Source organism: Kitasatospora sp. NPDC089509 (assembly GCF_044749365.1).
Lineage (GTDB): Bacteria > Actinomycetota > Actinomycetes > Streptomycetales > Streptomycetaceae > Kitasatospora.
The window spans coordinates 1-106,314 of the sequence record NZ_JBIVHS010000031.1 but is presented as its reverse complement, the minus strand read 5'-3'; the positions used below and the strand labels follow the sequence as shown (position 1 = coordinate 106,314).

Here is a 106,314-nt window from a genome sequence, read left to right as displayed (position 1 = left end):
GCCGTGACCGTGACGACCGTCGTTCCGGTGGTTTCAACCGTGACGACCGTGGCGGCGAGCGCGGTGGCTTCAACCGTGACCGCGGTGGTTTCGGCGGTGGCCGTGACCGTGACGACCGTCGTTCCGGTGGTTTCAACCGTGACGACCGTGGCGGCGAGCGCGGTGGCTTCAACCGTGACCGCGGTGGCTTCGGCGCCGGCCGTGACCGTGACGACCGTCGCTCGGGCGGTTTCAACCGTGACGACCGTGGCGGCGAGCGCGGTGGCTTCAACCGTGACGACCGTGGCGGCGACCGCGGCGGCCGCTCCTTCGGCGACCGTCCGGCCCGCTCCTTCGGCGACCGTCCGTCCTTCGGCCGGGACCGCGACGAGCGCGGCGGCAGCAGCCGTCCGTTCGCCCGCCGCGACGACCACCGCTCCGGCGGCCGTCCGCAGTCCGACCGCGGTGGCTTCAACCGTGACCGTGGCGGCTTCGGCGGTGGCCGTGACCGCGACAACTCCAACGGCGGCGGCTTCAACCGCGACGACCGCAAGCCGCGCTGGAAGAACTGACGTCGTACGGCTGACCGGACGGTCGGCTGAACGGCTGACCGAACGGTTCGGCTGACCGGCTCGGTCGCGCGACATCCGCGACATCAGCGACACACACGAAGGGCCCGCTCCGTCCCCCGGAGCGGGCCCTTCGTGTTTCCCCCCGGCGTCCCCCCGGACACCCCCCAACACCCCGGTGCTGCGCTCCCCCCCGAGGTGTTGTTCTGGAGGTGAGAATAACCTGTGGCGCGCGCTGGGGCCAGTCCCGTAGCGTCACGGACATGAGCAGCAGACTGCATGACGTGGCACGAGTGAACGAGGAGATCGCCGCGCGGGGGAGCTACCGGACGGCCGGGGGCGCACTCGTGGAGGTGGGGGAGCAGGTGGCCGCGGCGCGGGCCGGCACGGTGTCGTACGCGCCGGACGGCCTGGACGCGCTGCTGGCGGCGGGGGAGCGCGGCCCGCTCACCGGGCCGGTGGCGGTGACGGCGGAGGGCAGCGTGGCGGCCGCCGGGCGGCTGGTCGCGGCCGGGGCCGGGCCGGTCGGGGTGCTGAACTTCGCGTCCGCGCGCAACCCCGGCGGCGGGTACCTGCGCGGTGCCCGCGCCCAGGAGGAGGACCTGTGCCGCAGCGCCCTGCTGTACAGCTGCCTGGTCGAGGCGCCGGACTACTACGAGGCGCACCGGGCCTCGACGGACCTGCGGTACAGCCACCGGGTGATCGTCTCGCCCGACGTCCCGGTGATCCGGGACGGCCGCGGTGACCTGCTGGCCCGGCCGTACCCGGTCACCTTCCTGACCTCGCCCGCGCCCAACGCCGGTCAGCTGGAACGGCGTTCGGCCGGTACGGACGTCCGGGGCGTGCTCGCCGAGCGGGCCCTGCGGGTGCTCGCCGCGGCCGCCCGGCACGAGGTGCGGGCCCTGGTGCTCGGCGCCTGGGGCTGCGGGGTCTTCGGCAACGACCCGGCCCAGGTCGCCGAGGCGTTCGAGGGCGCGCTGGCCCGCTACGGGGGCGCGTTCGAGCAGGTGGTGTTCGCGGTCTGGGACCGCTCACCGGTCTCGGCGAACCGGGCCGCCTTCGAGGCCCGGTTCGGCGCGGAGGTCCGGCCGTAGGTCCGGCCGTAGGCCCGGCCCGGGCTCAGCGCTTGCGGGCGGCCAGCACGGTCGCGGCCGTGGAGGCCGCCGCGACCACCCCGGTGACCGCGAAGACGGACGGCCAGGCGCCGATCCGCTTCGCCAGCGGGTGCGAGCCGCCGAAGGCCGCCACGTACAGGCCGGTCAGCGCCGCCGCGGCGGCCGTGCCCGAGCTGCGGCGCCACTGCGCGGCCGCCCCGGCACCGGCCACCGCCAGCACCGCGCCGCCCAGTTCGCGTCGTCCGCTCCAGCGGGCCACGCCGTAACCGCCGACCAGACCGCTCGCCGCGGTCAGCGCGGCGGGCGCGGCGGCCGCGAGCGCGTTCGGGACCTTCGCCATCGTCGACTCCACTCGTATCCACGCGTAGGGGGTTCGCGTTCCGGCTTCCGACCCTAACCCGGCGAACGGGCCGGGTGGCCGGGGGCCTCCGGCCCGGCTCCGGGGCCGTTCCCCTCAGGCCGACACCGTCCGTGCACCAGTACCGCTCGTGCACCGGAAACGCCCCCGCGGTTCGGCCCGGTGACGGATACTCGCGCGGTGACCGTGCCCGACCGCCCCTTCGCGTCCTCCGCCCCCGCCGCTGCCGCCGATGTCCGCGGGCGGGCCCAGCCGGCCCTGAAGGTGGCGCCGCTGGAGCTGTTCCTGGACCTCGTGTTCGTCTTCACCATCACCCAGCTCACCGGCAGCCTGGTCCACCACCTCACCCTCGGCGGCTTCGCCCAGGTGCTGGTGATGCTGGGGGTGATCTGGTGGATGTACGACGCCTTCATCTGGCTGACCAACGCGATGCCGCCGCGCACCCACGGGCGGCGCGCGCTGCTGATGCTGGCGATGGGCGCCTTCCTGGTGATCTCGCTGTCGGTGCCGCACGCCTTCGAGGGCAGCGGAGCCGCGTTCGGCTGGGCGTACCTGGTGGTGGTCGCCGTGCACACCGGGATGTTCGCCGCGGCCGGGGTGGCACCCGCCGCGGTGCTCGGGATGGGCGCCGCCAACCTGGTCGTCGGTGGCCTGGTGGTGGCCGGCGGCTACTTCACCGGGACGGTCCAACTCGGCTTCTGGACGGCCGCCTTCGCGATGCAGTACGTCACCACCAAGGCGGCCCGGCTGCCCGAGTTCCGGCTGCGCGCGGACCACTTCGTGGAGCGGCACGGACTGATCGTGATCATCGCGTTCGGCGAGTCGGTGATCGCCATCGGGGTCGGCGCCGGAGCCGCCGGCCTCGGCCCGGCGCTGATCGCCGTCGCGCTGCTCAGCCTGACCGTCTGCGTCGGCCTCTGGTGGGCGTACTTCGGGCACGACGACGACGCGCGCGCCGAGCACCACATGGCCGCGCTGCCCTCCGACGAGCGCAACCGGGCGGCCGTCACGGTCTACTACCTCGGCCACTTCGGGCTGCTGCTCGGCGTGCTGCTGTTCGCGGCCGGGGTGAAGTCGGCGACCGCCCACCCCGCCGACCCGATCACCCTGCCGCAGGCCGCCGCGCTGTCCGGCGGCATCACGCTGTACCTGGTGGTGAACACCGCCGTCCGGCGCTTCTTCGGACTGCGGCCCAACCGGCCCCGGCTGATCGGCGCGGTCCTGGTCGCGGCGACCGTCCGACTGGGCACCGGGGTGTCGGCGCTCGCCCAGGTCGCCGCCGTGGTCGTGGTGCTGGCGGCGGTCTTCGGCCACGAGGCGCGCTGTCGGTCCCGGGTGGGAGACTCCGAACGTGACTGACGAGACCAGCGGGGCGACCGGGGCGGCCGACCCGGTCACCGAAGGCCGCTACCGCATCCGCAACATCGGCAGCGGCCTGCTGCTGGAGGTCGCCGAGGCCTCCCGGCGCAGCGGCGCCCGCGTCCGGCTGGGCGCGGACGACGGCTCCGACGCCCAGCTCTGGCAGCTCGCCGCTGTCCACCCCGGCGGCGCGCTCTTCCACATCGAGAACGCCGGCAGCGGCAAGCGCCTCGACGTCACCGGCGCCTCCCCGGAGGACGGCGTCCCGATCCAGCAGTGGTCCGCCAACGCCTTCGGCGCCCAGGAATGGCTGCTGGAGGCCCACGTCGACGCCCCGGGCACCTACACCGTCACCAGCTTCATCAGCGGCAAACCACTGACCGCCCCGGCCGCCCCGGACGCCCCCGTCCAGCAGTGGGAGGACGTCGACGCCCCCACCCAGTGGTGGCGCTTCGAGCGCGTCTGAGGCTCGGGCGCCCAAGCGCTCGGACGCTCAGGCCGACAGGTTGGTGCGGACGGCGGCCAGGTCGGCGGGGGTGAGGCCGGCGGCGTGGAGGTAGTCGGGGACGGAGCCGTGGTGGGTGCGGATCCAGGCGAGGGAGGAGGCGATGAGGTCGGCGTTGATCGGGCGGGAGATGCGCTCGGTGCCGGTCTCGTCGACGTAGGGGGTGGGGCCCTGGTCCAGGCCGAGGCCGACGTTGGAGCGCAGGAAGTCGGCGGTGATGTCGGCGTCGGAGGCGCCGAGCAGGGACTGCAGGACGGCGATGGTGAGGCCGGTGCGGTCCTTGCCGACGGCGCAGTGGATGACCACCGGGAGGGCGTCCGGGGCGGCCAGTCGGCGGACGACGGCGGCGAGCGACGGGCCGGCGTAGGCGGGCATGAAGGTGTAGAGGTCGGCCTGGTCCTCGGGCCAGGGGCGGTCGAGGTCGTCGCGGTTGGCGGGCAGGGTCGGCAGGTGGAGGGACTCGTGGTCGAGGCCGTGCCGCTGGTCCGGCCAGACCTCCAGCTCCTCCTGGCTGCGCAGGTCGATCACCGTCCGCAGGCCGAGGTCCTTGAGCTTGCGGGCACCCTCCTCGGTGAGCGTGTGGAGGGAGCCGGAGCGGTAGAGCACGCCCCGGCGCAGCGCGCCGATCCCGCCCGCGTCACGGAAGTTGCGCACGCCGGGGATCTCGATGAAGGCATCGGTCATGGCCCCCACCGTACGGGTGCGGACGCGAGCGGGGGAAGGAAACCAGAGGGGGCCGTTCGGCGGCGGACGGGTGCGTCAGCGCCCGCCGGAGACCTCCAGGAACGCCCCCGTGGTGTACGAGGCGGCCGGGGAGAGCAGGAAGAGGATCGCCTCGGCGACCTCCTCGGGTTCCCCGCCGCGCCGCATCGGCAGGTTGGGGGCGACCCGGTCGACCCGGCCCGGTTCGCCGCCGAGGGCGTGGATGCCGGTGTGGATCAGGCCCGGGCGCACGCAGTTGACCCGGATGCCCTCGGCGGCGACCTCCAGGGCCAGGCCGCGGGTCATCGAGTCCAGGGCGCCCTTGGCGGCCGCGTAGTCGACGTACTCGTTCGGCGAGCCGATCCGGGACGCGGCCGAGCCGACGTTGACGATGGCGCCGCCGCGCCCGCCGTGCCGGGTGGACATCCGGCGGACGGCCCGGGCGGCGCAGAGGAACGGGCCGGTGATGTTGGCGGCCCAGATCCGGGTCAGCCGGTCCTCGTCGAGGTCCTCCAGCCGGCACTGCCGCTCCAGCGTGCCCGCGTTGTTCACCAGGCCGGTGAGCGGCCCGAGTTCGGCGTCCACGGTGGCGAACAGCCGCTCCACCTCGGCGGTGCGGCTGACGTCGGCCCGGACGGCGATCGCGGTGCCGCCCTCGGCCCGGACCGCGTCCACCACGGCGGCGGCCGAGGCCTCGTCCGTACGGTAGTTGACGCAGACCCGGTGGCCGCGGCGGGCGGCCAGCAGGGCGGTGGCGGCGCCGATGCCGCGGCCGGCGCCGGTGATGAGCAGGACGTCGTCGGTGCTGGTGGTCGCCATGGGCCGTACGCTACCCGGCGACCCGGCCCGGCACGCCCGCGGCTCGGGGCAGGGCGGCTTCGCGCAGGGCGGCGATCTTCGGGGCGCGGCTCTTCGGCGAGTCGAGGCTGAAGCCGCGGGCGTCGCCGAGCTCGTCCCGGACGAAGGCCTCGGTGCGGGCCACCGCCGCGCGCAGCGCGTCGTTCGGCGGGACGAAGGACTGGTGGACGATCTCGGCCCGCTCGGTGTCGTACTCCCACAGGCCGACGATCCGGCCGCGGTCCAGGACCAGGTGGGTCTGCGGGTCGGTCTCGCCGCCGAAGGCGCGCCCGGCCCGGCCGGCGGGCAGCGGGCGGGCGGCGTCGGCCGGGTCGAGCAGCCGGGGGCAGGTCGCGGTGCAGCAGGTGGATGCCGTCGATGCCGGCCAGCAGGGTGTAGTGCGGTTCGGCCGGTGCCTCGAACTCGGCGAACTCCTCGGCGAGTTCGGGCGGCAGCAGCAGCTCGGAGCCGGGCTCGACCGGGACCGGACCGGCCTCGGCGACGGCCGCGCGGGCGGTGGCCGCGGAGAAGCCGGAGAACCAGCGGAAGTGCCCGAGGGTGGCCGGGCCGGCCCAGGAGAAGTAGCGGCGGGCGAGGTCGACGGCGTTCCCGGCGGCCGGCTGGTCCCAGCCGACGTAGCCGTAACGCTGCTGGTCCAGGCGGCCGTTGACCGGCACCCGGCGGATCCGGCCGCGGGACTGCATCAGCCCGAGGGCGAGCGGCAGGGTGGTCGACAGGCCGCGCTTGCGGCCCGCCTCGCCGAGCGGCCGGACGGCGTCGCCGACCGCCTCCCGGATGGTGGTCGGGTCCAGCGTCGCGCCGTCGGCCAGGACTCGCTCGACGGCCAGGCAGAGCTGCTCCACCTCGTCCCGGCCGACGCCCAGGTGCTTCTCCGCGGCGGCCAGTTCACCCGCCGGGGCGGCCGCGCCGACGGCCAGGCCGAGCGCGAAGTCGACGGCGGGCAGCACATAGGTGCAGCCGCGCGCGGAGGGCAGCTCGTGCACCGCCAGGGCGGCCACCGCCGCGTCCACCTCCGCCCGGCCGAGCCCGGCCCGGGCGAACAGGCCCAGGTACGGGGCCGCGCCGCCGACCGAGCGGGCCCAGCCGGTGGCGGCCAGGACCTCGGCGGCGGAGGCCCCGGGGTGCGGGCGGTCCAGCCACTGCCGGTGCGACCACCAGGCCCGCAGCTTCTCGGTGTCGATCCCACGGCTGTGCTCCATCCGCCCAGTATCGGCGGCGGGGCGGGCCCCGGACCGGAAATCGCTCGCCCGGCGCGGCCGGTTCCGGAGAGGATGCGGTACCCGGCGTCACAGGTGAGCGAGAGGAGAACGCATGTCCGTCCCCGGTGCGACCCTGCCCTCGGGCACCGTCCTGCTCTCCGGCATCGTCGGTTCCACCGCCTACGGCTTCGCCCACGCGGGTTCTGACGTCGACCGGCTCGGCCTGTTCGCTGTCCCCACCGAGGAGTTGCACGGTCTGCACCGCCCGGCCGAGTCGCACGTCGGCACCGCGCCGGACGTCACCCTGCACGAAGCCGCCAAGTGGTGCCGGCTGGCGCTGTCCTGCAACCCGACCGCCTCCGAACTCGTCTGGCTGCCCGAGGAGCTGTACGAGACCACCAGCCCGCTCGGCCGGGAACTGGTCGGGATCCGGTCGAGCTTCCTCAGCGCCCCCGCCGTCCGCAAGGCCTATCTCGGCTACGCGGACCAGCAGTTCCGCAAGCTGCTGACCCGCGACACCACCGACCCGGCCACCCGCCGCCGGGCCGCCAAGCACGCCCGGCACCTGGTCCGGCTGGTCGAGCAGGCCGTCCGGCTGCACCGCACCGGCCGCAACCTGATCCGCCTCCCCGACCCGGAACGCGTCCGCGACCTCGGCGAACGCATCGCCGACTGCCCCGCCACCGCCGAACACCTGCTCGCCGAAGCCGTCGACCAGCTGGCCCGCCCCGGCGTGCTCCCCGAGGCCCCCGACCCCCGCCCCGCCGAGGCCTGGCTGCGCCGCGTCCGGGCCGCCCACTACAGCCCGCCCTACAGCTCGGCTCAAGCCGCACCTCCCGCACCCGGCGCGCCCGGCCAATCCACTGGCGGAGCCCTGGGGCCCACCGGGTAGGATCGCCATGGCCCTTCCCACCCGGGTGCCTCCGGTAGGCAGGGCCGCGGGCCACTAGCTCAATTGGCAGAGCTGCGGACTTTTAATCCGTAGGTTCAGGGTTCGAGCCCCTGGTGGCCCACAGACGAACGATCCGTACCGGCCTTGGGCGTTCTCCCTCCGGGGAGGGCGCCCTTCGTCGTTCCCGGGGGCGGGGCGGCACCCGGCCGGGGTGAGTGATGGGCGCTCAACTATCTTGGTGTCATGGGACCTTTGAAGCCTGATCTTGCGCAGTTGGTGATCGGACTCGTCTGTTTCTTCCTGATATTCGGGATCCTCGGGGCGGTGCTGCTGCCGCGGATCGAGAAGGTGCTGGGGGAGCGCCGGGATGCCACCGAGGGGGGTGTCGAGCGGGCGGAGGCGGCCCGGGCCGAGGCGCAGCGGGTGTACGAGGAGTTCCAGGCGGAGCTCACCGCGGCGCGGCACGAGGCGGCGGTGATCCGGCAGACCACCATCGAGGAGGGCGCGGCGATCATCGCCCGGCTGCGGGCCGAGGGTCAGGAGCTGCGGGACCGGATGGTCGCCGAGGCGCAGGTGCAGCTGGCCGCCGACCGGGTGCTGGCCGAGGCCGAGCTGCGGGAGGACGTGGTCCGGCTCGCCGGTGAGCTGGCCGGGCGGGTGATCGGCGAGCCGGTCGCCGAGCTGCCGCGCACCCGGGAGATCGCCGACGAGTTCTTCGCCGCGTACGACGCCAAGGCCGACGCGCGGGCCTGACCCCCGGTCCCGTTCGGGACTTCCCCACTCCTACGGCCCGGGTCCCGGCCGGTGGTTCGACCACCGGCCGGGACCCGGGCCGTTCTGCGGTGCGTGGGGCGCTGACCATGACGTCTGTCATCCGGGAGAGGTGGCGGCGGGCACTGACGGGGGTTCAGGGCGCGGCCGTAGGTTTCAGGGCATGGAGATCACGAAGAACACCGGGACCCCGGCCCGCCGCACCGAGTGGAGCCTGGCCCTGCTGGGCGGCCTGAAGCACCGGGGCGACTTCGCGGCCCGGGAGCGCACGGTGCACGTGGCGGCGGTGGGCGGGGCCAAGCTGGACCACACCGGGGCGGTGCTGCCGGTGGACGGGACGCACCTGGTGAAGGCGGCCCTGGTCGGTGGCGCGGAGCTGGCCTACCCGGAGGGTGCCTCGGCCGAGGTGGACGCGTTCTCGGTGTTCGGTGGGGTGGACCTGACCGTGCCGGCCGGGACGGCGGTGGAGGTCAGCGGGTTCTCGCTGCTGGGCGGGCGCAGCAGGGGTGTGGCCGGGGAGCCGGGCGGACCGGTGGTGAAGGTCCGCTCGTACTCGCTGGTGGGTGGGGTCAAGGTCCGTCAGGCGGGCTGAACCCGTGCGTCGGCCGGTGCGGGGGCGGGCGTCGGCGCCGGGGTGACGCGGGCGAGCCGGGCGGTGAGGCCGATCATGGCGAGGACGGCGCCCAGGGCGAGCCAGCTGCCGACGGCCGCGGCGGTGGCCGGGTCGTGGTGGTCGAGGACGGCGAAGTAGCTGCCGCCGATCACGGCGACGCCGGTGACGGCGGCGAACTGCTGGGTGGTGGCGAGGGTGCCGGAGGCGGTGCCGGCCCGTTCGGGGGCGATGCCGGCCATCGGGGCGCCGATCAGCGAGGGCAGGACCAGGCCGTTGCCGAGGCCCATCAGGCCCATGGCGGTGAGCAGGACGGGCAGGGCGTGGTGCGCGCCCTCGGTCTGCAGGGCGAGCGCGGTGAGCAGCAGGCTGAGGGCGGTGATCGCCCCGCCGGCGATCGGGACGCGCAGCCCGTACCGGGGGAGCAGCCGCTTGCCGGTGAGCGAGGCGACCATGGCGAGGACGGCCATGGGGGTGAAGACCAGGCCGGAGCGCAGCGGGCTGTAGCCGAAGCCGGTCTGGACGGTCAGGCTGATCACGAAGACGAAGCCGGCGAAGAAGGCCATGAAGGCGGCGTTCACGGCGAGTCCGGTGCGGAAGACCCGGCTGCGGAGCAGGGCGGGGTCGAGCAGCGGCTGTCCGCCTCGGGCGGCGAGCCGGTGCTCCCAGCGCAGGGCGGCGAGGAGGGCGGGGACGGCGGCGGCGAGCATCGCCCAGCCCCAGAGCGGCCAGCCGGCCTCGCGGCCGAGGACCAGTGGGACGAGGGCGAGGGCGAGCGAGCCGGAGATCGCGAGCACGCCGATGCCGTCCAGGGCGGGGCGGCGACGGGTGGTGGTGCGCGGCAGAACGGTGGCGGCGAGGGCGAGGACGATCAGGCCGACCGGCAGGTTGACCAGGAAGACGGCGCGCCAGCCGAGGCCGAGGAGGTCGCCGTCGAGCAGGACGCCGCCCAGCAACTGGCCGCAGACGCCGCTGAGTCCGCCGGTGACGCCGAACCAGGCGAGGGCGCGCGGCCGGCCCGCGGCGGGGATCGCGGTGGTGATCAGGGCGAGCACCTGGGGGACCATGGCGGCGGCGGTGAGGCCCTGGAGCATGCGGGCGAGCACCAGGTGGGCGGGGGACTGGGCGAGTCCGCACAGCACGGAGGCGGCGGTGAACGCGGCCATGCCGGCGAGGAACATCCGGCGGTGGCCGAGGATGTCGCCGAGCCGTCCGCCGAGGACGAGTCCGGTGGCGTAGCTGAACACATAGCCGGCGACGACCAGTTCGAGCGCGGCCTGGCCGGCGCCGAGGTCGGCGCGGATGGCGGGGAGGGCGACGTTCACGGCGTTGCCGTCGAAGCCGTACATGAAGAAGGCCGCCAGGACGACGGGGAGGAGGGGTGGGCGGCGCAGGAGGGACATGGGGCTGGACTCCGCTTCGATTATTGCTTCAATTATTGGTGGAAGTGCCAAAAACTTGGGCATGAGGAAGCCCGGGCCGGCCCGGGGTGGAGCTCGTCAGGCGCGCGGGCGCAGGCGTGCAGGCGTGCAGGCGTGCAGGCGTGCAGGCGTGCAGGGCGCTCAGGCGCGCAGGTCGTCGATGATCGCGTCGACGGTCGCGTGCAGCGACTCGGGCTCGAAGCCCGCCTTGGCCTGGAGCAGCAGTCCGTGGAAGCCGGCCATCACCTGGCGGGCGAGCACCTGCGGGGCGCGGTCGGCGCGGATCTCGCCGCGCAGTCGGCCCTCCTCGACGGCGGTGGTCAGCGCGGCCTCCAGCGGGACGAAGGCCTGTCGGGCCAGCTGGGCCAACTCCGGCTCACGGACGGCCAGTTCGGTGACGGTGTTGACCGCGAGGCAGCCCCGGTGGTCGGTCGCGGCCCGGTCGACCCCGGTCAGCAGCAGCTGCCGGACGCGCTCCAGCGGCGGCCGGTCGTCGCGCAGCGGGTTCGCCCCGGCGGCGCCGCCCGCGCGGTAGCGGTGCAGGGTGAGTTCGAACAGCTGGCGCTTGCCGCCGAAGGCGTTGTAGAGGCTGCCGCGCAGCATGCCGGTGCTCTCGGCGAGGTCGTCGGTCGAGGTCGCGGTGTACCCCTTGGTCCAGAAGGTGTTCATGGCCGCGTCGATCGCGGCCTCGGTGTCGAACTTCCTCGGGCGTGCCATGGTGGGGATCGTGCCAGTTATTGGCTGCTCTGTCAAAAACATCGTCAGATCCGACCGTCGGATTCGACCGCCTCCGCTCGTCACTCACCCGGCCTCGAATGTTGCTGGTGCACCATCCAAGTGATGTTCGTGAAGACGCCTGGTGTCTCTGTGTCCGATTTGTGTCGTTTGTTCATGATGCGGGGAGCCGGGGGACTCACCCCCGCCGACCAAGGAGATCTCCTTGAAGCTTCGCCTCCCCCTCGTCATGGCCACCGCCGTGCTCGCCGGTATGGTCGCCCTCCCCGTCCAGTCGGCCACCGCCACCACCCGGAGCGTGCACGTCATCAGCGGGCAGGGCGCCGGCCTGTGCAACGACGGGTTCGTCTGTCTGTACGAGAACTACGGGCTCAACAACCCGCAGAACGGCCGGGTCATGCTGGCCGACGAGAACGTCGACTGGATGTCCGACTACGGCTTCGACAAGATCATCAGCTCGGTCTGCAACCACACCGGCACGTCCGTCACCCTCTTCTCGCAGCCCGCCTACGAGGGCACCTCCTTCACCGTCTCGTCCGGCCGCTGCACCGACGTGCCCGCGTCGTTCAACGACCAGGCGTCCTCGATGATGCTGAACTGACCGTACGGTCCCGTGGCGGCCCCTCCACCCGTTCCGGTGGAGGGGCCGCCGTACGTGCCCGCCCCCGTTTATCGATTGCCCCGCCCCCGCGCGGTTCGTATCCTGCTGCGCAACGCGTCGACGGAGACGAGTAGCCAGGGATCACGCGAGCAGAGAGAACCGCCGGTAGCTGGGAAGGCGGTCCCGCGCCCCGAGGTGAAGACCCTCCCGAGCCGCGGGGAGGAACGGCCGCCGCCGAGGCGGTCCAATGCCCCGCCGGCCGGCCCCCGTCATCGGGCCGAACGAGGCCGCCACCCGTGTGGCGGCGAAAGTGCGGTGGTACCGCGAGTCCCCTTCTCGCCCGCACTCCCAAGGGATCATGACGATGTCCCCCGGAGGACCTCAATGATCCACAACCGCGTACGCGTCGCCGAGTTGAGCGAACACCTCGGCCGTACCGTCTCCGTCTGCGGGTGGGTGCACACCCTCCGCCTGCAGGCCAGGATGCAGTTCGTCATCGTGCGGGACGGCACCGGTCCGGTGCAGGTCACCCACCGGCGGGACGGCGGGCCGTTGGAGGCCCAACTCGACGCCCTCACGCCCGAGTCCGCCGTACGGATCACCGGCCGGGTGGTCGAGGCGGCACAGGTGAAGCTCGGCGGCCTGGAGCTCGTCCCGGAGACGGTCGAGGTGCTGAACCGGGCCGCCGCTCCGCTGCCGATCGACGACCACACCGGCCTGGAGCAGCGCCTGGACTGGCGCTTCCTGGACGTGCGCCGCCGGCCCGCCGCCCAGCTGGTGTTCGCCGTGCAGACCACCCTGGAGCAGGGGATGCGCGAGTACGCCTACGCCGAGGGTGCCACCGAGATGCACACCCCCAAGCTGATGGGCAGCGCCTCGGAGTCCGGCGCGGAGGTCTTCGAGCTGGGCTACTTCGGCCGCAGCGCGTACCTGGCGCAGTCGCCGCAGTTCTACAAGCAGATGGCGATCGCGGCGGGGGTGGAGAAGGTCTTCGAGATCGGCCCGGTGTTCCGCGCCGAGCCGTCGTTCACCTTCCGGCACGCCACCGAGTTCACCGGCGTCGACGTCGAACTGGCCTGGATCGACGACGTCGAGGAGGTGATGGCCTTCGAGGAGCGGATGCTCGCCCACGCGATCGGGAGGGTGGCGGAGGTCCACGGGGCGGCGATCGCCGAGCAGTTCGGCGTCGAGGTCACCGTGCCGGCCACGCCGTTCCCCCGGATCACCATGGCCGAGGCGCAGGAACTGCTGCGGGCGGGCGGCTGGGACCCGGAGGGGACGAAGGAGGACCTGGACCCGGAGGGTGAGCGGGCCCTCGCGGCCTGCATCAAGGAGAGCACCGGGCACGAGTTCGTGTTCGTCACCCGCTATCCGGTCGGCATCCGGCCGTTCTACCACCGGCGGGCGGCCGACGAGCCGGGCGTGACGCTGAGTTTCGACCTGCTGTGGAACGGTCTGGAGGTGACCACCGGCGCCCAGCGTGAGCACCGGTACGAGGTGCTGCTGGAGCAGGCCGCGGAGAAGGGCATGAGCCCGGAGCCGATGCGGGACTACCTGAACGCCTTCCGCTACGGGTGCCCGCCGCACGGGGGCTTCGGGATGGGTCTGGGCCGGGTGCTGATGGTCCTGCTCAGCCTCGGCTCGATCCGGGAGGCGACGTTCCTGTTCCGAGGGCCGAACCGGCTCTCGCCGTAACAGGGCCGGACGCGGGTCGGCGCAGGAAGTCGGACCGGCCGACTTCCTGCGCCGTTGTGCTGTGCTGTGCTGTGGGGCTGCCGTGCGGTGGTGCTCAGTCGAGCCGCCGTGCTCATACGAGGGCGGTGACCAGCAGGGCGAAGGCGGCGACGATGACGGCGACGCGGGCGTAGTGGTAGCGGTCCCAGCGGTCGCTCTGCTCCTTCCAGTCGGCGGGCCGGTTCTCGGGGGTCCAGGTCTTGCTGCGGTTGTTGATCGGGACGAGCAGCAGGACGGACATCAGCACGCTGACGACCAGCAGTGCGGCGGCGGTGAGGACGAGGCCGGTGCCGTGCTGCCGGCCGGCGACGGCCCAGATGCCGGCGAGGACGACCGAGCTGATGTACCAGAAGGGCATCAGGGCGCCGAGCATCCGGCCGCCGTGGGCGCGGGCCAGTTGGCCGGCGTCCTCGGGGAGGGCGGCGAAGATCCGGTTCATGACGAAGGCGACGGAGAGCTCCACGCCCACCATCAGGCCGACGGAGACGGTGGTGAAGACCTCAAGTGCGGTGAGCATGACGACCCCTGGTTTCTAGCGCTGCTAGGTGATGAGGCAACGCTAGTACTGCTGCCGCTCTGTTGTCTAGCGGTGCTAGGATTTGGGTCATGTCGGTACAGGAACGCAAGCAGCGCGAACGGGCGGAACGCGAGCGCCTCATCGTGGCGACCGCCCGTGAACTCGCCGAGCAGCAGGGCTGGGACGCGGTCACCACCCGCCGGCTCGCCGAGCGCATCGAATACAGCCAGCCCGTCCTCTACAGCCACTTCCGCGGCAAACGCGAGATCATCGGTGCGGTCGCCCTGGAGGGCGCCACCGAGATGGCCGCGGTGCTGCGGGCCGCGACGGCCGCGGCGGATGGTCGCCGCGCCCGGGTGGCCGCCCTCGCCCGGGCCTACCTCGACTTCGCCGCCGCCAACCCGGCGGTCTACGACGCGATGTTCCAGCTCGACGGCGGCCTGGCCTTCGCCCAGGAGTCCACTCCCGAGCAGCTGAAGGACGCCTTCGCCGCCCTGCTGGAGACCCTCGGCGAGGTCGCCGGGGAGGGCGTCCACCCGGGGGTGTTCACCGAGGTGTTCTGGGCCGCCCTGCACGGCCAGGCGACGCTGACCCGGGCGGGCCGGCTCCCGGCGGAGTTCGTAGAGAACCGGGTGGAACTGCTGGTGGACCGGCTCGCGGTGGTCTGACGCGCCCCGGCGCAGGAAGTCGGACGGGCCGACTTCCTGCGCCAGGGCGGTGCGGACGTTGGCGTCGCAATCACGCCGGTGCCGGGGCGGGGTGGCTGGTGGGGTGGTCAGGTGACCACGACTTCTCCCGCTGTTGCCCGCAGGCCCGCCCCGGGGCGGGCGCGTGACTGGCTCGCCGTCGTCTCCGTGACGGCGGGGATCTTCGCCATCGTCACCACCGAGCTGCTGCCGATCGGCCTGCTCACGTCGATCGGTGCCACCTTCCGGATCTCCGACGGCACCGCCGGGCTGATGATGACCCTGCCCGGCCTCGTCGCCGCCGTGGCCGCCCCGACCGTCACGGTCGCCGTCCGGCGGGCCGACCGCCGGGTCGTGCTCTGCGGCCTGATGCTGGCCCTCGCACTCGCCGACCTCGTCGACGCGGCCGCGCCCGGCTACTGGGCGGTGCTCGCCGCCCGGGTCGTGCTCGGAGTCGTCATCGGCGCGTTCTGGTCGATCGGCGCCGGGCTCGCCCCGCGGCTGGTGGCCGCGCCCCGGCAGGGACGGGCGAACGCGGTGATCTTCTCGGCGGTGCCGCTGGGCTCGGTGCTCGGGGTGCCCGCCGGGGTCCTGCTCGGCCAACTGGCCGGGTGGCGGGCGGCGTTCGCGGCGATGGCGGTGCTGAGCCTCGCCGTGGTCGCGGCCCTCGCCGCGACCCTGCCCCCGTTGCCGCCGCAGACCCCGACCGCCTTCGCCGTGCTGCGCGGACTGCTCCGGCTGCGGGCCGTCCGGGCCGGGCTCGTGGTCACGCTGCTCCTGGTGACCGCCCACTTCGGCACGTACACCTACGTCACGCCGTTCCTGGCGGACGTCACCGGCGTCGGGCCGGGCGGCGTCACCGCGCTGCTGCTGGTGTACGGAATCGCGGGTGTGGTGGGGAACTTCGTGGGCGGGCTGCGGCGTGCCGCGTTCACCGGCGTGATCCTGCTGCTGGCGACGGCCGTCCTGCTGCTGCCCGTCCTCGGACGGTCGGAGCCGGGGGCGGCGGTGCTGTTGGTGGGGTGGGGCCTCGCGTACGGGGCCGTCCCGGTCTGCGTCCAGGGCTGGTTCGCTCGCGCGGCGCCGCACGCGCCGGAGGCGGCGACGGTCGTCTTCACGTCCTCGTTCCAGGCCACCATCTCGGTCGGCGCGCTGGCGGGCGGGGCGGTGGTGGACGCCTGGTCGACCTCGGTGGTGATGGTGGCCGGAGGGTGCACGGCGCTGGCGGCCGCCGTGGTGGCGACCCGGAAGTGGTAGCGCCGGGGCAACAGGGGGAGGGCCCTGCTGCGCATGCGTACGCGGCGCTGCCGGGGCGTGCGTAAACGGGGATTTCAGTATGTACCGGCCGTCCGCACGCGTGGTCGAATGACCGGGTAGTCGCTGATGCCGGGGGCAGGCGGCCGGCCCTGGGCGGGGTACCGGAATTCCCGGGACAGCCCTTCGCGCACGGGCCGGAAAAACCTCGTCCTGACAGAACCTGGCAGACCGAGGAAAAAGAGGTAACCGTGGCCGAGCATTTCCTTTCCGCCTATCTCACGCCGCCGGGGCCGGGTGCGGTCTTCTCGGTCCGGCACGACCAGAACGTCGCGCTCTGGCGCCGGGACGGGGCGGACGTCGAACTCGTCCGGGTCTGGGAACTGGAGCGGGTCAGCGGGCAGAAGCACCATTTCTGGCCGCTGTACACCGAGGGCCGTTCGGCGGCCTTCCTGTCGGCGCTGCTGGCCGAGGAGGGGCTGACCCTCGACGACGTCACCGCCACCTGGGGCACCCCCGGCCTGCCCGGGACGCAGCCGGTGCCGAAGCCGGCCGGCGCGGAGGACTTCCCGCTGCACAGCCTGGCGCACCTGTTCAGCGGCGTGCTGCGGGACGTCCCGCTGTTCCGCGAGGGTCAGATCGTCGGCCTGGCGATCGACGCGCTGCCCGACTACGCGCAGGAGAGCCGCCCCAACCCGTACTGGTACGCGGGCTGCGTGGTGAAGCAGGGCCGGATCACCTTCGAGCCGGTGGAGTCACCCGGGCCGCTGTACACCGCGGCCGAGACGGTGTTCGGGCTGGAGCCCGGCTCGCTGATGGCGCTGGCCTCCGCCTCCACGGCCGCGATCGAGTTTGACGCCGAGGCCGCCATCGCCGACGTCACCTTCTTCGGCGGTTCGGCGACCCAGCCCTGGAAGGCCGCCCACGACCTGGTGCGCTCGGTGGTGGACGCCGCCGAACGGCAGCTCGCCGACGCCGAGCTGGACAACTCGCTCAGCCGCGAGGACCACCTGCGCAGCGCCGTGATGAAGGTCGTCCAGCGCTGCTGCGAGGGCGTCGCGATCCGTAACGTGCAGCGGCTGCTGGAGGTCGGCGGCATCCGCGCCGAGGACACCCACCTCGCCACCACCGGCGGTTACGCGCTCAACTGCCCCACCAACACCCTGCTGATGGACCGCTTCGGCTTCCGCGGCCTGGTCTCCCCGCCGTGCGCCAACGACTCCGGCCAGGGCATCGGCCTCGGCCTGCTGGGCCTGTACGGGGCCGGCCTGCTCGCCGACTCCGAGCTGCGGATCGACTCCCCGTACTACGGCCGGGACGTGCTGGACACCGAGGAGGCGCTGGCCGAGTTCGCGCCGTGGATCGTCTCGGTGACGGACTTCGAGGACGAGCGCTTCGTCGCCGACGTCTCGGACGGCGTGATCGCCTGGGTGGACGGCCGGGCCGAGCTCGGACCGCGCGCGCTGGGCCACCGCAGCCTGCTCGGCGACCCGCGCTCGGAGAAGGTCAAGGACCTGCTGAACGCGTACAAGCGGCGCCAGTGGTGGCGGCCGGTCGCGCCGATGGTGATGGCCGAGCACGCGGGCGAGTGGTTCGCCTCCGACCGCGAGTCGCCGTACATGCTGGAGGCCGTGCAGGTCCGGCCGGAGGTACGGGAGTTGGTGCCCGCGATCGTCCACCTGGACGGCTCGGCCCGGCACCAGACCGTCAGCGCGGCGGCCAACCCGCGGCTGCACCGGGCGCTGGACGCCTTCCGGGCCGCGACCGGGGTGCCGATCCTCTGCAACACCTCGCTCAACGACAAGGCCGAGGCGGTCGTCGACCAGGCCGCCCAGGCGCTCAACTTCTGCGTCCGCAAGGGCGTTTCGGTGCTCTACCTGGGTGGACGACGGGTCGAGCTGCGGGCCGAGCCGGTGTCGGCGGACGGGGTGCCGACGCCGGCGGCCCCGACCGAGCCGCGGCCGCGCGCCCTGGAGCACTTCGCCGGGCAGGAGGCGGACCGCGACGCGCTCTGGCAGGGCTGGCTGGACGCCGGCTACACCGTCGAGGGCATGTACCACCTCTCGCGCAGCCACCAGCTGCGCGCCGAGCAGGAGTTGTCCACGCCGGAGCGGGTCAATCTGCTGGCGGCGTACCGGGCGAAGGTCGACCCGTCGTTCTCCGGGCTGGTGAGCAACTTCGTCCGCACCCACGGGCCGGGCGGCTCCTTCGTCGACCCGTCCACGCTGACCGGGGCGTTCGGGGTGATCAACCCGCTGCGCAGGGGGCGGTAGGCGCGGGGAGCGGCAACGGCCGGGGACCGAAACGGGGCGGGGGCCGGAAACGGGTCGGGCGCCAGGAACGGGTCGGGGGGTAAGGCTTTCGAAGCCTTACCCCCCGACCCGTTCCGTCGTCGCTAAGCCACCGGCCGCCATCCTCAGTAGCGCGGCTTCCGGGTCAGCGCCAGGCCGCCCAGCAGGAAGGCCACCCCGAGCGCGCCGGCGACCACCGCGGAGGTGGTGTCGGCGGGCTTCTGGCTGGCGTCCATCACGGCGGTGACCAGGCCGGCGACGGCGCTGATGTAGCAGAAGATGGTGATGAAGATCTTCACCTTGGGGTGCATGGAGAGGGTCCTTTCCGAGAGGTGGGTGCGGGGGTCAGACAGCTGCGGGTGCTGCGGTTTCCTGCGGTCCGCGGCCCGCGGGTGCGGTCGCGGCGGCGGTGAGGCCGAGCAGCATCACCCAGGCGTCGGGGTCCGACCGGAAGCGGTTCCAGCGGTCCGCGGCGAGGGCGAGCTCGGCCAGTGAGAGGACGCCCCGGGCGACCAGCGGCTCCAGGCGCTGCGGGCCGAGCTGCGGGGCGAAGGCGTCGGTGGGGTGGTCGTCGTTGGTGGTGGCGAACGGGCGCAGCACCGGCTGTTCGAAGCCGGCCGCGCGCAGCAGCAGGGGCAGCCGGCGGCCGATCGAGCGGTCGCCGCCGTCGGCGCGCTGGGCGGCGGCCATCTTGGCGTGCACACCGGCGAGTTCGGGGTACGAGGGCTCGGCGGCGCCCCACAGTGCGGAGTCGACCTCGGTGACGGCGACCCGGCCGCCCGGGCGCAGCACCCGCCGGACCTCGGCGAGCACCGCGACCGGGTCGGGCACGTGCTGGAGGACGTAGCGCAGCAGCACGAAGTCCACGCTGGCGTCCGGCAGGGGCAGTTCGGCGCCGTCGGCGACCAGCAGGGTGACACCGGGGCCGGCCGCGTGGGCGAGCAGTTCGCCGTCGATGTCGGCGGCGATCAGCGCGCTGTCGGCGGGCAGCGCGGCGCGCAGCCGTCGGGTCACCGCGCCCGGTCCGGCGCCGAGCTCCAACACCGTTCCCCCGATGCCGAGTTCGCGCAGGATGCGGAGTTCCTCGGGGAACGAGAGCGCGGCCTGTGCCTCCAGCCGGTCGAGTTCGGCGGCCAGGCCGCCGCCGGTGGTGCGCGCCGGGTCGTAGGAACCGCCCACGGGGCGTACGGAGGTGGTCATCGGGGCCTCGCGATCATCGTCATGCCGTGCTTGGGGCGGAGGGTGACCAGGGCCTCGGGCTCGACCGGGAAGCCCTCGACCAGTTCCAGCCGGACGGACTGGAGCAGGGCGGCGAGCACCAGGACGGCCTCCAGCATGGCGAAGTGCTGGCCGACGCAGATCCGGTCGCCGCCGCCGAACGGCAGGTAGAGGTGGCTGGGCAGGTCGGCGCCGTCGAAGCGGTCCGGGCGGTAGGCGTCCGGCTCGGTCCAGTACTCGGGGTGGCGGTGCAGCACCCACTGGCTGACGCACACCAGGGTGCCGGGTTCGACGTCGTACCCGCCGATGACGTCGGGCCCGACGGCCCGGCGGGAGATCAGCCAGACCGGCGGGAAGAGCCGCATCGCCTCCTGGATGGCCCTCCGGCAGGCGGGGAGGTCGGCCAGGTCGGCGGCGGTCGGCGGGCGGCCGCCGAGCACCCGGTCGACCTCCTCGCGGACCTTGGCCAGCTCCTCGGGGTGGCGGTCGAGCAGGTAGAGGGTCCAGGTCAGGGACTTGGCGGTGGTCTCGTGGCCGGCCATCACGATGGTCAGCACCTGGTCGCGGAGGTCCTCGTCGGAGACCAGGTGGTGGGTGGACATCAGGGTGTCCAGCAGGTCGCCGCCGGCCTTGTCACCCCCGGCCTTGTCACCGCCGGCCTTGTCGCCGCCCACGGGACAGCTGCTGCCACCGGTGCTGCCGCCGCCCGCCCGGCGGGCGGCGATCAGGGTGCGGGTGACGGTGTTGAGGAACACCCGGGCGCGCCCGAAGTCGGCGTACCGGCGGGCGGTGTCGGCCGGGTCCGGGTCCGGGCTGGGCACGTAGTGCCCGATGCAGCGGTTGACGGCGTCCACCGCGCGGGCGAAGCCCTCCCCGATGCCGTCGATGTCGGCGCCGAGGATGGCGTGGGTGAGGATGCCCAGGGTGAGCGCGGTGAGGTGCTGGTCCACCTCCAGCGGGGTGCCGGCCTCGACGGCGGGCCGCCAGCGCTCCAGCATCTGGGCGGTGGCGTCGGTGACGATCGCGTCGAAGGTGCGGACCGCGCTGGGGCGGAACGCGGGCGCGGTGAGGTGCCGTTGGCGGGCCCAGTCGGCGCCGTTGCTGGTCAGCAGCCCGTTGCCGAGCAGCGGGCGCAGCATGGCGTCGTCCGGGGTGCCCTCCTTGCTGTAGTTGGCGCCGTTGTCCTTCAACACGTGCCGGGCGTACTCGGGCCGGTTGAGCAGGTAGACGGTGTCACCGGCGGCGCGGTGCCGGGTGACGTCGCCGTAGGTGCGGGCCAGGCCGGTGATGAAGTCGAGCGGCGACTCCCTCATCAGCGCCATGTCGACGTCGTCGGCAGGGCCTGGCGGGACGGTGTGCGTAGGCACGGTGCGGACCACCCCCGTGTTTCCTCTCGATGCTCACCCGGGACTTCCGGAGTACGTACGCATCCGCCGAATACGTACGTACGCATTTCCCGGTGATTTCCCGGTACGCATTTCGATGCGTAGGTCGATGCGTATTCTGATACGTATTCAAGGGTGCGGGACGCCTGAAATCTACCGCACCCGCCGCACGTGCTCAATACTTAGTCCAGGCGCCGGAAGTGAGGTCTTGGCGGTCAATTGCGGCCGTGTCATTCTTCATTTGTCGGCGGCGCCGGGAAGCACGAAAGTGCCGAGGCCCGCCGACGGCCAACCGGAAACCGGAGAAAAGGAAAATTCTCATGGCTTTGGACCAGAGGAAGCGGGCCGAGTTCGTCAACGGCTACACCCGCGCCCTGATCAGCGCCTGGTCGAGCGAGGAGTACGCGGCCCGCCTGCGTACCGACGCCCGTGCCGCCCTCGCCGAGGCCGGCCTGGAGCTCCCGGCCGACGCGGAGATCGTCATCGTCCAGACTGCCGCCGAGGGCGAGCAGGAGGGCAACCTCGAGGTGCAGGTGGAGCTGTACGAGATCGGTCTGGCGACCGGCCGTTACGAGTTCCACATCCCGGAGACCCCGCAGATCGACACCGCTGAGCTCAGCGAGGGCGACCTGTCGGACATCGCGGCCGGCGGCAACTCCTGCTGCTGCCCGTGCTGCTGCTGCACCTGATCGAGCCGGGAAACCCGCCCGCCGGGCAAGGCGCCCGGCCGGTCGACCTGAACACCAGGTCGGCCTGATTACCCCACCAAGGAGCGATCCACAGTGGCGACTGCCGTCGGGGAACACCCCGTCTCAGTCCGCGGCCTGCGCAAGAGTTACGGCGACTGGCATGCGGTCCAGGGTCTGGATCTGGACATCTACCGGGGTGAGGTCTTCGCCCTGCTCGGGCCGAACGGCGCGGGCAAGACGACGACCGTCGAAATCCTGGAGGGCGTCCGCCAGCGAACCGGCGGTGACGTGCGGGTCCTCGGCTGCGACCCAGCCGAGGACCGGCGCGACTGGCGCGCCAGGATCGGGGTGGTCCCGCAGACCACCGGCGCCTACTCGGACCTGACGGTCCGCGAGGTCGTCGAGCACTTCGCGGCGTTCTACCCGAACCCGCTGCCGGTCGGCCAGGTCATCGACATGGTCGGACTGGGCAAGCACGAGAAGAAGCAGAGCACCGACCTCTCCGGAGGCCAGGCCCGGCGGCTCGACGTCGCGGTGGGCATCGTCGGCGACCCGGACCTGATCTTCCTCGACGAACCCACCACCGGGTTGGACCCGGTGGCCCGTCGGGAGGCCTGGGACCTGGTCCGCTACTTCTCCGAGCGCGGACGCACCACCGTGCTCACCACGCACTACCTCGACGAGGCCGAGGCGCTCTGCGAGCGCGCCGCGGTGATCGTCGCCGGCCGGGTGGTCCAGTGCGGGCCGCTGGCCGAGTTCGGCGGCCGAACGCAGACTCCGACCACGGTCTCCTTCCGGATTCCGCCGGAGCTGGCGGGCCGCACGCTGCCGTCGTTGCCACCCGGGGCCGAACCGGCCCCGGTGGGCGCGGACGGCGTCCTCCGGATCGGCACCCACGCCCCGACCGCGCTGCTCGCCGCGCTGGTCCCCTGGGCGCACCACGCGGGGGTCGGCGAACTGCCCGAACTGCGGGTGCACCGGCCCACGTTGGAGGACGTGTACCTGGACCTGATCCGGGAGAACGTGGACGGGACCGACCGCGGCGCGGACACCACCCAGAGCATCGGCGACGAGGCGGGCAAGCGATGACCCTCACCCACACCCCCGCGACGGCGCCGGCCGTCGACGCGCCCCGTCGCGCCGGCCGGCCGCCCGGCATCTGGCGGGCCTCGGTGGCCCGCTCCAAGGTGGAGCTGCGGGCGTTCTTCCGGAACAAGCAGTCGCTGGTCTTCACCCTGATGTTCCCGGTGATCCTGCTGGTCGTCTTCGGCTCGATCTTCTCCGGGAAGGTGGCCGGCACCGACACCGACCTCAAGCAGGTGTTCATGGCCGGCATCATCGCCGCCGGCGTGATGAGCACCTCCTTCTCCGGTCTGGCGATCAACATCGCGATCGAGCGGGACACCGGCACGGTCCGCCGGCTAGCGATGACCCCGATGCCCAAGTCGGCGTACTTCATCGGCAAGCTGGTGCGGGTCATCGTCACCACCGCGCTGGAGGCGGTGCTGCTGATCGGCATCGCGCTCGCCCTGTTCGGGCTGCCGCTGCCCAGTACCCCGGAACGCTGGTTCACCCTCGGCTGGGACCTCGCGCTCGGCACCGTCGCCTGCGCGATGGCCGGCGCCGCCTACTCGGCGCTGATCCCCAACAGCCGGTCCGCGGCGGCGATCGTCACCCCGGTCTTCATGGTGCTCCAGTTCATCTCCGGCGTGTTCTTCCCGTTCGGCCAACTCCCCGCCTGGATGCAGACGGTGGCCGCGTTCTTCCCGGTCAAGTGGATGGCCCAGGGCTTCCGCTCGGTCTTCCTGCCGGACTCCTTCACCGCCGTGGAACCCGCCGGGAACTGGGAACTGGGCCACATCGCGATGGTCCTGGTCGCCTGGTCGCTGGCCGGCCTGGTGCTGACCGCCTTCTCCTTCCGCTGGCGCGGACCCCGGGTCCGCTGATTTCAAGGAGCCGGACCCATGAGCACGACGGCGCCGGTGCGCCTGCCGGAGCACCTGATCCACCCGTTCGCCCCCGCCGGGCGGGCGGACCCGCACCCGGCGTACCGGTGGCTCCGGGCCAACGACCCGGTCCACTACGACGCCGCGTCCCGGCTCTGGCTGGTCACCGGGCACGGTGACTGCGCGACGGTGCTGCGCGACCCGCGCTTCTCCGCCGCCCAGGGCCAGCGCGAGCGCGCCCGGGACGACGCGCTGCCGCCGTCGATGCTCACCACCGACCCGCCGGACCACCACCGGCTACGGGCCCCGGGGGCGCTGCTCCTGGGGCCGGCGGCCGTCCGTTCGGTGGCCGCCCGGCTCGCCGCCGACGTGGACGCGCTGGTGGACGGGCTCCCGGCGGGCGGTCGGGTGGACGCCGTCGCCGACCTCGGGCGGCCGCTCGCCACCGCCGTCTACGCCCGGCTGTTCGGGCTGCCCGCCGAGCAGTCGAGGCGCTTCGAGGCGCTCGCCCGGGCCGCCTCCGTCAACCTCGACCCGATGGTGCCGCCGGCCCGCGCCGCTCTCGGCCGCAGCGCGGCGACGGCGCTCACCCACTTCCTGGACGGGCACGCCCGTACGGTCGCGGACACCGAGGTGCCGCTGGCCGCCCTGGCCGCCGACGACCGGCTCAGCCGTGCCGAGATGCTAGGCGTCCTCAGCCTGGCCGTGATCGGCGGCTGGCAGCCGCTCGCCGAGTTCATCGGCAACGCCCTGCACCTGCTGCTGCCCGACCGCGCGGCCGTCGCCGCCCTGGGCCGGGCCGACGAGGACGCCGCCCGGCTCGCCGTCGACGAACTGCTGCGGCTGGAGGCGCCGATCCCCTTCACCGCCCGGGTCACCACCGACCGGGTCGAGCTGGACGGCGGCGTGCTGCCGGCCGGCGCCCGGGTGCTCGCCGTGCTCACCGCCGCCAACCGCGACCCGGCGGTCTTTGCCGACCCGGACGCGCTGCACCTCGACCGCAGCCCCAACCCGCACCTCGGCTTCGGCGGCGGCCCGCACTTCTGCCTGGCCGCCCCGCTGGTCCGGCAGACCGCCGCGCTGCTGCTGCCCCGCCTGGTCCGCCGCTTCCCGGCGCTGCGCGGGCCCGCCGGGGCGCCGGACTGGGACCAGTGCCTGGTGCCGCGGCGGCTGCGGGCCCTGCCGATCGAGCTCGGGGGTGCGGCGTGAACACCTTTGACGTCATCGTGGTCGGTGCCGGCGCGTCCGGCCTCAACTGCGCCCGACTGCTGTCCCGGGAGGGGCTGCGCGTCGTGGTGCACGAGGCCCGGAACCGGCTCGGCGGACGCCTCCACACCTTCCAACCGGCCGACGGGGGACCACCGTTGGAGCTGGGTGCCCAGGTCGTGCACGGGGAGCACAACCCGGTGCACGAGCTGCTCGGCCCCGGCCGGACCGCCGCCGTCCCGCGCCGGGTCACCGCCCGGATCGTCGAGGGCGGCGCGGACCGGCCGATGGGGGAGCTCAGCCGGGGGCGTCGGGCGCCCTGGCAGCTGGAGGCCATGCTCCGGCGCGGCCCCGGGGTCACCGGGCTGTCCGTCGGCACCTGGCTGCGGGCGACCGGCAGCACCGGTGCGGAGGCGACGGCCGCCGAGGAGTGGTTCCGGCAGAACTGGGCCGCCGCGCCGGAGGAGCTGAGCGCCGCCGGGGTCGCCGCCGCCCACCGCGGGGACACGGTCGGGGAGGGCGAGTTCGCCGTCCAGGGCGGCTTCGCCCGGCTGGCCGAGCGGCTGGCCGACGGTCTGGACGTCCGACTCGGCTCGCCCGTACGGGAGGTGGCGTACGAGCCGGGCCGGGTCACGGTACGGACGGACGGCGGTTCCGCCGCCGCCCGGGCCGTCGTGCTCACCGTCCCGCCGGCCGCCGTCGGCGGCATCGCCGGCCTGCCCGCGGTCAAGCTGGCCGAGGCCGCCGCGCTCCCCGCCGGGGACGGCTGCTGCGCGGTGTTCACCCTGGACCGGGCCGCGCCCGACACCGTCATCGTCTTCGACGTGGACGGCCGCACGGGCTTCACCCGCTGCGCGGCCGGGCGCCCGGAGGTGCTGGTGGTCGCCAAGGCCGACGCGGCCGGCGTGCTCCGCGCGGCCGTCGACCAGGGCTGCGCCTCCGCCCTGCTGGCCACCGTGCTGCCCTGGACGGACGGCGCCGCCGTGCTGGACGTGACCGTCGCCGACTGGGGCCGGGACCCGTACGCCGGCGGGGCGTTCACCGCTCCCCGGGCCGGGCTGGAGGGCGCCGCCCGACAGTGGGCCGAGCCGGTGGACGACACGCTCTTCCTCGCCGGTGAGGCGACCGTGGCCGGCGGGCAACTGCCCTGGGTCCAGGGCGCGCTGGCGAGCGGGGAGCGGGCCGCCGAACAGGTCCTCAAGGCAATCCGATCAACGCGAGCCCGATGAACGTGAGTCCGATGACTGTGCACCACGGCTGGTACCTGCTGGCCTTCCGATCCGAACTGACCGACGAGATCACCCCGTTGGCCGTCGGGTCGCGCCGCTTGATCGCCCTCCGGGAGGCCGACCGGGTGCGCGTCCTGGACGCCAACTGCCCGCACCGCGGTGCCCACCTGGGCTACGGCGGGCGGCGCGAGGGCGACTGCCTGGTCTGCCCGTTCCACGGCAAGCGGATCGGCCTCGGGGACCCGTCCAAGCACTGGTCGGTGGCCGAGCACCGGGTGCTGGAGTGGGGCGACGCCCTGTTCGTCCGACTGTCGGACGACCCGGACGGCGACCGCGGCTTCGAGCGGTCCGTCCAGGGCTGGGCGGAGGAGTACCCGCTGGTCGCGGCCGTCAGTCTGCCGGTCGATGTGCCCTCCGAATACGTGGTGGAGAACGCCTTCGACCCGGACCACTTCAAGGCCGTGCACGGCGTGCCCGGCAACCGGGGGATGGCCACCCGGGACGGCGAGCACGGCGAACTGGTCATCGAGGGCGAGTTCCTGATGCAGACCTCGCCCTGGCAGGACGCCCGCACCCTGGAGGAGATCCGCTGGGAGGCCGTCCGGACGGGCCGGGTGCGGTGGGACTTCAAGCCGCGCTTCCACGCCCAGGCGTTCAGCCCGAACGTGGTGGTGACCGAGTTCGGCCCGGCCGAGACCCGGCAGGTGATCGTCACCGGCTCGGTGCCGACCGAGGACGGCGGCTGCGTCGCCCGGGTCGCCATCGGGGTGCGCGAGGACCAGCGCGGGGCACTGCCGGCCCTGCTCGGCGGCAGTGGGAAGGCGCTCGCCGAGGACAAGGTGGTCTGGGAGCACCTGGACCACACCATGACCCCGCGCTACGACGCCCGGGACGAGCCCGTGCTCGCCTTCCGCCGCTTCTGCGCCGACTTCTGCGCCGACTTCTCGGGAGGCCGCGATGACCGCTGACCTGCACCTGCACCGGCAGGGCGATGGTCCTGCGGTGTTGTGGATCCACGGTTACACCATGGACTCCACCACCTGGCAGCCGCTGTGGGACCGGCTCCCCGGCTACACCCACATCGGCGTCGATCTCCCTGGTCACGGCCGCTCCGCGCCGCTCGCCCCGGGTCTCGAACTTCCCGCCCTGGCCGGGCGGCTGGCCGACGTCGTCAAGGAGACCGGTGCCCGTTCGGTGGTCGCGCTCTCCTTCGGTTCCATGTCGGCGCTGCAACTCGCCATCCAGGAGCCGGGGTTGCTGGACCACCTGGTCCTCGCCGCCCCCACCCTGGCCGGCACCCCCAACGAGGACTCGGCCCGGGTCCGCTACCAGCAGCTCGCCATGCTCTACCGCTTCGCCGGCCCGGGCGAGCAGCTGGCCGACCTCTGGATGCAGTCCCCGCCGGACATCTTCACCGGCACCGAGCGCCACCCCGAACTCCGCGCCGCCCTGCGGGCCGTCGTCGCCCGGCACAGCTGGGCCGAACTGGGCAACCGCGCCATGGACGCCCTCACCGCCCACCGGCACACCGAGGACGACCTGCGCCGGATCACCGCCCGCACCCTGGTCCTGCTCGGCGACGAGGACATGCCCGCGTTCGTCCGCAACGCCGGACTGCTGCGCGACACCGTCCCCGACTGCCGGCTGGAGACGCTGCCGGAGACCGGCCACCTGCCCCTGCTGGAACGCCCCGACGCCTGCGCCCCGCTGATCGCCGCCCACCTGGCCTGAGCCGGTCCGCCGGTGCCACTGCTGGTCGACCGGCTCGCGGCGTTCTGAACGCGTTCCGGCGCAGGAAGTCGGACGGGCCGACTTCCTGCGCCGGGTGCGCTGGGGGCGATTACTCCTGGATGTACGTGTCGCTGAAGCTGGTGCCGTTGGAGCTCAGTGCGCTGGTGCTGGCCTCGTAGCCGGCGTTGGAGCTGGGGTCGAGGGCGACCGGGTTGGCGGAGCCCAGGGACTTGCCGTTGACGGTGGCCGAAGTGAAGGTCACCGAGCCGAAGTTGGGGTAGGAGCCGGTCGGCGACTCGATGATGACCTCGGCGCTGGTCCGCTGGGCGGACGTGGACTTGGTGGTGGTGTACGTCCAGCCGGCCGTGGAGTCGACGAGCTTGAGGGTGTAGCGGCTGCTGCCCGCGTACGTCACCGAGGCGGCGATGTGGTCGCCGGCCGAGACCGGGTACGAGCTCTGGCTCAGGTAGACCGGGGCGGCCGGGTACATCTCGTACCAGGCCTGGTCGACCGGGCTGCCGCTGGAGCAGTCGGTCGCGACGCCGGTCTGCTCCACGCTGGACGAGCCGTAGCCGTCGATGCCGACCCAGGGGGCGTACAGGTCGTTCGAGGAGTTGCAGCTCGCGTCGGGCTCGACCCAGGAGGCCGCGACGGAGCTGTAGCCGCTGCCCTGGGCGGCGTACCCGCCCCAGTTGTAGCCGTTGGTGTTGTACGAGAGGGGGCGGAAGGACAGCGCCGCGTGGGCGGCTGTCGCACTGGCCGGGACGGCGGGGGCGGCGAAGGCCGTGGCCGTGGCGGCGAGGGTGACGAGACGTATCAGGGACTTGCGCATGCTGGACTCCTTCGTGAGGGGACGAACAGGAGGTCCACCTGTCAACCTGGGCCGTGGGGGCTGCCGTTGGCGGGTGGCAGTACAGGATGACGGGGGTGTCATGACCTGGGCAAGAGGCACCTGGGGAAGGTTGGCGAAGCCATTGCCGGGCCGGGAAGGCGACTTGACGAAGCGTCCGCTGGCCGGACACCGAAGGCCCGCACCGTGAGACGGAGCGGGCCTTCGTGTGGATTCAGTGCTGATCGGAGCCGTCGTCCGGCGGTCGGATCTTGAGGGTGGCGACGACGCCGAGGGCTCGGCGCCGAGCTTCGAAGGATGAGAGAGCAGGCCGGCTTCGGCGGCAGTCAGCTCGCGCGCCTGCTCGGGGTGACCGCTGCCCTGGTGAGCCAGATGGAGAACGGGAAGTCGGCCGTTTCAGAGGGACGTCTGCGTGAGATCGCTGCGGCCTGCGCGTGCGACAACGAACCGCTGCGCGATGCGCTTGCCGGCATGACTCGGGAGCGAGAGACGGGCTGGTGGGAGGAGTACAGCCTGAGCCTGAGTTCCGACTTGCTCGATGTGGCGGCGATCGAGGCCCACGCTCGGCGGATCTCCACCTACTCGATCACTTTTCTGCCAGGGCTGCTTCAGAGAGTGGGCCAGCAGCGCTCGCCGAGCAGCTCGGTGCGCTCATCGACCATTCCGCGAGCTCCGGCATCTCGGTGAGGGTCGTACCGTTTAAGATCGAATCGCTGCCTGGCCCCAGTGAGAACTTCGTCCACATCGCGGGCCCAGTGCCAGAGCTGGACACCGTGCAGATCGACATCAGCTTTGGATGTCCACTCTTCGATGCGCCAGCTGACCTGGCTAGTTACCGCGAGATCCTCGATCGGATGGCAGCTGTGGCCCTCTCGGAAGATCACTCGCGAGACTTCATCCGATCCATCAAGAAGGAGATAGAGGGCAATCATGAGTAGCCCTGCATGGCAGAAGTCCAGCTATTCCGGCTCCAGTAATGCATGCGTCGAGGTGCGGGCCGCCGACGGGGCTATCCAACTCCGTGAGTCCGACGAGGGCCATGTCATCGTCCACACGACCTCGCCCGAATTCGCCGCGTTCCTCCAAGGCACGAAGGCCGGGGAGTTCGACCACCTCGCCTGAGTGAATCGTTCCGGCGGCCACTTGCTCCCCGCAAGAGGCCGCCGGTGGTCCGTCGCTCGGGTGCGCTTGTCAGCCGAAGGGCAGGACCTGGGTGCTGCCGCCGGTCAGGATGCGCAGTCCGCCATCGGGCCCTCCTCGGGCTCAGGCCCAGGTGGCGCCCGAGTGGACGCGGCGTCCGGCTCGAAGCCGGAGGCGGAGACCCGCGTCGAGGATGCCGAGGCCGCGCACGAGATCGTGCGCGGCCTCGGGTTCGCCCCGCGCATCCAGTTCGAGAAGCGGTGCCGCAACTACGACTTCGGGTGCGACGAGCGGCGGCTTCTCGCCACCCTCGTCCGGGTGCCCGAGCTGGACGCCACGTTCATCGAGGTCGAGACCGAGGCGCACGGGCAGGACGATCTCGCGCAGGCGCTCATGGTGGTCCGGGCCGTCCTCGCGGGCCTCGGAATCGGCGAGGACGACCTGACGACCGAGCTGTACACCGATGCCGTGGCGGCGGCGCGGCCGTGAGCGGGGCCGTCTACTTCTGGGTCTTGGCGCGGTAGGCGCGCTTCTTCAGTAGGGCGCCGCACGTCTTCATCGAGCACCAGCGGCGGGCGCCGGCGCGGGAGGTGTCCACGAACAGGGCGCCGCAGGTGGGGTTTCCGCAGAGGTGGACGCGACTGCGTTGCTCGGACGCGCACAGGGCGATCAGGTCGCGGGCGACCATGGAGAGTACGGCCGCCACGTTCCCGCCGGTCCAGTGCACAGCCGTCGCATCGGCGGAGAGTTCGGGGACGGAAGTTGGCTTCGCCGCAGCGGTGTTCACGAGGGTGATGTCCTCAAGGGCCGGGGGTCGTGACTCCGCCAGGGTCTGGCCGATGCGTTGGATCGCTTCGCGGAGTCGAACAGCCTGCATCAGCTCCTCCGAGGTGCAGTCCGGCGCCTCCGCCGCGCACCCGCTCTCCACGCACCACCGCCCCAAGTCCTCCGGTCGCCCCAGCCGTTCGAACGGCTCCGCCGTCCCCCGGTCCGCCAGCGTCCCCGCGAAGGCGAAGCACAGCCGGGCGTCGTCGAACCGGAAGTCCGTCTTCGCGCGCTGGCGCGCCTCTCGCTGCCGCCCTTCTTCCTCGCTCATGTCCACCACTCTAAGTGGTTGACATCGATCCGGGCCACTGGCTAGCGTCCGAGTCCACCCCTTCAACCAGTGGACATCAGCCCCCGAGGAGGCCGCGCCATGCGCGCCGCAGTCATCGAAGAGCTCAGCAAGCCCCTGGTCGTCCACGACGTCCCCGACCCCGTCTGCCCGCCCGACGGCGCCGTCCTCCGGGTCGGCGCCAACGGCATCTGCCGCACCGACTGGGCCCTCTGGGCGGGCCAGTTCTGGACCGGTGGCCCCACCCTCGCGCCCCCCTTCGTCCTCGGCCACGAGTTCGCCGGCACCGTCGTCGAGGTCGGCTCAGCGGTACGCGACTGGCGCGAGGGCGACCGGGTGATCTTCCCGATGAACCCCGGCTGCGGCACCTGCCCGATGTGCCGCGACGGCCACCAGCACGTCTGCGACAACGTCGACGCCCTCGTCCCCGGCGTCTCCTACTGGGGCGCCTTCGCCGAGTACGTCATGGTCCGCCACGCCGACGTCAACCTCGTCCGCGTCCCCGACGCCGTCGGCTTCACCGCCGTCGCCGCCCTCGCCTGCCGCTACATGACCGCCTTCCACGGCGTCGTCGACCAGGCCCGCGTCCGTGGCGGCGAGTGGGTCGCCGTGTACGGCGCCGGCGGCGGGATGGGCCTGTCCACCGTGGAGATCGCCGCCGCCACCGGCGCCAACGTGATCGCGATCGACCTCACCGACGAGAAGTTGGCCGCCGCCCGCGCGCTGGGCGCCGTCCACACCGTCAACGCGACGGACGACGACCCCACCGAGGCCGTGAAGACCCTCACCCACGGCGGCGCCCACGTCTCCGTCGACGCCGTCGGGATCGCCGAGGCCTGCCGGAACTCCGTGCTCTCCCTCCGCACCCGCGGCCGGCACCTCCAACTCGGCCACACCACCGGCGCGGAGAAGGGAAACGTCCCCCTCCCCATCGACGTCATGCTGGTCAAGGAGCTGGAGTTCCGGAGCGCCTTCGGCATGCAGGCCCAGCGCTTCGGCACCATGCTCGCCATGATCGAATCCGGCCGCCTCGACCCCGGCCGGATCGTCTCCCGCACCGTCGGCCTGAGCGAGGCGGGCGCCGTCCTGGCGGACCTGGCGACGTACGGCCCGACCGGCGTGGTCGTCATCGACGACTTCCGGTCCTGAGCCGTCCGGCCCGCCCCGACCAGGAGCGGGCCGCTTCCGCGGTCACGGCCTCAGGTCACCCGCACCGGCCGGACCTCGACCAGGTCGCCCGGCGCGGCGGGCATCCGGCGGGCCCAGGCGACGGCCTCCGACTCCTCCGGCACGTCGATCACCCACAGCCCGCCGAGGTGTTCGTGCCCCTCCCGGTACGGTCCGTCGGAGACCGGTGTCTCCTCCCCGCCGCCCGGCACCACCAGCCGGGCGCTGCAGCTGCGCCGTAGTCCTCCGCCGTACCGCACGCCCACCCCCGCCTCGCACAGCTCGCGTCCGAACCGTGCGTGGGCGGCATCGAGTTCGGCCTGTTCGGCCTCGCCCAGCGCGTTCCAGACCCGCTCGTCGCCGTGAATGAGCAGGGTGTATTCCATGATCCTCAGTTCTCCGTCTACATCTGCCGGTGTGCCAGCCGGGCGAACAGCCCGTCCCGGTCGGCCAACAGCTCCTCGTACCTGCCCTGTTGGACCACCCGGCCCTGGTCCATCACGATGATCCGGTCGGCTTCGGCCACAGTCGACAGCCGGTGCGCGATGACCACCCGGGTGGCGTTGAGTCTTCGCGTCGACTCGGTGACCAGCCGCTGGGTCGGGTTGTCCAGCGCGCTCGTCGCCTCGTCGAAGAAGACGATGCGGGGCCGGGAGACCAGTGCCCGGGCGATCATCAACCGCTGCCGCTGGCCGCCGCTCAGCGTGCTCGTCCCCTCCGAGAGCACGGTGTTCATGCCCATCGGCATGGCCGCGATGTCCTTGTCGATGCCGGCCATCTCGGCGGCGGCCCAGGCGTCGTCCAGGGTGTGGTTGGTGGAGCCGACGATGTTGGCCTTGATGTCGCCGGCCAGCAGGGCGCCGTTCTGGAGCACCACGCCGCACTGCCGCCGCACCGCCGAGACCTCCAACTCCCCGAGGTCCTGGCCGTCGTAGAGCACCGTCCCGCTCTCCGGCCGCTCGAAGCCGAGCAGCAGCCGCAGCACGGTGGACTTGCCGCTGCCGGACGGGCCGACGACGGCGACGAACTCGCCGGGCTCGATGCTCAGCGTGACGTCCTGGAGGGCGGCCGGGCCGTCTTCGCCGTAGCGGAAGGTGACGTGGCTCAGGCCGAGGCGACCGGAGAGGTCGCCGGGGTCGGCCTTGCTGTCGTCGACCTCGGGCTTCTCCTCCAGGATCGGCCGCAGCCGCTCCAGCATCGGCACCACGCCGAGCGCGGTGACGGCGGCCGAGGTGAACTGGAGGCTGGAGGCGATCAGCAGGTTGAAGGCGGTGAAGAAGGACAGGAAGACCGGGATCGGCACCTCGCCGCCCAGCGGCCCGGCGATGACCCCGAAGACCACCACCGAACACATCAGCGGGAAGCCCGCGTTGAAGGTGGTGACGGCGTTCTGCACCCGGCGGGAGGAGGCCGCCAGCCCCCGCCCCTTGCCGAGCTCGGCGGCCCACACCCCGAACACCCGGTCCTCGGCCGCGGTGACCCGCAACTTGGGGACAGCGGTGAGCAGTTGGAAGACCCGGGCGGACATCGCCTGCTCGTGCGAGTACAGCCGGCGCTGCCAGCGGACCTCCAGCCGCCCGGCGGCCAGGCCGACGGCGACGCCGACCAGCACCAGCAGGGTGGCCAGGCCGGCCAGCCGCAGGTCGTAGAAGTAGACCAGCACCAGGTTGGCGAGACCGGTCAGCAGGCCGAGGGTCGCCGTGGTCATCATCCCGGAGAGGGTCTCCTGGGCGGCGCTGACGCCGAGCACCGTGGTGCCGAGCTCGCCGGTGGAGTAGTTGGCGAAGAACGGCGCGGGCAGCGACAGCAGCCTGGTCCAGACGCCGACCTGCATCGCGGCGGTGGAGCGGCTCTCGATCCGCAGCACCGCGATGTTCTGCACGATGGACAGCGCGGCGACCGCCATCGCGGAGCCGATCACCACCAGCGCGCCCTCGGTGATCAGGTTGCGCTGGGCGTGGGCGACGAAGGTGCCGAGCACCTCGCCGGTCATCACCGGGACGAGCAGGCCGATCAGCGCGACCAGGGCGGCCATCCCGGTGAACATCCACAGGTCCTGCCGGTTGTTGCGCAGCCCGAAGCGGAGCAGCCCGGCGACCGAGCGGACGGCGGCCGGCAGCGGCCGGTACAGCACGGTGGCCTTGTTCTGGAGTTCGGCGGCGAGCTTCGGGGTCAGCGGGGTGACCTTGCCGCCCTCGGCCAGTACGTAGCCGCTGCCGAGCGGGAGCAGGGCGACGGGGGCGCCGGCCTTGCGGTAGGCCACCATGGCGCCGAGGTCGCCGCGCCACCAGGTGCCGTCCAGCCGGACGGAGCGGGTGCGCACGTGCGAGGCCAGGGCGATCGCCTGGAGCCGGTCGAGGCGGCGGTCGTGGCCGTTGCCGGCCACCGGGGCGGTGACGGTGAAGCCCTCGTGCGCGGCGACCAGCCGGGCGGCGGCCAGGGTGGGCTCGTCGCCGGTGGCGTCGCCGATCCGCAGCCGGGAGGAGGTGTCGCGCAGGATGGTCTCGAAGCCGCGCGCGGAGTCGGCGAGGGTGCCGGCGTCGCGTTCCCGGCGGGCGGCGATCAGCTCGGTCTCGGTGCCCCGGCGGGCCTCGATCCGGCGGTCGACGGCGTCCAGCAGCCGCCCGCAGTGGGTGGCCAGGCGTTCCCACAGGCCGCCCTGGTCGAGCAGTTGGCGCGGGGAGCGGGCCAGGACGGTGGCCGGGCCGGCCGCGATCAGCCAGTCCCGTTCGGTGAGGCAGAGCTCGGCGCCGGCGGTGAGCTCGCCGCCGGCGCCCTCGGGCGCCTCGACGCCGCCCTCCTCGACCCGCACCCACTGGAGGCCGTCGACCGAGCGGAGCGCCTGGCCCTTCTTGAGGACGGTGGGGTCGACGGGGTCGAGCGGGGTGAACTCGCGGGGCGGCAGGGTGTCCCGCAGGGCGCCGGCCAGCGCGGTGAGGCCGCGGGCCAGGCCGCCGAGGAACTGGTCGACGGCGCCGCCGCCGGCCGCGGGCAGCCCGTCCACCCGGGCGGTCGGCAGGAAGGCCAGCTCGGCGCCGAGCACCGGCCGGGCGACGATGCCCCGGCGCTGCCCGGCCCCGGCCGCGCCGGGCACCAGGGTGCCCGCCGCGACCCGGCAGAGGAAGTGCCAACGGCCCTGCGGCACACCGGAGTCGAGCTGTACGGCGAACAGGTCGACGGCGCCGGAGCGGACCAGCAGCAACTGCTCCGGGTCGTCCAGCACCAGGTAGCGGTCGGCCAGCGGCTCGACCGGCGAGGCCGCCCCGGCGAGCAGCGGCGAGCAGACTTCCACGGCAAGCGTCACAGCTCGTCCTCCTCCTCGCGGCGCGCCGACTCGATGAGCGCGGTGTAGTGCCCGCCGAGCGCCAACAGCTCGTCGTGGGTGCCGCGTTCGACGATCGAGCCCTCGTGCAGCACGATGATCTCGTCGGCGTCACGGACGGTGGAGAGCCGGTGCGCGATGATCAGGCAGGCGCAGCCGCGGCGGCGCAGGTTGTCCATGATCACCCGCTCGGTCTCCGGGTCGAGCGCGCTGGTCGCCTCGTCCAGCACCAGCAGGGTCGGCTCGCTGGCCAACGCCCTTGCCAGTTCCAGGCGTTGGCGCTGGCCGCCGCTGAAGTTGCGGCCGCCCTCCAGGACCGGGCTGTGGATGCCGCCGGGGCGGGTCATCACGGTGTCGAAGACGGCGGCGTCGCGCAGCGCGGCGGTGACCGCCTCGTCGGGGACGTCGTCGTTCCACAGCGTCAGGTTGTCCCGGACGGTGCCCTCGAACAGCGAGATGTCCTGGTCGACGTAGGCCAGCGAGGAGGCCAGCACGGTCCGCGAGATCTCCTCGCGGGGCCGCCCGTCCAGCAGGATCCGGCCGGACCACGGGGTGTAGAGCCCGGTGAGGAGCCGGCCCAGGGTGGACTTGCCGCTGCCGGAACCGCCGACCACGGCGACCCGGCGGCCGGGCACGACGGTCAGGTCGAGGCCCTTGATGATCGGCTCCGACAGCGGGCTGTAGCCGAAGCGGACGTCCTCGAACTCCAGGGTGCCGTCCAGCTTGGGCCCGGCCGGCGGCTCGGGCCGGGCGAAGGCGGCGGCCACCGGGTAGCGCTCGACGTCGTACAGCCGCTTGATGTCGGCGGTGACGTCCTGCAACCGGCCGCCCAGGTTGGTGAGTTGGGTGACCGGGCGGCTGAGCGCGGCGAGCAGCGTCTGGAACGAGACCAGGATGCCGACGCTCATCGCGCCGTCCACCACCCGCTGGCCGCCGACCAGCAGGATCAGCCCGCTGTTGAGCGCGGCCAGCATCGGCGGCACCACGGTGAGCACGGCGCTGGGGATGCCCAGCTTCTGCTTCGCCGTGACGACCTTGGCGAGGAAGCCGGCCCAGCGGCCGAAGGCGTCCTGCTCGGCGCCGGTGGCCTTGACCGTCTCGATCAGAGAGAGGGTGGTGAAGGTGGTGGCGGTGAGGTTGCCGCGGTCGGTGCGCAGTGCGGCGACCGCGTCGGTCCGGGCCCGGGCGACGGCCTGCAGCACGACCACGTTGAGCAGCGCCATGCCGACGCCGACCACCCCGAGGAGGATGTCGTAGCGGATCAGCACGGCCGCGTAGAACAGCACCAGACCGAGGTTGATCACGGTGAGCGCGAGGTCGCGGGAGAGGATCTCGGCGACCACGTCGTTGCCGGAGACGCGCTTGGCGACCTCGGCCGGGCGGCGCTGGAGGAAGAAGTCGACCGGCAGCCGCAGCAGGTGCCGGAAGAACCGGGCGGAGCTGACCAGCCCCATCCGGATCTCGATCCGCAGCAGGTAGTGCCGTTGCACGGAGGTCAGCACGAAGACCACCACGGCGGTGGCGGTCATGGCGGCCAGCAGCGGGAGGAGGTAGCCGCTCCCGCTGCCGGCCAGCACCCGGTCGATGAACACCCGGGTGTACGCGGGGATCGCGATGCCGGGCAGCACCAGCAGCAGGCTGGCGAGCAGCACCAGGGGCATGGCGCGGCCGGTGGGCAGCCGGCGTTCCAGCAGGGCGCGGCCGATGCCGCCCTTGTCGCCGCCGGGCTCGAAGTCGGGGCCCTTCTCGAAGGAGAGCACGATGCCGGTGAAGCCGGAGTCGAACTCGTCCCACTCCATCAGCCGGGGGCCGCTGGCCGGGTCGTTGACGGCGACGACGGTGCGGCCGTACCGGGTGCGGACGCCCTCGACGACCATGAAGTGCTGGAAGGCCCAGAAGATGATCACCGGGCCGTCGAGGTCGCGGAGCTTCTCGGCCTCGGTCTGGTAGCCGCGGGCGGTCAGCCCGTACGTCCGGGCGGCGTTCAGCAGGGTGGAGGCGCGGGCGCCGTCGCGGGAGACTCCGCAGACGCCGCGCAGGTCCTCCAGCGGGACCCAACGGCCGTGGTAGGCGAGGATCATGGCGAGGCTGGCGGCGCCGCACTCGACCGACTCCATCTGCAGGACGGTCGGCACGACGTGGCGCCAGCGCCGCGGCGCGGCCGCCCGGGTGGGGCGGCCGCGGCGGGGCCTCTTCTTCTTCGGCGGATTCCCTTCCGGCGGATTCTGCTGCGACGGATCCTGCTCGGACGGGTCCCCCTCCGGCGGAACGGAGGCGGTCTTCTCCGGGGTCACGGCGGTCATCGGATTCGGAGCCCCCTCTCAGCGGCCGAGGATCAGGTTGAACGGGGTCTGCTTGCCCACGTTGATGGTGGCGGTGACGGAGACCTGGGTGCCCAGCGGGTTCGGCGGGCCGCTCTGCGAGGTCCAGGCGAAGCCGCTCGGGGTGTTCGGGTCGGGCGTCAGCTCGACCACGACCAGCCGGGGCGCGTCCTTGCCGAGGTAGCGCTGGGCGGCGAGGTCGCCGCCGACCAGCCCGGAGACGGCCTCCCGGGTGAGCGCGTACGGGCTGACCGAGCTGACGGTGCCGCGCAGCAGGCCGAAGGCGCCGGCCGGGGTGGTGGACACGTTGAGGTCGACCTGGTCGCCGGGCTCCAGCCCGACGGTGCGGGTCGCGGGCACGAACACCATCGCGACCACGGCCTCCTTGGGGTCGTCCACCCGCTCGACCGAGGCGACCGGCGAGCCGGGGGCGACCACCTGCCCGTCGGTGACCGACAGGCCGACCACCCGCCCGCCGAACGGGCTGGTGATCTCCCGGCTGTGGCCCTCGGTGTCCTCGACCCGGACCACCGACTGGCCCTGCTGGACCTGGTCGGAGGGCTTGGCGAGCACCGTGCGGACCATCCCGCCGTACGGGCTCTGGATCATCGCGGTGCCGTGCGGGTGGGTCAGCAGGCCGGGGGCGTCGACGGTGATCGGGATCGTCCCGGCGAAGGTCCACAGCAGTGCCGCCGCCATGGTGATCATGACGACGAACAGGGCGATCCAGCCCCGCGGCGCGGCGAGCAGGGTGGGCGAGTCCAGCTCGTCCGGCTCGCGCATCCGCTGCAGGGCCTTGAAACGGAACTTCATCGTCTGGCTTCTCTCCGGGGGGCGCGCGGGACGCCGACGTCCTGGCGCAGCGCCGCCGGGCGGCTGCCGATCACCAGTTCGCCGACGGTGCCCTCGGTGAAGTAGTCCAGGCCGCTGGCCGCCGCGAAGTCGGCCGCGTCGCCGCCGCCGAGGCCGCAGACCGCGAGGTCCATCGCGGTGCCGACCAGGTAGAGGGTCTGGTAGAGCGCGCCGACGTGCTTGAGGACCAGCGGGTAGGCGACCGTCTCGTACTTCCACATCACCCGGCCGAACCGCGCGGTGACCAGCAGCACCACCTGCGGGTCGGCCTGCATCAGGCTGGACTCCCGGGCGCTCTTGACCAGTTGGGCGGTGGCCGGGCTCGGCGCACTGACCAGCTCCAACTCGTGCCGGTCGGTCGCGTAGTGCCACAGCCCGGGCTCCAGGCCCGCGCAGGAGGTGACCAGCGGGTACAGCTCCAGCTCGTGCACCGCGCCGCCGCTCGGGTACGGCCGGTCGGCCAGCTCCTGGCCGTCCCCGCCGGTGAAGGTCTGCCGGCGACGGGCGCTGCGGTAGAGCAGCTCGCCGAGCTGCGCCAGGGTGATCGGCGCCTGCTCGTCGTGGTCGCGCACCGAGCGGCGCTGCTCCAGCACCTCGGTGAACGGCCGGTCGGCGCGGGCGAGTTCGTCCAGGTCGGGGACGGGCAGGGTGACCTTCGCGCCGGGGAACGGCGCGGGCGAGGCCGGCTCGGGGGCGAAGCGGTCGCCGAACCGGTAGGTGCCGCCGTACCCGGCCACGCTGGTGGGCCGCCGGGTGCGGGAGTGGAAGGCGAGGTCGGCGGCCGTCCACTGGGCGAAGCGCTGCTCCTCGGCCTCCGGCTCGGCGCCGGGGGCGCCGTAGGCCAGCAGCCCGGCCGCGGCGAACAGCCGCAGGGTCTGCCGGACGGCCTCCAGCGGGAGCCCGCCCGGGAGTTGGGCGAGCGCGGCGGGGCTGGTCCAGTCGGCCAGGGCGGCCAGCAGACCGGCCGCCCGGGTGGTCAGCTGGACGGCCAGCGGGCTGCCCGGGGCGCGCACCAGCAGGGCGCCGTCCTCGACCGCGGCGGAGGCGAAGCGGGACAGCTTCACCTGCCCGGTCGGGTCCGGGGTGGGGCCCGGCTCGGCGGCGCCCCGGCCGACCGGGCGCAGCCGGGCCAGCGGCTCGTCCGCGGCCGCGCCGGGGCCGGGGCCGGGGACGGGGCCGATGCCGTTGCCCGGGCCGGTGCCGTCCTCCGGGTCGGTGCCGTCGCCCACGAGGTGGACGGAGTGCTCCAGCAGCCCCACCGTGCCGAGCCGGCGGCGGGTCAGCTGCCAGCGCAGCAGTCCGGCGTCGCCGTCCCGGGCGGCGACCAGGGCGGCCAGCTCCTCCTCGGTCTGCTCGGCGGCGGCCAGTGCGGCCACCGCCGCCATGGCGCCGGGCGCCAGGTCGGACAGGTTCAGCGCGCCGATCGGCGCGGTCAGCCGGACGGCCTTCGGGCCGAGCGGGGTGAGCGCGCCGTCGGGGCGCAGCCGCAGCCGGCGCACCGCACGGGCGGTCGCGGGCCGGTGGATCCGGTCAAGGGCGGTGGTCATCGCGTCGGTACCCGGCCGTTCCTAGAAGAAGACGTTCTTCGGGTTGAACTGCTCCTCGGTGAGCGGAGCGGCCAGCCGGCCCTGGCGGACCGGCACGTCGTAGAGCCGGCCGGGGGCGAGGCGGCGCCAGAAGTGGCGCATGCCGGGGGCGATCACCTTGACCACGGCGAGGTCGAGGTCGGGGCGGCTCTGGTCGAGCACGATCACCTCGACGCCGGCCCGGCGGGCGCGTTCGACGCAGTCCCGGACGTGTCCGGCCAGGTCGTCACCGGCGAGCGGGGCGAAGTCGGCGAGGGTGCTGGCGGGCAGCTCACGGGCGGGCAGCAGCCAGGGCTCGTCCGCGATCGTCGCGGTCCGGCACCACTCCAGGGTCTCCAGGTCGTCGGTGCGGTAGAGGGTGTTCCCGTCCTCGTCCCGGCGGTCGATGAACGGGAGGAACTGGTTGACCTCGGTGAGCGCGCGGATCGCGGCGATCCGCGGGTCCGGGTGGGCGCCGAAGCCGACCATGATGTCCTCGACCGCGTGCTTGCGGCGGGAGATCGCGGCGAACACCGGCACGCCGAGGTCGGAGGTGATGTCCAGGACCCACAGCTCGCGGTCCACCGAGGCGTAGAAGGCGCGCATGGTGTCCACGTACGGGTCGTTCAGCGAGTCCAGGTCGAACTCGGGCTGGGCGGTGCGGTTGTACCACCACAGCGCCACCGCGTCGCGCTCGACGACCTCGCAGAAGCCCTGGAGGATCGCCTCCTCCAGGGTGTTGCCGCTGGCGCAGCCGTTGGAGTCGCCGACGCAGTAGAAGTGCTGCTGGAGGTCGGGGTGGCCGTACCAGGCGTAGCCGGAGGGGACGAGCCGCTCCTCGTCGTGGGTGAGCGACCAGGCGCGGGTCCAGTCCAGTTCGGCGTCGACCGGGAACGGGTCGGGCACCAGGTGGAGGCGGTGCTTGGGGTCGGCGTTCCACTCGGCGCGGCCGGCGAACTGGGCGTCGGAGAACTGGAGCAGGGCGTCCATGTGGACGGCCACGGCCGGGTCGAGGTCGCGGTAGGCGGCCCGGACGACGGGCTCCTCGCCGCGCCAGACCGCCGAGTAGCGCTCGATCGCCTCGCAGATCGCGCTGACCTTGGCCTGGATCTCGGAGCGGCCCTTGCCGCCGCTCTGGCCGCGCATGTTGCGGCGCAGCAGGTCCATGTTGTCGTTGACCATGGCGAAGTTGTGGCCGGCGGTGAAGCTGTAGGTGATGCCGTTGCCGGTGTCGTCGTGCGCGCCGAGGCGGGTGATCGCGCCCAGGTGCGGGCTGATGTGGTGCTTGAGCCGGTCGTAGGTGAACTGCGGGGCCTGGACCCGGTAGCCGCCGTCGGTGGTGTGCCGGGCCGGGCTGGGTTGGAGGACGACCTTGGGGCTGCGCTCGGTGAGCAGGGCCGGGTCGCCGCAGCTCGGGCACTGCGGCTGGCGGACCAGCGTGTGCTCGGTGGTCTGCAGGGTGTTGAGGTCGAGGCTGACCATGGTGCCGGCCAGGGCGGAGCAGCACTCGTCGGCCAGGATCCGGGCGGCCTCGGTGGCCAGCAGCTGGGCGGTCATCGCCGGTCCGGCCGGGATCGCGGCGCGGGTGGGGTGCAGCGGCACGGTCTGGCCGCGCTTGCCGGCCAGGTAGCGCTCGACCTGGCGGTTGCCGCTGATCCGCTGGGCCAGGCAGGTCCAGCAGCCGGTCTCGTCGGGGCGCAGCAGCGGGCCGAGCCAGGGGGAGGTGCCGGTGGGCTTGGCGAGCAGCCAGGCGCGCCGGTCGGCCAGCCGGGCGGTGTTCAGCCGCTCCAGGGTGGGGTCCAGGTAGTCGTCGGTGAGGGCGACGACCAGGGTGTCCGGGCCGGCCGCGACGGCCTGCTCCTCGGTCACGGCGCGGGCGCGCAGGCCGGTGGCGGTGAGCGCGTCGACCAGCGGGGCGGACTCGGCGGCGCCGAGGGCGAGCACCAGCAGTTCGGTGGCCCGGGCGGCCTCCAGCGCGACGGCCGGGTCGACGCCCTGGGCGTCCCAGTAGGCGAGCACGTGGTCGGGCAGGTCGGGCCGGCCCTCGGCGAGGTGCCCGGCCGCCTCGTAGCGGCGCAGCGCGGTCAGCGCCTGGCCGAGCGGGACCTCGGCGCCCAGTTCCTGGAGGATCTCGGCGACGGTGCGCCGTCCGTCCAGGTAGGGCAGGAGGCGCACCGCGGCGGCCCCCGGGACGAGGTAGTCCTGCCCCTCTCCGAGCAGGAAGACCTTCTCGCCCACCGTTTCGGTGAGGAAATGGGCCTTGAGCCGCGGACGCTCCATAAGTCATCCCCCTGTGTTCACAAGTTCCTTGCGAGTATTCGAGCACGTCGCCAATTCGGCTGTACATACTGCATATTCGGCAGGGCGGTCGAGTTACGCATCGAGCGGAATTACGTATTCCGCGCGGACGGTACGTAGCCCCGTACGTATTAGCCCGGAACATTGACAGGGGGGTGCCGGAGGCGATACTGGTGTGTCCGCAGGCGCGTACGACGGGGGGTTGCGGTGCCGACTGGAGTTTTGCTGCACCGGGAGACGGAGCTGGCCGAGCTGGCCCGGGCGGTGGCCGGCGCGGGTGCGGGTCGATCCGCTGTCGTGCTGGTCAGAGGCCCGCGCGGGATCGGGAAGAGCGCGCTGCTGCGGGCCGCGCTGGCCCGGATACCGGGCGAGGCGGTGGTGCTGCGGGCCCGATGTCACGCCAACGAACGGGACTTTCCGTACGGCGTGGTGCGCCAGCTCTTCGACCCTTTCATGGGCATGACAAGTGGCTCGGCGGCCACCTCCCAATTCCTGGGCGAATCACCCGACGAATTCCTCACCGAAGCCCTTCCGGGCACAGTTCACGGAACCCCCGGGGCGCGCACCGAAAACGCCGGGAACGGGCGCGAACGGGTCCTGAGCAACCTTTTCCACGCGGCCCGCTCGCTCACCTCCCGGACCCCCGTCGTGATGGCCGTGGACGACCTCCACCTGGCCGACGAGGAGTCCCGGCAGTGGTTCTCCTACCTCGCCCGCCGGCTCGACGGCCTGCCCGTCGCCCTGCTCGCCAGCACCGCCGACGAGGCCGCCGACCCGCTCGCCGCCGAACTCGCCGCGCTGCGCCACGCCCGCACCCTCACCCCCGGCCCGCTCTGCGACAGCTGCGTGGCCGAACGCGTCGCCGAGGAGTTCGACGCCCCGGTCGACCCGGAACTCGCCGCGGTCTGCCACGACCTCTCCCGGGGCAACCCCCTGGTGGTCGAGGAACTCACCGCCCGCCTGGCCGCCGCCAGGATCTCGCCCGGATCGCCCGACCTCGACACCGTGCTGCGGATCGGCGCCGGCGCCCTCGCCGACACCACCCTCAGCTGGCTGCGGCAGAGCCACCCCCGCGCGGCCGAACTGCTCACCGGCCTCGCCGTGCTCGGCACCGACGCCGACCTCGCCACCGCCGCCCTGCTCACCGGCCAGGGCGAACTGCTCGCCGACGAGGCCCGCGAGGCGCTGCGCCGCACCGACCTGATCGACCCCGGCCCGCCCGAGACGTTCCGGCACGAGCTGGTCCGCACCGCCGTCCTGGCCCGCACCGACCCGCGCGTCCTGGTCGCCCTGCACGAGCGCGCCGCCGCCCTGCTGGCCCGCCTCGGCGCCCCGGCCGCCCGCACCGCCGAACACCTGATGTCCTCCGGCACCACCGGACTGGACTGGGCCGTCCCGGTGCTGCGCACCGCCGCCAAGGAGGCCGCCGCCGACGGCCACTGGGACGACGCCGCCCGCTACCTCCAGCGCGCCCTCGCCGACGCCGCCGACCCGGACCTGGTCCGCTCGCTCACCGGACAGCTCGGCGCCGTCGAACTCCACCGCGACGTGGCCGCCGCCGCCCGCTGCGCGGCCGGCCTGGCCGCCACCCCCGACCCGGTGGAACGGGCCCGACTGCTGCGGCCGTTCACCGGGCCGGTGCTCGCGCTCAGCGCGGCCGGCGCCGCCGCCGTCCCCTTCGCGGAGGCCGCCGGAGCGCTGGTCGCCGGGACCCTGGTCGCCGGGGCGCGGACCGCCGCCTGCCCGCCACCGGCCGACCTGCTGCTGCCGCTCGCCGCCCAGGCCGCGCTGGCCGGCCGGCGCACCGCGCTGCGGCCCGCCCTGGCCGCCCTGCGGGCCGAGCCCGCCGCACCCGCCGCCACCGCCCTGCTCGGCGCGCTGGCCGCGCTGGCCGCAGCCGGGGGGCGGCCGCGTACGGCCGTGCGGCTGGCCGGACGCTGCGTGCGCCGGGTCTCGCCCGCCGAGGCCGGGACGGAGGTGCTGGGCGCGGCGATGGCCTACGCCTGGACCGGACGCCTGGACGAGGCCGCCGCCTGGGTCGGCCGGGCGGTCCGCTCCGCCCAGCGCTGGAACCACCGCGCCGAACTCGCCCTCGCCCTGCTGGCCCGCGCCGACATCGCCCACCGGCAGGGCCGGTTGGACGCCGCCCTCGCCGACGCCGAACAGGCCGCCGAACTGGCCGGGCAGATCCGGGCGGACGACCTCGCGGGCGCCGCCCGGGCGCTCGCCGTACGGGCCCGGCTGCGGCGCGGGCTGCCGGTGGACGCCGCTGCCCTCGCCGAGGTCGAACTGCCCGCGGAGGCGCATCCGTTGCTGCGCGGGGTGCTGCTGGAGGCGCGAGGGCTGGTCGCCGCGCAGCGCGGCGACCACCAGCAGGCGCTGCGGCTCTTCCTGGAGTGCGGGCACCAGCTGGCCGCCCGCGGCGTGGCCAACCCGGCCTGCGTGCCGTGGCGCACCCATGCGGCCCAGGCCTACCAGGCGCTCGGTGAGCACGCCGCGGCCCGGACCATCGCGGCCGATCCGCTGCCCGGCGGCGACCCCCGGCCGCGTCCGGCCGAGCCGCGCGGCGGCCCGGCCATCGGCACCCGCGACGCCGGGCCGGTCCGGCTGACGCCGAGCGAGCGGCGGGTCACCGAACTGGTGCTGCAGGGCCTGAGCAACCTGGAGGTCGCCGAGCGGCTCTGCCTCAGCAAGCGCACCGTGGACACCCACCTGGGCCGGATCTACCGCAAGCTGGCCATCAAGGGGAGGCCCGAACTGGGCGCCGCCGTCAAGGCGTTGTGAGGCGCGGGGCGGGGGCTGTGACGCGGGGCGGGGCTGTGACGCGGGGCGCTGCGGCCGCGGGCGGCTCAGCCCGCCGCCACGACGCCGAACTCCGCCCCCCACGGGTCGCGCAGCACCGGCGGCTGCTCCCGCCCCGGCCGGACCAGCCGGGCGCCCAGCCCGACCGCCTGCCGCACGGTCTCCGCCGGGTCGGCCGCGCCGAAGTGGGGCAGCCAGCACGGCCGGCCCTGGTCGCTCTCCACCACCCGGGCGTGCGGGACGCCGTCCAGCGTGAACTCCCCTTCCGGGCCGAGTCGGTAGCCGAAGAGCGACCCGTAGAAGTCCTCGGCCCGGGTTGCGGAGGGCACCCGCAGCTCGTGCCCGCAGATCGCGCCCGGTTCGTCGGCGAGCACCACGCCCTCGGCCCGGGCGCCCTCCCAGAAGCCGACGGTGACCCCCGAGGGGTCGAGGGCGAGCAGCAGCCGCCCGTTCTCCCCGGCCGGCACCGGTGGCATCACCACCCGCCCGCCCAGCAGCCCGACCCGGGTGCAGCAGTGGTCCGCGTCCTCGGTCGCCAGGTAGACGTTCCAGGCGGCCAGCGGCGGCAGCCCGGCCGGGGCGGCGCCGAAGCCGCCGATGACCTCCCCGTCGAGGACCGCCAGCTGGTAGTCCGGCGACTCGGTGACGAACTCCCAGCCCAGCAGCGCCGAGTAGAACTCCCGGCTGCCGCTCAGATCGGGAGTGATGCAGTCAGCCCAGCACGGTGCGCCGATGGCATAGCCGGTACGTCGAGGCACGGGTCGTCCTTCTCCTTGGTCATGGCGTGATCGATCAGGCCGGCCGCCTCCTCCGCCCCGCTCACACCGGGCAGGTGCAGGCAGTGCGTCGGTGCGTCGGCGAGCAGGCCGCTGGAGCCGGCCGGCCAGGTCCGGGTGGTGAACTCCCATGGTGCCAGGCGCACTTCCTCGTCGACGCTGCGGCAGAGCCGGACCAGTGCCGGCGGGGCCAGTCGGGCCCGCACCGGGACGACCGGGCCGAGGCTCTCCGGCCGTACCAGCAGCACCTCGCCGCCGACCGGCGAGGTGACGGTGCGCCACGTCCCCTCGGGCAGCCCGGCGCCGCGCAGCCGGGCCGCGGCCGCCCCGCGCGCCTCCAGCGGCGCGAGGTAGGGCAGCACGTGTCCGGTGCGGCGGTCCAGCACCAGCAGTCGTCCGGAGACGAACTCCCAGGAGCGCTGCGCCAGCGCGGCGCCCACGTTGGCCTGCTCCGAGTACGGCCCGCCGACCAGGGCGACGGTGGCGTCGCCCTTGGCGAGCACCACGGCCGGGGTGAGGCAGAACCGGTCCTGGAGCGCCGCGAACGGCGGCACCGCGCCGGGGACGTTCCCCCAGCCCCGGCAGGTGCGGCGCAGCAATGGCGTTCCGTCACTGCGGCGCACCAGGAAATCGCCGGGTGCGCCCTTCCCCGGGCCGCCGGAGAATTCCACCCGCAGTTGGTCGGGGTCCCGGGAATTCCCGGTGAGGTGCGGCCCGAAATGGAACGCGATCTCGTCGCGGTCGGCCTGGACGAGGGCGATTTCGAGGCCGAAGAAGTTCAGCACAATCGGCTCGATGACCGGCACTGTCGCTCCTGGCAGGTTTGTTGCACATTCAATTGATGCGGCGGTCCGGAGTTCGTCCGGCTCGCGGCCGCTCGGACGGGCCGGTGGGAACTGCCCGTCGGTCGATCGTGGCGGGAGGCGTCAGGCGCCTCGAACCGCTGGTGGGAGGGTTATCCCCAACGCCAGTCGGCCGGGGTGGCCTCGCCGCCGAGCATCAGCAGCTGGCTCGGGCGGAGCTGGTTGGTGAGATGGTTCGTGAACTGTTGCACCGAGGTGGTGGCAGGTCCGACGGCCGGTGCGGGGCTCGGCGCGGCCTGTGCGGATCCGGCCAGGAAACCGCCCGCGGCGGCCACGGCGACCGCGGCGGTACAGGCGAGCTTGCGGCAGGAAAGCAGCATGGAAATCCCCCAGGAAAAGTACGTTCGGAAGCGGGTGCCGGCCGATTCCCCGACTCGGTCGGTCGGCCGTCGGTGATGACGGTCCGTGATCATCGGCGGGCCCGGCGGGGGAGCTCGCGGCTCCCCGACAACCGAAAGTCTGGAGGATCTCGAGGGCTGCCGGAAGGTGTTCGGGGCGGCAGGAAGATCGCCGTGGCACCTTGGTGCCATTGCCTTCCTTTTACCTTTATCCCGACGGGCTCTTCCGGCGCACCGAAAGAAACGCTTCCGCAGTTGTCCTGACCTGCCCGTCCTGGCATGATCGGGCAGCGGACTTGTCCGGCCAAGTGCCGGAAATCGGTACCGGCCTCGGGGGAGTGGTGCAGCCGATGACGCGGAGGATCGACGACGCCGCGCAGGCGGTCTACCGGTTGATGCTGACCGATCATCAGCTCGATGTCGAGGGTCTGGCCGAACGGCTCGACCTGACCGGCGAGCAGGTCCGCGCCGCCCTCGACCAGCTCGCCGGGCTGCGCCTGCTCCGCCCCTGCGAGGAGGGGGACCCGGGCGAGCTCTCCGGCAACCTGCGCCCGGTCGATCCACGGGTCGGCCTGCCCGCCCTGCTGCGCCACTACGAATCCGTCCAGCAGCGCGCGCAGCTGGAGTTCGAACGCCGCCAGGCCGAGATCTCCGGCATGCTCGCCCAGTTCCGCGACGAGTCCGCCCGCGAGGACAGCCAGTTGGAGCGGCTGCTCGGGATGGCCACCGTCGAGGCCCGGATGGAGGAGCTGGTCGGCGGGGTCCGCGACGAACTGCTCACCTTCAGCCCCGGTGGCGCCCAGTCCGCCGCCTCCCTCCAGGCCAGCCGCCCCGACAACGAGGCCCTGCTCGCCCGCGGCGTCACCATGCGCACCGTCTACCTGGACTCGGTGCGCAAGGACCGCGCCACCGTCCAGCACGCCGAGTGGCTCACCGGACTGGGCTGCGAGGTGCGGACGGCGCCCGCGCTGCCGCTGCGGATGCTGGTCATCGACCGTCAGGTCGCCCTCGTCCCGATCGATCCGGCCAACACCCTCAAGGGCGCCGTCCAGATCTCGTCACCGGGCGTGCTCGCCGCCCTGGTCTCGCTGTTCGACCAGACCTGGTCCGACGCCACCCCCTTCGGCGCCCCGCGCGAACGCGACGAGCAGGGCCTCACCCGCCAGGAACAGGAACTGCTGCGCCTGCTGGGGCAGGGCTACACCGACGAGGCGGCCGGCAAGCACCTCGGCCTCTCGCTGCGCACCACCCGCCGGATGATGGCCGACCTGATGGACCGCCTGGGCGCGCGCAGCCGGTTCGAGGCGGGCTTGCTGGCGGGACGCCGCGGTTGGCTCTGAGGCGCCCCCCGACGGGTGCAATCGGCGGTAAATCGGGTGCAGGGTGGGTAATTTGACGGCGAAGCGCTTTGGCCCGAACCGTTTCTGTGTTTCGCTGGCCGCTCCATGCCTGTCGAACACGGACCGAACGGTCCCGGAGCCGGGGGACACACCATGGCCGAGCACACCGAGCAGCAGCCGGACGCCGAGGAGCCGCCGTCGGGCGGTCGGGCGGCGGCCCGCAGGGCGACCGAGGGGCCCAAGCGCTCCCCGCTGCTGATCGCCGGCCGGGTGGCGGCCTGCACGGTCGGTTTCGCGGTCTTCGCGGCCAGCGGGGTGGTCTGGTACGAGTACACGTCGTTGACCGACGGGATGACCACGTCCAAGGCCCTCGACGAGACCAAGAAGGACGCTCCCAAGCACCTCGACAACTCGATCAACCTGCTGCTGATCGGCCTGGACAGCCGCAAGGCGATGGACGGTTCGGACCTCGACCCGTCGATCGTCGAGAACGAGCTGCACGCCGGCCACGACTCCGAGATCGGCGGCTACAACACCAACTCGCTGATCCTGCTGCACATACCGGCCGGCGGCGGCAAGGTACAGGCGGTGTCGATCCCGCGCGACGACTACGTCATGACGTACAAGGGCGACGGCACCAAGCTGGGCATGGCCAAGATCAAGGAGGCCTACGGCAACGCCAAGGACCAGTTCAACGGCAGCCCGAAGGGCAAGGGACTCAAGGGCGCCGACCTGGAGAAGGCCGGTCGTGACGCCGGGCGCGCGGCCGCCATCCGTACGGTCCAGACCTTCCTGGACCAGCCCGTCGACCACGTCGCCGAGGTCAACCTGAAGGGCTTCTACGACATCGCCGACGTGCTCAAGCCGATCGAGGTGTGTCTCACCCACCCGGTGGACGACCCGATCATCTCCAGGACCGCCACCCACGAGGGCGGTGGCACCGGGCTCAAGCTCCCGGCCGGGCACAGCAAGCTCGACGCCGCCCAGGCGCTCTCCTTCGTCCGCCAGCGGCACAACCTGGACGACGGCCACGGGAACTCGGACGACTTCGCCCGCACCCACCGCCAGCAGGCCTTCATCTCCTACGTGGTGCACAACCTCAAGGAGAAGGGCGTCGTCGGCGATCTCGGCAAGATGCAGCAGTTGATGGGTGTGGTCCAGCAGGACCTCGTCATCGACAACCAGTGGAACGTCCTGGACTTCGCCCAGCAGGCGCCCAACCTGACCGGCGGCAACGTCGAGTTCCGCACCCTTCCGGTCGACGACCTCTCGAAGATCAACGGCCAGGCCGTCAACGTCGTCAGCGCGCCCAAGGTCCAGAAGATCGTCAAGCAGCTCTTCGGATACGCGGACGCCGCCGCGGCCCCGGCCCCCACCGCCACCGACACGGCGTCCCCGACCGCCACCCCGGCCCAGACCCCGACCCAGGCGGCCGCCCCCGCCACCGTGGACGTGTTCAACGCCTCCTCCGCCGCCGGGGTGTCCTCGTCCAACGAGGCCAAGGTGCTGGCCGGCCTGGGCTTCAAGGAGGGGAAGGCCGGCCCGGCCGCCACCAAGCAGAAGAACACCACCGTCACCTACGGCAAGGGCGCCAAGGACGCCGCCGACCAGATCGCCACCCGCTACGGCGTCACCGCCACCGAGTCCGCCTCGGCCGCCGCCGGCCACGTCGTGGTCACCCTCGGCTCCTCCTTCACCGGCGTCGCCTCCGACCGCCCCTCCAGCGCCCCGACCGACCCGGGCACCAACGTGGCCCAGCAGGGCCCGATGGTCGACGCCCAGTCCGACGGCGGCATCCCCTGCGTCTTCTGATCCGCTGATCAGACCGCCGCTGCGGCCGTGCGCCAAGAGCCGCCCGAATCAGCCGTTTTCGGACGGTCTGTAGCGGGATGGTCCCGTGACTGCCGGGGTCGTTGGTGTACCGGAGGTCCGTGTTCTTATCTGATCTCAATATGATCGGAAGCCGCGATAGTCGGTCCGTACCGACCTTCGTACGTACAACCTGGGAACGGCTCGGCCCGTCTCCCTGTGTGCGGTGCGCCAGATCGTCCGGGGCGTCGCTTCCGTCGGTGAGTCGGTGAAAGGTACGCGCATGGCAGGTCGCAGGGGCGAGAGCCCGGCTCGGGACGAGGGCGCGCCCGAGGCACTCCCGGCGGAGGAGAAGGCGGGCGGCGTGCCCGCCCCGCGCTCCGGAGGCCGGGCCGAGGCCCGCCGCGCGGCCCAGGGCAAGGGCGGCGGTGGCGGCGCGGGCAAGGACGGGGGCGGCGGCGGACGGGCGGCGGCGCGGCGCAGCGCCAAGCCCAAGAAGAACGTCAAGAAGATCGTCGCCTGGTCGGCGGCCGGGGTGCTGGTGCTGATCGCGGGCACCGGCGGCGCGATCTACTACAAGCTGAACGCCAACATCAAGTCCTTCGACGCCGACGCGATAGCCACCGACCGCCCGCCCGAGGCCAAGGCCGACGCGGACGGCAACAAGCCGGTGAACATCCTGCTGATCGGCTCCGACAGCCGGGGCGGCAACAACTCCGACCTCGGCGGCGGCGAGGACGGCGGCGCCCGCTCGGACACCACGATCCTGCTGCACGTCTACGCCGACCACAAGCACGCCGTCGGCATCTCGATCCCGCGCAACGCGATCGTGCCGGTACCGTCCTGCAAGCTGCCCAACGGCAAGTGGACCAAGGGCGGCAACGACCTGTTCAACGCCGCGTTCTCGGTCGGCGGCAGCGACGGCGGCAACCCCGCCTGCACCCAGAACACCATCGAGAAGGTCACCGGCATCCGGATCGACCACACCATGGTGGTCGACTTCAACGGCTTCTCCGCGATGACCAAGGCCGTCAACGGCGTGGACATCTGCCTGCCGAAGCCGATCTACGAGGGGGACATCAACCCCAACCTGCACAAGAAGGGCAACCTGGTCCTCCCGCAGGGCAAGCAGACCGTGCAGGGCCAGCAGGCGCTCGACTACGTGCGCCTGCGGCACGGCATCGGCGACGGCTCCGACATCGGCCGGATGAAGCGCCAGCAGGCCTTCATGAGCTCGCTCGCCACCAAGATGAAGAAGGACGGGCTGAGCCCGACCACCCTGCTGCCGCTGGCCGACGCGGCCACCAAGTCGCTGACCGTCGACCCCGGGCTGGACTCCGCCGACAAGCTGCTCTCCTTCGGCCTGTCGCTCAAGAACATCGACATGCACGACCTCAAGTTCGTGACGGCCCCCTGGCGCTACCGCACCCAGGACGCCAACATCGACCTGGTCCAGCCGGACGCCAACAAGCTCTGGGAGACCCTCAAGGCCGACCAGACCATCGACGGCCAGAACGCCACCGGCCAGCAGCCGGACGCCGCCGCCACCCCCTCCTCCGGGCAGCCGGCCGCGCCCAGCACGCCCGCCGCCCCGGCCGCGGACCCGGCCAACGCCTCGATCAGGGTCTCGGTCTACAACGGCACCCTCGCCAACGGCCTGGCCGGCAAGGCCACCGAGCAGCTGAAGGGCGCCAAGTACGCGGCCACCACGGCCGGTCAGGCGGCCAGCACCAAGTACAAGACCACCACGATCGAGTACGGCACCGGGCAGAAGGCGAACGCCGAGAAGCTCGCCGCGCTGTTCCCGGGTGCGAGCGTCGAGGCCGGCAGCGGCAAGGGCATCAACGTGATCGTCGGCCAGGACTTCGCCGCGGCCAACGGCATGGGAGCGGCCACGCCGAGCACCGGCGGCAGCACGGCCACCGGCGGCACCCCAGGTGCCCCGCAGCCGCTGCCCACCACCGTCACCAACGACGCCCGCTCCGCGGACGACGACATCTGCGCGAACACCACCTACGGCAGCGGCGGCTGACCGCACCCGCAGTGAGCGGCACGACCCCGGGGCGCGTACGTCCCGGGGTCGTGCCATGGTGGGCCGTGGAGGGACCGGTCACCGAAAGGCGGACCCCATGCCCGAGATCGCCCTGCAGTTCGACATCGCCGCACCCCGCGACGTCGTCCTCGCCGCGCTCAACACCCACGACGGGCTGACCGGCTGGTGGACCACCGCCGTGGACCGCGAGGGCGACGTGCTGCTCTTCGACTTCCCCGGCGTCCCCGAGCCGTTCCGGCTGCGCCGCGAGCGGGCCGACCGGGACCGGGTGCTCTGGGCCAACGCCGGGGCCTTCCCGCCGCACTGGGCCGGCACCTGGATCAGCTGGGACCTCGACGACCAGCCGGAGGCGCCCGAGCGCACCCGGCTGCTGTTCCGGCACGGCGGCTGGCAGCCCGGCAGCGAGGCGGGCGTCCCGATGGTGGCCGGCACCTGGGCCGAACTGCTGGTCCGGCTCAAGGACTACGCGCAGAGCGGCAAGGCGCAGCCCTACTTCGTCACCGCGCTGCGCCACGACGAGCAGTGACCGCCGCCTCCCGGTGAGCGGCGCCCGCCCTCGCCCGCCAGGGCGCCGTCCGGTGGCGGGAACGCGGCGGCGGGCCGAAGGTGGGCGGTGTACCTCCGTCGTACGGCCGCCCGCGCGGACGGCCGCACCGGTCGGACCGGCCCCCGCGCCCGCCCGACGACCACTGCCGGCCACCACCGCCTCCGGGAGGCCCAGCAATGCCCGTAGTGACCGAACCGTACAAGCCCGGCACCCCGTGCTGGGTCGACCTGATGGCGAGCGACCAGCAGGCCGCGCTCGACTTCTACCGCGACCTGTTCGGCTGGCAGGGCGAGGTCGGCCCGGCCGAGTTCGGCGGTTACGCCGTGTGCACCCTCAACGGCCGCCCGGTCGCCGGGATCATGACGCAGTCGGCGCCCGAGGGCCAGCCGCTGCCTCCGGTCTCCTGGACCACCTACCTGGCCTCGGACGACGCCGACGCCGCCAGGACCGCCATCGCCGACGCGGGCGGCACCGTCTTCCACGACCCGATGGACGTCGGCACGATCGGCCGGATGATGGTCGCCGCCGACCCGACCGGCGCGGTGTTCGGCGTCTGGCAGGCGATGGACTTCATCGGCGCGGGCGTGGTCAACGAGCCCGGCGCGCTGGTCTGGAACGAGCTCAACACCGCCGACACCGGGGCGGCCGGTGGCTTCTACCAGCCGGCCCTCGGCCTGCGCCCGGCCACCATCCAGGGCATGGACGGCTACTACTCGCTGAACGTCGGCGAGCGCACGGTGGGCGGGATGCAGGGGATCCCCAAGTACCTGGCGCCCGGCACCCCCTCGCACTGGATGACGTACTTCCTGGTGGACGACGCCGACTCGGTGGTGGACGCCCTGGTCAAGGCCGGCGGCTCGGTGATCCAGCCGCCCTTCGACATGCAGGCCGGCCGGATGGCCGTGGTCAACGACCCGCAGGGCGCGGTCTTCGCGGTGATCCAGTCGCCCGAGGCGCAGATGCCCGACTCGCCCTGAGCCCGCGCGTCGTCCCGCGCCGGCGACCGGAAGCCGCCCTTCCCGCGACGCGCCGCCGGGAATGGGCGGCATCCCCCGCGTTCCCGGGGCAGACTGCACCCATGCTGGGGCTACCGGACGACATCCGCGCTTTCCTCTTCGACCTCGACGGAGTGCTCACCCAGACCGCGACCGTGCACGCCGCGGCCTGGAAGGACACCTTCGACGCCTTCCTGCGCGCCGAAGCCGCCCGCACCGGCGGGCAGTTCACCCCGTTCGACGCCGTCACCGACTACGACGCCTACGTGGACGGCCGCCCGCGCCTGGACGGCACCCGGTCCTTCCTGCGCAGCCGGGGCATCGACCTGCCCGAGGGCACCGAGGACGACCCGCCGAACGCCCGTACCGTGCAGGGCATCAGCCGGGCCAAGAACGACACCGTGCTGCGGCTGATCCGCGAGCAGGGGGTGCGGCCGTACGAGGGCTCGGTCGCCTACGTGCACCGGCTGCGCGCGCTCGGACTGCCCGGTGCGGTGGTCTCCTCCAGCGCCAACTGCCGGGACGTGCTGCGCTCGGCGGGCATCCTGGACCTCTTCGAGGTGATCGTGGACGGCGTGGTCGCCAAGCAGCAGGCGCTGCCCGGCAAGCCCGCCCCGGACACCTACCTGTACGCGGCCCGCGCGCTGGGCGTCGAACCCGCGCACGCCGCCGTCTTCGAGGACGCGCTCGCCGGGGTCGCCTCCGGCCGGGCCGGCGGCTTCGGCGCGGTGGTCGGGGTCAACCGCACCGGGCAGGCCGCCGAACTGCGCCGCGACGGCGCCACCGTGGTCGTCGACGACCTCGCCGAGCTGCTGGGGGATGACACCGCATGAGTCCCGCCGACAACTTCACCATCGACCCCTGGCAGATCACCGAGCACGGCGTCGACCCGTCCTCGATGGCCCGCGCCGAGTCCGTCCTCGCGCTCTCCAACGGCCACATCGGCCTGCGCGCCAACCTGGACGAGGGCGAGCCGCACGGCCTGCCCGGCACCTACCTCAACGGCGTCTTCGAACTGCGCCCGCTGCCCTATGGCGAGGGCGGCTACGGCTACCCGGAGTCCAGCCAGAGCGTCATCAACGTCACCAACGGCAAGATCATCCGACTGCTGGTGGACGACGAGCCCTTCGACCTGCGCTACGGCGAACTCGTCAGCCACACCCGGTGGTTGGACTTCCGCGAGGGCCTGCTGCACCGCGAGTGCGAATGGACCTCGCCGGCCGGGCGGACCATCCGGGTGCGCTCCTCCCGGCTGGTCTCGCTCACCCAACGCGCCATCGCCGCCGTCGAGTACAGCGTCGAGGCGGTGGACGGGCCGGTGCGGATCGTGCTCCAGTCCGAACTGGTCGCCAACGAGCAGCTGCCCGGCGGCCCCGAGGGCGACCCGCGGGCCGCCGCCGTCCTGGAGGCGCCGCTGCAGCCTGAGGCGCACCACGCCACCGGCACCAAGGCCGTCCTGGTGCACCGCACCCGGTTCAGCGGCATCCGGGTCGCCGCCGGGATGGACCACGTCATCGAGGGGCCGGACCGGCTCGACACCGTCGCCGAGGCCGAGGCCGACCACTGCCGGATCAGCGTCACCACCGTGCTGGAACCCCAGGAGCGGCTGCGGCTGATCAAGTTCATGTCCTACGGCTGGTCCGGCACCCGCTCGCTGCCCGCCGTCCGGGACCAGGTCGAGGCCGCGCTGAACGCCGCCCGGTACACCGGCTGGGACGGCCTGGTCGCCGAACAGGCCGACTACCTCAAGGAGTTCTGGGAGACCAGCGACATCGAGATCGAGGGCGACGTCGAACTCCAGCAGGCCGTCCGGTTCGCCGTCTTCCACGTCCTCCAGGCGGGCGCCCGCAGCGAGGAACGCGCCATCCCCGCCAAGGGGTTGACCGGTCCCGGCTACGACGGCCACAGCTTCTGGGACACCGAGACCTTCGTCCTGCCGGTGCTCACCTACTGCCTGCCCAGCGCCGTCAACCAGGCCCTGCGCTGGCGGCACACCACCCTCCCGCTCGCCCGCGAGCGGGCCACCCAACTCGGCCTGGCCGGAGCGGTGTTCCCCTGGCGCACGATCCGCGGCGAGGAGTGCTCCGGGTACTGGCCGGCCGGCACCGCGGCCTTCCACATCGGCGCCGACATCGCCACCGCCGTCGCCCGCTACGTCCGGGCCACCGGCGACGAGGAGTTCGAGCGCGAGTACGGCCTCGAACTGCTGGTGGAGACCGCCCGGATGTGGCGCTCGCTCGGCCACCACGACACCGCCGGGAAGTTCCGGATCGAGGGCGTCACCGGCCCCGACGAGTACAGCGCGGTGGCCGACAACAACGTCTACACCAACCTGATGGCCCAGACGAACCTGCGCGCCGCCGCCGAGGCCGCCGTCCGCCACCCGCGGGAGGCCGCCGAACTCGGCGTCGACACCGAGGAGACCGCCGCCTGGCGGGACGCCGCCGCCGCGATGTACATCCCGTACGACGAGGACCTCGGCGTCCACCCGCAGGCCGACGGCTTCACCCACCACCAGGTCTGGGACTTCGAGTCCACCCCGCCGGAGAAGTACCCGCTGCTGCTGCACTACCCGTACTTCGACCTGTACCGCAAGCAGGTCGTCAAGCAGGCCGACCTGGTGCTCGCCATGCAGGTCCGCGGCGACGCCTTCACCGACGAGCAGAAGGCCCGCAACTTCGCCTACTACGAACGGCTCACCGTCCGCGACTCCTCGCTCTCCGCCTGCACCCAGGCCGTGATCGCCGCCGAGGTCGGCCAACTCGACCTCGCCTACGACTACACGGCCGAGGCCGCCCTGATGGACCTCCACGACCTCGGCGGCAACACCCGCGACGGCCTCCACATGGCCTCGCTCGCCGGGGCCTGCATCGCCCTGGTGGCCGGCTTCGGCGGACTGCGCGACCACGGCGAGACGCTGGACTTCCGGCCCCGACTGCCCTCCGGGCTGATGCGGTTGAGCTTCTCGCTGCTGGTCCGCGGGCAGCTGCTGGGCGTCACGATCAGCCACGACTCCACCACCTACACGCTGCGCCGGGGCGAGGTGATCCACCTGCGGCACGACGGCGGGACGGTCCAGGTCAAGGCCGGTTCCCCGGTCACCCTGCCGACCACCGTCCCGCCCGCGCAGGAGCGCTGCGCCCAGCCGCCGGGCCGCGAACCTGCCCGCCGCCAGCCCCAGGCCGGCCTGGTGGCCGGCAAGCTCGGCCAGCAGGACCACCTGGCCGCCGAGTAGCCCCGCCCGCGCGGGGCCGCCCCCGGCCCCGCGCGCCACCACATCCCGCTCACCCGTTCGACCCGCCCCGTGTGCGCCCGACCCCGCCCTGTCCGAGGCTGCAGGGGACCCGTGCCGAGCGAAGGGAAGCGCCCGTGGCGACCGTGGCCGAACAGATGGTGGAGGTGCTCCGGCAGGCCGGGGTGGAGCGGGTGTACGGCGTCGTCGGGGACAGCCTCAACCCCGTCGTCGACGCGATCCGCCGGGCGGACGGCATCCAGTGGGTGCACGTGCGCAACGAGGAGGCCGGTGCCTTCGCGGCCGCCGCCGAGGCCGAGCTCAGCGGCCGGCTCGCGGTCTGCGCCGGCTCCTGCGGCCCCGGCAACACCCACCTCATCCAGGGCCTGTACGACGCCCAGCGCAGCGGCCTGCCCGTGCTCGCCCTCGCCTCGCACATCCCGTCCGGCCAGATCGGCACCGACTTCTTCCAGGAGACCCACCCCGAGCGGGTGTTCACCGACTGCAGCAGCTGGTGCGAGCTGCTCTCCACCCCCGCCCAGCTGCCCCGGCTGCTGCGGATCGCGATCCAGCACGCGCTCGGCTCGCACGGCGTCTCGGTGCTGGCCTTCCCCGGGGACGTCGCCGCCCTCCCGGCCGCCGGGCCGACCGGCACCAGCCACTTCCTCACCGAGCAGGCCGTCGCCGCGCCGCCCTGGTCGCAGGTGCAGGAGCTGGCCCGGCTGCTGAACGCGGCCCGCCGGGTGGCCCTGTTCTGCGGCGCCGGGGTGCGCGGGGCGCACAGCGAGGTGCTGGCCCTCGCCCAGGCGGTGAACGCGCCGATCGGGCACTCGCTGCGCGGCAAGGAGTGGATCCAGTACGACAACCCGTACGACGTCGGGATGAGCGGGCTGCTCGGCTACGGTGCCTGCCACGAGGCGCTGCACTCGGCCGACCTGGTGCTGCTGCTCGGCACCGACTTCCCGTACGACTCCTTCCTGCCGCAGGCCCGTACCATCCAGGTCGACCACGACGCGACCCGGCTGGGTCGCCGCACCGCCCTGGAGCTGGCCGTGCACGGGGACGTCGCGGCGACCCTGCGGGCGGTCCTGCCGCTGCTGGACGCCAAGCCGGACCGCTCCTTCCTGGACGGCATGCTGCGCAAGCACTGCAAGTCGCTGGAGGACGTCATCGGCGCTTACACCCGGGACATCGACAAGCACCTGCCGATCCACCCGGAGTACGTGGCCTCGGTGCTGGACGACGTGGCCGCCGAGGACGCGGTGTTCACCGTGGACACCGGCATGAACAACGTGTGGGCCGCCCGCTACCTCCAGCCGAACGGCCGCCGCCGGGTGATCGGCTCCTTTCTGCACGGCTCGATGGCGAACGCCCTCCCGCACGCGATCGGTGCCCAACTGGCCTGCCCGGGACGGCAGGTGGTCGCGATGGCGGGGGACGGCGGGATCGGGATGCTGCTCGGCGAACTGCTCACGGTGGTCAAGCACCGGCTGCCGGTGAAGACCGTGGTCTTCAACAACGGGGCCCTCGGCATGATCAAGCTGGAGATGCTGGTCTCCGGCTACCCGGAGTTCGAGATCGACAACGGCGACGTGGACTACGCGGGCATCGCCCGGGCGATGGGCATCCCGGCGAAGCGGGTCACCGAGCCGGCCCGGGTCCGGGAGGTGCTGGCGGAGGCGCTGGAGCGGCCCGGCCCGGCGCTGGTGGACGTGGTCACCGACCCCAACGCGCTGTCCATCCCGCCGCGGATCACCGCCGCCCAGCTGAAGGGCTTCGCCCTGGCGGCCGGGAAGACGGTGCTCTCGGGCGGGGTCGGGCGGATGGTCGACCTGGCGCGCAGCAACCTGCGGAACGTGCCCCGGCCGTGAGCCGGAGCCTCTGCCTCTTTGCCTCTGAGGCAAAATTCTTGCCCGCTGGGCAGGCGGGGTGTCCACTGGTCACATGACCACCAGCTCCACCGGCACCCCCGCCGACGGCGACCAGTCCGACGACCAGGAGGTCGCGGGCCTCGCCGCCCGCCTCCGCGAGCACCGGCTCAGCAGCCGGCTCACCCTGGAGGTCGCGGCGGGCCGGGTCGGTCTCTCCCCAGCCTATCTGTCCCGACTGGAGACCGGACGCCGACAGCCCTCGCTGCCCGTCCTGTTGGGTCTCGCCCGCGCCTACGGCACCTCCGTCTCCGGACTGCTCGGCGAGGCCATGGTCGAACCGGACCCGGTGGTCCGCGGCGGCGCCATAGACCCCGGCCGGGCCGGCGGCTGGGGCTACCGCCGGGCCGGCGCCCCGGGCCGCGCCATGCAGGCCCTGCGGGTGCAGGTCCCGCCGGGCGTCCAGGACTCGGTGGTCCGGGTGCACCCCGGCGAGGAGTGGCTGTACGTGCTGCGCGGGGAGCTGCGGGTCACCCTCGGCGACCGCGTCCACCTGCTCGCCCCCGGCGACTCCGCCCACTACGACTCGCTCACCCCGCACTGCATCGCCGCCGAGTCCGGCTCCGGCGTCGAACTGCTCTTCGTCCACACCCTGCTGCAGAGCCCCGGCGGCGAACTCTGCCTCGGCGGCGGCCCCGCCGCCCACTGACCCGCCGTCAGCACACCCCGGAGGAGATCCCCATGGCCGATCCCACCACCACCGCCGCCGCCGACACCGCGGCCCCCGCCGCCGCCCCCGACACCGCGGCCGGCCCGAAGACCGTCGACGCCGGCAAGTGGGCCAACAAGCGGGTCTACCACCGCCTGGTGATCTACACCGTGGGCTGCCACCTCTTCGCCGGGTTCATCATCCTGCTGTTCGAACTGGGCACCCGCAACAAGTAGTCGCCCGGCCCCTCCCCGTACCGGGCGCCCGCCCCCGCCACCCCCGTCGGGGACGGGCGCCCTCCCCGTGATCCCCTCTCCTCTCTGTTTCCCCGCGTCCCGAAAGGGGCGCGGGGAACTGCGCGAGGCGGAAGGCTCCGGGCCGCACCCGTGCTCCTGTTGCTCGCCCTCAGGCCGTGCGCAGCACCTCGCACAGGGCCGCCAGGGCCGCCGGGAAGGCGTGCTCCGGCGGCGTGCCGTAGCCGATCACCAGCGCGGGGGCGGCGTCCTCGGCGACCGTCGGGTCGACGCGGTGCCAGCCGAGGCTGCCGAGGGCGAGGCCGGCGGCCTCGGCACGGGCGAGCAACTCGGCCTCCGGCGTCGAGCCGGGCGGGAGTTGGAGCACGGCGTGCAGCCCGGCCGCGATGCCGGTGACCTCGACCTGCGGGGCGTGTTCGGCGAGCGCGGCGACCAGCCGGTCGCGGCGGCGCCGGTAGTGCAGCCGGCAGCGCCGTACGTGCCGGTCGTACGTCCCGGAGGTGATCAGTTCGGCCAGCGTCAGCTGGTCGAGCACCGGGGACATGGTGTCGGTCAGCGCCTTCAGCCGGGCGACCGGTTCGACCAGCGCGTCCGGCAGGGCCAGCCAGGCCAGCCGCAGGCCCGGGGCGAGGCTCTTGGCGGCTGTCCCGGCGTACACCACCCGCTCCGGGTCGAGCGCCTGCATCGCTCCCAACGGCTGCCGGTCGTAGCGGAACTCGCCGTCGTAGTCGTCCTCGATCACGTACCGGTCCTGCTCGCGCGCCCACCGCACCGCGGCCGCCCGCCGGTCCGCGGACAGCGGTGCCCCGGTGGGGTACTGGTGGGCGGGGGTGAGCAGGACGGCGCCGCAGCGGGCGTCCAGCCGGTCGACCAGCGCGCCGTCGGAGTCCAGCGGCAGCGGGACCGGGGACAGACCGGCGGCCCGGGCCACCGCGTGCTGCGGCGGCAGCCCGTACCCCTCGACCGCCAGGGCCCGCGCCCCGCGCTCCCGCAGGGCCGCGCAGAGCAGGCCGAAGCCCTGTTGGAAGCCGTTGCAGACGAGCAGGTGGTCCGGGTCGGTGCGGACGCCGCGGACCCGGGCCAGGTAGTGGGTGAGCGCCTCGCGCAGTTCGATCCGGCCCAGCGGGCCGCCGTAGCCGAGCGCCTCGTGCGGGGCGGTGGCCAGGGCGCGGCGGGCCGCGGCGAGCCAGGCGGTGCGGGGGAACAGCGAGAGGTCGGGCCGGCCGGACATCAGGTCGTGCCGGACGGTCGGCCGCACCCGGGCCGGGGCGGCCCGCCCGCCCCGCACCGGCCCGGTCCGCGTCGACTCGCCCTGCGCCCGCCCGTCCCGTACCGGCACGGCCCGCCGGGCGACCGTGGTGCCGGAGCCCTGCCGGGAGCTGAGCCAGCCCTCGGCGGTGAGCTGCCCGTACGCCTCCACCACGGTGTTGCGGGCGATGCCGAGGTCCTCGCCCAGCGCCCGGGAGGACGGCAGCCGGGTGCCGGGGGCCAGCCGCCCGTCCTGGACGGCCTCCCGCAGGGCGTCCTCCAGGGCGGCCCGCAGCCCGGCCCCGGCGGCGCGTCGCTCGGTGAGGTCCAGGTGCAGGTCGCCGCCGAAGGCGGTCCAGGAGCCGTTCACGCGCCCATTCTCGCGTGGCCGGGGGTCACTAGGTGGCGCCGGCGGGCTCCTCGTCGGTCTCGCCGTGCGGTGGTGGCGGAGGTGGTAGTGATCGTGATCTCCTTCGGTTCGGTCAGCATCCGTCACTGATCCGACGGATCCCGACGCGAAGGTGTGACAGATGGGCGAGGAAACCTTTCCAGCGGATCGGCCGGCCGAACTGGCCGAACTGGCCGAGCGGTTCGAGGCCGAGCGGCCCCAACTGCGCTCGGTGGCCTACCGGATGCTCGGATCGCTGGCCGAGGCCGAGGACGCCGTCCAGGAGGCGTGGCTGAGGCTCAGCCGCTCGGACGTCTCCGAGGTGCGCAACCTCGGGGCGTGGCTGACCACCGTGGTCGGCCGGATCTGCCTGGACCAGTTGCGCTCCCGCGCCTCCCGCCGGGAGGACCCGCTGCCCGAGCAGGACGGGCAGGTGCGGCTGCCGGACCCGGTGGTCAGCGGGCTGGCGACGCTGGACCCGGTGCACGAGATCCTGGTCGCGGACTCGGTCGGGATCGCCCTGATGGTGGTGCTGGAGACGCTCTCGCCGGCGGAGCGGGTGGCCTTCGTGCTGCACGACATGTTCGACGTGCCCTTCGACGGCATCGCCGAGGTGCTGGGCCGCACCGCCGCCTCGACCCGCCAACTGGCCAGCCGCGCCCGCCGCCGGGTCCAGGGCGCCACCCCGGCGGCCGACACCGACGACACCCGCAAGCGCGCGGTGGTGGAGGCCTTCCTGGCCGCCGCCCGGGGCGGGGAGTTCGACGCCCTGCTGCTCCTGCTCGACCCGGAGGTGCTGGCCCGCTCCGACGGCGGCACCCTGGTGCCGAGCGTGCTGCGCCGGGGCGCCGCCGACGTCGCCGCCCAGGCGGTCGCCTTCGCCCGGTTCGCCGCCGAGGCCCGCCTGGTCCTGGTCAACGGCTCGCCCGGCGTGGTGTCCTTCGCCGACGGCCGCCCGCTGTCGGTCATGTCCTTCACCATCCACGACGGCCGGATCACCGGCCTGGACATCCTCACCGACCCCACCCGCCTGGCCACCCTGGGCCTCACCGCGTAACCCCCGCGCGAAGCACGACGGGCCGCCCGGCACCCTGCCGGACGGCCCGCAGCGGGTGGAACGGCTCAGATCGACAGGTAGATCGCGCTGCCGACGCCGGCCAGGAAGCAGTAGACGGCGAAGGGGGTGAGGCTGCGGGTCTCGAAGTACTTGGTGAGGAAGCGCACCGAGATGTAGCCGGCCACGAAGGCGGCGACGCTGCCGGCCGCGACAGGGCCGAGGACGCCGGAGTTCTCCGGCTTGAACAGCTCGGGCACCTTCAGTGCCGAGGCGGCCAGGATGACCGGGGTGGCGAGCAGGAAGGAGAACCGGGCGGCGTCCTCGTGGTGGAGGCCGCGCAGGATGCCGGCGCTCATGGTGACGCCGGAGCGGCTGATGCCGGGGAACAGCGCGAGGATCTGGGCGGAGCCGATCCAGGCGCCCTGGACGAAGCTGAGCTTGGTCAGCCGGGCGTCGGAGGCGATCGCCGGGTCCAGACCGGGTTCGTCGACCGGCGGGGCGGCGTGTCCGGCCCGGCGGCGGCCGGTGCCGCCGCGCTTGAGCCGTTCGGCGCCGAGCAGCACCAGGCCGTTCAGGGCGAGGAAGACCGCGGCCGGTACGGGCTTGCCGAGCGCGTGCCGCAGCGCCTTCTCCAGGACCAGGCCGGCGACGCCGACCGGGATGGTGGAGAGGATGAGCAGCCAGGTGAGCCGCTCGTCCCGGGTCTCCACCCGGCGGTGCCGGATCGAGCTGATCAGGCCGCTGACCACCCGGACCCAGTCCCGCCAGAAGAACACCACCAGGGCGAGCGCGGTGGCCAGGTGGAGGGCGACCAGGGCGGCGAGGTAGGACGAGCCGTCGGCGGTCATGTCGAGGTCCTGCTGGATCTTCCCGCCGATCAGGGCCGGGAGCAGGATGCTGTGGCCGAGGCTGGAGACCGGGAAGAGTTCCGTGACGCCCTGCAACAGGCCGACGCCTATCGCCTCCGGGTAGGTCAGGGTGGACATCGCGCACCTTTGCTCTGGGGTGGGGCCGTGGTCGGCGGCCTGCCGATTTCGGTGGCCCCCGCGAAGCTACTACGGGCATGTAGACGCCCGGCAAGCCCGCTGCCAGAAATTCATCGAGCGTATGTCCGGGTGTCACCGGGCCGGCTGTCGGCAGGCCGGGCGTCGGCAGGCCGGGCGTCGGCAGGCCGGGTGTCATCCGTCCCGAACCGCCGGACCAGCAGGTCGTTCACGACACCGTTCACGACACCGTTCACGACTCCGGGCACCCCGCCCGGCACCGCCCGGTGCACGGCGTCGCCGAGCAGCACCCCGGCGGTCGCCGCGAGCGGGGCGCCGCCGAGCAGCAGGGCGACGGTCAGGACGGCGCGCAGCCGGGTCCGGCGGTCCATCGGGGCCTCCAACGGCGAGGGGTCGACGGACGCCCACCCTGCCGCCTCCCGCTGCGTCAGGTTCAAGTCCTTTTCGGGCGGCCCCGGTTCAGACCGCTACCCGCCGCCACCCCGACCCGTCCGCGGGCACCGGCGCGGTCGTGAAGTCGTAGCGCAGCAGCTCCGGGCCGAGTGCCAGCAGGGAGATCGAGGAGGACCCCCAGATCCGCCCGTCGCCGAAGTCGCGGCGCTGGATCAGCGCGGCGTCCCCGTCCAGCGCCAGCCCGTCGCCGGTGACGATCGGCAGCCAGTCGCCCCAGGCCCGTCCGGTCGGTCCGGTGGCGTCGGGCTCCGGTCGGGGCGCGGCGAGGAAGCGGGCCCGGAAGTGGTCGGCGCGGGCGGCCATCAGGTCGCGGATCCGTGCGGAGGCGGTGCGGTTCTCGGCCATCCCCTCCAGCCCGTCGTTGAGCACCACGCTGAGCCCGGTGGGCAGTTCGTGCTCGGTCAGCCGCCCGCCGCCCCAACTGGTCACCCGGGCGCCGTCCGGGCGGACCTGGACGAGGTGGAAGGGGTCGTACGGGCCGAGGTCGAGGTGTCCGATGCCGCCCTCGCGGACGGCGGTGAGCGGCAGTTCGCCGCGGCTGAGCCGGGTGTCGGCGGGGGCGAGCGGGCCGAAGCCGTTGAGCAGGCAGGCGGCGGTGCGCCGGGCGGGGTCGACGGCCAGCCAGGTGCCGCCGGCCGCGAGGTCCAGTCCGCCGAGCAGTTCCGGACGCCCGGGCCAGTGGTGGCCCGGCGGCAGCCAGGCGCGGCCGAGGTACTCGTCCCGGACGGAGAGCAGCAGTACGGGGACCGCCGCCGCCGGCTCGATGCTGATGAAGGCCGTGCACACGGTTCCGTTCCCCCTGACCGGAAGGAGTCCTGTCGAAGATCCCCCGGTGATCCTCGCACGCCTGTTCGCCTACCGGAAGTGGCCCAAGGATCCGGGCGTCGAATGCACCAGGGACGCGGGCCAGTGGGCTCCTAGGCTGGCGACGTGACCATGAACGAGACTGTGAACGAGACCGTGGACAAGACCGTCAACGAGGCCGTGCCGGCCCCCGAGCAGCGCCTGGTGATGCCGAAGCTCGCGCCCGAGTTCTACCAGGCGATGGTCGCCCTGGACCGGGCCTCCCGCCAGGGCCTGGACCCCGTCCTCGCCGAGCTGGTCAAGGTGCACGCCTCGATGATCAACGGCTGCGCCTTCTGCATCGACATGCACGCCGCCGACGCCCGCAAGAACGGCGAGCAGGACCACCGGCTGCTCTCCCTCCCCGCCTGGCGCGAGACCCCCTGGTTCACCGCCCGCGAGCGCGCCGCCCTCGCCCTGACCGAGTCGATCACCCTGCTGACCCAGGGCCACGTGCCGGACGCCGTGTACGCCGAGGCGGCCGCCCACTTCGACCAGGCCGAGCTGGCCCAGCTGATCGCGCTGATCACCGTCATCAACGCCTGGAACCGGATCGGCGTGTCCACCCGCATGAGCCCGGCCGCGAAGTGAGCGGGGCCGTGACGAACCGGCGGACGCAGGGGGAGCGGGCCCGGCTGCTCAAGGAGCTGCACCGTCCGGGCGCGCCGCTGGTGCTGGCGAACGTGTGGGACGCGGCGGGCGCCCGGCTGGTGGCCGGTGCCGGGGCGCGGGCGGTGGCGACGGCCAGTGCCAGCGTGTCCTGGTCGCTGGGCAGCCGGGACGGCGGCGGCGCCGACCGCGAGCAGGTGCTGGCCCGGACCGCCGAGGTGGTCCGCGCGGTCGACCTGCCGGTCACCGCGGACCTGGAGAGCGGCTACGCGGACACCCCGGCCGGGGTCGGCGAGACCGTCACCGCGCTGCTCGCCACCGGTGCGGTCGGGGTGAACCTGGAGGACGCCGCGTACACCCCGGAGCAGGCCGCGGAGCGGATCGCGGCGGCCCGGGCGGCGGCCGACGCGGCGGGCGTCCCGCTCTTCGTCAACGGCCGTACCGACGTCTTCCTGCGCGGCCTGGGCGAGCCGGAGGGCCGGCTGGACGAGGCGGTCCGCCGGCTGCGGGCGTACGTCGAGGCGGGCGCGGACGGTGTGTTCGTCCCCGGCGTCGCCGACCCGGAGACCATCGCCGCGCTGGTCGAGGCCGTCCCGGCCCCGCTGAACGTGCTGGCCGGCCCCGGCGCCCCGACGGTCGCCGAGCTGGCGGCGCTGGGCGTGGCCCGGATCAGCCTGGGCCCGGGTCTGGCCGAGGTGGCCTACGCGGCGGTCCGCCGCGCGGCCGAGGAGGTGTACGCGAGCGGCACGTACACCTCCCTGGACGGCGGGCTGACGTACCCGGAGCTCAACGGGCTGTTCACGGCCTGAGACAGGGCCTCGGCGGCCTGAGGCAGGGCCTCGGGCCGGGCGCGGGAGTCGGTACGGAACGGGCGGCCGGCCGAACGGGGGTCGGTCAGCCGCCCGTTCCGTCCGGGCGTGCGGGTCAGCCGATCTGGCCGCTGAGCCCCGGGTGGGACATCTGGTTGGTGCCGATGGCCTCCACCTCGTCGGCGGTGTGTCCGACCACCGGGAGCTTGCCGGCGGTCTTCAGGGCGAGGTCGGCGGGGGAGAGTTCGAGGCCGTCGGTGAGGCCGCCGGTGGCGTCCGGCGAACTGGCGACCTGGCTGGCGGCGGAGGCCGCCGGGGCGGCGAGGGCGAGGCCCGCCATGGTGAGGGCGGCGAGGGTGGCGAGTTTCTTCATGCCCTGCCGAACGACCCGGGCCGCCCTCAGGTAACCGGGTGACCCGAACCGTCACCCCCGTACGCCGGTGCCCCCGCCGTTCCCGGTCGCCCCGCGGACCGTCACCCGCAGCGTCCGCACGCTGTTGCTCACGAACGAGCGGATCGGCTCCGGCCGTTCGCCCGCCGCCGGGGCGAGCCCCGGGAACCGTCCGAACAGGTGCCGCAGCGCCGTCTCCGCCTCCAGCCGGGCCAGCCCCGAGCCGAGGCAGAAGTGCGGGCCGTGGCCGAAGGACAGGTGCCGGGCGGGCTGCCGGGTCAGGTCGAAGCGGTCGGCGTCCGGGTAGTGCCCGGCGTCGCGTCCGGCCGCCGAGTACGAGGCGAGCAGCGCCTCGCCGCGCCGGATCACCACGTCGCCGACCTCAAGGTCCTCGGTCGCGTAGCGCAGCGGGAACTGGCCGACCGGCGAGTCGTGGCGCAGCGTCTCCTCCACCACCGCCGACCAGGGCTGCGCGCCGTCCAGCACCAGCCGCAGCTGGTCGGGGTGGGCGAACAGGGCCCGGACGGCGTTGGTGATCAGGTTGAGCGTGGTCTCGTGCCCGGCGATCAGCATCAGCAGCAGGGTGCCGACGAGTTCGGCCTCGCTGAGCCGCTGCCGGTCGAGGCCGAGGCCGGCGTCGCGGGCGGCGATCAGGTCGGTGGTCAGGTCGTCGCCCGGCTCGGCCCGCTTGGCCGCCACCACCGAGGCCAGCAGCGCGTTGAGGTCCCGCTGGGCGGCGATCGCCGCCTCCGGGGTGGCCGCGCTGGAGACCAGGGTCTCGGAGAGCGCGTGCAGTTCGTCGTGCTGGTCCGGGGCGAGGCCGAACAGTTCGCCGATGACCTGGATCGGCAGCGGGTAGGCGAAGTGCTCGCGCAGGTCGAACTCGCCCTTCAGCTCGGCTACTTCGGCGACCGCGTCGAGCAGGGCGAGGGTCCGGGCCTCGATGGCGGGCGTCAGTGCGGCGATCCGGCGCGGGGTGAAGGCCTGGCTGAGCAGTCCGCGCAGCCGCTTGTGGTCCTCGCCGTCGGCGGTGACCATGCCGGGCACCGTGACGAAGTTGAGCAGCGGCCAGCCGTGCGGCAGCCGGCCCTCCCGGAAGGTGGTCCACAGCTGGGGGTTCTTGCCGACCCGAGGGTCGGCCAGCAGCGCCTGCAGGGTGTCGTGGTGGGTTATCGCCCAGACCACCACCCCGCCAGGGAGTTCCACCAGGACCGCGGGACCGGCCGCCCGGAGTCGGGCGTTCTCCCCGTGCTGGTCGCGCCCGAAGGGGTCGAGCCGGACGGGTTCGGCCCGGACGGGTTCGGGCCGGATGGGCCCGACGGACCCGGAGTCGACGAGCCCGGAGTCGAGGGGCCCGAGGTGTACGGGCTCGGGTCGGTGGCCGCGGTCGTCGTCGGCGGTGTCCATGCGGGCCTCTCGGGAGCGGGCGGACGGGGCGGGGTGAAGGCGCTGTAGAGCACCGGCAGGGTGACCAGCGCCCGCGACCACGGTGACGGGCGCCAGTTCAACTCACCGGGCGGAACGGCAAGTTGGAGGTCCGGCAGGCGGTGCAGCAGGGTCTCGACGGCGGTCTCGACGATGATCCGGGCCGGGTGCTGGGCCGGGCAGACGTGCTTGCCCGCGCCCCAGGCGAGGTGGGCCCGGTTGCCGCCGAGCGAGCCGTGCGCGGCCGCGGCGGCGCCCTGGGCGGCCGGGTCGGCGTTGGCCGCGGCGAGGCCGAGCACCAGCATGTCGCCGGCGTTGATGTACTGGCCGCCGAGCACGGTGTCGCCGGTGGCCCAGCGGCCGGGGAAGTTCTGGGTCGGCGGGTCGCGCCAGAGCACCTCCTCCAGCGCGTCGGAGACGGTCAGCCGTCCGCCGGTCAGGGTGGCCCGGAAGCGCCGGTCGGTGAGCAGCAGCCGCAGGGTGTTGCCGATCCAGTTGATGCAGGTCTCGTTGCCCGCGACCATCATCACCACCAGGTGGTGCGCCGCCTCCTCGTCGGTCAGCCCGGCCGGGTGGGCGAGCAGCCAGGAGGTGAGGTCGGCGTCGGGCCCGGTGCGGCGGCGGCGGACCAGGTCGGCCAGGGTGGTCTGGAACTCCCCGGCGGCGCGCACCGATTCGGGACCGCTGTCGACGAAGGCGCTGATCAGCTCGATGACCCGGGGCCCGCTGCCGATCGGCAGGCCGACCAGTTGGGTGGAGACCAGCAGCGGCAGCGCGCGGGCGTACTGGCCGATCAGGTCGGCGGTGCCGTCCGGGCCCCAGCTGTCGATCAGGCCGTTGGCGGCGGCCTCGGTGGTCTCGCGCAGCTGCCGGTGGTCGATCTGGGCCAGGGTGTCCGAGACCGCGGTGCGCAGCCGCTGGTGCTCGGCGCCGTCCAGGTTGAGCAGGGTGGGCCGCCAGGCGGTCATCGGCTTCAGCCGGGAGTCGGCGGCCAGCCGGCCCTCGGCGGGCACCCGCCAGTGCCGCGAGTCCTTGGAGAACAGCGCCTCGTTGCGGGTGAGTTCGAGCAGCTCGGGGTAGCCGATGACGAGCCAGGCCTCCACCCCGGGCTCCAGCTCGATCGGCGCGACCGGTCCGTAGCGCTCGCGCAGCCGGGCGTACAGGCCGTGCGGGTCCTCGGCCACCGCCGGCCCGTACAGCGGGGTGAGCGGGACGCCGGTCGGCAGCCCGCCGCCGTGCGGAGTCTGCTCCCCGCCGCCGTACTGGCCGGGTGCGCCGCAGTACGGCACCGGCCCGCCGCCGTACGGACCGGGGGTGCCGTACAGACCAGGGGTGCCGTACGGAGCGCCGCCGTGGGCGATCGGGCAGCCGGGCGCCGGCGGGGGCTCGGGGGCGGTCACGGCTGGAGCTCCAGCAGCGAGCTGCGGTGCAGGTGGTCCACGAAGTCGATCAGCAGGTCGTAGGACTGCCGCCGGTCCCGGGCGTCGCAGTAGAGGATCGGCACCTCCGGCAGCAGGTCCAGCGCCGAGCGCAGCTCCTCCTCCGGGTAACTCGGGGTGTCGGGGAAGCTGTTGACCGCGACCGCGAACGGGATGCCCTGCTCCTCCAACCGGCCGAGCACGTCGAAGCTCTCGTCCGGCCGGCGCAGGTCGACCATCGCGATGGCGCCGAGCGCGCCGCGCGACAGGTCCTCCCAGAGCGGCCAGAACCGCTGCTGCCCGGGCGTGCCGAACAGGTACAGCGCGAGCCGGGAGTTGAGCGTGATCCGGCCGAAGTCCAGCGCGACCGTGGTGGTGGTCTTGCCGCTGTGCCCGGTGAGGTCGTCCACGCCGCTGCTGGCGGCGGTCATGGTCTCCTCGGTGCGCAGCGGGGTGATCTCGCTGAGCGAGCCGACCAGGGTGGTCTTGCCGACCCCGAACGGGCCGGTGACCAGGATCTTCACCGCGCCCTGCACCGAGGACGGCAGGTACTGCGGTCCGGCCGGCCGGGAGGCGGGGGCTTCAGCGGAGTTGGCGGAGGCCAACGAGCACCTCTTCCAGGAGGGTTGTGGGCAGGCGTTCGGCCTGCGGGACGGGCGGGAGCACCTGCACGGCACCGAGGTCCCAGAGGTCGCCGACCAGCACCTTGACGACGCCGAGCGGGAGCCCCAGGTGGGCCGCCACCTCGGCGACGGACAGCAGGCTGTGGCAGAGCCCGAGGATGCGCCGGTGCTCGCGGTTGAGCAGGACGTGCTCGGGCAGGGGCGGGGGGTCCGATAACGCGCTGACCAGGCTCTCGACGGCCAGGTCGGTGCGGGTCGGGCGGCTGCGCCCGCCGGTGATGACGTAGGGCCGGACCGGCCCGTTCACCGGTGCCCCCCCGCCGCGTGGTCGACGCGCGGCGGGCTGGTCAGGTGGGTGCCGATCCGCTCGACCAGGACCTGCATCTGGTAGGCGACCAGCCCGGCGTCGACCGCCTCGCTGGTCACCACGGCCAGGTGGGCGCCGGCCCCGGCGGCGACGATGAACAGGTAGCCGCCGCCGTACTCGATGATGATCTGGCGGGTGGCGCTGCCCGGGCCGCCGAAGCCGGCCGCGACGCCGCGGGCCAGCGACTGCAGCCCGGAGCAGGCGGCGGCGAGCCGTTCGGCGTCCTCACGGGCGATGTCGGCGCTGCGGCCGATCTCCAGACCGTCGTTGGAGACGACCACGGCGTGCTGGACCTGGGGGACGGCGATGATGTCGGCGAGCAGCCAGCCGAGATCGGGGGTGGTGGTCATGGAACTCTCCGGAGCGCTGGGGAAGTCGGGGGAAGTCTGGGGAGAAGACGGGGGCGGGAACGGTCAGTGCGGGCCGGCCGGGGGCTGGGCCTGGGCGCGGGCGGCGTTGCGGCCGCTGGCCGTGCCGGCCTGGAACATCGCCATGAAGGCCTGGGCGTCCAGGGCCGAGCGGTACGGCGGCTCGGGCGGCGGCGGGGCGGCGTGGGCGGGGCGCTTGGCGCGGTCGCGCCGGTGGCTCCGGCGGGGCAGCGGTGGCGGGGCGGCGTCGGCCGCGGCGGGCCGGCCGGTGGGCGGGGGCTCCACCAAGGGGTGTCCGGCGGCCGCGGCGGCGCGCGGGTCGGGGTGGAACGCCGGGTCGTCGGTGAACGGCCGGTCGTCCGTGAACGCCCGGCCGTCGGAGAACGCCGGGTCGTCCGTGAACGCCCGGCCGCCGGTGAACGCCCGGTCGTCCGGCCCGAGTCCGGGGACGGTGGGCGGCAGCGGCTCGGTGAGCAGGGCGTTCGGCAGCAGCACCACGACCCGTACCCCGCCGTACGGCGAGGGCGCCGAGCTGAGGGTGACCCGGAAGCCGTAGCTCTCGGCGAGCCGGCCGACCGCGGCCAGGCCCAACTGCGGCACCTCGCCGAGCCGGGAGACCTCCAGGCTGCTGCCCCCGGCGAGCGCGGCGGCGGCCTTGGCCACGGCCTGCTCCGGCATGCCGACGCCGCCGTCGTCGATCTCGATCACCGCGCCGTTGTGCACCGGCATCAGGGTGACGAACACCTGGGTGCTGGGCGGGGAGTAGCGGGTGGCGTTGTCCAGCAGCTCGGCGATGGCGTGGATCAGCGCCTCGGCGGCCGCGCCGACCACCGCGGTCTCGATCCGGCTGCGCACCACCACCCGCTGGAACGGCAGGATGCGGGACTGGGCGCCGCGCACCACGTCCTCCAGCGAGACCGGCTCCGGCCAGTGCCGGCCGGCCCGGGCGCCGCACAGCACGGCCAGGGTCTGGGCCAGCCGGGCCTGTTGGGCGGCGGCGTGGTCGGCCTTGAGCAGGCCCTCCAGCAGCGCCGGGTCGTCGTGGGTGCGCTCCATCTCGTCGAGCAGGGCCTGCTGGTCGTGGGCCATCACCAGGATCCGGCGGGCGACGCTGAGGAAGGCCCGCTGGGTGGAGGCGGTGTGCTCGTGCTCCTGCTGAACGACGGCCAGCTCGGCGCCGCGGCGGGAGAGTTCGGTGCTCAGCTGGTCCTGGAGCCGGGCGATCTCACCGGCCAGCCGGTCGGCCCGGCCGCGCTGGGTGACGGACACGGCGCGGTACCGCGCGGCGGCCACGAGGGCGAGGACGGCGAGCACGCCGGTAGCCGTTGCGCACCACTGAGTCATCGTCACGCCGCGAATTCTAGGGCGATGATCCTACGAAGGTGTGAACGGATCTCGCCAAGTGACTGGATCTCGTCAATATCGAGTCAATACACCGTCTTTCCGGAGCCGTTCGGACCCGACCCCGTGATCCTGACGGGCCGTCCGGCCGCTTGTCCAGGGTCTTCCGACCCCCGTCGACCTGCCGGGTGGTGGCCGGTTCGCGCCCTGGGATGTGTGGGTCCGGTGTGCACGGTGTTGTTGAACGTGCGACGTTCCGTGGACATGAACGGTGCCGGTGATGCTGGTGGTGCTGCCGGTGCCACCGGGGTTCAGGACGGCGACACCACCCGGTGCAGCAGCAACAGCGCCACGTCGTCCGGCCGGGAGCGGCGTTCGGTCACGTTGAGGGTGAGCAGGTCGGCCAGCCGCTCCAGGGCCGGCGCCGGCCCGATCCGGCCCGGACCGGTCTGCCGGGCCCACAACTCCAGCCCGCCCAGCATCCGCTGCACCGACTCGTCGTAGTCCTCCTCGCGGTCCTCGACCAAGCCGTCGGTGTAGGCCAGCAGTGTCTCGCCGGCCCCCAGCCGACCGGTGGCCAGCGGATACGCCTGCCCCGGGTCCACCCCCAGCGGCGGGCCGCCCGGCAGCTCCAGCTCGACGGCGGTGGCGTCGGCGGCGATCCGCACCGGCGCCGGGTGCCCGGCCCGGGCCGCGGTCAGACCGCCGTCCGCCGGGTCCAGGGTCAGGTAGAGGCAGGTCGCGAACAGCTCGGTGTCCAGCTCGGCCAGCAGCCGACTGGTCCGGGCCAGGGTGGCGGCCGGATCGTGCCCGTCGGTGGCGTACGCCCGCAGACCGCTGCGCAGTTGACCCATCACGGCGGTCGCCTCGGCGTTGTGGCCCTGCACGTCACCGATCACCAGCCCGATCCGGCCGTCCGGCAGCTTCAACAGGTCGTACCAGTCGCCGCCGATCTGCATCCCCTCGGTGCTCGGCAGGTAGCGGGCGGCACTGGCGATCCCCGGCAGCCGGGGCAGCGTGCGCGGCAGCATCGCGCGCTGCAACTCACCGGCCCGGTGGTGGTGGGTGTCGTACAGCCGGGCCCGCTCCAGGGACTGCGCGAGGATCCCGGCGAACGCCGAGTACAGGGTGCGGTCCTCGCGGCTGAAGGCGCGCTCGGCGGCGAAGGTGATCAGGCAGGAGCCGACCTGCCGGCCCGAGGCGACCAGCGGCAGCACCGCCCAGGCGGCCGGGGCCCCCGTGGCCCCCGTTGCCCTCGGCCGGTTGCCGGGCTCGCTGAACAGCGGGGCGGACCGGGCCAACGAGTCCTGCATCACCGGGGCGGAGAGGTCCGCCAGCCGGGTCAGCTCGGCGCGGCGCGGGCCGCCGTACACGGTGTGCGAGACCGGCAGCAGCCGGCCCTCGTCCACCAGGTCGAGCACGATGCTGTCGGCGCCGAGGGCCGGCCGGGCGACGTCGGTCACCGCGGCGGTGACGTCCCGTACGGTCACCGCGCGGGACAGCGCCCGGGTGAGCGACAGCAGCAGGGCGGTCCGGGCCCCGGCCGGATCGGGCCCGGACCCGGCCTCCCGGGCCGGCCGGTGGTCCACGTCCGCGATCAGCCCGGCCATCCGCACCGGACGGCCGTGCACGTCCAGCATCACCTCGCCGGACTCCTCGACCCGCGCCACCCGGCCGCCAGGGCGCAGCATCCGGTAGCCGATCCGGTAGCGGCCGCCGCCGGCCAGCGCCTCCGCCAGGGCGGCCCGGACGTCCAGCAGGTCCTCGGGGTGGACGATCCGCTCCAGCTCCGGGGCGGCCCCGTCCGCGGCGACCGGTCGGCCGGCCAGCGCGAAGGCGGCGGCGTCCCAGTGGCTCTCGCCGGTGACCAGGTCGCGCTCGAAGGCGCCGTGCCCGGCGGCGCGGACCGCCAGCGACAGCAGCGGGTGGGACGGGGCGGGGCCCGGTTCCGTTCGCCGCGGCGGACGGGGCTCCGCGTGGGCCGGGCGGGGCTCGGCGTGGGCCGGGCCGTGGTCCAGCAGGTGGTGCAGCCGGTGAGCGCAGGCCCCGGCGATGGTCTCCAGCACGTCCAGGTCGCGCCCCGGCACGGTGCCCCGGTGCGCCAGCGCGAGGGCCAGCACGCCGATCGGCCGCTCGTCCACCACCAGCGGCAGGGCGACCACGGCGACCATCCCGGTGCCCAGGCCGGCGTTCCGGTTCGGGTAGTCGACGCTGGTGTGCTCGGGACCGAGCAGGTACGGGCGGCGCAGCCGTAGCGCCACCGCGGCGGGCAGCTCACCGGCCGGGTCGACCAGCCCGTAGCGCTCGTGCGCCCAGTCCGGCAGTCCGTGCGAGGCGGTCAGCCGGAGCATCCCGGCCGAGTCCAGCAGGTAGAGCGCGGAACCCTCGCCGGTGATCCAGACCGGCCCCTCGGCGAGCACGGTGCCCAACAGCTCGGCGGCGCTGGAGCAGCCGAGCAGCAGACGCACACAGCGCATCGGGCTACGGACGGGGGAGGGCACCCAATCTTCATACCCCATTTCGGTGGTCCGCGGCCGTCCGCAGCCGGCGCACCAGCACCAGCGTCCGGTCGTCCGCGACGTCCTGCGCCACCGCGGCCACCAGCCGGTGCGCCGCGCCCCGGACCGCCTGCTGCTGCGGCAGGTGGGTGCGCACCTCCGGCTCGGCGGCCGTCAGCAGCCGGGTGACGCCCTCGTCCAGGTCCCGGCCCGGCACCTCCACCAGGCCGTCGCTGAACAGCAGCAGCGAATCGCCGTGCGCCAGCCGCCCCTCCACCGCCGGGTACGGCGCCCCCGGCACCAGCCCCAGTGCCGGACCGCCGTGCTCCGACGGCAGCCAGCCGTTCCTCCGGCAGAACCGCACCGGCGGCGGATGGCCCGCGTTGAACAGCCGGTAGCGGCCGGTCGCCGGGTGCAGCGCCAGGTGGACGGCGGTCGCGAAGTCGTCCTCCCAGCCCATCCGCACCAGGTGGTCGTTGGCGGCCGGCAGGAACGCCTCCGGCGGCACCCGGCCTAGCAGCATCCCGAAGGCACCGGACAGATGGGTCGACCGGGCCGCCGCCCGGCTGCCCTTGCCCGACACGTCCACCAGCAGCAGCTCCAGCAGGTCCTCCTCCGGGCGGTGGGCGCACAGCAGGAAGTCCCCCGAGAACGACGCGCCCCCGGCCGGGGCCAGCGCGCTGTCGAAGTGCCAGTCCAGCAGCCGCTCCGGCAGCCGGGCCAGCGTCCGGTTGTGCTCCGCCAGCTCCAGCAGCATCGAGTCGCCCTGGGTGCCGCGCAGCCCCAGCCGGTGCCGGAAACGGTTCGCCGTCAGCACCGTGGCCCCGGTCGCGGCCAGCACCACCGTCACCCCCCAGCGCACCCCGCGCGGGTCCTGCACCACCGCGCCCAGCCCGCTGCCCGCCAGCGCCGCACACACCAGCACCAGCAACTGCCCCCGCCGCAGCACCATCCCGCCCACCACCAACGGCAGCACCAGGGCCGACGGCGGCCACCCGTACGGCAACAGCAGCGGCAGCACCCCCAGCACCACCGTCAGCGCGAACAGCAGCCCCAACGCCACCCGCCCCGCCCGGACGTCCCCGTCCAGCAACCGCCCGTACCACCGCCGCACCCTCGCTATCAGTGCGGGCACCCGGAACCTCCGCGAAGGCGTGGGCGGTCCCCTGTCATGACCACCAGTCAGCCCGGCCACACTAGCCCGTCCACCCCCACCCCCCACCGTGTCCCCTCCCCGCCACCCCGGGCCGCCCTGTCCCGTGGCGCTGCCCCTGCCGCCGGTCGCGCGCCTGCCCCGATCCGGCTCGCGCCTCCTCCTCCCCGCCCCGCTGCCTTCCTCCCCACCGCGTGGCGTGTCCCCTTGCTGCCGGTGCCGCGCCCACTCCGGTGCGGCGCGCCCGGCCCCGTCCTGCGGCGCTGCCCCTGCTGCTGGTCGCGCGCCTGCCTCGGTCCGGCTCGCGCCTCTTTTCCACCCCACCGTGTCCCCTCCCCGCCACCCCGGGCCGCCCTGTCCTGCAGCGCTACCCCCACCGCGTGGCGTTCCCCCTGCTGCCGGTGCCGCGCCCACTCCGGTGCGGCTCGCCCCTCCTTCCATCGGGCCTCGGCTGCGTCCGCCCACCCCCGTGAGCCCTGCTGCCGGCAGCCGCCATGCACTTCACGCTGCGCAGGAAGTCGGCCGGACCGACTTCCTGCGCGAGCGCCGGTGCTCTGATCGCCTGTGGACTGCCTGCGGCGTGAGAAGTCGACGGGGCCGACTTCTCGTGTTGATCAGCCCGTGTGGTGGGCGGTTCCCCGGGCGAGTGGTGGCTGTTGTCGCCTGCCGCCGGAAGTCGGCTCGGCCGACTTCTCGTGCGAGCCCGAGTCTCCTGTGCGGAGGGGAGGGCTGTACGGCTCCCTTGGGTGGGCGTTCCGGTCGGTGGCGGGGTTCCGAGAAGGGCTGGCCGGCGTGAGAAGTCGACGGGGCCGACTTCTCGTGTTGTCCGCCTCGCGAGGTGGTTCTCCGGGCCGGTGGGGGTTGTTGCTGCCTGCCGCTGGAAGTCGGCTCGGCCGACTTCTCGTGCTCGGGCCCGCTGCCAGGGCCGGGGCTGGGGGTTGCTAGTCGTTCGCCGGCCGGGGCCAGGCGTGGAGGCCCGTGGTGAGGGTGGTGATGAGGCGGTCGTGGGTGGTGGTGAGGTCCTCGGTGAGTTGGAAGGCGCCGGTGATGGACAGCGAGGCGAAGCCGTGGGCGAGGGAGCGGACGGTGCGGGCCGCGTGGATCGCCTCGGAGCCGTCGAGGCCGTAGCCGCGGAGGACGGCGATGATGACGCCGACCAGGCGGGTGGCGGCGCGGGTGAGGTCCTCGTCCGGCTGCGGGGCCTGGGGGAGGGCGGTGTAGCGGTGCGGGTGGCGGGTGGCGTAGGCCTGGTAGGCGCGCAGGACGGCGGTGACCGCGTCGTCCCCGCTGCGGCCGACGGCGGCTTCGGCCAGTCGGTCGGCGAGTTCCTCGGTGACCCGGACGGCGATGAGCCGCCGCAGTTCGGCGAGCCCGCCGCTGACGTGCTTGTACAGCGAGGGGGTGGCGACCCCGGCGCGGGCGGCGACGGAGGCGAGGGTGAGGGCTTCGGTGCCCTGGTCGTCGATGAGCGCGAGGGCGTGGTCGACGACCTGCTCGGGGGTCAGTCCTACGCGGGGCATGGTGGTGGTCTCTCCGGGGGGCGAGGGGTCAGGCGAGGGGTCAGGCGAGGGGTCAGGCGAGTTCGGCGAGGAAGGGCAGCAGGGCGTCGGCGACGGCCCGCGGGTTGTCGGCCATCGGGTAGTGCCCGGACCCCTCGATCATGACCTTCCGCGCGCCGAGCTTCTCGGCCTGGAGGTCGGCGACGGCCTCGGGCTTCGGGAAGTCGGGGTCCTTGCTGCCCATCAGCACCAGGGCGGGGCAGCGGACGGCCGCGCACCAGCCGATCGGCGCGGAGTCGCCGGTGACGTGGCCTCGGGTGGCGGTCCGGCGGCCGGGGGTGTGCAGGGCGGCGACCAGCCCGTCCATGTAGCCGTCGAGGTCGGCGGGGCGGGGGCCGGGGAAGGCCATCTTGCGGAGGTAGTAGCCCCAGACGCCGGGCCACCGGACCAGCGCGGCGCCCATCACGACCATGACGCCCTTCATCAGGGCGTTGGCCCGGTGCTCGACGAAGGCGTCGATCAGCGCGATCCCGGCGACCCGCTGGGGGGCGTCCCCGGCGAGCTTGACGACGGTCGCCCCGGTGTAGGACTGGCCGACCAGGACGGCCCGTTCGATGCCGAGGTGGTCGAGCAGGGCGAGCACGTCGGTGGCGACGGCGGCGGGGCTGTAGTCGTCCCAGGCGATCGAGGACTCGCCGAAGCCGCGCACGTCCATGGTGATGACCCGGTGCCCGGCCGCGGTGAGCAGCGGGTGCAGGTGCCGGTAGGCGCGGCGGGAGTCGAGCATGCCGGGGAGCAGGACGACGGGGGTGCCGTCGCCCTGCCGGGTGTCGTCGTACGCGAGCCGGCCGCCGGTGACGTCGAGGTACTGGGTGCTCGGGGTGGTGGTGCCGTTCATGGTGGGCCTCCGCTGGCTCGCCCGTTGCTGCCGATAGCCATAAAGCTAAGGCTAATAGCCTTAGCCGTCAAGCCCCCGCGAAAGCCTCCGACAGCCCCGGGCGACCCCGTTCAGGGCCTCGCTCGGGACCCCCGCTCAGGGCCCCTCGACCCGGAACGGGTCGTGCTCGCTGAGCAGCTTCTCCAGCCGGGCCTGGTCGACCCGGGCGACGGTGTCCGTGGACTCCTGCCGGTCCCGGATCACCTTGGCGAGCGTGAACGAGGAGGTGACGGTGTAGAGGAGGCCGATCCCGAGGAAGGCCCGGGTCCAGCCGCCGACGGGCAGGTAGGCGATCCCGGCGGCGAGGGCCACGGCCGAGATGGCGAAGGAGAGGACGGCCTGGGCGTAGTACGCGGCCGTGGTGCGTGACTGCATCGGTGCGCTCATGGCGTCAGGATGCGGGCGTCCGGCCGGATCGCACATGAGTAGGAGTACTCAGATGGGGCCGGTTGGTTGAAGGGTCGTTCGTTGACGTCCGATCACCTGGTCCACAGCCGTCCCGGACGGATGGCTTGGAATCAGAGCCTCCTAGGATTAACGTTTGATAACGCAGCGCGGTCGTCAACGCCGTACCCAGACGGCACCGTGCGCCGTCGCCTAATCCCGCCGACCGGCCTCCGGGCAGGTCAGGGAGCCGGGGAACCACGTTCCTTGGGGTGAATCGGCGGGGCCCCGGCCCGGCCGTAGGAGACCTTCCTGCTCCGAACCCGTCAGCTAACCCGGTAGGCGCGAAGGAAGGAAAGGAGCGCGCCCCCGTGGCGTCGACGCACACCCCGGCACACCCGGCCGGCCCCGCAGCCGGTACCCAGCTCCTCGACCACCCCGTCCCGGACAGCCCCGAGGCGCTCGCACCGGAGGCCGAGGCCAACCGCCACCGGATGCCGCGTCAGACCCGCGGAGCCTCCCCGCTGCTCGGCGTCACCGCCGTCGCCGCCACCCTGGGCGCCACCGGCTTCGCCTCCGCGACCCCGGCCGCCGCGCCCGCCATCGAGGCCCAGGACGAGATCCCGGTCGCCCTGGCCGCCGACCCCGGCCTGGCGCTCGCCGCCCGGATCCAGCAGCAGGCCGACGGCCAGCGCACCGCCGCCGAGGAGACCGCCCGCGTGCAGGCCGCGCAGGAGGCGGAGGCCAAGGCCGCCGCCAAGGAGGCGGAGGCCAAGCGCGCCGCCGAGGAGGCCGAGCGGGTCAAGGCCGCCGCCCTCACCCTGCCGGTGAAGGACTACAGCCTCTCCGCCCACTACGGCCAGAGCGCCCGCTACTGGGCCCACCTGCACACCGGCCTGGACTTCGCCGCCGACACCGGCACCGCGGTCCACGCGGTCGGCCAGGGCACCATCACCTCGGCCGGCTGGTCCGGCGCGTACGGCTACCGGATCGTCGAGACCCTGCCCGACGGCACCGAGATCTGGTACTGCCACCTCTCCTCGATCATCAAGGGCTCCGGCAAGGTGACCGCCGGCCAGCAGATCGGCAAGGTCGGCGCGACCGGCAACGTGACCGGCCCGCACCTGCACCTGGAGGTCCGCCCCGGCGGCGGCGCCCCGGTCGACCCGGAGCCCTGGCTCCAGCAGCACGGCCTCAACCCGTGACCCGGTGAACCCGTAGCAGTCGGCGGTCGACAGTCGGCGGTCGGCAGCCGGCGAACCCGTAGCCGAAGGCCCGGGACGTACGCACGCACGCGCGTCCGGGGCCTTCGCGGCACCTCACTCCGCCGGCAGCTGCGCCAGGTACGCGTCGATCTCCGCCGTCCCCGGCTCCGGCGCGAGCTCCGGGAACTCCTCGACCAGCAGCCGCGGCAGCCCGGGCACCGTCCACTCGCCGAGCAGGTCGAGCGCCGCCTCGGCCGCCGCCTCCTCGAACTCCTCGAAGCCCCCGGTCAGTTCGTCCGGCATCGGCCGCCCCAGCGCGTTCAGCTCGGCCAGGTTGCGGTAGCTGCGCCGCATCAGGCCCTGCTCCAGCAGCCGCCGCGCGCCGTCGGTGGCCATGCCGACCGACAGCACCCGGCCCGGCGCCCACCAGCCCTGCTCGTCCGGATCGTCCAGCCAGCCGGTCGGCGTCAGCGCCTGGTACCCGGCCAGGCGCTCCTCCTCGGTCAGCCCGGCGAAGCCCGCCAGCCAGTCCCGGACGGCCGCCGGGTCCGTCACGTCCACGTCGTGCGCGTGCAGCAGCACCGCGTACAGCCGGGGCCAGGTCACCAGGTCGGCGCGGTGCAGCAGCCCGACCGCCACCTCGCCCTGCCACTCGGCCTCGGCGTGCAGCCGCTCCTGCCGCTTGGCGTTGAGCCGCTTCGCGGCCCGCTGGTGGTCGACCAGCAGCCGCACCGCCTCGCCGTAGGCCAGCGGGTCCTGTTCCGGTGCGGGCTGGACGTAGAGGTGGAGCCGCTCGTACAGCAGGTGCTCCACCGCGGCGGAGGTCAGTTCGGGCCAGCCGTCGTGCATCCTGCCGTCGCCCAGTTCCAGCAGCGCGAGCACCGTGCGCAGCGGCTCCTCGGCCACCGGCGCCCGGTCCTCTCCGGCCGCCCAGGCGAGCAGGTCGGCGGCCCTGGTGCGCGGGGCGAGCCGCAGGTCTTCGTCGTTCATGTTCGAAACGGTAACCGCCGGGCGCGGGTAGGGTCGGCAGCCATGATCCCCGTGCGACTCACCGGTCCCCGGTTGGCCATCCGCGAGTACCACCACACCCCGGAGGAAGTGGACGCGCTGCACGCGCTGTTCGGCGACCCGGAGGTGACCCGCTACCTGCCCTTCGAGCCGCGCGACCGGGAGACCTGCGCCGACCAGATCGAGCTCTACCTGGAGGAGGCGATGGCCGAGTCGCGGGACACCTACCGGCTCGCCGTGGTCCGGCGGGAGGACGCCGAGGACCCGGCGGAGGCGGTGCCGGTCGCGCACGCCAGCCTCACCCTCGGCACCTACCGCTCCGCCCGCCTCGGCTACGTGCTGAGCCGCCCGGTCTGGGGCCTGGGCTACGCGGGTGAGATCGCCGGACTGCTCTGCGGGTTCTCCTTCGACGTGCTCGGCCTGCACCGGCTGGCCGCCCGGGTCGACGTGGACAACGCCGCCTCGGCCAAGGTGCTCACCCGGCTCGGCTTCCAGTTGGAGGGGCACGTCCGGCACGACCTGTACAAGGGCGGCGTCTGGAGCGACTCGTACCAGTACTCGCTGCTCGCCGACGAGTGGTCCGGCCCGCCGGCCCGGTAGCCACGGCCGGGGGGTTAACCCCACCCCCGGTCCGCCGGTCCGCCGGATGTTTGCCGGGCCGGGCCCGGGCCAGACTTGAACACGTCAGCGAGTGGTCGGGAACGCGAGTACGAGGGGCCGTGAGCCGGGAGATGAGCAGCAGCGGAAGCACGCTGGGTCGCGAGCGGGACGTCCCGGGCGGTTACGGCGAGGAGCGAACGGGTCCGGCCCGGGCCCGCCGCACCGCGCAGCCGCCGGGCTTCTGGCGGGCGCCGTTCTCCGGGTACTACTACCGCGAGGTCGGCTACGTGCTCGCCGGGCTGCCGGTGGCGATCGTCGGCTTCGCCGTCTCGATCATCCTGTTCTGCTTCGGCCTCGGCACCGTCGTCACCGTCCTCGGCCTGCCGGTGCTGGCCGGCCTGACCAGCGCCGCCCGGGGCATGGGCCGGGCCGAGCGGGCCCGGGTGCGCGGGATGCTCGGCCTGGACGTGCCCGGCCCGGCGCCGGTGCGCCAGGTGCGGGAGGGCGGCTGGGGCGCGGTCACCGCGCGGCTGGCCGACGGGGCGGGCTGGAAGGCCGTGCTGCACCAGGTGGTGATGTTCCCCTGGGCGATCTTCAGCTTCACCATGACGCTGGTGTTCCTGCTGCTGGGCTGGGCGATGGCGCTCTACCCGCTCTACCACTGGGTGTTCCCGCGCTACACCTCCTGGCGCGGCTACCAGCTGTTCGACTTCACCGACAGCCACCACGTCCGGCACGCCTACTACATCGAGGGCGCCGGGCAGATCGCCGCGTTCTCGGTGGCCGGGGTGCTGCTGGTCTTCCTGACGCCGTGGCTGGTCCGCGGTCTGACCAACGTCAACCGGGCCGCCGCCCGGGGCCTGCTCGGCGGCTGAGCGACCTCCTGTCCCTTCAAGCCCCGTCCCGTCCCGTCCGTGCTCCGGATGCGGGCGGGACGGGCCCGTGTTCGGATGACCGGGTGATCACCGCCCCCGGAGCGGACCCGGACGTCCTGGTCACCTCCCGTCCGCTGGACGAGTACTGCGCCCTGTTCGGCCTGACCCGGGCCGGCCTCGCCGCCCTGCCCGGCCCGCTGCTGGACTGCCCGGGCGGCGCGGCGGGCCTGGCCGCCGAGGCCCGCGAGCTGGGCTGCCGGGTGATCGCGGTGGACCCGGCGTACGCGCTGCCGCCGCCCGAGCTCACGGCCCGGGCGCTGGCCGCCCGGGCGGCGATGGCCGTCGCGATGGCCGCCCGCCCCCAGCTGTACCCCTCGTCCCGCCCGGACCGCCCGTTCCGTCCGGAGCGCTACCTGCGCAGCTGGGACCGCGCCCGCCGGCTGTTCACCGCCGACGCGGCCGCCCACCCCCAGCGCTACCTGGCCGCCGCGCTGCCCCGGCTGCCCTTCGCGGACGGCGTCTTCGCGCTCACCCTGAGCAGTCACCTGATCTTCGCCTACCCCGAACTGTTCGACCCGGAGCGCCAGTTGGCCGCCCTGGCCGAGTTGGTCCGGGTGACGGCCGAGGGCGGGGAGGTGCGGGTCCAGCCGCTGAACGACGGCCGGGGCCGGCGCTGCACCCACCTCGACCGGCTGCGGTACGCGCTCGGCGAGCGCCGGATCGCCAGCGAGGTACTCCGGGTGCCGCACCGGGACGGCCGCACCCGGCGGGTCCTGGTGCTGCGGGCCGCCGACCGCCGGGGCCCCCGCCGTTCAGCAAATTGTAATAGTCACTAGGCGGGTGTGCCCCTATACTCACTCGCATGAGCGAGACCACGATCCGGCCCGCCGAGCCCGCCGACGCCGACCGGCTCACCGCACTGATCCAGGCCTCCAGCGCCTACCGGGGCAGGTACTTCGCGATGATCGAGGGCTACGCCGTGGCGCCCGACTACGTCGAGCGCCACGAGGTGCGGATGGCCGTCGACGAGGGCGACGACCGACTGCTCGGCTTCTACGCGCTGATCCACGAACCGGCCGAACTGGACCTGATGTTCGTCGCCGACGACGCCCAAGGGCTGGGCGTCGGACGGGCGTTGATCGCGGACATGCTCGACCGCGCCAGGACGGCCGGGATCGCGGCGGTCAAGGTCGTCTCGCACCCGCCCGCCGAGGGCTTCTACCTCCAGGTGGGTGCCGAGCGCACCGGCACCCGCCCGCCGCAGCCCAAGACGCCCTGGTCGCAGCCCGAACTGCGCTTCACGGTCTAGGCCCCGTCCGGCCCTAGGAGTTCGACGGCGGGGGGCTCGGCTGCGCGGGGACGACGGGCGCCGCCTGCGCCGGGACGGCCACGCTCGCCGCCGGCAGCCGGGAGAGGATCTTCTCCGCCAGCCAGCTGCGGTCCGACCCGTACGGAATCCCCTGCGGGTCGACCAACTGCGCCGCCACCGCGTTCCGCAGCCGCTGCGCCCCGTCGTCGGGCAGCCGGGAGAGCAGGCCGCGGGCGGCCAGCAGCGCGTGGTACTGCTCGAAGCCCGAGCGCGGGTGCTCGATCGCGTCCAGCACGCTCGGCAGGTCCGCCAGCGCGGGGTCGCCCTGCATCAGGGCGAGCGCCTGGATCCGGCAGCCCTCGGAACCGTCCGCGAACAGGCCGCGCACCTGCTCGGCGGTCAGCGCCGAACGCTTCGCGGTCGAGCGGACCTCCGCCACCACGCCGTCCGGCCCGGCCGGGGTGCCCAGCGCGGGCGGCAACTGCGCGGCCAGCGCGGCGGGCCGGTCGGCACTGCCGCCGAGCACGCCGAGCTGCTGCATGGCGCGCATCCGCAGGTCGTCCGCGCCCACCTTGTCGCCCCGCCGGTCGCGGTCCTGCCCGGCCAGGAAGAGGTCCAGCGCCTCGTCGGTCTCGGTCAGCACCCGCGGCAGCGCCAGCCGGGTGACCAGCCAGCCGGCCAGGAAGCCGAGCACCAGGAAGTAGAGCACCAGCGCGGCCGCGAACGGCACCGAGGCGTCCGCGCCGCCCAGCGCGGGCGCCAGCGCCGTACCCAGCTGGTGCAGCCGCTCGCCGAGCGAGCCGAGCTGGGTCAGCCCGACGCCCAACAGCACCTTGGTCAGCCAGTCGGAGACCTGCTCCAGATTGGTGTTCGGCGCGTACGACCCCTGCGGCTCGCCGGAGCCGCTCCGCACCCGGGGCACCCCGAACAGGAAGCCCAGCGCGCCGCCGAGCACCGTGGAGGCCCCGGCGATCACCAGGCCGCCGCCGAGCGCCTGCCAGGCGTGCTCCCGGCCGAGCGCGAACAGCAGCAGCCCCAGCAGCCCGGTGCCGGTCAGCACCCCGGCCGCCGTCCACTGCGCCCTGCGCAGCAGGACCGACGTGCCGGCCCGTCGACGCGTCCTCGCCATCGCCCACCCCCTGTGTCCGCGCCGACTCTAGCGCCGGGGTCCCACCACGGGAACGAGCCGGGGGCGCCGCCGCTACGACGGGACGGTCCGGGGAAGGGCCTGCGGGAAGCTCACGGGAAGGCCTGCGGAAATGGCTCCGGAAAAGGCTCCGGAAACGCAGACGACCCGCGGGCTGCTCCTCGACGCCGGCCCGTGCACTGGCCTGGCGCCGAGGCACCGGGGATGTTCCGGTGAGCCCGCGGGCCGGGTGACTGCTATGGATTTCGCCTGCCGGAGGCCAGGGGCCTCACCCTGCGCAGGCAGGGGCGGCTCTAGCGAGCAGCCACCTCACGCATCCTGATGGAACTCAATTCAGGATCACCTCCCTTCAGTGTGCCGCCACTGTAGGCAGCCCCCTGTCGGGAGTGCAACGGATTATTCGAGGGGGCCGCTCAGGCGGTCTTCGCCTGCTCCTGGAACTTGGTGAAGTCGATGGTGTTGTCGGCCGGAGGGGCCTGGACGGTGAGCGGCTTGTCGAAGTCCGAGAGGTCGATCTGGGTCGTGCCGTCCTTGCCCGGGGCGGTCTCGATCCGGACCGGGTAGGGCTTGCCCTCCGTGGCGACGTAGATGGTGCCCTTCTCGCCCTTGGAGTTGGTGACCTTGAGGCTGAAGGTCTTCACGCCGTTGGTGGTGCCGGCGGTGCCCTTCTCCGGCGTGCCGCCGGCCTTGTCGCCGCCCTCGACGATCTGCTTGCCGAAGTCGGAGAGGTCGCACAGCGAGGTCATCGACTTCATCTGCGGGTCCTTGTCGAGGCCGGTCAGGTAGCGGCCCTTGAAGAGCTCGGCGACCTTGGCGCCGTTGGGGCCGCCGATGACGGTCCAGAAGGCCGTGTCCGGCTTCATGTAGATGTTCTTGCCGTCGCGGATGATCTCCACCTTGCCCATGCCCGGCATGGACATGGTGCCAGTGCACTGGCCCTTGTTGTCCATCGCCAGGTTGATCTCCATCTTGCCGTCGGTGTCGGCCATGGTGCCGGACAGCTTGAGCGCGGTGGCGGAGGCCAGGGCGTCCTTGGCCTGCGTCTTGATGTCGGTTGCAGTCAGCTTGTCGGTGTCCAGCGTGGCCTTGGTCGGCGTCGGCGTGGCGGACGGAGTCGCGGGGGCCGCGGCGGCGGAGGTGGCCGCAGGCGCGGCGGCCTTGTCCGAGTCCTTGTTGTCGCCACAGGCGGCCGTGCCGGCTCCCAGCAGGAGGCAGATCGCGGCGGTGCTCGCCAGGCGCTTCGACAGCATCAGGTCGTTCCTTGTCCAGGGCACGGCCCGGCCGCCCCCCACTTGGATGAATTTTTCCTCAGTATGGGGGAGCGCTAGGACAAGAGATCTTGGAACGGGGAGCCGTTACCGCTTTGTGGCGGGACCGTGCTCCGCCCGTGCCCGGGAACGCGAAAGACCCGGAGGACGGATCCTCCGGGTCTTTCGGCTACTGAGTAGCGGGGACAGGATTTGAACCTGCGACCTCTGGGTTATGAGCCCAGCGAGCTACCGAGCTGCTCCACCCCGCGTCGGTGAACACAACAATACGTGGAAGTCGCCGAGATGGGAAATCCGTTCTCCGGACCGCCCCGGGCTACCCCCGCGCGGGACTCCGTCCGCGCCGTCCGGGGTGCCCCGCAGCCCGGGATCCGGCCCAGAGCGCGAAGCCGACCAGCGCCACGAAGCAGGGCACCATCAGCACCCCGTACACCACCAGGAAGCCGTCCGTCCCCAGGTCGGCGGCCGCGTTCCAGGTGCCGTGCAGCGCCATCGCGAGCAGCAGCCCGGTCGGTGCGGCCAGCCGGGCCAGCCAGCGCCGCCCGGTGGTCAGGGCGACGGCCAGGCCGATCCCGGTGAGCGCGGTGAACAGCGGGTGGGCGAAGGGGGAGAGCAGGGCGCGCAGCACGAAGGTCTGCACGGTGCCGTCGAAGTCGCGCAGGCTGGGCGGGTCGCCCAGGCCGATGCTGTCCAGCCGGTTGCGCTGGTCGGTGGTGAAGGCCCGCCCCAGGTAGAGGGCGTTCTCGGTGAAGGCGAAGCCGCAGGCGGTCATCCCGCCCAGCACCATCCCGGCGGCCAGGGTGCGCGGCCGGGAGCGGCGGTGCGGGGCGCCCGGGCCGGGCGGGGCCGGGCACAGGTACGGCAGCGGCCGCAGGTAGGGGCGCAGCCGCAGTCGGCCGCGGGCGTGCGGCCCGGCCGGGCGGCGCGGGTACGGGCGGGCGCGCCGGGGCGCGGGCGAGCGGTGCAGCAGCGGCGCGCAGGGGCGGCCGGAGCGGCGGCCGTGGCAGCGCAGCCGTCGGCCGAGCGGCAGCAGCAGCACCAGCAGGGCGGTGGCCTTGGCGCTCTCCTCGATCACCGGGGTGGCGATCCCGGTGCCGAGCAGCCCGCCGAGCGCGCCCTGGTGGGTGGTCAGGTAGTCGGCGGTCCAGTTGTTGGCGAGGATCGCGACCGTGGTGGCCGCGCAGGCGCCCCAGCCGAGGCAGAACACGGTGTGCCGCAACGGCACCCGGGCGGTCAGGTTGAGCCAGGCCAGGCCGCCCAGCACGAAGGGCAGCGGCACCATCGCCAGGCCCAGCCCGACCAGCAGTCCGACGGTGCCGGTCTGCCGCTGGACCAGGTGCAGGATCAGCGCCCCGCAGCCGACCAGGGTCAGCACGGCGGTCGTGGTGACGGAGGAGAGCGCCGTCGAGCGGCCGCGGTCCGGGGTGCCCGGCACGGTGCGGGTGGTGGGGGCGGTGGTGGCGGAGGACGGCGGCGCGTCGTGCGGCCGGAGCAGCAGCCGGTCGGCCCGGCGCCTCCGGGGCCCCGGGATGGTCCGGGTGTCTCCGGTGCGCGGGACCGTCCCCGGTGCGTCGGCGGCGCGGTGGACGGTGGCCCGTCCCAGCCAGGCTCCCCGGCCGCCGCCGGACGGGCTGCCCATGCGGCTCAGGGTAGGCCACGGGGGCGGCCCGTCGGGAGGACTCGGGACGAACCGTTCGTGCGGGGTACGGCCGCACGGTCGGGCCGGCGCGGCCCGTTCGAACGGCCGTCAGGGGTCAGCGGCGGCGGAACAGCAGGTCGTGCACCACGTGGCCCTTGGCGAGGCCGGCCCGCTCGAACTTGGTGACCGGACGCCAGTCCGGGCGCGGCGCGTAGCCGGGGACGCTGCCGTCCGGGTGGTCCGCGGGCTCCAGCCAGCCGGTCCCGTCACCCTCCGGGTGCAGGTTCTCCAGCTCCGGCGAGGCGGACAGCACGGTCAGCATCTGCTCGGCGTAGTGCTCCCAGTCGGTCGCGCAGTGCACCAGGGCGCCCGGGGCGAGCCGGGGCAGCACCAGGTCGAGGAAGGCCGGCTGGATCAGCCGGCGCTTGTGGTGCTTGGGCTTGGGCCACGGGTCGGCGAAGTAGACCCGCAGCCCGGCCAGCGAGGCGTCCGACAGCATGTCGCGCAGCAGGATGACGGCGTCGCCGGCGGCCAGCCGGACGTTCTGCGAACCGTCGCGCTCCAGCATGCCGAGCAGGTTGCCGTGGCCGGGGGTGTGCACGTCGGCGGCCAGGATGCCCATCGACGGGTCGGCGGCGGCCATCGTGGCGGTGGTCTCGCCCATGCCGAAGCCGATCTCCAGGGTGACCGGCCGGCCGGCGAACAGGTCCCCCAGGTCGAGCGGGGTGCCGTCGATCGGCACGCCGTACGTCTCCCAGCTCCGGTCCAGGGCGCCCGCCTGGGCGTTGGTCATCCGGCCCCGGCGCGGCTGGAAGCTGCGGATGCGCTGCTCCCGGTGCTGCTCCTCGGTGGCCTTGTGCGGGTACATCGGCGCGGGGTAGGCGGCCGGCGCCGCGGACAGCCGGGCGGACGGCGATTGCTGGGGGATCGGGGCGGTGGCAGTCACAATCACCCGAGTCTACGGGGCCGCCCGGGGCGCCCGCAGGGGTGTGTGACGGGGCTCATCCGCCCCGGTCCCGGCGGGTCGGGCTCACCCGCCGGCCTCCAGCGCGGCCAGGGCCCGGCGGGCCACCTCGCGGCCGATCGGCAGCGAGGCCGTCGCGGCGGGGGAGGGGGCGTTCAGCACGTGCACGGTGCGGCGCGGGGAGCGCGGGTCCGCGGGGTCGAAGCCGGCGAAGGCGAAGTCGTCCAGCAGCGAGCCGTCCCGGGCCACCGCCTGGGCCCGTACCCCGGCGGTGGCCGGCACCAGGTCGGCGGCGGTCACCGCGGGCAGCAGCCGCTGGACGGCGGTGGTGAACGCCCGCTTGGACAGTGAGCGGTGCAGCTCGCCGACCTCGTACCGCCAGTGCCGGCGCAGGATCCGCCAGGTGCCGGGGAAGGCCAGCGTCCCGGCCAGGTCGCGCGGGTGGACGGTGCGCCAGTCGTACCCCTCGCGGGCCAGCGCGGGCACCGCGTTCGGGCCGACGTGGACGTCCCCGTGGATGCCCCGGGTGAGGTGCACGCCGAGGAAGGGGAAGGCCGGATCGGGCACCGGGTAGACCAGTCCGCGCACCAAGTCCCGCCGCTTCTCGGTCAGTTCGTAGTACTCGCCGCGGAACGGCACGATCCGCACGCCCGGGTCGTCCCCGGCCAACCGGGCGATCCGGTCGCTGTGCAGCCCGGCGCAGTTCACCAGCACCCGGCAGCGCAGCTCCCCGCCGGTGGTGCCGACCGTCAGGCCGTCCCGGCGCCGGGCGACCGTCCGCACCTCGGTGCCGGTCCGCAGTTCGGCGCCCGCCTCCTTGGCCAGCCGGGCGTACGTGGTGGCGACCGCCGGGAAGTCGCAGATGCCGGTCGTGCCGACGTGCAGCCCGGCCCGTCCGACCACCTCCGGCTCGTAGCGGGCGATCCCGGCCCGGTCCAGCTCGGTGACCGGGATGCCGTTCGCCCGCCCGCGCTCGGCCAGCGCCGCCAGCCGGGGCAGTTCGGTGTCGTCGGTGGCCACGATCAGCTTGCCGGTGACCTCGTGCGGGATGCCGTGCTCCCGGCAGAACGCCACCATCTCGGCGGCGCCCTCGACGGCGAAGCGGGCCTTGTACGAGCCGGGGCGGTAGTACACGCCGCTGTGGATCACCCCGCTGTTGCGCCCGGTCTGGTGCGCCGCGAAGCCGTTCTCCTTCTCCAGCACCGCCACTCGCAGCCCGGCCCGCGCCCCGGTCAGGGCATGGGCCGTGGCCAGTCCGACGATCCCGCCACCGACCACCACGACATCGAACCCGTCGCCCGCCACCCTGCGCTCCTCGTCCGTCGCCCGCCCCCTGGGGCCGATGGTGCCACGGGAGTTGGCGGTCGGCGCCGGTTTCGCACACGTTCTGCCGGTTGCCGTCCGTCGCGGTCGTTCCGGGTGCGGGTCCGCTGCCGTTACGGGTGCCGGTTCGCCGCTGTTCCGTGCGCCGGTCGGCCCGTCAAGGCTCCGTCGCGCGGGTGCGTGTTCCTCGGCCACCCGGCGGTCGCGGGGGCACGCCGAAGCGGGCGGCAGTGTGACCCGCCGCCCGCCGGGCGCACCGCAGTTCCCCCGTGGCTAGGGCCTGTCCGGCGGACCCTAGACCTCCCAGGGCCAGCCGGCGTCCGACCCGGCCTCCAGGAGCGGGATCAGCCGGAAGGCCGCGTCGCTGAGGCCGCCGAAGGTGTGCCGGTGGGCGACACCGCTGGGGCCGTGGCCGGTGGCGTAGCCGGCCAGGTTCCAGGTGTAGACGGGTATGTGGGCCGGGACGGCGGCGAGGGCGTCGCCGTCGTTCCGGTAGCCGAAGCCGGGCTGCTCGTCGGTGACGATCACCACCCGGTCGTGGCCCCGGTAGTGGGTGCGGACGGCCTGGGCGGTGTTGGTGCCGCCGAGGTCGGAGAACCGCTCCAGCACCCGCAGCACCGACTCCCCGCGGCCGACCTCGACCACCCGGCTGCCGGAGCCGAACTCCACCAGGTCCGCCTCGGCCGCCCGGACCTTCAGCGCGGTGCCGAAGATCGCCGCCGAGTCCGCCCGGTTGAGCTGGGTCTGCGCACCGGGCCGGTCGAACATCGAGCCGGAGCGGTCGACCAGGATCAGCGTCCGGCCGGGCAGCTCGGGCACGTTGCCGAGCGAGTGGCCCAGTGCCGTCTCCAGCGCGTGCCCCCACCGCAGCGAGGGCGCGTGCCGGTACGCGGCCAGGTAGCGGAACGGGAACTGGCGCGAACGCCGCACCTCGCCCCGGTCGGAGATCCGCCGGGCCACCTCGGCCGCGACCTCGTCCGACACCCCGGCCTGGTCGAAGTTGCGCAGGTTCCGGACCAGCGCCATCGAACCCATCGAGGGGATGACCGCCGCCCAGGCCGCCGCGTCCATCGGCCCCTGCAGCCAGCCCGCCAGCGCCTCCCAGGTCAGCCCGGCCGCGGCCAGCCGCTCCGCGCCGTCCGGCGCCGTCACGGCCGCCCGGCGCTGCTCGACCGGCAGCGCGAGCAGCTCGCGGTTGGCGGTCAGCATCCGGTCGACGGCGGGCGGGACGGCCTCCTCCGGGCGGTGCCGGCGGTCCAGCGCGTAGGCGAACAGCGCACCCTGCCCGGGCTTGGCCGGGTCCGGCGCCGGGTGGGTCAACTCCAGGACGTCACCGAAGCGGTAGCCCTTGCTCGCGGTGTCGTACTTGAGCAGCGCGCGGGCGTCGTACAGCCGCCGCACCGCGTCCGCGACGCCGCGCTTCAGCGGCTTGGGCAGCGCCCGGCCGTAGCGCGAGGTCCAGTACGCGAGCAGCTCGCCGGGCTCGTCGGCGCGCCGCAGCACGGCGTCCACGACCTGCCGGGAGTGCCCGTGGGCGCCGGCGTCCAGCCGGGCCCGGGTGAACTCGGCGGCGCCGACCAGCGCGGCGGTGCGCATCTGGGCGCCGTACCGCAGCCAGCGCAGCAGCCCGAGGGTCCACTCCGGGTCGGCAACGGCGAGTTCGCGCACCAGCGCGGTGTAGCGGTCGTCGCGGGCGCCGCCGCGCTCGTAGAAGGTGTCCTGGCCGACCATGTTGGCGACGGCCAGCAGGAACAGCTCGGACTTGGCGTCGCGGACGAAGCCGGTGCCGCCGTTGTGGTTGGCGACGCGCTGCCCGGTCGTGGACACCGGTGACGTCGGAGTCGCCTTGGCCTTGCGGATGTTGAACCTGGACATGCTGCAGCCCCCCTCGGCGTGCTTGGTCGTCTACGGGAGGGAGGCATGCTGCGGCCGGGGGTGCCCGAGATCATGTCGGCCGTCGTCGAACGGCCGACCTCGGCGGAGGTGTATATGCCTTGTGCTCTACCGGATTGAGCTAGCGGCCGCACTCGCGCACGGCACGCCCGGGATTTGAACCCGGAACCGCAAGATCCGAAGTAACCCCCGCCTGCGCACCGGGCACTCCGAGGCGCAGCTGCCTCCCGAGATCAATGGAATCGGCTGCGGTATGGGTGCTTCAACGCGCCCCGCGAGGGGGCACTCCACAGAAGTAACCGCTGCCGTCGCACCGGGAGGTGCGGAATTCTATTCAGGTATGGATGTCCAGAGATCGAAGTCGACTGAGGTGACAAGCTGCTCTAGGCCACTGAGCTACACCGGCCTGAAAGCCGATGACGGGATTCGAACCCGCGACCTGCCCATTTGGAAGTGGAAGTAACCTCCGCCTGCGCACCTGGACGAGAGAGACCTTATCCAGGCCCCTCTCGCAGGTGCATCCGATTTATCGCCAGGCCGTTCAGGCCCTCTCGTCGCTCCGCGCCCCGGACTCACGCCGGGGCGACGATCACCGCCCGCGCGCGTTCCGTCAACTCCCGGACCCGGCGTTCACCCTGGAAGGGCTCCAGTCGCCGCAGCATCTCCACCACGTACTCCCGGCTGCGCTGGGAGGAGATCCGGCCGGCCACCTCGACGGCGCGCTCGCCGGCCGCGACCGCCGCGTCCAGGTTGCCCGCCTCGGCCTCGGCCATCGCCGAGACCACCAGCCGCAGGCCGTGCGAGCGGACGAAGCCCTCGGTGGGCTTGGCCAGCGCCTCACGGGTGAACTGCCGGACCTTGGCGGGCACTCCGAGGTCGCGGAAGCACTCGGCTGCGTCGGCGGCCAGCCGGTCGTAGGCGTAGAAGTCGATCCACGCCGGATCGGGATCCCCGGCGCGTGCCCGTTCCAGTGCGCTCTCCGCCGCGCCGAGCGCCGTCGCGCACGCCGCCGCGTTGCGGGCCTTGGCCTGGGCCCGTGCCTCCACCAGATGGAAGAAGCTCATGGTCCGGGCGGTGGCCAGGCTGCGGTTGCGCTCCAGGGCGGCCTGGGCGAGGTCGACGGCCTCCTCGGCGAAGCCCCGGTAGCCGGCCTGCAGGCTCATCGAGGCCAGCACGTAGCCGCCGAGCGGCACGTCGGCGGCGGCCCGGGCGAGCCGCAGGGCCTGGATGTAGTACCGCTGGGCCGCCTCGTGCTGTCCGGTGTCGAACGCCATCCAGCCGGCCAGTCTGGTCAGTTCGGCGGTCGCGCCGAACAGCGCCCGGCCCACCGCGTCGCTGTAGGAAGCCAGCAGCAGCGGCGCTGCCTCCACCCGCAGGCACTCCGGCACCATCGACGAACGCCAGTCCCCGCCACCGTACTTGGAGTCCCAGCGACGGGCCTCCTGGGCGGCCTCGCGGAGCTTGACGGCGTCCGAGTGGCCGACCCGGTACGAGGAGTTCTCGCTGGGGGAGCGGGGCACCTCGCGGGCCACCGAGCCGTCCGCCGGGTTGATCAGCCAGCGGGAGACGGGCGTGGCGTACGCGGCGACCGAGAAGGTGCCGGCCAGGCTGTCGCTCCAGCGGCCGCCGCCCGGCCCGCGGCGCAGGTCGAGGTCGACCCGGAACAGGTCGGTGGCGGAGCGCACCGCGTCCTCGACCTCGCGCGGGAAGGCCAGGCCGAGTTCGGGCGCCGGGTCGGTGTCGCCCAGGCCGATCTCCTCCAGCGGGACGGGCCGGCCGAGCTTGCCGCCGATCGCGGTGGCGATCAGGTGCGGGACGGGACCCTGCGGGACCATGCCCTTGCTGACCCAGCGGGCCACCGAGGTCTTGTCGTACCGCAGCGTCAACCCGCGCTGGGCGCCCAGGTCGTTGACCCTGCGGGCCAGTCCGGCGTTGCTGATCTGGGCCAGGGTCAGGAGCGTGCCGAGCCGTTCGTTCGGTCCTCGTGGGCTGACGGTCATGGTGGCGGCGGCACCTCCTGCGGCCTTGTGCGCGGGGCCCGGGCGGCACCGGGCCGTAGCTGCTGTACCTAGAGTAGTCGGACGCGTTCCGACGGTTAAGAGGCCGCATTCCGGATGGCGGGATCGCGCACCCGGCGGTGCCGTGCCGACCCGTCGCGGCTGTTGGTCCGGACCACTCGGAGCGGTTCGGCCGCACCGCGCGCCGGAGCGTCGTGCTCCGGTCCCGTGTTCACGTGCGCCCGGCCGTGCCCCCTGGCCCGACCGGCTGCTCGGCGATTCGCTGGTGGTCGTGGGTCGGCCCGCCGTCGAGGACCCGGCGGGCCGGGGGATGCCGCCGCCTCAATCCCCGCGGGCGGCGGTGAAGTCCGGGAGGGCATGCGGATGCCCTCCCGGGCTGGGCGACGCCTTTCGGCCATCTCGCGATGCCCATGTCAAGGGTGTCGCCCGGGCGGTCCGGGCCAGGGAGGGGGAGGCCCGGCCCGCCCGAACCCCGACCCGCTCCGCCCGGATCCCGCCCCGTTGCGCCCGGATCCCGCCCCGTTGCGCGTGGATCCCGTCCCGTTGCGCGTGGACCCCGACCCGCTCCGCGCGGCCCGCCGGAACGGAACCGGAACGGAACCGGAACCGACAACACCGGCCCCGGCGAAGCCCGGTGGTGGCACGATGTCTCCTGACGGCGCGCCGGAACGAGGGCGCGCCCGGACGCGCGTGCGCACCGCCCCGGCACCCCGAGGCCGCCCCGGCACCCCACCCGGCCGCCCGCCCGGCGCCGGACCCGCCGCGCGCGTGCAGGTCCTCGTCCGGTGGAGGCGCGATGCGGTGGCTGACGGGCTGGAGCACGGGCGCGCCCCGGGCGGGCACACCGGTGCACGAGGCCCTCGCCACCGTCACGCCGATCGCCGCGCGCCCCCTCTGGACCGGCCCCAACCCGCTCTGGGCGGTGGGCGACTGGCGGCCCGAGGAGATCCGCCTGGTCACCCTCCGCCCCGGCGCCCGCGCCACCGTCAGCACCGGCCCGACCACCCCCGACCCGGTCGAGGACACCCCCGCCACCACCCGGCTCGCCGTCCTCGGCCACTGCGGGGCCACCGACGCCGAACTCGCCGCCGGGCTGGCCGCCGCCCGCGGCGGCGCCGTCCGCCACCTCACCGTCTGGCCCGGCAGCTACACCGTCGTCCTGCGCGCCGGCACCCGCTCCACCCTGCTGCTCACCGACCTCGCCGGCGCCCAGCCGGTCTTCCACACCCCCTGGGCGGGCGGCACCGCGTACGCCACCGCCGCCCTGCCGCTCGCCGACCTGATCGGCGCCGCGCTGGACACCGGCCACCTGGCCGCCAGGCTCGCCTGCCCGGAGTCCCCGGAGGCGCTCGGCACCGGCACGCCGTACCTGGGCGTCCAGCGGGTGCCGCCCGGCCACGTGCTCGCGGTCCGCGGCGGCCGCCCCTACCTCGACGCCTACGACGAACCGCCCGGCGCCGAACAGCCGCGCGACGAGGCGCCCGCCGTCCGTGAACTCACCCGCGCCCTGCTGGAGTCCGTCCGCTCCCGGGTCCGTACCCCCACACCGGCCGGTGACCCCACCGGGCGGGCCCGGCTCGGCGTCGACCTCTCGTACGGCACCGCCTCCGCGACCGTCGCCCTGCTCGCCGCCGCCGTGCCGCTGCCGGCGGCGCCCGCACCGGCCGCCGCCGGGCCGGCGGCGCTCGCCATCGAGGCCGGGACCGGGGCCGGAGTCACCGATGGGGCCGGTGCCAGGACCGGGGCGGTCAAGGGCTCCTGGGTCCGGGACGCCGCCCAAGGGCCCGCCGCACCCGAGCAGTTGGCCGCCGTCACGCTCGGCGAGACCGAACCGCCCACCACCCTCGCGCTCGCCCCCGACACCCCGCGGTTGCGGCACACCGTGCTCACCCCGGGCCCCGACACCCTCCCGTACGCGGTCCTGCGCGCCGACCCGCAGTCCGGCCCGCTCACCGACGAGCCCGGCCCCGAACTCGTCGCCGCCGCCCGCGCCGGGGCCCGCTTCGACGCCGGCGGCACCGACCACCTCACCGGCTACGGAGCCCGCCAGGTCCTGGACGGCCACCCGGCCCGGCTCGCCGACCTCATCCGGGCCGGACGGCCGCGCGAACTGCTGCCCCCGGTGGCGGCGTTGGCGGGCGCCGACCGGGCCGCGGCGGGCGTGCTGGCCGGCGCGCTGCGCACTCCGCTCACCGTGGTCCGGGCCGCCCACCGGCTCTCCCGGGTCCGTTACGCCGAGGCACTGGACGAGGCCGCCGCCAAGCTGACCGCCCGGCACGTCCCGGACGGCGCGGGCACGGCGGGCGACCGCTCGGCCGTCGACCTCGTCTGGTGCGTTCCCGGTCCGGCCGCCCGCTGGCTCTCCGACGAGGCGCTCTCCTCGGTGGCCCTGCGGCTGCGGCTGGCGGCGCGCAGGCCGGCGCCCGAGGAACACCCCGGCGCGCACCGTGCCCGCTACGCTCTCCACCGGCACGCGCGCTCCTATCGCACGCTCGTCCACGCCGCCGAACGGCCCGGCCAGCGGCTGCACGCGCCCTTCCTCGACAACCAGGTCGTCCGCGCCGCCCGGCTGCTCCCCGACGACGTCCGGCTCCAGCCCGGCGCCCGGCACGCCCTGCTGCACGCCGTCCTCACCGGCGCCGGCCGCACCGACCTGCCCCCCGACTGGGGCCGCGGCCCCCGCCCCGACCGCTCCGCCCCCGCCCGGGCCGGCCTGCGCCTCGCCGCCGACGGCCTGGCCGAACTCTTCGACGCCCCCCTCCTCGCCGAGGCCGGCCTCATCGACCTCCCCGCCGTCCGCGCCGACCTCCGGGCCCCGCTCTCCCCGACCGCGCTGGCCGGCCTCGCCGACCTGGTCTCCACCGAACTCTGGCTGCGCCGCCTCCGCGCCCGCCGCTACGGTGCCTGCTGGACCGGCCTCCCCCACCCCCACCTCCCGGCGCTCACCCCCTGAGCCCACCGGGAACGTGGACCGGGGACGTGCGGGGCCGCCTGCGGCGCCCACCCGTCGAGGGCTCCGCCCGGGCCCGGCGCGTCCAGCCCCGCGCGCACCGGCCCCGCGCGCACCGGACGCGCGCCGCGCGATCCGGCGCCCGCAGTGCGCTCTTCCGGGGATTCCCGGCCGTTCGCGAGCGGCTCCGGTCGCCGTCGGCCAGAGTGGCACGGGCCCGGTCCTCGGGCCCGCGCGCCGACTCGGAGGGACGACACCCCCATGCGCATCCCCAGTCCTCGATCCGCCCGGACCGGTACCGCCGTCGGGATGGCCGCGCTCGCGGCCGTCGTCGCGACGGCCACCACGGCCGTCGCCGCCACCCCCTCGCTGCAGATCGACGACGGCACCACCGTGAGTTCCCGGCAGGTCGCCGTCGGGCAGTGCGTCAACCCGTCCCTGACCACCCACATCCACAGCATCGCCGTGGGGAGCCGCGCGGGTAACGGCAGCATGACCGTCTTCCGGTTCCGCAACTGCACCGGCGACATCGTCAGGCGGGGCCAGAGCCCGATGTTCTTCGTTCCGCCCGCGACGATCGGTTCGGTCCGCATCGACTCCGCTCCCTGACCGGCCCGGGGGCCGGGCCGCTTCCTTCCCACGGCGGCGGCGGCCGGGCCCCACCGCCCTGCTCCGCCGTCCTGCCCCGCCGCCGTCCGGCGCGGCTCGGTGGGGGGATCCCGCCGGGCGGGTGATGATGACGGGGCTGTGAGTCCGGGGTGAGGAGCGTGTGCGGTGGCCGGTGTGAGCCCGGGGCAGGAGGTTCCCGTGGTGCTGTCGGTGTTGGGGCGGCCGCCGACGGGGCGGGCGCCCGGGGTGCTGGCGGCCTGTGACGGGTCGGACGGCTCGCTGTGGGCGTTGGACCGGGCGATGACGGAGGCCGAGCTGTTCGGCCTGCCGCTGTACGTGCTGGCCGTGGTGAACCCGGCACCGGCCGGCTACCCGCCGGGGATGGCGGAGCTGGTGCAGGAGAGCGTGGAGACGCTGGTCGAGAGCACGGCGGACGGGCTGCGCCGGGCGGTGGCGACGGTGCTGCGGCAGCGGGTGCGTCCGTACGCCGGGGAGCTGTCGCTGCACGTGGTGCTGGGGAACGTGATCGAGGTGCTGCTGGAGGCGTCGACCCGGCAGCACACGCTGGTGGTCGGCACCCGGGGCAACGGGGGCTTCGCCCGGCTGCTGCTGGGTTCGGTGAGTTCGGCGGCGGTGCACCACGCGGCGTGTCCGGTCCTGGTGGTCCCGGCGCCCGCGGACGTCTGAGCCGGGGCCCTCGGCCTTGGTCCGAGGCACCCGGCCCTGATCCGGGGCTCCGGCCCGGTGTCGGGAATGTACCGAGATGGTTCATCGTTCACCTATCTCGTACCCGTCCCACGACACGCCCTGGAGCCCCCTCTCATGAAGGTCGAGATCTGGTCCGACATCGCCTGCCCCTGGTGCTACATCGGCAAGCGCCGCTTCGAGCAGGCCCTGGCGGAGTTCCCGGGCAAGGAGGCCGTCGAGGTCGTCTACCGCCCGTACCAGCTGGTGCCGGACGCGCCCGCGACGGCGAGCCCGCACCGCGCCTGGCTGGCCGAGCGGTACGGCCCGCAGTCGGTCGCGATGGACGCCCGGGTGGCCGAGCTGGGCCTCGCCGAGGGCATCACCTACGACTTCGACGCCGCCCTGCACGCCAACACCTTCCTGGGCCACCGCCTGCTGCACCTCGCCGAGACCGAGTACGGCGCCGAGGCGCAGGGCCGGCTCAAGGAGGCGCTGCTGAAGGCGCACTTCACCGACGGCGTGGACGTCGGCGACCGGGCCGCGCTGGCCGACGTCGCCGTGGCGGCCGGGCTGGACCGCGACCGGGTGACCGCCTACCTGGCGGGCGACGAGGGCACCGCCGAGGTCCGCGCCCAGCTGGCCGAGGCCCGTGAGCTGGGCATCTCCGCCGTGCCGACCTTCGTGTTCGAGGGCAAGTGGGCGGTCCAGGGCGGGCAGGACGCCGAGACCTTCGGCAAGGTGCTGGAGCAGGTGGCCGCCGAGATCGGCGAGCGCCGGCCGGCCCCGGTCCCGGTGGCGCCGGCCGGCGAGGCCTGCGCGGACGGTTCCTGCGCGATCTGACGCAGGACCCAGGTCGCAGGACGCGGTTGGGGCCCGTTCCGGGAGGAACGGGCCCCGACGCGCGTCCGAAGCCGTACTACCGGCCGGTCACGAGCACCTGAACCGCGCCTGCGCCCAGTCCGCGACGTTCAGCGCCGACCAGACCCCGTTCGCCGGCGTGACCACCAGCCGGATCGACTTCTGTCCGGCCAGCGGCACGTGCACCGGCACCGCGTCGTCCCCGGGGCCGACGGCCCGGGAGCGCCACAGGGTGCTGCCGTCGCCGCCCTGGACGGTGAAGACCACCCCGCCGGGGGTGAGCGTGGCGTCGTCGACCCCGGCGACCGCGTCGAAGGACGTGCAGCTGCGGTTGAGGTCGATCAGGGTGGTGGCCGGCGCGTGCACGGTGATGGCGTGCGGGTGGTACGTGCCGCCGATCCAGCCGCCGTCGTGCTGCCAGAACCGGTCGCTGCCCTTCTGCCGGATGCTCGGCCCCTCCGGCGGCACCCGGTTGTGGCCGGGCTTGGTCACCGGCAGCGAGTCGCCCCAGTAGTCGGCGGGCGCGGTCGGGGTGGGCGGGGCGACGGTCGGGGTCGGCACCGGCGGCACGGTCGGGGTCGGCACCTCGGGCACCGGCACCTCCGGCGTGGGCACCGGCGGCACGGTCGGTGGGGTCGGGGTCGGGAGGGCCGGGGCCTGGCTGGTCGGGGCCTGGCTGGTGGGCGGCTCGCTCCGCGGGGCCCGGGTGGCCACCGGGGCCCGGCTGGGCTCGGTGGTGGGCTTCGAGGTCGGGGCGGCGCTCGGGCTGGCGGCCGGCTGCGGGGCGGCGCTGCTGGGTGCCGGGGCCGGAGCGGCGGGCGGTGCGGGCGCGGGAACGACCGGGGCGGGGGAGACGGGAGCGCTGGTGGCCGGGGGAGCGGCCACCGGGGGCTTCGGCTCGGGCGAGCCGGTGAGCGCATAGGCGGCCACGGCGGCGGCCGCGACGGCCACGGCGGCGGCGATCCCCGCCTTGGCGGCGGTGCCCAGGCCCTCGCCGGCCGCCGCCGTGGCGGCGCTTCCGCTCGAACCGCCCGCCGCGCCGCCGGCACCGGCGGCACCGGCACCGCCTGCCGCGCCGCCCGAGGCTCCGGCGGCCCCGGCGGTGCCCGCCGCGGTCCCCGAGGACCCGGCCGCGGCCGCCGCCGTACCCGCCGCGGCCGCACCGCCGACGGCGGCGACCCCGCCCACGGCCGCGGCGGCGGCGCTGAACCCGCCGACCCCGACCCAGACCAGCACGCCGCCGGGCAGCAGCGCGCGCAGGCCGGTGTTGATCTCGGTGAGTTCCAGGCAGGCCGCCGTGCAGCGGTCGCACTCCTTGAGGTGCCGTCCGACCTCGGCCGAGGCGCGCTTGCGCAGCGAGCCGCGCGCGTACGCCCCGAGCCGGTTGGCGTAGGCCTCGCAGGTGCGGTCCTGGCTGCCGGAGACGTGCGCCTGGAGGAAGGCGGCGGCGAGCCGGTCGCGGGCCCGGTGGGCCTGCACGGCGGTGGCGTTGGCGGTCTTGCCGAGCATCACCGCGACGGTCTTCGGCGACTCCTGTTCGACCTCGGTGTGCCAGAGCACCACCCGGTCGTCCTCGGGCAGTTCGGCGTAGGCCTGCATGACCATGCGCTGGTCGGCCATCGCCATCGCCCAGGCGTCGGCGCCCGGGTCGGCCAGGTCGAGGTCGACCACGGCGGCCGAGCTCTGGGCGAACACCCCGAAGTCGTCGACGAGTTGTTCGCGCCGCTCGCTGCGGGTCCAGGCGGCCGCGACATTGCGCACGGCGGTCAGCAGGTAGGCGCGGACGGCGAACTCGGGCCCCTTGCCGGCCTTGAGGGCCTGGAGGGTGCGGGCGAAGACCTCGCCCGCGAGGTCCTCGGCGGTGAAGCTGTCCCGGCAGCAGGTGCGGGCGTAGCGGCGCACCGAGTCGACGTGCCGGAGGTAGATCTCCTCGTACGCGGTGTCGTCGCCGGCCCGCACCCGGGCGGTCAACTCGGCGTCGGAGGCCGGGCGGTCGCCGTCGACCGGGTCGGCGGGGGCGGGCACGGTGGTCCGGGCCCGGCGGTGGTCGCCCTGGAAGGACTCGCCGACGAACGCCTCGGGGGCGACGCCGCCGCGGCCGGCGGGGGCCTGGCCGGGTACCCGGCCGGAGGGCAGCGCGGCGGCGGAGGCGGAGAGCGACTCGCGGCTGGGCATGCCGGCCTGGTCCGGGACCTGTCCGGCGTGCGAACCGCCTGCGGCGCCCGGGACTTGGGACGGTCCGGTGCCGCCCGCGGCGCCGTTGCCGGTACCGCCGCCGGTGCCGCCGGAGCCCTCGGCGGTACTACCGGAGAAGCCTCCGAAGTCGCGCCCGTACCCGTAGTCGTTCTGTTCCTCGGCGCTCACAACGGACCCCAGATTCCACGACAGCCCCCGTAGTGTGGCAGGGCGCGCGGGAGTGCGTAGGCGCACGGTTCCCCGGCGTACGGCGCCGACGGCGCGCGAAGGGCGCGCATCGGGACATTGGCTCCAACCACGGGCAAAGGATGGCATAGCGCAGGGACGGGCGGTAGCCGGACCGGCCGGTACCCACCCTTCCGAGGGGGCGTCGCGAGGGTGTTCGCCCAGCGTGCGGCGGTGGGTCGTGCGACGCCCGCACCCGGCGCGCGCGCCCTGCCCGCGCGCCGGTCTCCCGTCCAACTCCGGTACCGAAGGGGTGTCAGCGCGCCCGCAGGCCGTCCAGGAGTATCTGCAACAGCCGGTCCGACGGCCCGGAAGTCGGCTGACCGTCCGGCTGCGGACCGGTCGCGGTGAATCCGGCCGCCGTGGGCGCCGTGACCGAGGGCCGGCCCGCGTGCACCGGCACCGAGGCGGTCAGCACCAGCACCACGTCCGACACCGTGACGCCCGGCCGCAACTCGCCCGCCGCGCCCGCCCGCGCCACCAGGGCGGCCAACAGCTGCAGCAGCAGCCGCGGATCGGCGTCCGCCGTCGAGGGTTCGACCACCGCCCCGGACCGCGCCTCCTCGCCGCGCAGGTCGAAGCGGACCGCCGCCGGCGCCTCCGACCCGCGCTGCTCGGGCACCCGGCCCAGTTCCTCCGCGTACCGGAACGCCTCCGGCGGCAGCAGCCGCCCGGCCCCGGTGCCGACCGCCCGGGCCAGGTACCCGGCCAGGGCGTCCCAGGCGCCGTCGCCGCCGTACAGCGACTCCCGCGCCTGCGCGGTCAGCCAGGCCACCTCCTCGGCGGCGATCCGCTGGACCAGCACCTCCTTGCTCGGGAAGCGCCGGTAGACCGTGCCGACCCCGACCCCGGCCCGGCGTGCGACCTCCTCCATCGGAGCGCCGTAGCCGAACTCGCCGAACACCTCCCGGGCCGCGCGCAGCACGCTCTCCAGGTTCCGCCGCGCGTCCACCCGCAGCCGGGCCCCGGGCACCGGCGCGCTGGTCTGCGGGGGCTCCGCCCGGTACGGGACGGCCGCGTACGACATCCCCGCCTGTGGCAGGTCCACCGGGCCGCGCTGCTCCGGCACCATGCCCTGTCCGGCGTGCGGTGCACCCGCCCGCCCCAACACCTGCTTCTGCTCCATCATCCCAACTCTCCCCCGCAGGCGTCCGAAACCGGACCCTGTCGTCGCCCGCCCCTGCACCCCCCGGTGCAGCTCAGCGCGTCAGAAATGACCAGATGACCCATTGCTCGTGCCGCCCGTCCCGTTCCGTTGACCACGGTTGACCACGGTCGTGCCGCCGGGCCGCGTTCACGTCCGGCTCGGCGCGTCGGCACCGTCCGGGGCCTCGTCCGGGGACTACCTTCCCCGGATGACTGTGCCCCAGTCGGGATCTCGCGCCAACGCTGGAACTGGCCGTAGTGGCCGCTCCACGGTGCGTCGCCGCCGATTGTCATGGCGATGGCCGCTCCGGCACACAATCCGACCATAGTTCACGGCTCTTCGCGGCCGAAAGTGCGTCAGAAAGTCGCCCGGGAAGCACAACTGGCCACGCCTGCCCCTTCCGTGGCAACCAGCCCCGTACGGACTGTGGACAAGACCACCTCCGCCGGTCCTTCATAGGGGGGCGTGATGGGGGGACACCCCCGGCCGCGGGGCCGGGAGGGAAGGCCACATCGGCAGGAGGTGCACCATCAGGATCCTGATCGTCGGCGGCGGCTGCGCCGGGACCGCCACCGCGCTCAACCTCCAGCGCGGCCTGCGGGAGCAGCTGCGGCGCGGGGAGGTCGAGATCACCGTCGTCGAGCCCCGGGCCCACTTCACCTACCACCCGCTGCTCGCCGAGGTCGCGGCCGGCTCGATCGACCCCCGGCACGTGGTCGTGCCGCTGCGCCGGGCGCTGCCGGACTGCCGGGTGCTCACCGCCCGGGTCACCCGGATCGAACACGCCGCCCGACGCGCCCTGGCCGACGCGGCGGGCCCCGGCGAGCGCCCGGCACCGCTCGAACTCCCTTACGACGTCCTGGTGGTGGCCCCCGGCTCGGTCTCCCGCACCGCCCCGGTGCCCGGCCTGGCCGAGCACGGGCTCGGCTTCTCCACCGTCGCCGAGGCGGTGCACCTGCGCAACCACGTGCTGGAGCAGCTCGACCTGGCCTCCGCCACCCGCGACCCGGCCCTGCGGCAGTCCGCGCTCACCTTCGTCTTCGTCGGCGCCGGGTACGCCGGCGTCGGCGCGCTCGCCGAACTGGAGGACATGGCCCGCACCGCCGTCCGGAGCTACCACAACGTCCGCGCCGAGGACCTGCGCTGGGTGCTGGTGGAGGCGACCGACCGGATCCTCGCCGAGGAGTCGCCCGAGCTGGCCGAGCACACCCTCGGCCAACTGCGCGAGCGCGGCGTGGACATCCGGCTGCGGACCACCCTGGAGTCCGCCGTCGGCGGCGTCGCCGCGCTCTCCGACGGCAGCCGCTTCGGCGCCCGCACCCTGGTCTGGACGGCGGGTGTCCGGCCCTCCCCGCTGCTGCGCGACACCGATCTGCCGCTGGACACCGAGGGCCGGGTCCGCTGTCTGGCGACGCTGCAGGCCGTCGGCCCGGACGGGCGGGCCCTGCCCGGCGTCTGGGCGGCCGGCGACGGCGCGGCCGTACCCGACCCGGCGGCGGGCGGCGCCCCGTGCGCGCCCAACGCCCAGCACGCCTTCGCCCAGGCCGAGCTGCTGGCCCGCAACCTCGCGGTGGCCCTAGCCGACGGGCCGCACGCGCCGGGGCTCGCCGGGTACCGGCCCGGTCCCGCCGTCTGCTCCACCTCGCTGGGCCTGCACCGGGCGGTCGCCCACACCCGGCGCGGCGGCCGGCTCACCGGACGGCGGGCGTGGTGGCTGCACCGGGCGCGGCACCTGCGGCGGCTGCCGAGCGCGGAGCGCCGGGTGCGGGTGCTGATGGACTGGGTGCTCGGCGGGGTGTTCTCCCGGGAGGTGGTCTCACTGGGGGCGATGGAGCACCCGCGTTCGGCCTTCGAGGGTGGTTTCGATTCCGGGCCCGGCCGACCGCCGGGCGCCGGGCCGGAAGCCCCCCGGTGAACGACACCGTCACCCCGGGCCGATGAACGGTCCGGAGACCGAACCGGGGAGCGATCCGACGGCCACGCCGGGCGCGCGACTTCCGGAACGGGCCCTCCGCCTGACAGGATCAGCCCGAACTGGTCATTACCCCGTGTGCTGATCCGCACACAAAAAGTGATGATATGTCTAGAAACCGAGGAAGCGGCCGTCGTTTGAACCTCATGCGCTGGAGCGCCCGGCTCACCGGAGTCCCCTGGCGTGCCGCCCCACCCAACGGGACCGGCACCGACGAAGGCATGCCCGCCACCGACGGCGTCGTCGTGCCCAGCCCCCGCGACCCCAGCAGCCCCGCCGCCACCGCCGAGCTCCTCGACCCGCTCAAGCCCCAGCACCTGCGCGAGGTCCTCAACCGCATCCCCGCCCCGGTCGCCGTCACCTACGGCCCGCTCCACCAGCTCGGCTACGCCAACCGCGCCTACCGCGAACTCTTCGGCGAACGCCCCACCGGACTGCCGGCGGGCGAGGCGCTCCCCGAACTCGGCACCATGGGCGTCCTGCCCCTGATGGACCAGGTCATCCGCGGCGGCCGCCCCCGCAGCGTCAAGGCCCGCTGCATCCTCGGCCTGACCGGCAACCGCTACTACAACGTCTCCTGCGTGCCGCTCGGCCCCGGCGACACCGGCGAGCCGGCTGACAAGCCGCCGGCCGCCGAGGGCCCGCCCGCCGGAGTCCTGATCTTCGCCGCCGAGGTCACCGACCAGGTCCTCGCCGCCGCCCGCCTGCGCGAGGCCGAACGCCGCCAGCGCGAGGCCGCCGTCACCCTCCAGCGCAGCCTGCTCCCGCAGAAGCTCGACCAGCCGGCCGGCCTGCGGGTCGCCGCCACCTACCAACCGGGCGGCGCCGAGGCCGCGGTCGGCGGCGACTGGTACGACGTCATCGCCATCGCGGGCGGCCGCACCGCCCTGGTCATCGGCGACGTGATGGGCCGGGGCCTGCGGGCCGCCGCGGTGATGGGCCAGCTGCGCACCGCCGTCCGCGCCTACGCCCGCCTCGACCTGCCCCCGCACGAGGTGATGTGCCTGCTCGACGGCCTCGCCATGGAGATCGACGCCAACCAGATCGCCACCTGCACCTACGCGGTCTGGGACCCGGAGCGCCGGACCCTCTCCTACGCCTCGGCCGGCCACCTGCCCCTCCTGCTGCGCTGCCCCGACGGAACCATCCTGCGCAGCGAGGAACAGAACGGCCCGCCCCTCGGCACCGGCGGCGGCCTGCACGTCTCCCACACCCTGCGCCTGCTCCCCGGCACCACCGGCGTCCTCTATACGGACGGCCTGGTCGAGCGCCGGGACGAGGACATCGACCAGGGACTCGACCTGCTGGCCCGCACCCTCACCGGCGCGATCGGCGCCCCCGAGGTGATCTGCGCCCGGCTGCTGCGGGCGATGGGCGTGACCTCGGAGCACGACGACGACGTCGCCGTCCTGGCCTTCCAGCTGCCCGCGGCGGAGGAGACCGAGAAACCACTTGCGACGCTTGACTCGGTCGTCCCGGAGGTCTAGTGTTCTTCGAGCTGCCTGGCAGGGAGCACCGGACACGCATCACAGCGCGGACGGTCCCGGGGTAGCCAATCCTTTGAAACACCACTTCTCGGTTCGCGCCGGGTCCTGTTCGCGTTCTTTACGCGTCCTGGCCTGGGGCTTATTTGTCATGTGCGTTTTATCGGATTGCAGCCGGATTCGCTTTTCGGAGCGGGGATCGGCTAGAGTTTGAAACGTCGGACGGGGCGTCAAGCCGCAGAAGACACCAGTGAGTTGGATGACGAAGCCCCGGAAAACGGAGCGGAAAACATCTGGTAAGCTGGAAACACGAAAGAACGAAGCGCCCGGAGGGCCCGCTGCAAGGC

94 protein-coding genes, 2 tRNA genes, 4 pseudogenes and 1 riboswitch are annotated in these 106,314 nt (G+C 74.0%); of the genes and pseudogenes, 50 read left to right on the top strand and 50 right to left on the bottom strand.

What is annotated here, in order from left to right; all coding sequences use genetic code 11:
• Window positions 1–551 (top strand): annotated as a pseudogene (locus ACIP4P_RS39705) (RNA helicase); the annotation flags it as partial.
• Between the two features lie 260 nt (window positions 552–811).
• Complete coding sequence (locus tag ACIP4P_RS39700) at window positions 812–1,642, top strand: TIGR02452 family protein (protein WP_400927721.1); 831 nt, start codon at window positions 812–814, stop codon at window positions 1,640–1,642.
• Window positions 1,643–1,667: 25 nt separating this feature from the next.
• Here ACIP4P_RS39700 and ACIP4P_RS39695 read toward each other — a convergent pair whose 3' ends face one another.
• On the bottom strand, window positions 1,668–2,003 hold the full coding sequence (locus ACIP4P_RS39695) for a hypothetical protein (protein WP_270145258.1): 336 nt from the start codon (window positions 2,001–2,003) through the stop codon (window positions 1,668–1,670).
• Window positions 2,004–2,201: 198 nt separating this feature from the next.
• Between ACIP4P_RS39695 and ACIP4P_RS39690 the strand changes: the two genes are divergently transcribed.
• Window positions 2,202–3,380, top strand: coding sequence for a low temperature requirement protein A (locus tag ACIP4P_RS39690; RefSeq protein WP_400927716.1), 1,179 nt, complete (start codon window positions 2,202–2,204; stop codon window positions 3,378–3,380).
• Window positions 3,373–3,846 (top strand): RICIN domain-containing protein, encoded by a 474-nt coding sequence (locus ACIP4P_RS39685; RefSeq protein ID WP_400927713.1) that lies wholly within the window; start codon window positions 3,373–3,375, stop codon window positions 3,844–3,846. The genes ACIP4P_RS39690 and ACIP4P_RS39685 overlap by 8 nt, the downstream gene beginning before the upstream one ends.
• A gap of 27 nt (window positions 3,847–3,873) precedes the next feature.
• On the opposite strand, the gene ACIP4P_RS39680 is transcribed toward ACIP4P_RS39685, so the two are convergent.
• The 4 genes and pseudogenes from ACIP4P_RS39680 to ACIP4P_RS39665 all read right to left on the bottom strand — a co-directional run.
• The gene (locus ACIP4P_RS39680; RefSeq protein WP_400927710.1) at window positions 3,874–4,569 is read right to left on the bottom strand and encodes a tyrosine-protein phosphatase; all 696 of its coding nucleotides are present in this window, start codon (window positions 4,567–4,569) and stop codon (window positions 3,874–3,876) included.
• A gap of 75 nt (window positions 4,570–4,644) precedes the next feature.
• Entirely contained in the window at window positions 4,645–5,406 is a 762-nt protein-coding gene (locus ACIP4P_RS39675; protein WP_400927707.1) for an SDR family oxidoreductase, read from the bottom strand.
• 10 nt (window positions 5,407–5,416) lie between these two features.
• The gene (locus ACIP4P_RS39670) at window positions 5,417–5,569 is read right to left on the bottom strand and encodes a hypothetical protein (protein WP_400927757.1); all 153 of its coding nucleotides are present in this window, start codon (window positions 5,567–5,569) and stop codon (window positions 5,417–5,419) included.
• Between the two features lie 214 nt (window positions 5,570–5,783).
• Window positions 5,784–6,644 (bottom strand): annotated as a pseudogene (locus tag ACIP4P_RS39665) (DNA glycosylase AlkZ-like family protein); the annotation flags it as partial.
• 112 nt (window positions 6,645–6,756) lie between these two features.
• Between ACIP4P_RS39665 and ACIP4P_RS39660 the strand changes: the two are divergent.
• The 4 genes from ACIP4P_RS39660 to ACIP4P_RS39645 all read left to right on the top strand — a co-directional run bounded on the left by ACIP4P_RS39660 (window position 6,757) and on the right by ACIP4P_RS39645 (window position 8,899).
• A complete protein-coding gene (locus tag ACIP4P_RS39660) occupies window positions 6,757–7,536 on the top strand; it encodes a DNA polymerase beta superfamily protein (protein ID WP_400927704.1) in 780 nt (259 codons plus the stop codon).
• A gap of 48 nt (window positions 7,537–7,584) precedes the next feature.
• Window positions 7,585–7,657 (top strand) — tRNA-Lys (locus ACIP4P_RS39655).
• 122 nt (window positions 7,658–7,779) lie between these two features.
• Window positions 7,780–8,289 (top strand): hypothetical protein, encoded by a 510-nt coding sequence (locus ACIP4P_RS39650; RefSeq protein ID WP_400927701.1) that lies wholly within the window; start codon window positions 7,780–7,782, stop codon window positions 8,287–8,289.
• Between the two features lie 181 nt (window positions 8,290–8,470).
• Entirely contained in the window at window positions 8,471–8,899 is a 429-nt protein-coding gene (locus ACIP4P_RS39645; RefSeq protein ID WP_400927698.1) for a hypothetical protein, read from the top strand.
• On the opposite strand, the gene ACIP4P_RS39640 is transcribed toward ACIP4P_RS39645, so the two are convergent.
• Both ACIP4P_RS39640 and ACIP4P_RS39635 read right to left on the bottom strand, forming a co-directional pair.
• Window positions 8,887–10,320, bottom strand: coding sequence for an MFS transporter (locus tag ACIP4P_RS39640; RefSeq protein WP_400927695.1), 1,434 nt, complete (start codon window positions 10,318–10,320; stop codon window positions 8,887–8,889). The two genes, ACIP4P_RS39645 and ACIP4P_RS39640, sit on opposite strands and share 13 nt — an antisense overlap.
• A 159-nt stretch (window positions 10,321–10,479) precedes the next feature.
• A complete protein-coding gene (locus tag ACIP4P_RS39635; RefSeq protein WP_400927692.1) occupies window positions 10,480–11,055 on the bottom strand; it encodes a TetR/AcrR family transcriptional regulator in 576 nt (191 codons plus the stop codon).
• 223 nt (window positions 11,056–11,278) lie between these two features.
• Here ACIP4P_RS39635 and ACIP4P_RS39630 point away from each other — a divergent pair, with 223 nt between their 5' ends.
• Window positions 11,279–11,674, top strand: coding sequence for a peptidase inhibitor family I36 protein (locus tag ACIP4P_RS39630; RefSeq protein WP_400927690.1), 396 nt, complete (start codon window positions 11,279–11,281; stop codon window positions 11,672–11,674).
• 384 nt (window positions 11,675–12,058) lie between these two features.
• Entirely contained in the window at window positions 12,059–13,369 is a 1,311-nt protein-coding gene (gene aspS, locus ACIP4P_RS39625; RefSeq protein ID WP_400927688.1) for an aspartate--tRNA(Asn) ligase, read from the top strand.
• A gap of 112 nt (window positions 13,370–13,481) precedes the next feature.
• Here aspS and ACIP4P_RS39620 read toward each other — a convergent pair whose 3' ends face one another.
• Entirely contained in the window at window positions 13,482–13,925 is a 444-nt protein-coding gene (locus ACIP4P_RS39620; protein ID WP_400927685.1) for an anthrone oxygenase family protein, read from the bottom strand.
• 89 nt (window positions 13,926–14,014) lie between these two features.
• Between ACIP4P_RS39620 and ACIP4P_RS39615 the strand changes: the two genes are divergently transcribed.
• From ACIP4P_RS39615 to ACIP4P_RS39605, 3 genes are all read left to right on the top strand, one after another.
• Window positions 14,015–14,593, top strand: a complete 579-nt coding sequence (locus ACIP4P_RS39615) for a TetR/AcrR family transcriptional regulator (protein WP_400927682.1) — start codon at window positions 14,015–14,017, stop codon at window positions 14,591–14,593.
• 111 nt (window positions 14,594–14,704) lie between these two features.
• Window positions 14,705–15,868, top strand: coding sequence for an MFS transporter (locus ACIP4P_RS39610; RefSeq protein WP_400927679.1), 1,164 nt, complete (start codon window positions 14,705–14,707; stop codon window positions 15,866–15,868).
• Between the two features lie 248 nt (window positions 15,869–16,116).
• Window positions 16,117–18,138 carry a carbamoyltransferase C-terminal domain-containing protein gene (locus ACIP4P_RS39605; protein WP_400927676.1) on the top strand — a complete coding sequence of 674 codons (2,022 nt, stop codon included), beginning with the start codon at window positions 16,117–16,119 and terminating at the stop codon, window positions 18,136–18,138.
• A gap of 143 nt (window positions 18,139–18,281) precedes the next feature.
• Here ACIP4P_RS39605 and ACIP4P_RS39600 read toward each other — a convergent pair whose 3' ends face one another.
• The 3 genes from ACIP4P_RS39600 to ACIP4P_RS39590 are packed head-to-tail and all read right to left on the bottom strand — an operon-like array spanning window position 18,282 to window position 20,696.
• On the bottom strand, window positions 18,282–18,467 hold the full coding sequence (locus ACIP4P_RS39600; RefSeq protein WP_400927673.1) for a hypothetical protein: 186 nt from the start codon (window positions 18,465–18,467) through the stop codon (window positions 18,282–18,284).
• A 34-nt stretch (window positions 18,468–18,501) separates the two neighbouring features.
• Window positions 18,502–19,356, bottom strand: a complete 855-nt coding sequence (locus ACIP4P_RS39595; protein WP_400927670.1) for a class I SAM-dependent methyltransferase — start codon at window positions 19,354–19,356, stop codon at window positions 18,502–18,504.
• Window positions 19,353–20,696, bottom strand: a complete 1,344-nt coding sequence (locus ACIP4P_RS39590) for a cytochrome P450 (RefSeq protein ID WP_400927666.1) — start codon at window positions 20,694–20,696, stop codon at window positions 19,353–19,355. Before ACIP4P_RS39590 ends, ACIP4P_RS39595 begins: the two co-directional genes overlap by 4 nt.
• A gap of 383 nt (window positions 20,697–21,079) precedes the next feature.
• Here ACIP4P_RS39590 and ACIP4P_RS39585 point away from each other — a divergent pair, with 383 nt between their 5' ends.
• The 7 genes from ACIP4P_RS39585 to ACIP4P_RS39555 all read left to right on the top strand — a co-directional run bounded on the left by ACIP4P_RS39585 (window position 21,080) and on the right by ACIP4P_RS39555 (window position 27,560).
• Window positions 21,080–21,448, top strand: a complete 369-nt coding sequence (locus ACIP4P_RS39585; RefSeq protein WP_223886012.1) for a hypothetical protein — start codon at window positions 21,080–21,082, stop codon at window positions 21,446–21,448.
• A gap of 93 nt (window positions 21,449–21,541) precedes the next feature.
• Entirely contained in the window at window positions 21,542–22,537 is a 996-nt protein-coding gene (locus ACIP4P_RS39580; protein WP_350513507.1) for an ABC transporter ATP-binding protein, read from the top strand.
• Window positions 22,534–23,394, top strand: coding sequence for an ABC transporter permease (locus tag ACIP4P_RS39575; protein ID WP_350513508.1), 861 nt, complete (start codon window positions 22,534–22,536; stop codon window positions 23,392–23,394). The genes ACIP4P_RS39580 and ACIP4P_RS39575 overlap by 4 nt, the downstream gene beginning before the upstream one ends.
• A gap of 18 nt (window positions 23,395–23,412) precedes the next feature.
• Window positions 23,413–24,603, top strand: coding sequence for a cytochrome P450 (locus ACIP4P_RS39570; RefSeq protein ID WP_400927660.1), 1,191 nt, complete (start codon window positions 23,413–23,415; stop codon window positions 24,601–24,603).
• Window positions 24,600–25,829, top strand: coding sequence for a flavin monoamine oxidase family protein (locus ACIP4P_RS39565; RefSeq protein WP_400927657.1), 1,230 nt, complete (start codon window positions 24,600–24,602; stop codon window positions 25,827–25,829). Before ACIP4P_RS39570 ends, ACIP4P_RS39565 begins: the two co-directional genes overlap by 4 nt.
• A gap of 11 nt (window positions 25,830–25,840) precedes the next feature.
• Window positions 25,841–26,797 (top strand): Rieske 2Fe-2S domain-containing protein, encoded by a 957-nt coding sequence (locus ACIP4P_RS39560; RefSeq protein ID WP_400927654.1) that lies wholly within the window; start codon window positions 25,841–25,843, stop codon window positions 26,795–26,797.
• Window positions 26,787–27,560, top strand: coding sequence for an alpha/beta fold hydrolase (locus tag ACIP4P_RS39555; RefSeq protein WP_400927651.1), 774 nt, complete (start codon window positions 26,787–26,789; stop codon window positions 27,558–27,560). The genes ACIP4P_RS39560 and ACIP4P_RS39555 overlap by 11 nt, the downstream gene beginning before the upstream one ends.
• Window positions 27,561–27,669: 109 nt before the next feature.
• Here ACIP4P_RS39555 and ACIP4P_RS39550 read toward each other — a convergent pair whose 3' ends face one another.
• Window positions 27,670–28,392 (bottom strand): G1 family glutamic endopeptidase, encoded by a 723-nt coding sequence (locus ACIP4P_RS39550; protein WP_400927648.1) that lies wholly within the window; start codon window positions 28,390–28,392, stop codon window positions 27,670–27,672.
• A 306-nt stretch (window positions 28,393–28,698) separates the two neighbouring features.
• Here ACIP4P_RS39550 and ACIP4P_RS39545 point away from each other — a divergent pair.
• From ACIP4P_RS39545 to ACIP4P_RS39530, 4 genes and pseudogenes are all read left to right on the top strand, one after another.
• Window positions 28,699–28,863 (top strand): annotated as a pseudogene (locus ACIP4P_RS39545) (helix-turn-helix domain-containing protein); the annotation flags it as partial.
• Window positions 28,845–29,348: a Scr1 family TA system antitoxin-like transcriptional regulator gene (locus tag ACIP4P_RS39540; RefSeq protein WP_400927645.1), complete on the top strand. Its 504-nt coding sequence runs from the start codon at window positions 28,845–28,847 to the stop codon at window positions 29,346–29,348. The pseudogene ACIP4P_RS39545 and the gene ACIP4P_RS39540, both read left to right, overlap by 19 nt.
• Window positions 29,341–29,532, top strand: coding sequence for a DUF397 domain-containing protein (locus ACIP4P_RS39535; RefSeq protein ID WP_400927642.1), 192 nt, complete (start codon window positions 29,341–29,343; stop codon window positions 29,530–29,532). The genes ACIP4P_RS39540 and ACIP4P_RS39535 overlap by 8 nt, the downstream gene beginning before the upstream one ends.
• Window positions 29,533–29,694: 162 nt before the next feature.
• Window positions 29,695–30,039, top strand: a complete 345-nt coding sequence (locus ACIP4P_RS39530) for an adenylyl cyclase (protein WP_400927639.1) — start codon at window positions 29,695–29,697, stop codon at window positions 30,037–30,039.
• 10 nt (window positions 30,040–30,049) lie between these two features.
• Here ACIP4P_RS39530 and ACIP4P_RS39525 read toward each other — a convergent pair whose 3' ends face one another.
• Entirely contained in the window at window positions 30,050–30,646 is a 597-nt protein-coding gene (locus tag ACIP4P_RS39525) for a CGNR zinc finger domain-containing protein (protein ID WP_400927636.1), read from the bottom strand.
• 99 nt (window positions 30,647–30,745) lie between these two features.
• Between ACIP4P_RS39525 and ACIP4P_RS39520 the strand changes: the two genes are divergently transcribed.
• Window positions 30,746–31,813 (top strand): alcohol dehydrogenase catalytic domain-containing protein, encoded by a 1,068-nt coding sequence (locus ACIP4P_RS39520; protein ID WP_400927633.1) that lies wholly within the window; start codon window positions 30,746–30,748, stop codon window positions 31,811–31,813.
• Window positions 31,814–31,863: 50 nt separating this feature from the next.
• Here ACIP4P_RS39520 and ACIP4P_RS39515 read toward each other — a convergent pair whose 3' ends face one another.
• Genes ACIP4P_RS39515 through ACIP4P_RS39490 form a run of 6 tightly spaced genes read right to left on the bottom strand, consistent with a single transcriptional unit; the run spans window position 31,864 to window position 42,171 of the window.
• Window positions 31,864–32,217: a YciI family protein gene (locus ACIP4P_RS39515; RefSeq protein ID WP_400927630.1), complete on the bottom strand. Its 354-nt coding sequence runs from the start codon at window positions 32,215–32,217 to the stop codon at window positions 31,864–31,866.
• A 17-nt stretch (window positions 32,218–32,234) separates the two neighbouring features.
• On the bottom strand, window positions 32,235–35,135 hold the full coding sequence (locus tag ACIP4P_RS39510) for an NHLP bacteriocin export ABC transporter permease/ATPase subunit (RefSeq protein WP_400927627.1): 2,901 nt from the start codon (window positions 35,133–35,135) through the stop codon (window positions 32,235–32,237).
• Complete coding sequence (locus tag ACIP4P_RS39505) at window positions 35,132–37,456, bottom strand: NHLP family bacteriocin export ABC transporter peptidase/permease/ATPase subunit (protein ID WP_400927625.1); 2,325 nt, start codon at window positions 37,454–37,456, stop codon at window positions 35,132–35,134. Before ACIP4P_RS39505 ends, ACIP4P_RS39510 begins: the two co-directional genes overlap by 4 nt.
• Before the next feature lie 18 nt (window positions 37,457–37,474).
• Window positions 37,475–38,287 carry an HlyD family efflux transporter periplasmic adaptor subunit gene (locus ACIP4P_RS39500; RefSeq protein WP_350513531.1) on the bottom strand — a complete coding sequence of 271 codons (813 nt, stop codon included), beginning with the start codon at window positions 38,285–38,287 and terminating at the stop codon, window positions 37,475–37,477.
• A complete protein-coding gene (locus ACIP4P_RS39495) occupies window positions 38,284–39,873 on the bottom strand; it encodes a SagB family peptide dehydrogenase (RefSeq protein WP_400927622.1) in 1,590 nt (529 codons plus the stop codon). The genes ACIP4P_RS39500 and ACIP4P_RS39495 overlap by 4 nt, the downstream gene beginning before the upstream one ends.
• A 21-nt stretch (window positions 39,874–39,894) precedes the next feature.
• A complete protein-coding gene (locus ACIP4P_RS39490) occupies window positions 39,895–42,171 on the bottom strand; it encodes a TOMM precursor leader peptide-binding protein (RefSeq protein WP_400927619.1) in 2,277 nt (758 codons plus the stop codon).
• Window positions 42,172–42,396: 225 nt separating this feature from the next.
• On the opposite strand from ACIP4P_RS39490, the gene ACIP4P_RS39485 reads away from it, so the two are divergent.
• The gene (locus ACIP4P_RS39485; RefSeq protein ID WP_400927616.1) at window positions 42,397–44,973 is read left to right on the top strand and encodes an ATP-binding protein; all 2,577 of its coding nucleotides are present in this window, start codon (window positions 42,397–42,399) and stop codon (window positions 44,971–44,973) included.
• 65 nt (window positions 44,974–45,038) lie between these two features.
• Here ACIP4P_RS39485 and ACIP4P_RS39480 read toward each other — a convergent pair whose 3' ends face one another.
• From ACIP4P_RS39480 to ACIP4P_RS39470, 3 genes are all read right to left on the bottom strand, one after another.
• A complete protein-coding gene (locus ACIP4P_RS39480) occupies window positions 45,039–45,749 on the bottom strand; it encodes a VOC family protein (protein WP_400927613.1) in 711 nt (236 codons plus the stop codon).
• The gene (locus tag ACIP4P_RS39475) at window positions 45,683–46,573 is read right to left on the bottom strand and encodes a hypothetical protein (protein ID WP_350513536.1); all 891 of its coding nucleotides are present in this window, start codon (window positions 46,571–46,573) and stop codon (window positions 45,683–45,685) included. Before ACIP4P_RS39475 ends, ACIP4P_RS39480 begins: the two co-directional genes overlap by 67 nt.
• A gap of 149 nt (window positions 46,574–46,722) precedes the next feature.
• Complete coding sequence (locus ACIP4P_RS39470) at window positions 46,723–46,950, bottom strand: hypothetical protein (protein ID WP_400927609.1); 228 nt, start codon at window positions 46,948–46,950, stop codon at window positions 46,723–46,725.
• A gap of 368 nt (window positions 46,951–47,318) precedes the next feature.
• On the opposite strand from ACIP4P_RS39470, the gene ACIP4P_RS39465 reads away from it, so the two are divergent.
• From ACIP4P_RS39465 to ACIP4P_RS39420, 10 genes are all read left to right on the top strand, one after another.
• Window positions 47,319–48,308: a LuxR C-terminal-related transcriptional regulator gene (locus ACIP4P_RS39465; RefSeq protein WP_400927606.1), complete on the top strand. Its 990-nt coding sequence runs from the start codon at window positions 47,319–47,321 to the stop codon at window positions 48,306–48,308.
• A gap of 153 nt (window positions 48,309–48,461) precedes the next feature.
• On the top strand, window positions 48,462–50,120 hold the full coding sequence (locus tag ACIP4P_RS39460) for an LCP family protein (protein WP_400927603.1): 1,659 nt from the start codon (window positions 48,462–48,464) through the stop codon (window positions 50,118–50,120).
• Between the two features lie 280 nt (window positions 50,121–50,400).
• Window positions 50,401–52,149 (top strand): LCP family protein, encoded by a 1,749-nt coding sequence (locus tag ACIP4P_RS39455; protein ID WP_400927600.1) that lies wholly within the window; start codon window positions 50,401–50,403, stop codon window positions 52,147–52,149.
• 97 nt (window positions 52,150–52,246) lie between these two features.
• Window positions 52,247–52,696, top strand: coding sequence for an SRPBCC domain-containing protein (locus tag ACIP4P_RS39450; RefSeq protein ID WP_400927597.1), 450 nt, complete (start codon window positions 52,247–52,249; stop codon window positions 52,694–52,696).
• Between the two features lie 197 nt (window positions 52,697–52,893).
• Window positions 52,894–53,694, top strand: a complete 801-nt coding sequence (locus ACIP4P_RS39445; RefSeq protein WP_400927594.1) for a VOC family protein — start codon at window positions 52,894–52,896, stop codon at window positions 53,692–53,694.
• Window positions 53,695–53,795: 101 nt separating this feature from the next.
• Window positions 53,796–54,545 carry an HAD family hydrolase gene (locus ACIP4P_RS39440; RefSeq protein WP_400927591.1) on the top strand — a complete coding sequence of 250 codons (750 nt, stop codon included), beginning with the start codon at window positions 53,796–53,798 and terminating at the stop codon, window positions 54,543–54,545.
• On the top strand, window positions 54,542–56,947 hold the full coding sequence (locus ACIP4P_RS39435; RefSeq protein ID WP_400927588.1) for a glycoside hydrolase family 65 protein: 2,406 nt from the start codon (window positions 54,542–54,544) through the stop codon (window positions 56,945–56,947). Before ACIP4P_RS39440 ends, ACIP4P_RS39435 begins: the two co-directional genes overlap by 4 nt.
• A 155-nt stretch (window positions 56,948–57,102) precedes the next feature.
• A complete protein-coding gene (locus ACIP4P_RS39430; RefSeq protein ID WP_400927751.1) occupies window positions 57,103–58,815 on the top strand; it encodes a pyruvate dehydrogenase in 1,713 nt (570 codons plus the stop codon).
• A gap of 73 nt (window positions 58,816–58,888) precedes the next feature.
• On the top strand, window positions 58,889–59,521 hold the full coding sequence (locus tag ACIP4P_RS39425; RefSeq protein ID WP_350513546.1) for an XRE family transcriptional regulator: 633 nt from the start codon (window positions 58,889–58,891) through the stop codon (window positions 59,519–59,521).
• Window positions 59,522–59,553: 32 nt separating this feature from the next.
• Window positions 59,554–59,757 carry a DUF6126 family protein gene (locus tag ACIP4P_RS39420; RefSeq protein WP_400927585.1) on the top strand — a complete coding sequence of 68 codons (204 nt, stop codon included), beginning with the start codon at window positions 59,554–59,556 and terminating at the stop codon, window positions 59,755–59,757.
• A 169-nt stretch (window positions 59,758–59,926) separates the two neighbouring features.
• Here ACIP4P_RS39420 and ACIP4P_RS39415 read toward each other — a convergent pair whose 3' ends face one another.
• Window positions 59,927–61,393: a PLP-dependent aminotransferase family protein gene (locus ACIP4P_RS39415; protein ID WP_400927583.1), complete on the bottom strand. Its 1,467-nt coding sequence runs from the start codon at window positions 61,391–61,393 to the stop codon at window positions 59,927–59,929.
• A 160-nt stretch (window positions 61,394–61,553) separates the two neighbouring features.
• Here ACIP4P_RS39415 and sigJ point away from each other — a divergent pair, with 160 nt between their 5' ends.
• On the top strand, window positions 61,554–62,468 hold the full coding sequence (sigJ, locus tag ACIP4P_RS39410) for an RNA polymerase sigma factor SigJ (RefSeq protein WP_400927580.1): 915 nt from the start codon (window positions 61,554–61,556) through the stop codon (window positions 62,466–62,468).
• A 65-nt stretch (window positions 62,469–62,533) separates the two neighbouring features.
• Here sigJ and ACIP4P_RS39405 read toward each other — a convergent pair whose 3' ends face one another.
• From ACIP4P_RS39405 to ACIP4P_RS39395, 3 genes are all read right to left on the bottom strand, one after another.
• Window positions 62,534–63,454: an undecaprenyl-diphosphate phosphatase gene (locus tag ACIP4P_RS39405; RefSeq protein WP_350513549.1), complete on the bottom strand. Its 921-nt coding sequence runs from the start codon at window positions 63,452–63,454 to the stop codon at window positions 62,534–62,536.
• A 110-nt stretch (window positions 63,455–63,564) separates the two neighbouring features.
• Window positions 63,565–63,843 (bottom strand): hypothetical protein, encoded by a 279-nt coding sequence (locus ACIP4P_RS39400; protein WP_400927576.1) that lies wholly within the window; start codon window positions 63,841–63,843, stop codon window positions 63,565–63,567.
• An 88-nt stretch (window positions 63,844–63,931) separates the two neighbouring features.
• Window positions 63,932–64,711, bottom strand: a complete 780-nt coding sequence (locus ACIP4P_RS39395; protein WP_400927573.1) for an NRDE family protein — start codon at window positions 64,709–64,711, stop codon at window positions 63,932–63,934.
• Between the two features lie 150 nt (window positions 64,712–64,861).
• Here ACIP4P_RS39395 and ACIP4P_RS39390 point away from each other — a divergent pair, with 150 nt between their 5' ends.
• On the top strand, window positions 64,862–65,359 hold the full coding sequence (locus tag ACIP4P_RS39390; RefSeq protein ID WP_400927570.1) for a carboxymuconolactone decarboxylase family protein: 498 nt from the start codon (window positions 64,862–64,864) through the stop codon (window positions 65,357–65,359).
• An 8-nt stretch (window positions 65,360–65,367) separates the two neighbouring features.
• Window positions 65,368–66,186: an isocitrate lyase/phosphoenolpyruvate mutase family protein gene (locus ACIP4P_RS39385; protein ID WP_400927567.1), complete on the top strand. Its 819-nt coding sequence runs from the start codon at window positions 65,368–65,370 to the stop codon at window positions 66,184–66,186.
• A gap of 115 nt (window positions 66,187–66,301) precedes the next feature.
• On the opposite strand, the gene ACIP4P_RS39380 is transcribed toward ACIP4P_RS39385, so the two are convergent.
• The 12 genes from ACIP4P_RS39380 to ACIP4P_RS39325 all read right to left on the bottom strand — a co-directional run bounded on the left by ACIP4P_RS39380 (window position 66,302) and on the right by ACIP4P_RS39325 (window position 78,593).
• Window positions 66,302–66,559 carry a hypothetical protein gene (locus ACIP4P_RS39380; protein WP_350513554.1) on the bottom strand — a complete coding sequence of 86 codons (258 nt, stop codon included), beginning with the start codon at window positions 66,557–66,559 and terminating at the stop codon, window positions 66,302–66,304.
• Between the two features lie 51 nt (window positions 66,560–66,610).
• Entirely contained in the window at window positions 66,611–67,783 is a 1,173-nt protein-coding gene (locus ACIP4P_RS39375; RefSeq protein WP_400927564.1) for a cytochrome P450, read from the bottom strand.
• Complete coding sequence (locus ACIP4P_RS39370) at window positions 67,747–69,402, bottom strand: cytochrome P450 (protein WP_400927561.1); 1,656 nt, start codon at window positions 69,400–69,402, stop codon at window positions 67,747–67,749. The genes ACIP4P_RS39375 and ACIP4P_RS39370 overlap by 37 nt, the downstream gene beginning before the upstream one ends.
• Window positions 69,399–70,025 (bottom strand): GTP-binding protein, encoded by a 627-nt coding sequence (locus ACIP4P_RS39365; RefSeq protein ID WP_400927558.1) that lies wholly within the window; start codon window positions 70,023–70,025, stop codon window positions 69,399–69,401. The genes ACIP4P_RS39370 and ACIP4P_RS39365 overlap by 4 nt, the downstream gene beginning before the upstream one ends.
• Complete coding sequence (locus ACIP4P_RS39360; protein ID WP_400927555.1) at window positions 70,003–70,350, bottom strand: DUF742 domain-containing protein; 348 nt, start codon at window positions 70,348–70,350, stop codon at window positions 70,003–70,005. Before ACIP4P_RS39360 ends, ACIP4P_RS39365 begins: the two co-directional genes overlap by 23 nt.
• On the bottom strand, window positions 70,347–70,760 hold the full coding sequence (locus ACIP4P_RS39355; RefSeq protein ID WP_030289775.1) for a roadblock/LC7 domain-containing protein: 414 nt from the start codon (window positions 70,758–70,760) through the stop codon (window positions 70,347–70,349). Before ACIP4P_RS39355 ends, ACIP4P_RS39360 begins: the two co-directional genes overlap by 4 nt.
• A 63-nt stretch (window positions 70,761–70,823) precedes the next feature.
• Window positions 70,824–72,122 carry a sensor histidine kinase gene (locus ACIP4P_RS39350; RefSeq protein WP_400927748.1) on the bottom strand — a complete coding sequence of 433 codons (1,299 nt, stop codon included), beginning with the start codon at window positions 72,120–72,122 and terminating at the stop codon, window positions 70,824–70,826.
• Between the two features lie 308 nt (window positions 72,123–72,430).
• Entirely contained in the window at window positions 72,431–74,596 is a 2,166-nt protein-coding gene (locus ACIP4P_RS39345) for a SpoIIE family protein phosphatase (protein WP_400927551.1), read from the bottom strand.
• A gap of 31 nt (window positions 74,597–74,627) precedes the next feature.
• A complete protein-coding gene (locus ACIP4P_RS39340; protein ID WP_400927548.1) occupies window positions 74,628–75,752 on the bottom strand; it encodes a PP2C family protein-serine/threonine phosphatase in 1,125 nt (374 codons plus the stop codon).
• 959 nt (window positions 75,753–76,711) lie between these two features.
• Window positions 76,712–77,290, bottom strand: a complete 579-nt coding sequence (locus ACIP4P_RS39335; RefSeq protein ID WP_400927545.1) for a TetR/AcrR family transcriptional regulator — start codon at window positions 77,288–77,290, stop codon at window positions 76,712–76,714.
• A 52-nt stretch (window positions 77,291–77,342) separates the two neighbouring features.
• Window positions 77,343–78,167, bottom strand: coding sequence for an alpha/beta fold hydrolase (locus ACIP4P_RS39330; RefSeq protein WP_400927542.1), 825 nt, complete (start codon window positions 78,165–78,167; stop codon window positions 77,343–77,345).
• 135 nt (window positions 78,168–78,302) lie between these two features.
• Window positions 78,303–78,593, bottom strand: a complete 291-nt coding sequence (locus ACIP4P_RS39325; protein ID WP_350513563.1) for a YiaA/YiaB family inner membrane protein — start codon at window positions 78,591–78,593, stop codon at window positions 78,303–78,305.
• Between the two features lie 197 nt (window positions 78,594–78,790).
• A riboswitch (cyclic di-AMP (ydaO/yuaA leader) is annotated at window positions 78,791–78,949 on the top strand.
• A 12-nt stretch (window positions 78,950–78,961) separates the two neighbouring features.
• On the opposite strand from ACIP4P_RS39325, the gene ACIP4P_RS39320 reads away from it, so the two are divergent.
• Window positions 78,962–79,795: a M23 family metallopeptidase gene (locus ACIP4P_RS39320; protein ID WP_350513564.1), complete on the top strand. Its 834-nt coding sequence runs from the start codon at window positions 78,962–78,964 to the stop codon at window positions 79,793–79,795.
• Between the two features lie 114 nt (window positions 79,796–79,909).
• On the opposite strand, the gene ACIP4P_RS39315 is transcribed toward ACIP4P_RS39320, so the two are convergent.
• Entirely contained in the window at window positions 79,910–80,785 is an 876-nt protein-coding gene (locus tag ACIP4P_RS39315; protein WP_400927537.1) for a hypothetical protein, read from the bottom strand.
• A 42-nt stretch (window positions 80,786–80,827) separates the two neighbouring features.
• Between ACIP4P_RS39315 and ACIP4P_RS39310 the strand changes: the two genes are divergently transcribed.
• From ACIP4P_RS39310 to ACIP4P_RS39295, 4 genes are all read left to right on the top strand, one after another.
• Window positions 80,828–81,403, top strand: coding sequence for a GNAT family N-acetyltransferase (locus ACIP4P_RS39310; protein ID WP_400927534.1), 576 nt, complete (start codon window positions 80,828–80,830; stop codon window positions 81,401–81,403).
• A 131-nt stretch (window positions 81,404–81,534) separates the two neighbouring features.
• A complete protein-coding gene (locus tag ACIP4P_RS39305) occupies window positions 81,535–82,278 on the top strand; it encodes a sensor domain-containing protein (protein ID WP_400927531.1) in 744 nt (247 codons plus the stop codon).
• Window positions 82,279–82,361: 83 nt separating this feature from the next.
• Window positions 82,362–83,114, top strand: a complete 753-nt coding sequence (locus tag ACIP4P_RS39300; protein WP_400927528.1) for a class I SAM-dependent methyltransferase — start codon at window positions 82,362–82,364, stop codon at window positions 83,112–83,114.
• A 26-nt stretch (window positions 83,115–83,140) separates the two neighbouring features.
• Window positions 83,141–83,587: a GNAT family N-acetyltransferase gene (locus ACIP4P_RS39295; protein ID WP_350513569.1), complete on the top strand. Its 447-nt coding sequence runs from the start codon at window positions 83,141–83,143 to the stop codon at window positions 83,585–83,587.
• A 13-nt stretch (window positions 83,588–83,600) separates the two neighbouring features.
• On the opposite strand, the gene ACIP4P_RS39290 is transcribed toward ACIP4P_RS39295, so the two are convergent.
• The 8 genes from ACIP4P_RS39290 to ACIP4P_RS39255 all read right to left on the bottom strand — a co-directional run bounded on the left by ACIP4P_RS39290 (window position 83,601) and on the right by ACIP4P_RS39255 (window position 93,821).
• The gene (locus tag ACIP4P_RS39290; RefSeq protein WP_400927523.1) at window positions 83,601–84,716 is read right to left on the bottom strand and encodes a hypothetical protein; all 1,116 of its coding nucleotides are present in this window, start codon (window positions 84,714–84,716) and stop codon (window positions 83,601–83,603) included.
• A gap of 431 nt (window positions 84,717–85,147) precedes the next feature.
• Window positions 85,148–85,984 carry a hypothetical protein gene (locus ACIP4P_RS39285; protein WP_400927521.1) on the bottom strand — a complete coding sequence of 279 codons (837 nt, stop codon included), beginning with the start codon at window positions 85,982–85,984 and terminating at the stop codon, window positions 85,148–85,150.
• 195 nt (window positions 85,985–86,179) lie between these two features.
• Window positions 86,180–86,253: transfer RNA gene (locus ACIP4P_RS39280), tRNA-Met, on the bottom strand.
• A gap of 65 nt (window positions 86,254–86,318) precedes the next feature.
• Complete coding sequence (locus tag ACIP4P_RS39275) at window positions 86,319–87,641, bottom strand: PrsW family intramembrane metalloprotease (RefSeq protein WP_400927518.1); 1,323 nt, start codon at window positions 87,639–87,641, stop codon at window positions 86,319–86,321.
• Between the two features lie 115 nt (window positions 87,642–87,756).
• On the bottom strand, window positions 87,757–88,587 hold the full coding sequence (trmB, locus tag ACIP4P_RS39270) for a tRNA (guanosine(46)-N7)-methyltransferase TrmB (RefSeq protein WP_400927516.1): 831 nt from the start codon (window positions 88,585–88,587) through the stop codon (window positions 87,757–87,759).
• Between the two features lie 84 nt (window positions 88,588–88,671).
• Window positions 88,672–89,910, bottom strand: a complete 1,239-nt coding sequence (gene lhgO, locus ACIP4P_RS39265) for an L-2-hydroxyglutarate oxidase (protein ID WP_400927513.1) — start codon at window positions 89,908–89,910, stop codon at window positions 88,672–88,674.
• 312 nt (window positions 89,911–90,222) lie between these two features.
• The gene (locus ACIP4P_RS39260; protein WP_400927510.1) at window positions 90,223–91,803 is read right to left on the bottom strand and encodes a TROVE domain-containing protein; all 1,581 of its coding nucleotides are present in this window, start codon (window positions 91,801–91,803) and stop codon (window positions 90,223–90,225) included.
• Between the two features lie 590 nt (window positions 91,804–92,393).
• Complete coding sequence (locus ACIP4P_RS39255; protein ID WP_350513576.1) at window positions 92,394–93,821, bottom strand: MFS transporter; 1,428 nt, start codon at window positions 93,819–93,821, stop codon at window positions 92,394–92,396.
• 814 nt (window positions 93,822–94,635) lie between these two features.
• Between ACIP4P_RS39255 and ACIP4P_RS39250 the strand changes: the two genes are divergently transcribed.
• The 4 genes from ACIP4P_RS39250 (at window position 94,636) to ACIP4P_RS39235 (ending at window position 98,925) form a co-directional block, all read left to right on the top strand.
• Entirely contained in the window at window positions 94,636–96,792 is a 2,157-nt protein-coding gene (locus ACIP4P_RS39250) for an asparagine synthase-related protein (RefSeq protein ID WP_400927506.1), read from the top strand.
• A 258-nt stretch (window positions 96,793–97,050) separates the two neighbouring features.
• Window positions 97,051–97,398 carry a hypothetical protein gene (locus ACIP4P_RS39245; protein WP_400927504.1) on the top strand — a complete coding sequence of 116 codons (348 nt, stop codon included), beginning with the start codon at window positions 97,051–97,053 and terminating at the stop codon, window positions 97,396–97,398.
• Window positions 97,399–97,563: 165 nt separating this feature from the next.
• Complete coding sequence (locus ACIP4P_RS39240) at window positions 97,564–98,085, top strand: universal stress protein (RefSeq protein WP_350513579.1); 522 nt, start codon at window positions 97,564–97,566, stop codon at window positions 98,083–98,085.
• A 135-nt stretch (window positions 98,086–98,220) separates the two neighbouring features.
• Window positions 98,221–98,925 carry a DsbA family oxidoreductase gene (locus ACIP4P_RS39235; protein WP_350513580.1) on the top strand — a complete coding sequence of 235 codons (705 nt, stop codon included), beginning with the start codon at window positions 98,221–98,223 and terminating at the stop codon, window positions 98,923–98,925.
• A gap of 87 nt (window positions 98,926–99,012) precedes the next feature.
• Here ACIP4P_RS39235 and ACIP4P_RS39230 read toward each other — a convergent pair whose 3' ends face one another.
• Window positions 99,013–101,307 (bottom strand): sigma-70 family RNA polymerase sigma factor, encoded by a 2,295-nt coding sequence (locus tag ACIP4P_RS39230; protein WP_400927499.1) that lies wholly within the window; start codon window positions 101,305–101,307, stop codon window positions 99,013–99,015.
• Between the two features lie 313 nt (window positions 101,308–101,620).
• Entirely contained in the window at window positions 101,621–102,493 is an 873-nt protein-coding gene (locus tag ACIP4P_RS39225) for a TetR/AcrR family transcriptional regulator (RefSeq protein WP_400927496.1), read from the bottom strand.
• 553 nt (window positions 102,494–103,046) lie between these two features.
• On the opposite strand from ACIP4P_RS39225, the gene ACIP4P_RS39220 reads away from it, so the two are divergent.
• On the top strand, window positions 103,047–104,426 hold the full coding sequence (locus ACIP4P_RS39220) for an NAD(P)/FAD-dependent oxidoreductase (protein WP_400927745.1): 1,380 nt from the start codon (window positions 103,047–103,049) through the stop codon (window positions 104,424–104,426).
• Window positions 104,427–104,620: 194 nt separating this feature from the next.
• A pseudogene (locus ACIP4P_RS39215) lies at window positions 104,621–105,913 on the top strand (PP2C family protein-serine/threonine phosphatase); the annotation flags it as partial.
• Between the two features lie 96 nt (window positions 105,914–106,009).
• Here the strand turns inward: ACIP4P_RS39215 and ACIP4P_RS39210 are convergent.
• Window positions 106,010–106,314 (bottom strand): hypothetical protein (locus tag ACIP4P_RS39210; protein ID WP_400927493.1); only part of this gene is annotated, 305 nt, incomplete at its 5' end.

Coding starts and splice junctions, on each gene's coding strand:
- ACIP4P_RS39700 (WP_400927721.1), top strand. CDS start 812: ATGAGCAGCAGACTGCATGACGTGGCACGAGTGAACGAGGAGATCGCC.
- ACIP4P_RS39695 (WP_270145258.1), bottom strand. CDS start 2,003: ATGGCGAAGGTCCCGAACGCGCTCGCGGCCGCCGCGCCCGCCGCGCTG.
- ACIP4P_RS39680 (WP_400927710.1), bottom strand. CDS start 4,569: ATGACCGATGCCTTCATCGAGATCCCCGGCGTGCGCAACTTCCGTGAC.
- ACIP4P_RS39675 (WP_400927707.1), bottom strand. CDS start 5,406: ATGGCGACCACCAGCACCGACGACGTCCTGCTCATCACCGGCGCCGGC.
- ACIP4P_RS39660 (WP_400927704.1), top strand. CDS start 6,757: ATGTCCGTCCCCGGTGCGACCCTGCCCTCGGGCACCGTCCTGCTCTCC.
- ACIP4P_RS39650 (WP_400927701.1), top strand. CDS start 7,780: ATGGGACCTTTGAAGCCTGATCTTGCGCAGTTGGTGATCGGACTCGTC.
- ACIP4P_RS39645 (WP_400927698.1), top strand. CDS start 8,471: ATGGAGATCACGAAGAACACCGGGACCCCGGCCCGCCGCACCGAGTGG.
- ACIP4P_RS39640 (WP_400927695.1), bottom strand. CDS start 10,320: ATGTCCCTCCTGCGCCGCCCACCCCTCCTCCCCGTCGTCCTGGCGGCC.
- ACIP4P_RS39635 (WP_400927692.1), bottom strand. CDS start 11,055: ATGGCACGCCCGAGGAAGTTCGACACCGAGGCCGCGATCGACGCGGCC.
- aspS (WP_400927688.1), top strand. CDS start 12,059: ATGATCCACAACCGCGTACGCGTCGCCGAGTTGAGCGAACACCTCGGC.
- ACIP4P_RS39620 (WP_400927685.1), bottom strand. CDS start 13,925: ATGCTCACCGCACTTGAGGTCTTCACCACCGTCTCCGTCGGCCTGATG.
- ACIP4P_RS39615 (WP_400927682.1), top strand. CDS start 14,015: ATGTCGGTACAGGAACGCAAGCAGCGCGAACGGGCGGAACGCGAGCGC.
- ACIP4P_RS39600 (WP_400927673.1), bottom strand. CDS start 18,467: ATGCACCCCAAGGTGAAGATCTTCATCACCATCTTCTGCTACATCAGC.
- ACIP4P_RS39595 (WP_400927670.1), bottom strand. CDS start 19,356: ATGACCACCTCCGTACGCCCCGTGGGCGGTTCCTACGACCCGGCGCGC.
- ACIP4P_RS39590 (WP_400927666.1), bottom strand. CDS start 20,696: ATGGCGCTGATGAGGGAGTCGCCGCTCGACTTCATCACCGGCCTGGCC.
- ACIP4P_RS39585 (WP_223886012.1), top strand. CDS start 21,080: ATGGCTTTGGACCAGAGGAAGCGGGCCGAGTTCGTCAACGGCTACACC.
- ACIP4P_RS39575 (WP_350513508.1), top strand. CDS start 22,534: ATGACCCTCACCCACACCCCCGCGACGGCGCCGGCCGTCGACGCGCCC.
- ACIP4P_RS39570 (WP_400927660.1), top strand. CDS start 23,413: ATGAGCACGACGGCGCCGGTGCGCCTGCCGGAGCACCTGATCCACCCG.
- ACIP4P_RS39560 (WP_400927654.1), top strand. CDS start 25,841: ATGACTGTGCACCACGGCTGGTACCTGCTGGCCTTCCGATCCGAACTG.
- ACIP4P_RS39555 (WP_400927651.1), top strand. CDS start 26,787: ATGACCGCTGACCTGCACCTGCACCGGCAGGGCGATGGTCCTGCGGTG.
- ACIP4P_RS39550 (WP_400927648.1), bottom strand. CDS start 28,392: ATGCGCAAGTCCCTGATACGTCTCGTCACCCTCGCCGCCACGGCCACG.
- ACIP4P_RS39535 (WP_400927642.1), top strand. CDS start 29,341: ATGAGTAGCCCTGCATGGCAGAAGTCCAGCTATTCCGGCTCCAGTAAT.
- ACIP4P_RS39525 (WP_400927636.1), bottom strand. CDS start 30,646: ATGAGCGAGGAAGAAGGGCGGCAGCGAGAGGCGCGCCAGCGCGCGAAG.
- ACIP4P_RS39520 (WP_400927633.1), top strand. CDS start 30,746: ATGCGCGCCGCAGTCATCGAAGAGCTCAGCAAGCCCCTGGTCGTCCAC.
- ACIP4P_RS39515 (WP_400927630.1), bottom strand. CDS start 32,217: ATGGAATACACCCTGCTCATTCACGGCGACGAGCGGGTCTGGAACGCG.
- ACIP4P_RS39505 (WP_400927625.1), bottom strand. CDS start 37,456: ATGACCGCCGTGACCCCGGAGAAGACCGCCTCCGTTCCGCCGGAGGGG.
- ACIP4P_RS39500 (WP_350513531.1), bottom strand. CDS start 38,287: ATGAAGTTCCGTTTCAAGGCCCTGCAGCGGATGCGCGAGCCGGACGAG.
- ACIP4P_RS39495 (WP_400927622.1), bottom strand. CDS start 39,873: ATGACCACCGCCCTTGACCGGATCCACCGGCCCGCGACCGCCCGTGCG.
- ACIP4P_RS39490 (WP_400927619.1), bottom strand. CDS start 42,171: ATGGAGCGTCCGCGGCTCAAGGCCCATTTCCTCACCGAAACGGTGGGC.
- ACIP4P_RS39470 (WP_400927609.1), bottom strand. CDS start 46,950: ATGCTGCTTTCCTGCCGCAAGCTCGCCTGTACCGCCGCGGTCGCCGTG.
- ACIP4P_RS39465 (WP_400927606.1), top strand. CDS start 47,319: ATGACGCGGAGGATCGACGACGCCGCGCAGGCGGTCTACCGGTTGATG.
- ACIP4P_RS39460 (WP_400927603.1), top strand. CDS start 48,462: ATGGCCGAGCACACCGAGCAGCAGCCGGACGCCGAGGAGCCGCCGTCG.
- ACIP4P_RS39455 (WP_400927600.1), top strand. CDS start 50,401: ATGGCAGGTCGCAGGGGCGAGAGCCCGGCTCGGGACGAGGGCGCGCCC.
- ACIP4P_RS39450 (WP_400927597.1), top strand. CDS start 52,247: ATGCCCGAGATCGCCCTGCAGTTCGACATCGCCGCACCCCGCGACGTC.
- ACIP4P_RS39445 (WP_400927594.1), top strand. CDS start 52,894: ATGCCCGTAGTGACCGAACCGTACAAGCCCGGCACCCCGTGCTGGGTC.
- ACIP4P_RS39440 (WP_400927591.1), top strand. CDS start 53,796: ATGCTGGGGCTACCGGACGACATCCGCGCTTTCCTCTTCGACCTCGAC.
- ACIP4P_RS39435 (WP_400927588.1), top strand. CDS start 54,542: ATGAGTCCCGCCGACAACTTCACCATCGACCCCTGGCAGATCACCGAG.
- ACIP4P_RS39430 (WP_400927751.1), top strand. CDS start 57,103: ATGGTGGAGGTGCTCCGGCAGGCCGGGGTGGAGCGGGTGTACGGCGTC.
- ACIP4P_RS39425 (WP_350513546.1), top strand. CDS start 58,889: ATGACCACCAGCTCCACCGGCACCCCCGCCGACGGCGACCAGTCCGAC.
- ACIP4P_RS39420 (WP_400927585.1), top strand. CDS start 59,554: ATGGCCGATCCCACCACCACCGCCGCCGCCGACACCGCGGCCCCCGCC.
- sigJ (WP_400927580.1), top strand. CDS start 61,554: ATGGGCGAGGAAACCTTTCCAGCGGATCGGCCGGCCGAACTGGCCGAA.
- ACIP4P_RS39405 (WP_350513549.1), bottom strand. CDS start 63,454: ATGTCCACCCTGACCTACCCGGAGGCGATAGGCGTCGGCCTGTTGCAG.
- ACIP4P_RS39400 (WP_400927576.1), bottom strand. CDS start 63,843: ATGGACCGCCGGACCCGGCTGCGCGCCGTCCTGACCGTCGCCCTGCTG.
- ACIP4P_RS39390 (WP_400927570.1), top strand. CDS start 64,862: ATGAACGAGACTGTGAACGAGACCGTGGACAAGACCGTCAACGAGGCC.
- ACIP4P_RS39380 (WP_350513554.1), bottom strand. CDS start 66,559: ATGAAGAAACTCGCCACCCTCGCCGCCCTCACCATGGCGGGCCTCGCC.
- ACIP4P_RS39355 (WP_030289775.1), bottom strand. CDS start 70,760: ATGACCACCACCCCCGATCTCGGCTGGCTGCTCGCCGACATCATCGCC.
- ACIP4P_RS39350 (WP_400927748.1), bottom strand. CDS start 72,122: ATGACTCAGTGGTGCGCAACGGCTACCGGCGTGCTCGCCGTCCTCGCC.
- ACIP4P_RS39345 (WP_400927551.1), bottom strand. CDS start 74,596: ATGCGCTGTGTGCGTCTGCTGCTCGGCTGCTCCAGCGCCGCCGAGCTG.
- ACIP4P_RS39335 (WP_400927545.1), bottom strand. CDS start 77,290: ATGCCCCGCGTAGGACTGACCCCCGAGCAGGTCGTCGACCACGCCCTC.
- ACIP4P_RS39330 (WP_400927542.1), bottom strand. CDS start 78,167: ATGAACGGCACCACCACCCCGAGCACCCAGTACCTCGACGTCACCGGC.
- ACIP4P_RS39325 (WP_350513563.1), bottom strand. CDS start 78,593: ATGAGCGCACCGATGCAGTCACGCACCACGGCCGCGTACTACGCCCAG.
- ACIP4P_RS39315 (WP_400927537.1), bottom strand. CDS start 80,785: ATGAACGACGAAGACCTGCGGCTCGCCCCGCGCACCAGGGCCGCCGAC.
- ACIP4P_RS39310 (WP_400927534.1), top strand. CDS start 80,828: ATGATCCCCGTGCGACTCACCGGTCCCCGGTTGGCCATCCGCGAGTAC.
- ACIP4P_RS39305 (WP_400927531.1), top strand. CDS start 81,535: ATGAGCAGCAGCGGAAGCACGCTGGGTCGCGAGCGGGACGTCCCGGGC.
- ACIP4P_RS39295 (WP_350513569.1), top strand. CDS start 83,141: ATGAGCGAGACCACGATCCGGCCCGCCGAGCCCGCCGACGCCGACCGG.
- ACIP4P_RS39290 (WP_400927523.1), bottom strand. CDS start 84,716: ATGGCGAGGACGCGTCGACGGGCCGGCACGTCGGTCCTGCTGCGCAGG.
- ACIP4P_RS39285 (WP_400927521.1), bottom strand. CDS start 85,984: ATGCTGTCGAAGCGCCTGGCGAGCACCGCCGCGATCTGCCTCCTGCTG.
- ACIP4P_RS39275 (WP_400927518.1), bottom strand. CDS start 87,641: ATGGGCAGCCCGTCCGGCGGCGGCCGGGGAGCCTGGCTGGGACGGGCC.
- ACIP4P_RS39260 (WP_400927510.1), bottom strand. CDS start 91,803: ATGTCCAGGTTCAACATCCGCAAGGCCAAGGCGACTCCGACGTCACCG.
- ACIP4P_RS39255 (WP_350513576.1), bottom strand. CDS start 93,821: ATGACCGTCAGCCCACGAGGACCGAACGAACGGCTCGGCACGCTCCTG.
- ACIP4P_RS39250 (WP_400927506.1), top strand. CDS start 94,636: ATGCGGTGGCTGACGGGCTGGAGCACGGGCGCGCCCCGGGCGGGCACA.
- ACIP4P_RS39245 (WP_400927504.1), top strand. CDS start 97,051: ATGCGCATCCCCAGTCCTCGATCCGCCCGGACCGGTACCGCCGTCGGG.
- ACIP4P_RS39235 (WP_350513580.1), top strand. CDS start 98,221: ATGAAGGTCGAGATCTGGTCCGACATCGCCTGCCCCTGGTGCTACATC.
- ACIP4P_RS39225 (WP_400927496.1), bottom strand. CDS start 102,493: ATGATGGAGCAGAAGCAGGTGTTGGGGCGGGCGGGTGCACCGCACGCC.